The 115,343-nt window shown below is 65.7% G+C and carries 91 protein-coding genes, 3 rRNA genes and 1 pseudogene (2 of these 95 only partly in view); 35 read left to right on the top strand and 60 right to left on the bottom strand.

Annotated features, from left to right (window positions below):
• The 3 genes in view from CUTER_RS10160 to CUTER_RS10170 are tightly spaced (at most 25 nt apart) and all read left to right on the top strand, a layout consistent with a single transcriptional unit that may run on beyond the window.
• On the top strand, nucleotides 1-1,781 hold the 3' portion of the coding sequence (locus CUTER_RS10160) for an MMPL family transporter (protein ID WP_047260330.1). 520 nt of this gene lie to the left of the window's left edge; the window shows 1,781 of its 2,301 coding nt (coding positions 521-2,301); the start codon falls outside the window, past its left edge; the stop codon is at nucleotides 1,779-1,781.
• Entirely contained in the window at nucleotides 1,781-2,824 is a 1,044-nt protein-coding gene (locus tag CUTER_RS10165; protein WP_047260331.1) for a lysylphosphatidylglycerol synthase transmembrane domain-containing protein, read from the top strand. The genes CUTER_RS10160 and CUTER_RS10165 overlap by 1 nt, the downstream gene beginning before the upstream one ends.
• A 25-nt stretch (nucleotides 2,825-2,849) precedes the next feature.
• Entirely contained in the window at nucleotides 2,850-3,227 is a 378-nt protein-coding gene (locus tag CUTER_RS10170; protein WP_047260332.1) for a DUF3054 domain-containing protein, read from the top strand.
• A 32-nt stretch (nucleotides 3,228-3,259) separates the two neighbouring features.
• On the opposite strand, the gene CUTER_RS10175 is transcribed toward CUTER_RS10170, so the two are convergent.
• From CUTER_RS10175 to glf, 14 genes are all read right to left on the bottom strand, one after another.
• Nucleotides 3,260-4,879: an acyl-CoA carboxylase subunit beta gene (locus tag CUTER_RS10175; protein ID WP_082121360.1), complete on the bottom strand. Its 1,620-nt coding sequence runs from the start codon at nucleotides 4,877-4,879 to the stop codon at nucleotides 3,260-3,262.
• Nucleotides 4,806-9,632 carry a polyketide synthase Pks13 gene (gene pks13, locus CUTER_RS10180; protein ID WP_082121361.1) on the bottom strand — a complete coding sequence of 1,609 codons (4,827 nt, stop codon included), beginning with the start codon at nucleotides 9,630-9,632 and terminating at the stop codon, nucleotides 4,806-4,808. The genes CUTER_RS10175 and pks13 overlap by 74 nt, the downstream gene beginning before the upstream one ends.
• A 33-nt stretch (nucleotides 9,633-9,665) precedes the next feature.
• A complete protein-coding gene (locus tag CUTER_RS10185; RefSeq protein ID WP_047260767.1) occupies nucleotides 9,666-11,540 on the bottom strand; it encodes a FadD32-like long-chain-fatty-acid--AMP ligase in 1,875 nt (624 codons plus the stop codon).
• Nucleotides 11,541-11,624: 84 nt separating this feature from the next.
• Nucleotides 11,625-12,560, bottom strand: a complete 936-nt coding sequence (locus tag CUTER_RS10190; protein WP_047260334.1) for a cutinase family protein — start codon at nucleotides 12,558-12,560, stop codon at nucleotides 11,625-11,627.
• 52 nt (nucleotides 12,561-12,612) lie between these two features.
• Nucleotides 12,613-13,119, bottom strand: coding sequence for a DUF732 domain-containing protein (locus CUTER_RS10195; RefSeq protein ID WP_144412315.1), 507 nt, complete (start codon nucleotides 13,117-13,119; stop codon nucleotides 12,613-12,615).
• A gap of 35 nt (nucleotides 13,120-13,154) precedes the next feature.
• Nucleotides 13,155-15,128 carry an alpha/beta hydrolase-fold protein gene (locus tag CUTER_RS10200; protein ID WP_047260335.1) on the bottom strand — a complete coding sequence of 658 codons (1,974 nt, stop codon included), beginning with the start codon at nucleotides 15,126-15,128 and terminating at the stop codon, nucleotides 13,155-13,157.
• 197 nt (nucleotides 15,129-15,325) lie between these two features.
• Nucleotides 15,326-16,555, bottom strand: a complete 1,230-nt coding sequence (locus CUTER_RS10205; RefSeq protein WP_052844118.1) for an alpha/beta hydrolase — start codon at nucleotides 16,553-16,555, stop codon at nucleotides 15,326-15,328.
• Nucleotides 16,556-16,839: 284 nt separating this feature from the next.
• A complete protein-coding gene (locus CUTER_RS10210) occupies nucleotides 16,840-17,823 on the bottom strand; it encodes a decaprenyl-phosphate phosphoribosyltransferase (protein ID WP_047260336.1) in 984 nt (327 codons plus the stop codon).
• A 71-nt stretch (nucleotides 17,824-17,894) separates the two neighbouring features.
• Nucleotides 17,895-18,413, bottom strand: coding sequence for a phosphatase PAP2 family protein (locus CUTER_RS10215; RefSeq protein ID WP_047260337.1), 519 nt, complete (start codon nucleotides 18,411-18,413; stop codon nucleotides 17,895-17,897).
• On the bottom strand, nucleotides 18,403-20,361 hold the full coding sequence (locus CUTER_RS10220; RefSeq protein WP_047260338.1) for a glycosyltransferase: 1,959 nt from the start codon (nucleotides 20,359-20,361) through the stop codon (nucleotides 18,403-18,405). Before CUTER_RS10220 ends, CUTER_RS10215 begins: the two co-directional genes overlap by 11 nt.
• Nucleotides 20,362-20,518: 157 nt before the next feature.
• Entirely contained in the window at nucleotides 20,519-21,145 is a 627-nt protein-coding gene (locus tag CUTER_RS10225; protein WP_047260339.1) for a three-helix bundle dimerization domain-containing protein, read from the bottom strand.
• Nucleotides 21,146-21,489: 344 nt separating this feature from the next.
• Entirely contained in the window at nucleotides 21,490-21,993 is a 504-nt protein-coding gene (locus CUTER_RS10230) for a phosphatase PAP2 family protein (RefSeq protein ID WP_052844119.1), read from the bottom strand.
• A gap of 100 nt (nucleotides 21,994-22,093) precedes the next feature.
• Nucleotides 22,094-22,711, bottom strand: a complete 618-nt coding sequence (locus CUTER_RS10235; protein ID WP_047260340.1) for an arsenate-mycothiol transferase ArsC — start codon at nucleotides 22,709-22,711, stop codon at nucleotides 22,094-22,096.
• Between the two features lie 159 nt (nucleotides 22,712-22,870).
• Nucleotides 22,871-24,064, bottom strand: a complete 1,194-nt coding sequence (gene glf, locus CUTER_RS10240) for a UDP-galactopyranose mutase (protein WP_047260341.1) — start codon at nucleotides 24,062-24,064, stop codon at nucleotides 22,871-22,873.
• 190 nt (nucleotides 24,065-24,254) lie between these two features.
• Here glf and CUTER_RS10245 point away from each other — a divergent pair, with 190 nt between their 5' ends.
• The gene (locus CUTER_RS10245) at nucleotides 24,255-26,498 is read left to right on the top strand and encodes an N-acetylmuramoyl-L-alanine amidase (protein ID WP_052844120.1); all 2,244 of its coding nucleotides are present in this window, start codon (nucleotides 24,255-24,257) and stop codon (nucleotides 26,496-26,498) included.
• A gap of 4 nt (nucleotides 26,499-26,502) precedes the next feature.
• On the opposite strand, the gene CUTER_RS10250 is transcribed toward CUTER_RS10245, so the two are convergent.
• From CUTER_RS10250 to serS, 3 genes are all read right to left on the bottom strand, one after another.
• The gene (locus CUTER_RS10250; RefSeq protein ID WP_047260342.1) at nucleotides 26,503-27,351 is read right to left on the bottom strand and encodes a Cof-type HAD-IIB family hydrolase; all 849 of its coding nucleotides are present in this window, start codon (nucleotides 27,349-27,351) and stop codon (nucleotides 26,503-26,505) included.
• Between the two features lie 24 nt (nucleotides 27,352-27,375).
• Entirely contained in the window at nucleotides 27,376-28,992 is a 1,617-nt protein-coding gene (locus CUTER_RS11980) for a 1-acyl-sn-glycerol-3-phosphate acyltransferase (protein ID WP_052844121.1), read from the bottom strand.
• A 62-nt stretch (nucleotides 28,993-29,054) separates the two neighbouring features.
• Nucleotides 29,055-30,314, bottom strand: a complete 1,260-nt coding sequence (serS, locus tag CUTER_RS10260; RefSeq protein ID WP_047260343.1) for a serine--tRNA ligase — start codon at nucleotides 30,312-30,314, stop codon at nucleotides 29,055-29,057.
• A 98-nt stretch (nucleotides 30,315-30,412) separates the two neighbouring features.
• Between serS and CUTER_RS10265 the strand changes: the two genes are divergently transcribed.
• From CUTER_RS10265 to CUTER_RS10275, 3 genes are read left to right on the top strand one after another with little or no spacing between them, the layout of a single operon-like run.
• Nucleotides 30,413-31,171 (top strand): GntR family transcriptional regulator, encoded by a 759-nt coding sequence (locus CUTER_RS10265; RefSeq protein ID WP_047260344.1) that lies wholly within the window; start codon nucleotides 30,413-30,415, stop codon nucleotides 31,169-31,171.
• Nucleotides 31,172-31,220: 49 nt separating this feature from the next.
• Entirely contained in the window at nucleotides 31,221-32,303 is a 1,083-nt protein-coding gene (locus tag CUTER_RS10270) for a septum formation family protein (RefSeq protein ID WP_047260345.1), read from the top strand.
• A gap of 16 nt (nucleotides 32,304-32,319) precedes the next feature.
• Nucleotides 32,320-32,667, top strand: coding sequence for a metallopeptidase family protein (locus tag CUTER_RS10275; protein WP_047260346.1), 348 nt, complete (start codon nucleotides 32,320-32,322; stop codon nucleotides 32,665-32,667).
• Nucleotides 32,668-32,673: 6 nt separating this feature from the next.
• Here the strand turns inward: CUTER_RS10275 and CUTER_RS10280 are convergent, their stop codons facing one another.
• The 6 genes from CUTER_RS10280 to CUTER_RS11985 form a co-directional block, all read right to left on the bottom strand.
• A complete protein-coding gene (locus CUTER_RS10280) occupies nucleotides 32,674-33,798 on the bottom strand; it encodes an alpha/beta hydrolase (RefSeq protein ID WP_047260347.1) in 1,125 nt (374 codons plus the stop codon).
• 726 nt (nucleotides 33,799-34,524) lie between these two features.
• Nucleotides 34,525-34,767, bottom strand: a complete 243-nt coding sequence (locus CUTER_RS10285; protein WP_047260348.1) for a hypothetical protein — start codon at nucleotides 34,765-34,767, stop codon at nucleotides 34,525-34,527.
• A 344-nt stretch (nucleotides 34,768-35,111) separates the two neighbouring features.
• Nucleotides 35,112-35,354 carry a hypothetical protein gene (locus tag CUTER_RS10290; protein ID WP_047260349.1) on the bottom strand — a complete coding sequence of 81 codons (243 nt, stop codon included), beginning with the start codon at nucleotides 35,352-35,354 and terminating at the stop codon, nucleotides 35,112-35,114.
• A gap of 321 nt (nucleotides 35,355-35,675) precedes the next feature.
• Nucleotides 35,676-35,918, bottom strand: a complete 243-nt coding sequence (locus CUTER_RS10295; RefSeq protein ID WP_047260350.1) for a hypothetical protein — start codon at nucleotides 35,916-35,918, stop codon at nucleotides 35,676-35,678.
• Complete coding sequence (locus CUTER_RS10300) at nucleotides 35,915-37,288, bottom strand: VG15 protein (protein ID WP_047260351.1); 1,374 nt, start codon at nucleotides 37,286-37,288, stop codon at nucleotides 35,915-35,917. The genes CUTER_RS10295 and CUTER_RS10300 overlap by 4 nt, the downstream gene beginning before the upstream one ends.
• 1,377 nt (nucleotides 37,289-38,665) lie before the next feature.
• Entirely contained in the window at nucleotides 38,666-42,772 is a 4,107-nt protein-coding gene (locus CUTER_RS11985; RefSeq protein ID WP_144412319.1) for a choice-of-anchor M domain-containing protein, read from the bottom strand.
• A 108-nt stretch (nucleotides 42,773-42,880) separates the two neighbouring features.
• On the opposite strand from CUTER_RS11985, the gene CUTER_RS10310 reads away from it, so the two are divergent.
• From CUTER_RS10310 to CUTER_RS10330, 5 genes are read left to right on the top strand one after another with little or no spacing between them, the layout of a single operon-like run.
• Complete coding sequence (locus CUTER_RS10310) at nucleotides 42,881-43,960, top strand: choice-of-anchor M domain-containing protein (protein WP_052844123.1); 1,080 nt, start codon at nucleotides 42,881-42,883, stop codon at nucleotides 43,958-43,960.
• On the top strand, nucleotides 43,957-45,438 hold the full coding sequence (locus CUTER_RS10315) for an anchored repeat ABC transporter, substrate-binding protein (protein WP_047260352.1): 1,482 nt from the start codon (nucleotides 43,957-43,959) through the stop codon (nucleotides 45,436-45,438). Before CUTER_RS10310 ends, CUTER_RS10315 begins: the two co-directional genes overlap by 4 nt.
• Nucleotides 45,435-46,295: a choice-of-anchor M domain-containing protein gene (locus CUTER_RS10320; RefSeq protein WP_052844124.1), complete on the top strand. Its 861-nt coding sequence runs from the start codon at nucleotides 45,435-45,437 to the stop codon at nucleotides 46,293-46,295. Before CUTER_RS10315 ends, CUTER_RS10320 begins: the two co-directional genes overlap by 4 nt.
• A complete protein-coding gene (locus tag CUTER_RS10325; protein WP_047260353.1) occupies nucleotides 46,296-47,051 on the top strand; it encodes an anchored repeat-type ABC transporter ATP-binding subunit in 756 nt (251 codons plus the stop codon).
• A complete protein-coding gene (locus CUTER_RS10330; RefSeq protein ID WP_047260354.1) occupies nucleotides 47,051-47,920 on the top strand; it encodes an anchored repeat-type ABC transporter permease subunit in 870 nt (289 codons plus the stop codon). The genes CUTER_RS10325 and CUTER_RS10330 overlap by 1 nt, the downstream gene beginning before the upstream one ends.
• A gap of 1,291 nt (nucleotides 47,921-49,211) precedes the next feature.
• On the opposite strand, the gene CUTER_RS10335 is transcribed toward CUTER_RS10330, so the two are convergent.
• Together CUTER_RS10335 and pheA are read right to left on the bottom strand one after the other, a co-directional pair.
• Nucleotides 49,212-49,889 (bottom strand): histidine phosphatase family protein, encoded by a 678-nt coding sequence (locus CUTER_RS10335; RefSeq protein WP_047260355.1) that lies wholly within the window; start codon nucleotides 49,887-49,889, stop codon nucleotides 49,212-49,214.
• A gap of 2 nt (nucleotides 49,890-49,891) precedes the next feature.
• Entirely contained in the window at nucleotides 49,892-50,833 is a 942-nt protein-coding gene (gene pheA / locus CUTER_RS10340) for a prephenate dehydratase (protein ID WP_047260356.1), read from the bottom strand.
• Nucleotides 50,834-50,869: 36 nt separating this feature from the next.
• On the opposite strand from pheA, the gene CUTER_RS10345 reads away from it, so the two are divergent.
• The gene (locus CUTER_RS10345) at nucleotides 50,870-52,120 is read left to right on the top strand and encodes a multidrug effflux MFS transporter (protein WP_047260357.1); all 1,251 of its coding nucleotides are present in this window, start codon (nucleotides 50,870-50,872) and stop codon (nucleotides 52,118-52,120) included.
• Here the strand turns inward: CUTER_RS10345 and CUTER_RS10350 are convergent.
• The 5 genes and pseudogenes from CUTER_RS10350 to CUTER_RS10370 all read right to left on the bottom strand — a co-directional run.
• The gene (locus CUTER_RS10350) at nucleotides 52,117-52,896 is read right to left on the bottom strand and encodes an ATP-binding cassette domain-containing protein (protein ID WP_047260358.1); all 780 of its coding nucleotides are present in this window, start codon (nucleotides 52,894-52,896) and stop codon (nucleotides 52,117-52,119) included. The two genes, CUTER_RS10345 and CUTER_RS10350, sit on opposite strands and share 4 nt — an antisense overlap.
• Entirely contained in the window at nucleotides 52,893-53,876 is a 984-nt protein-coding gene (locus tag CUTER_RS10355) for an ABC transporter permease (RefSeq protein ID WP_047260359.1), read from the bottom strand. Before CUTER_RS10355 ends, CUTER_RS10350 begins: the two co-directional genes overlap by 4 nt.
• The gene (locus CUTER_RS10360) at nucleotides 53,873-54,883 is read right to left on the bottom strand and encodes a substrate-binding domain-containing protein (RefSeq protein WP_082121363.1); all 1,011 of its coding nucleotides are present in this window, start codon (nucleotides 54,881-54,883) and stop codon (nucleotides 53,873-53,875) included. Before CUTER_RS10360 ends, CUTER_RS10355 begins: the two co-directional genes overlap by 4 nt.
• Nucleotides 54,884-55,034: 151 nt before the next feature.
• Nucleotides 55,035-57,881, bottom strand: a complete 2,847-nt coding sequence (locus CUTER_RS10365) for an SNF2-related protein (RefSeq protein ID WP_236684716.1) — start codon at nucleotides 57,879-57,881, stop codon at nucleotides 55,035-55,037.
• A gap of 12 nt (nucleotides 57,882-57,893) precedes the next feature.
• A pseudogene (locus CUTER_RS10370) lies at nucleotides 57,894-59,366 on the bottom strand (restriction endonuclease); the annotation flags it as partial.
• A gap of 60 nt (nucleotides 59,367-59,426) precedes the next feature.
• On the opposite strand from CUTER_RS10370, the gene CUTER_RS10380 reads away from it, so the two are divergent.
• Nucleotides 59,427-60,652, top strand: a protein-coding gene (locus tag CUTER_RS10380; RefSeq protein WP_144412218.1) for an IS3 family transposase whose coding sequence is annotated in 2 segments (ribosomal slippage) — nucleotides 59,427-59,694 and nucleotides 59,694-60,652 — 1,227 coding nt in all. Because the reading frame shifts where the segments join, the coding sequence is not laid out codon by codon here.
• Here the strand turns inward: CUTER_RS10380 and CUTER_RS10385 are convergent.
• The 3 genes from CUTER_RS10385 to CUTER_RS11945 are packed head-to-tail and all read right to left on the bottom strand — an operon-like array spanning nucleotide 60,635 to nucleotide 64,085.
• The gene (locus tag CUTER_RS10385; RefSeq protein WP_236684717.1) at nucleotides 60,635-62,185 is read right to left on the bottom strand and encodes a DEAD/DEAH box helicase family protein; all 1,551 of its coding nucleotides are present in this window, start codon (nucleotides 62,183-62,185) and stop codon (nucleotides 60,635-60,637) included. The two genes, CUTER_RS10380 and CUTER_RS10385, sit on opposite strands and share 18 nt — an antisense overlap.
• A gap of 15 nt (nucleotides 62,186-62,200) precedes the next feature.
• Nucleotides 62,201-63,568: a site-specific DNA-methyltransferase gene (locus tag CUTER_RS10390; RefSeq protein WP_236684718.1), complete on the bottom strand. Its 1,368-nt coding sequence runs from the start codon at nucleotides 63,566-63,568 to the stop codon at nucleotides 62,201-62,203.
• A gap of 52 nt (nucleotides 63,569-63,620) precedes the next feature.
• Nucleotides 63,621-64,085, bottom strand: a complete 465-nt coding sequence (locus CUTER_RS11945; RefSeq protein ID WP_236684719.1) for a hypothetical protein — start codon at nucleotides 64,083-64,085, stop codon at nucleotides 63,621-63,623.
• A gap of 277 nt (nucleotides 64,086-64,362) precedes the next feature.
• Here CUTER_RS11945 and CUTER_RS10395 point away from each other — a divergent pair, with 277 nt between their 5' ends.
• Together CUTER_RS10395 and CUTER_RS10400 are read left to right on the top strand one after the other, a co-directional pair.
• Nucleotides 64,363-64,851: a GNAT family N-acetyltransferase gene (locus CUTER_RS10395; RefSeq protein WP_052844125.1), complete on the top strand. Its 489-nt coding sequence runs from the start codon at nucleotides 64,363-64,365 to the stop codon at nucleotides 64,849-64,851.
• A 138-nt stretch (nucleotides 64,852-64,989) separates the two neighbouring features.
• Entirely contained in the window at nucleotides 64,990-66,519 is a 1,530-nt protein-coding gene (locus CUTER_RS10400) for a SulP family inorganic anion transporter (RefSeq protein ID WP_047260779.1), read from the top strand.
• Here the strand turns inward: CUTER_RS10400 and CUTER_RS11675 are convergent.
• From CUTER_RS11675 to CUTER_RS10410, 3 genes are all read right to left on the bottom strand, one after another.
• Nucleotides 66,516-66,698 carry a hypothetical protein gene (locus CUTER_RS11675; RefSeq protein ID WP_144412320.1) on the bottom strand — a complete coding sequence of 61 codons (183 nt, stop codon included), beginning with the start codon at nucleotides 66,696-66,698 and terminating at the stop codon, nucleotides 66,516-66,518. The two genes, CUTER_RS10400 and CUTER_RS11675, sit on opposite strands and share 4 nt — an antisense overlap.
• A 97-nt stretch (nucleotides 66,699-66,795) precedes the next feature.
• Complete coding sequence (ybaK, locus tag CUTER_RS10405; protein ID WP_047260362.1) at nucleotides 66,796-67,305, bottom strand: Cys-tRNA(Pro) deacylase; 510 nt, start codon at nucleotides 67,303-67,305, stop codon at nucleotides 66,796-66,798.
• Between the two features lie 34 nt (nucleotides 67,306-67,339).
• Nucleotides 67,340-68,569 (bottom strand): MFS transporter, encoded by a 1,230-nt coding sequence (locus CUTER_RS10410; RefSeq protein WP_047260363.1) that lies wholly within the window; start codon nucleotides 68,567-68,569, stop codon nucleotides 67,340-67,342.
• A gap of 88 nt (nucleotides 68,570-68,657) precedes the next feature.
• On the opposite strand from CUTER_RS10410, the gene CUTER_RS11455 reads away from it, so the two are divergent.
• From CUTER_RS11455 to CUTER_RS11465, 3 genes are all read left to right on the top strand, one after another.
• Nucleotides 68,658-69,395 carry a TetR/AcrR family transcriptional regulator gene (locus tag CUTER_RS11455; protein WP_047260364.1) on the top strand — a complete coding sequence of 246 codons (738 nt, stop codon included), beginning with the start codon at nucleotides 68,658-68,660 and terminating at the stop codon, nucleotides 69,393-69,395.
• Nucleotides 69,396-69,682: 287 nt separating this feature from the next.
• Nucleotides 69,683-70,438, top strand: coding sequence for a hypothetical protein (locus CUTER_RS11460; protein ID WP_201775040.1), 756 nt, complete (start codon nucleotides 69,683-69,685; stop codon nucleotides 70,436-70,438).
• Entirely contained in the window at nucleotides 70,435-70,626 is a 192-nt protein-coding gene (locus CUTER_RS11465) for a PspC domain-containing protein (protein ID WP_082121432.1), read from the top strand. Before CUTER_RS11460 ends, CUTER_RS11465 begins: the two co-directional genes overlap by 4 nt.
• 134 nt (nucleotides 70,627-70,760) lie before the next feature.
• Here the strand turns inward: CUTER_RS11465 and CUTER_RS10420 are convergent, their stop codons facing one another.
• From CUTER_RS10420 to CUTER_RS10430, 3 genes are read right to left on the bottom strand one after another with little or no spacing between them, the layout of a single operon-like run.
• Nucleotides 70,761-71,309 (bottom strand): hypothetical protein, encoded by a 549-nt coding sequence (locus tag CUTER_RS10420; RefSeq protein WP_047260365.1) that lies wholly within the window; start codon nucleotides 71,307-71,309, stop codon nucleotides 70,761-70,763.
• Complete coding sequence (locus CUTER_RS10425) at nucleotides 71,306-71,869, bottom strand: ATP-binding protein (RefSeq protein ID WP_047260366.1); 564 nt, start codon at nucleotides 71,867-71,869, stop codon at nucleotides 71,306-71,308. Before CUTER_RS10425 ends, CUTER_RS10420 begins: the two co-directional genes overlap by 4 nt.
• A gap of 35 nt (nucleotides 71,870-71,904) precedes the next feature.
• Complete coding sequence (locus tag CUTER_RS10430; protein WP_047260367.1) at nucleotides 71,905-72,093, bottom strand: putative DNA binding domain-containing protein; 189 nt, start codon at nucleotides 72,091-72,093, stop codon at nucleotides 71,905-71,907.
• Nucleotides 72,094-72,347: 254 nt separating this feature from the next.
• Here CUTER_RS10430 and CUTER_RS10435 point away from each other — a divergent pair, with 254 nt between their 5' ends.
• Genes CUTER_RS10435 through CUTER_RS10445 form a run of 3 tightly spaced genes read left to right on the top strand, consistent with a single transcriptional unit; the run spans nucleotide 72,348 to nucleotide 75,745 of the window.
• Nucleotides 72,348-73,535, top strand: coding sequence for an amidase (locus tag CUTER_RS10435; protein WP_047260368.1), 1,188 nt, complete (start codon nucleotides 72,348-72,350; stop codon nucleotides 73,533-73,535).
• Between the two features lie 59 nt (nucleotides 73,536-73,594).
• Entirely contained in the window at nucleotides 73,595-74,260 is a 666-nt protein-coding gene (locus CUTER_RS10440) for a CPBP family intramembrane glutamic endopeptidase (RefSeq protein ID WP_047260780.1), read from the top strand.
• A 54-nt stretch (nucleotides 74,261-74,314) separates the two neighbouring features.
• Entirely contained in the window at nucleotides 74,315-75,745 is a 1,431-nt protein-coding gene (locus CUTER_RS10445; RefSeq protein WP_082121365.1) for an LCP family protein, read from the top strand.
• Between the two features lie 266 nt (nucleotides 75,746-76,011).
• Here the strand turns inward: CUTER_RS10445 and CUTER_RS10450 are convergent, their stop codons facing one another.
• From CUTER_RS10450 to CUTER_RS10465, 4 genes are all read right to left on the bottom strand, one after another.
• Nucleotides 76,012-76,938 carry a DUF5926 family protein gene (locus CUTER_RS10450; RefSeq protein ID WP_047260369.1) on the bottom strand — a complete coding sequence of 309 codons (927 nt, stop codon included), beginning with the start codon at nucleotides 76,936-76,938 and terminating at the stop codon, nucleotides 76,012-76,014.
• A gap of 25 nt (nucleotides 76,939-76,963) precedes the next feature.
• On the bottom strand, nucleotides 76,964-77,704 hold the full coding sequence (locus CUTER_RS10455) for a glycerophosphodiester phosphodiesterase family protein (protein WP_047260370.1): 741 nt from the start codon (nucleotides 77,702-77,704) through the stop codon (nucleotides 76,964-76,966).
• Between the two features lie 41 nt (nucleotides 77,705-77,745).
• A complete protein-coding gene (locus tag CUTER_RS10460) occupies nucleotides 77,746-79,641 on the bottom strand; it encodes a pyruvate kinase (protein ID WP_047260371.1) in 1,896 nt (631 codons plus the stop codon).
• Nucleotides 79,642-79,769: 128 nt separating this feature from the next.
• Nucleotides 79,770-80,729, bottom strand: a complete 960-nt coding sequence (locus CUTER_RS10465) for an L-lactate dehydrogenase (RefSeq protein ID WP_047260372.1) — start codon at nucleotides 80,727-80,729, stop codon at nucleotides 79,770-79,772.
• Between the two features lie 231 nt (nucleotides 80,730-80,960).
• Between CUTER_RS10465 and CUTER_RS10470 the strand changes: the two genes are divergently transcribed.
• Nucleotides 80,961-82,805, top strand: coding sequence for an alpha/beta-hydrolase family protein (locus CUTER_RS10470; RefSeq protein WP_047260782.1), 1,845 nt, complete (start codon nucleotides 80,961-80,963; stop codon nucleotides 82,803-82,805).
• Nucleotides 82,806-82,840: 35 nt separating this feature from the next.
• Here the strand turns inward: CUTER_RS10470 and CUTER_RS10475 are convergent, their stop codons facing one another.
• The 3 genes from CUTER_RS10475 to msrA form a co-directional block, all read right to left on the bottom strand.
• Nucleotides 82,841-83,746 (bottom strand): AEC family transporter, encoded by a 906-nt coding sequence (locus CUTER_RS10475; RefSeq protein WP_047260783.1) that lies wholly within the window; start codon nucleotides 83,744-83,746, stop codon nucleotides 82,841-82,843.
• A 135-nt stretch (nucleotides 83,747-83,881) separates the two neighbouring features.
• Complete coding sequence (locus tag CUTER_RS10480; RefSeq protein ID WP_236684720.1) at nucleotides 83,882-85,555, bottom strand: alkaline phosphatase D family protein; 1,674 nt, start codon at nucleotides 85,553-85,555, stop codon at nucleotides 83,882-83,884.
• Entirely contained in the window at nucleotides 85,545-86,210 is a 666-nt protein-coding gene (gene msrA, locus CUTER_RS10485; RefSeq protein WP_047260373.1) for a peptide-methionine (S)-S-oxide reductase MsrA, read from the bottom strand. The genes CUTER_RS10480 and msrA overlap by 11 nt, the downstream gene beginning before the upstream one ends.
• A gap of 168 nt (nucleotides 86,211-86,378) precedes the next feature.
• On the opposite strand from msrA, the gene CUTER_RS10490 reads away from it, so the two are divergent.
• Complete coding sequence (locus tag CUTER_RS10490; RefSeq protein WP_047260374.1) at nucleotides 86,379-86,981, top strand: superoxide dismutase; 603 nt, start codon at nucleotides 86,379-86,381, stop codon at nucleotides 86,979-86,981.
• A gap of 51 nt (nucleotides 86,982-87,032) precedes the next feature.
• Here CUTER_RS10490 and CUTER_RS10495 read toward each other — a convergent pair whose 3' ends face one another.
• Nucleotides 87,033-88,556 (bottom strand): TM0106 family RecB-like putative nuclease, encoded by a 1,524-nt coding sequence (locus CUTER_RS10495; RefSeq protein ID WP_236684721.1) that lies wholly within the window; start codon nucleotides 88,554-88,556, stop codon nucleotides 87,033-87,035.
• A 97-nt stretch (nucleotides 88,557-88,653) separates the two neighbouring features.
• Here CUTER_RS10495 and CUTER_RS10500 point away from each other — a divergent pair, with 97 nt between their 5' ends.
• Nucleotides 88,654-89,289: a DUF6474 family protein gene (locus CUTER_RS10500; RefSeq protein ID WP_047260376.1), complete on the top strand. Its 636-nt coding sequence runs from the start codon at nucleotides 88,654-88,656 to the stop codon at nucleotides 89,287-89,289.
• Nucleotides 89,290-89,482: 193 nt separating this feature from the next.
• The gene (locus tag CUTER_RS10505; protein ID WP_047260377.1) at nucleotides 89,483-89,827 is read left to right on the top strand and encodes a histone-like nucleoid-structuring protein Lsr2; all 345 of its coding nucleotides are present in this window, start codon (nucleotides 89,483-89,485) and stop codon (nucleotides 89,825-89,827) included.
• A gap of 10 nt (nucleotides 89,828-89,837) precedes the next feature.
• On the opposite strand, the gene CUTER_RS10510 is transcribed toward CUTER_RS10505, so the two are convergent.
• Both CUTER_RS10510 and CUTER_RS10515 read right to left on the bottom strand, forming a co-directional pair.
• Nucleotides 89,838-90,476 carry a response regulator gene (locus tag CUTER_RS10510; protein WP_047260378.1) on the bottom strand — a complete coding sequence of 213 codons (639 nt, stop codon included), beginning with the start codon at nucleotides 90,474-90,476 and terminating at the stop codon, nucleotides 89,838-89,840.
• A gap of 60 nt (nucleotides 90,477-90,536) precedes the next feature.
• Nucleotides 90,537-91,733 carry a sensor histidine kinase gene (locus CUTER_RS10515; protein WP_236684722.1) on the bottom strand — a complete coding sequence of 399 codons (1,197 nt, stop codon included), beginning with the start codon at nucleotides 91,731-91,733 and terminating at the stop codon, nucleotides 90,537-90,539.
• Between the two features lie 62 nt (nucleotides 91,734-91,795).
• Between CUTER_RS10515 and yidC the strand changes: the two genes are divergently transcribed.
• Complete coding sequence (gene yidC, locus CUTER_RS10520; RefSeq protein WP_158408134.1) at nucleotides 91,796-92,938, top strand: membrane protein insertase YidC; 1,143 nt, start codon at nucleotides 91,796-91,798, stop codon at nucleotides 92,936-92,938.
• On the opposite strand, the gene CUTER_RS10525 is transcribed toward yidC, so the two are convergent.
• The 3 genes from CUTER_RS10525 to CUTER_RS10535 form a co-directional block, all read right to left on the bottom strand.
• Nucleotides 92,935-93,561: a TetR/AcrR family transcriptional regulator gene (locus CUTER_RS10525; protein WP_047260381.1), complete on the bottom strand. Its 627-nt coding sequence runs from the start codon at nucleotides 93,559-93,561 to the stop codon at nucleotides 92,935-92,937. The genes yidC and CUTER_RS10525 overlap by 4 nt on opposite strands.
• Before the next feature lie 99 nt (nucleotides 93,562-93,660).
• Complete coding sequence (locus tag CUTER_RS10530; RefSeq protein WP_047260382.1) at nucleotides 93,661-93,921, bottom strand: GlsB/YeaQ/YmgE family stress response membrane protein; 261 nt, start codon at nucleotides 93,919-93,921, stop codon at nucleotides 93,661-93,663.
• Between the two features lie 152 nt (nucleotides 93,922-94,073).
• Nucleotides 94,074-94,970 (bottom strand): universal stress protein, encoded by an 897-nt coding sequence (locus CUTER_RS10535; RefSeq protein WP_047260383.1) that lies wholly within the window; start codon nucleotides 94,968-94,970, stop codon nucleotides 94,074-94,076.
• Nucleotides 94,971-95,160: 190 nt separating this feature from the next.
• On the opposite strand from CUTER_RS10535, the gene CUTER_RS10540 reads away from it, so the two are divergent.
• From CUTER_RS10540 to CUTER_RS10555, 4 genes are all read left to right on the top strand, one after another.
• Nucleotides 95,161-96,117 (top strand): pseudouridine synthase, encoded by a 957-nt coding sequence (locus CUTER_RS10540; RefSeq protein WP_047260384.1) that lies wholly within the window; start codon nucleotides 95,161-95,163, stop codon nucleotides 96,115-96,117.
• A gap of 250 nt (nucleotides 96,118-96,367) precedes the next feature.
• Entirely contained in the window at nucleotides 96,368-99,550 is a 3,183-nt protein-coding gene (phoA, locus tag CUTER_RS10545) for an alkaline phosphatase (RefSeq protein WP_047260385.1), read from the top strand.
• A gap of 197 nt (nucleotides 99,551-99,747) precedes the next feature.
• Nucleotides 99,748-100,563, top strand: a complete 816-nt coding sequence (locus CUTER_RS10550; RefSeq protein ID WP_047260386.1) for a TIGR03943 family putative permease subunit — start codon at nucleotides 99,748-99,750, stop codon at nucleotides 100,561-100,563.
• On the top strand, nucleotides 100,560-101,678 hold the full coding sequence (locus CUTER_RS10555; RefSeq protein ID WP_158408135.1) for a permease: 1,119 nt from the start codon (nucleotides 100,560-100,562) through the stop codon (nucleotides 101,676-101,678). The genes CUTER_RS10550 and CUTER_RS10555 overlap by 4 nt, the downstream gene beginning before the upstream one ends.
• A 1,340-nt stretch (nucleotides 101,679-103,018) precedes the next feature.
• Here the strand turns inward: CUTER_RS10555 and rrf are convergent.
• From rrf to CUTER_RS10570, 3 genes are all read right to left on the bottom strand, one after another.
• Nucleotides 103,019-103,137 (bottom strand): 5S ribosomal RNA (rrf, locus tag CUTER_RS10560).
• A gap of 136 nt (nucleotides 103,138-103,273) precedes the next feature.
• Nucleotides 103,274-106,337, bottom strand: a 23S ribosomal RNA gene (locus CUTER_RS10565).
• A 440-nt stretch (nucleotides 106,338-106,777) separates the two neighbouring features.
• Nucleotides 106,778-108,307 (bottom strand): 16S ribosomal RNA (locus CUTER_RS10570).
• The 16S, 23S and 5S rRNA genes sit together here, the layout of an rRNA operon.
• Nucleotides 108,308-108,315: 8 nt before the next feature.
• Here CUTER_RS10570 and CUTER_RS11680 point away from each other — a divergent pair.
• Nucleotides 108,316-108,732: a hypothetical protein gene (locus CUTER_RS11680; RefSeq protein WP_144412313.1), complete on the top strand. Its 417-nt coding sequence runs from the start codon at nucleotides 108,316-108,318 to the stop codon at nucleotides 108,730-108,732.
• A 111-nt stretch (nucleotides 108,733-108,843) separates the two neighbouring features.
• Here CUTER_RS11680 and CUTER_RS10575 read toward each other — a convergent pair whose 3' ends face one another.
• Nucleotides 108,844-109,218: a GntR family transcriptional regulator gene (locus CUTER_RS10575; protein WP_047260387.1), complete on the bottom strand. Its 375-nt coding sequence runs from the start codon at nucleotides 109,216-109,218 to the stop codon at nucleotides 108,844-108,846.
• A gap of 195 nt (nucleotides 109,219-109,413) precedes the next feature.
• Between CUTER_RS10575 and CUTER_RS10580 the strand changes: the two genes are divergently transcribed.
• Nucleotides 109,414-110,745 (top strand): NYN domain-containing protein, encoded by a 1,332-nt coding sequence (locus CUTER_RS10580; RefSeq protein WP_047260388.1) that lies wholly within the window; start codon nucleotides 109,414-109,416, stop codon nucleotides 110,743-110,745.
• On the opposite strand, the gene CUTER_RS10585 is transcribed toward CUTER_RS10580, so the two are convergent.
• Together CUTER_RS10585 and trxA are read right to left on the bottom strand one after the other, a co-directional pair.
• Nucleotides 110,742-111,602 (bottom strand): PspA/IM30 family protein, encoded by an 861-nt coding sequence (locus CUTER_RS10585; protein ID WP_047260389.1) that lies wholly within the window; start codon nucleotides 111,600-111,602, stop codon nucleotides 110,742-110,744. The two genes, CUTER_RS10580 and CUTER_RS10585, sit on opposite strands and share 4 nt — an antisense overlap.
• Nucleotides 111,603-111,683: 81 nt before the next feature.
• Nucleotides 111,684-112,049, bottom strand: coding sequence for a thioredoxin (trxA, locus tag CUTER_RS10590; protein ID WP_047260390.1), 366 nt, complete (start codon nucleotides 112,047-112,049; stop codon nucleotides 111,684-111,686).
• 143 nt (nucleotides 112,050-112,192) lie between these two features.
• Here trxA and CUTER_RS10595 point away from each other — a divergent pair, with 143 nt between their 5' ends.
• Nucleotides 112,193-112,396 (top strand): heavy-metal-associated domain-containing protein, encoded by a 204-nt coding sequence (locus CUTER_RS10595; protein ID WP_047260391.1) that lies wholly within the window; start codon nucleotides 112,193-112,195, stop codon nucleotides 112,394-112,396.
• A 112-nt stretch (nucleotides 112,397-112,508) separates the two neighbouring features.
• On the top strand, nucleotides 112,509-114,731 hold the full coding sequence (locus tag CUTER_RS10600) for a heavy metal translocating P-type ATPase (protein WP_082121434.1): 2,223 nt from the start codon (nucleotides 112,509-112,511) through the stop codon (nucleotides 114,729-114,731).
• 40 nt (nucleotides 114,732-114,771) lie between these two features.
• Here CUTER_RS10600 and CUTER_RS10605 read toward each other — a convergent pair whose 3' ends face one another.
• On the bottom strand, nucleotides 114,772-114,972 hold the full coding sequence (locus tag CUTER_RS10605; RefSeq protein WP_047260392.1) for a hypothetical protein: 201 nt from the start codon (nucleotides 114,970-114,972) through the stop codon (nucleotides 114,772-114,774).
• Between the two features lie 120 nt (nucleotides 114,973-115,092).
• Nucleotides 115,093-115,343 carry the 3' portion of a replicative DNA helicase gene (gene dnaB / locus CUTER_RS10610; RefSeq protein ID WP_047260393.1) on the bottom strand. The gene runs 1,216 nt beyond the window's last position, so 251 of the gene's 1,467 nt are visible here — the last part of the coding sequence; its start codon lies beyond the right edge, outside the window; the stop codon is at nucleotides 115,093-115,095.

Raw genomic sequence — 115,343 nt, forward strand, 5'->3', positions numbered from 1 at the left:
ACGACGGCATGGCGCGCGACATTTCCCGCGCCGAACTCATCGCCCTGCCCCTCGTCGCCGTCCTCCTGCTCGTCGTCTTCGGGTCCGTGGTGGCGGCGGCGATGCCACTGGTCGTCGGCGTGCTGGCCATCCTCGGCGCCCTCGGGGTGCTCTCCGTGCTGGCGAGCTTCCTCCAGGTCAACGTCTTCGCCCACGCCATCGTCACCCTGCTCGGACTCGGCCTGGCCATCGACTACGGCCTACTCATGGTCTCCCGCTTCCGCGAAGAACTTGACGCCCGCCGCCCCGTGGGCCGGGCCGTGGCCAACACGGTCGCCACCGCGGGCAAGACGGTGGTGTTCTCCGCCGGCATGGTCATCGTCGCGCTGTCCGGTCTGTTGCTCTTCCCCCAGGCCTTCCTCAAGTCCGTCGCCTACGGCGCGATCGCCGCCGTCGGCCTCGCCGCCGCCCTCTCCGTGACCCTGCTGCCGGCGCTGTTCGCCCTGCTCGGCCCGCGGATCGACACGTGGTCGGTGCGCCGGACCTCGCGGCGCGCCCGGGCCATTGAAGACACGTGGTGGTACCGGGTGCCCGCCTGGGCCATGACACGGGCCAAGCTGGTCACCGTCGGCATCGTCGGCGCCCTGCTGCTGCTCACCCTGCCCACCGGGGCCATCTCCTTCGGCGGCATCAATGAGACCTACCTGCCGCCGTCGCACGCCACCCGCCAGGCGCAAGACGCCTTCAACGAGGCCTTCCCCGAGTTCCGCACGGACCCCATCAAGCTCGTCGTCTCGGATGCGACCAACGAGCAACTCGTCGACGTCGTCCTGCAATCCCGCGCCGTGGAGGGCCTCACCTCGCCCATGACCGCCGGGGCCACCGTCGACGGCACGACGGTGCTCTACGCCGGCATCGCCGAGCGCGCCGACTACGGCTACGTCGTCGACCAGCTGCGGGCCATCACCGCGCCCGACGGGGTGACCCTCGAGATCGGCGGCACCCCAGCCATGGAGGTGGAATCCCTCGAAGCGCTCTTCGCCCGCCTGCCGTGGATGCTGCTCTACCTCACCGTCGTCACCTTCCTGCTCATGACTGCCGTGTTCGGCAGCCTCATCCAGCCCGCCAAGGCGATCATCATGACGGTGCTCGGCCTGGGTGCCACCCTCGGCGTGCTCACCGCCCTATTCGTCCAGGGCGTCGGCGCCAGCCTGCTCGGGTTCACTCCCGGCCCGCTCATGAGCCCCGTGCTCGTGCTCATCATCGCCATCATCTACGGCCTGTCCACGGACTACGAGGTCTTCCTCGTCTCCCGCATGGTGGAGGCCCGCGAACGCGGCCACGATACGAACGAGGCCATCCGCCTCGGCACGGCGCATACCGGCACTATCATCACCGCCGCCGCGCTCATCATGATGGTCGTCGCCGGGGCGTTCGCCTTCTCCGACATCGTCATGATGAAGTACATCGCCGCCGGCATGATCGTCGCCCTCGCGCTCGACGCCACCATCATCCGCATGCTGCTCGTCCCCAGCGTCATGTCCCTGCTCAAGGAAGACAACTGGTGGGCGCCGGCACCCGTCAAGCGGCTCTACTACCGCCTCGGCCACGGACCCGCGTGGGCCGCCGCGCCCGGCGCGCGCGGTGACCGAGAGGTCCGCCCCGGCGACGACAACATCGACGACGCCATCGTCCTGCCCGCCAACGAAGCCGCCCGCGGCGGAGTGGCCACCGACAGCGACGAGGACCTCGTGCCGTTTAGCGAACTGATCCACCGCCTCGAACACCGCAACGAGGGCTGATGGCCTCCGCGCGCACGCGGCAATGGCTGCGCTGGCTGGCCCCGCTGGCCGTCCTCGGGCTCCTGCTCGTGGCCCTGCGCGGGCAGCTGCCCTTCCTGGGCGAGGCCTTCGCTCGCTTGGGTGACACCCACCCAGGGCCGGTGCTGGCCGGCGTCGTCACCGCCGTCGCCTCCCTGGTGGCCATGGGCGAGGTCATACGCCTGCTCATGCGATCCGGATCGGTCACGGTAGCGGCCCGGGAGACGCTCGCGATCACCCTCGCCTCCAACGCCTGGTCCACCTCCGTGCCCGGCGGACCGGCCATCTCCGCGGTGCTCACGTTCCAGGTTCAGCGACGCTGGGGCGCCTCGGCGGCCGTGTGCGGCTGGTTCTTCGTCATCTCCTCGGTCATCTCCACCGCGTGGCTCGCCCTGCTAGGGCTGCTCGCCGTGGTGGTAGGCGCCGATCTGTCGACCGGCTCGCTGCTCGCCACCGGCGCCGTCCTCATCGCCGTCGGCGCGGCGGTGTTCTGGGCATGCCACCGCCCCGACGTCCTCGCCCGCTGGCTCGGCGCCGCCGCCCGACGCACCAACCGGTGGGCCAGCCGTCGGGTGCGACGCCTCAGCGGACGCGCACTCATCGACGCCGACGCCGTCGAGACTTCCGTCCGCCAACTCGGCCTCGTGCGCATCTCCGCGCGCGACTTCGCCGCCGTCTCCGCCTTCTCCCTGGCCAACCGCGCGCTCGACGTCGCCACCATCTGGTGCGCCGCGTGGGCGGTCACCGGCCAGCCGCGCGCCGACGTCGGCGCCATCCTGCTGGCCTACCTCACCGCCAAGATCGCCGGCTCGGCGCAGGTCACCCCGGCGGGGCTGGGCACCGTCGAGGCGGCCATCATCGCCGCCCTCGTGGCCACCGGCGTCCCGGCCGTCGACGCCACCGGCACCGCCATCGTCTACCGGCTCATCTCTTTCGCCTTCATCACCGCCATCGGCTGGATCATCTACGCCGCCCGCTACGCCCGCCACGGATTCGCCGGGCCGGCCGCGCTCCGCCGCGCCTAGGCGGGCTTGGCTAGGGTAGGGACCCATGAACAAAGTAACCGGATTGGCGTGTGACCTCGGCGCGATTTCCCTCTTCGCGCTGCTCGCGCGCATCGCGCACCGCTCCGCTGACCAGCCCGTCACCCTCGCCACGTGGGCGTCGACGGTATGGCCGTTCGCGCTGGGTGTCATCGGCTCCTGGGCCATCATCGCCGCCGCCCGCTGGCGCGGTGGGCAACTAGCCCCGGCGGGTGTGACCACATGGCTGGTCACGGTCGTCACCGGCCTGGGCATCTGGGGCATCCGTCACCAGGCGGTCCCCCACTGGTCCTTCATCATCGTCGCCAGCAGTATGTCCGCGCTGCTCCTGCTGGGGTGGCGCGTCGCGCAAAGCGCGTGGCGCAAAGCGCCACGCGGAAAATAGGTAACGCGGGGAGTAGGTAACGCGGGGAGTACCTACATCGGGTGGATGACGTGCTTCTTGTCTGCGTCGAGCACCAGCTTCGTCGACAGCTGCCGAAGCGCGTGCCGCAGCATGATGCGGGTCTGCGACGGCTCGATCATCGCGTCGATGTAACCCCGCTCCGCCGCCACATACGGTGAGGTCATGTTCTCGTCGTAGAAGTCCATGAACACCTTCTTCATGTACGCACGCTGAGTGGGATCCTCAATCGCGGCGAGTTGCTTACCCTGGATCATCACCACGGCCGCCGCCGAACCCATGACGGCGATCTGCGCCGTCGGCCACGCAAAATTGAGGTCCCCGCACAGGTTCTTCGACCCCATGACCGCGTACGCACCGCCGTAGGCCTTGCGCACGATGAGCGTCACCTTCGGCACCGACGCCTCCACCGCCGCCACCGCCAGCTTCGCGCCGCGGTGAATGAGCCCCACCCGCTCCTGCTCAACGCCGGGCAGGTAACCGGGGGTGTCCACCACGAACACGAGCGGGATGTTGTACGCGTCGCAGATGCGAATGAAGCGGGCGGCCTTGTCGGCGGCGTCGGCGTCGATGCACCCCGCCAGGTGCATGGGATTGTTGGCGACGAATCCGACCGGCCGGCCGTCGATCCTGCCCAGCGCCGTGATGATGTTCGGCGCGAAGTTCTCCTGAAGCTCCAGCAGGGCGTCGTCGTCGCCGAGCAGCGGCAGCAGGTCGGCCATGTCGTAGCCGGCGTTGGCGTCGTCGGGCAGGAAGCTGTCGAGATCGGCGGCGACGGCCACCTCCTCGTCGGCGGGCGCGGGCACCACCGGCAGCTCATCGAAGCAGGTCAGCGGCATGTGCGCCAGGTAGTCGCGGACGAAATCGAAGGCGTCGTCCTCGGTGGGGACGACGGCGGTGATGTTGCCGTTGAGCTCCTGCTGACGGGCCCCGCCGAGCTCCGCGGAGGAAATGTCCTCCCCGGTGACCTCCTTGATGACGGCCGGGCCGGTGACGTACATCTCCGCCTCGCCGTCGACGGCGACGATGAGATCGGTGGTCACCGGCGCGTACACGGCACCGCCGGCGGACTTACCCAGCATGATGGAGATCTGCGGGCTACGCCCCGACAGCGGCAGCTGGCGCCGCGAGATCTCCGAATACATCGCCAGCGACGTCACCGCGTCCTGGATGCGCGCACCACCGGAATCCTGGATGCCGATCACCGGGCAGCCGATCGTGATCGCCATCTCCATGATGTTGACGACCTTCTTGCCGAAGGTCACCCCCACGGAACCGCCGTAGACGGTCTTGTCGTGGGCGTACACGCACACGGGCCGGCCGTCGATCCGCCCGTAGCCGGTCACCACACCGTCGGAGTAGACCGCGTCCTTGTCACCCGGGGTCTTGCCGAGCGCACCGACCTCGGTGAAGGAGCCGTCGTCGAGCAGCGCACTGATCCGCTGACGCGGGGTGGTGCGCCCGGCCGCGTCACGCTTCGCGCGGGCGCGCTCACTGCCCGGGTCCTGCGCGGTCGCGAGACGAGAGCGCAGGTCCTTGATCTTCTCGGCGGTGGATGCGTTAGTGATGGCGGGCCTCCAATCGGTCGATTCGGTCGATGAGATGCTCGGCGACGATGCCGATCGCCGGCTCATCCGGGACTGCCAGGTGATCGCCCGGCAGCTGGACAATGGTGAGATCGTCGACGATGGCACCCCAGCCGCCGTCCGGGTCGATCTCTGCGTAGGCCGGCTCCAGCTCAATGGCGCCGGCGTGCATCCCCTCCGAGCGGAACAACACCACCGGCACGTCCACCTCCGCCCACCGGGCGAAATCCAGCGTGCCGAGGATGCGGTTATCCACGAAGCTGGCGCGCTGATGTTCCAGTACCCCGGCGGACAGGCCGTGCTCGGAGGCATCCGTGGTGGCGAGGTAGTGCTCGAGCATGGACAGCATCGCCTCCTCACCCATGGTCTCCAGCAGCTCGACGGGGGCCTCGAACTCCAGGCCGTAGGTCTTCTTGGCGAAGGCGGCGTAGCGCTGCCAGCGGGCCTTGGCCTCCTCCAGCGTGTTGGGCGCGGGGTGTGCCGGCTGCGTCGTGTCGAGCAGCGCGATGAGCTCTACGTCGACGTCGCTGCCGCGCAGCTGGTGCGCAGTCTCATAGGCGAGAGCGCCGCCGAAGGACCACCCGGCGAGGACGACGGGGTGGCCGTCGGCGTAGGCGCGGATGTCGTCGAGGTAGCCGGCGACGCGGTCTTCCAACGCGCCTTCGACGCGCTCGATGCCGTAGACGGGGACATCCGCCGGTAGCCGCCGGGTGAGGGGCTCATAGACGATCGTCGTGCCGCCAGCCGGGTGGAAGACGAACACGGCCGGGCGCGTGGAGCCCTCAGGGCGGCTGCGCAAGACCCGGACGTTACCGTCCACGCTGGTCTCCAGGCCCTCGCGGACCCTGTTCGCCAACGGTTCGAGGGTCGCAGCCGCGAGAACCTCCGCGGCGGTGATGTCGAGGGAAGAGCGCTCGCTCAGCCGCTCGGCGATGGCGCGCGCCTGCTCCTCGGTGATCGCCGGCAAAGCGCTGGTCACCCCAGCCGCGGCCTGGCCGGTCACCTTCGCCCAGGTGCCGAACACGACGCGCTCGGAGGCGTCACGCGGGGCGACGCCGACGCCGGCACCGTCGCTGGCACCCTCGCCCGGCGCGGGGGCGGCGGCTGCGTTGTTAGTGGGCTCGGCGGTCTCGGCGGTCTCGGCGGGGGTGTTCGCGCCGTGGACGGCGCCCTCGACAATGCGGACGACGTCGGCCACCGAGGCGTCGCGCAAGGCTTGGACGTCGAGCGGCGGGATCTGGAAGTCGTGTTCCACGCGGTTCTTGATGCGCATGCCCATGAGCGAGTCCAGCCCGAGGTCAATAAGCGGCAGCTCCCCGGGTAAGTCGGCGACGTCGTAGCCCATGGACTCCGAGACGATGGAGCGCAGGCGGTCCTCGACGCTCTCCCCGGAGGCCGGGTCCCAGCGCAGGCTGGCGTCGTCCGTCGTGTCATTCCCCGCGTCGCACTTGTGCGAGTCCTTATCCCCCGCGTCGCGTTCCGTGCCATTCCGCGTGCCATCCCCCGCGTCGCGCTTGTGCGACGCGTTGCGTTCACGCGACGCGTTGCGTTCACGCGACGCGAAGCCCTCGGCCAGCAGCAGGTCACCGGCGTAGACGCGGGCGGTGAGCCCGCCGAGGCCGCGGTCGACGACGGTGGTCAAGTCCCCGTCGGCGGGGAGTGCTCCGTGCACTTCGGCAAGGGTGATGGTGGCCCCGTCCTCGGTGGCGTCGACGGCCGCGGCGAGGAGTTGTTCCAGGTCGGTGACGCGCGCGGCGGGAATGCCGAACGCCGTGGCGCCGCCCGGCAGCACCACCTTCGCACCGGGCAGGCTGGCGGTACCGCCCGAGTGGGGGCGGGCCGCTGTCCAGAAGCGGTGGGGCACCAGCGGGACGCCGGGAAGCGGGGCGCGGCGGCCGTCGGGCAGCAGGCCGGTGAAGTCGATGTCGGCGCCGGCCACGTACATTTTCGCCAGCAGGTCTCGCAGGGAGGCGGCCTCGGGGACCTTGCGCTTGAGGGCGTAGAGCAGCTGCGTGTCGGGCTTGCCGACGGTGAACGCGGTGTTCATCATCCCCATGATCGCCACCGGGTTGGGGGCGATCTCCACGAGCATGGTGTGGCCTGCGTTGAGAGCCGCGGCGGTGGCGTCTTCGAACCACACGGGCTGGCGGGTCATGCGCAGGAAGTAGTCCTCGTCGTGGACGGTGGATCCCGCCGGGTACACCTGGCCGCGGTCGACAGAGCTAAAGAGCGGAATGCGCAGCGGGCTGGGGGTGAGCCCGGCGATCTCGGCGGCGAGTTCGCCGAGGATGGGGTCCAGCGCGGAGGTGTGCCCGGCGCCCCGGACGTTAAGCTTCCGGGCGAACTTGCCGTCGGCGTCGAGGGCGTCGACGAGGGCGTCGACGGCCACCCGATTGCCGCCGACGGTGGTCATGCCGGGCCCGGCATAGACCGCGGGCTCGATCTCGGCGAGCTCCGGGTGGGCGGCGTTGAAGTCGGCGAGGCCTTCGCGGGTGAGCTCGACGACGGCCATCGCGCCTTCCTGCTCGGTGCCGGCGAGCATCTTCTCGCCCTCGCCCATGAGGCGGGCGCGGTGGCAGGCGATGCGCATCGCAGCCTCGGCGCTGATGCCGCCAGCGGCGTAGGCTGCCGCGATCTCGCCCATGGACATGCCCATGACGGCGCTCGGGCGGGCGCCGAGCGACGCCAGCAGGTCGGTGAGCGCGATCTGGATGGCGGTGATGGTGACCTGGGCGGTGTCGGTGGTGTACGTCAGGGCGTCGTCGCCGATGAGCTCGGCCATGGACCAGCCGGATTCGGCGGTGACCACCTCGTCGAGCTCCCGGATCCGCGCGGCGAACTGCGGGGATAGGTCCATGAGCGCGGTGGCCATCTTCCGGTGCTGGGAGCCGAAGCCAGAGTAGACGAAGACGGCGCCGGCGGCGGCGGGGCCGTCGGCAGCGGAGATGCCCACGGACACGATCCCGTCGGCCACCTGGGCGAGGCGTTTGCGGGCCTCGGCGATGGTGGATGCCTGCACCACCGCGCGGCTGCGGGCGTGATTGCGCTTCGCCAGCGTGCGGGCGAGGGCGGGCAGGTCGGCGTCGGTGGCGGCCTCGAGGGCGCAGGCGTAGTCGGCGGCCGCGGCGCGGCGACGGGAGGGAACCAGCCCGCTGACCGGCAGCAGGACAGCGTCGTCGGCGGGCAGGGGTGCCTGGTGCTCTGCAGCCGGTTCGTACTCGGCGGCGTCGAACTGCGCGACGACGAGGTGGGCGTTGGTGCCGCCGAAGCCGAAGCCGGACACGCCGGCGAGTTTCCGACCCGAGTACTCCGGCCACTCGCGGGGATCCTCGACGAGTTCGAGGCGCTCGGCATCGAAGTCGATGAAGTGGTTAGGGGCGGAGACGTTGATGGTGGGCGGGAGGGTGTCGCGCTGGATGGCCTCGACGACCTTGATGAGCGCGGCGGCCCCCGCGGCGGATTCGGCATGTCCGATGGCGGACTTCGCCGAGCCGAGCAGGGTGGGCCGCTCGACGCTGCGGCCGGCGCCGAGCACCTCGCCGAGGGCGCGAGCCTCGATGGGGTCCCCGAGGATGGTGCCGGTGCCGTGGGCCTCGACGTAGTCGACGTCGGCCGGGTCGACACCAGCGTCGGCGTAGGCGCGACGCAGGACGTCGACCTGGGCCAGCGGGTTCGGGGCGGTGAGGCCATTGGAGTGGCCGTCGGAGTTAACGGCGCTGCCCTTGATAACGGCGAGGATCCGGTCACCGTCGGCGAGGGCGTCGTCGACGCGCTTGAGCACCACCGCTGCGACTGCTTCGGCGCGCACGAAGCCGTCGGCGTCGTCGGAGAAGGCGTGGATGGCGCTCGTGGGGCTGATGACCCCCAGCTCGCCGAACGCCGTAGAGACAAACGGGCTGGCCAGGATGTTGACCCCGCCGGCGACGGCGACGTCGGCCTCCCCGGCGCGCAGTGCCTGCACCGCCTGGTGCACCGCGACGAGGGACGACGAGCACGCCGTGTCCACGTTGACGGACGGCCCGCGGAAGTCGAAGGCGTAGGAGACACGGTTGGCGATGATCGAGCTCGCGGTGCCCGTCAACGCGTACGGGTGGGCGTGGGCCGGGTCGGCGGTGATGAGCATTCCGTAGTCGTTGTTCGACGACCCGATGAAGACGCCCACCCTGGCCCCGCGCAGCCGATTGGCGGGCAGGCCTGCGTCCTCCAGGGCGCGCCAGGTTTGCTCCAGCAGCAGCCGCTGCTGGGGGTCCATGTTCTCCGCTTCAACCGGCGAGAGCCCGAAGAACTCGTTATCGAAGGCGTCGATGTCCGTCAGATAGCCGCCGTCAGTGTTGACGGCTGCCATGGCGGCGGTGACCACCGGATCGTCGGCGTACTCGCTCCAGCGTTCGGCGGGACGCGGCCCGACCCCGCTGCGCCCCTCCACCAGCAGGTCCCAATACTGCGCCACGGTGTCGGCACCAGGGAAGCGCCCGGCGCGACCGACGATGGCGACGTCGTGCGCGCCGAGGCCACCAGGCCGGGTCACGCCGGTGGTCACCGGCGCCTGCCCGGGCGTGGGTAGCCCGGCCGGCGCGGTGAGGAACCCGGCGAGCGCGGCAATGGTGGGGTGCTGGTAGGCGACGGTCGCGTCGAGCCGGCGCCCGAGGAGGTTTTCGAGTTCCCCGGACAGGACCACGGCGTCCCGGGACGACAGCCCGTAGCGTTCCAGGGGCGCGGTGTCACTGATCTCTGCCGGCGGCAATTCGGCCGCCTGCGCTACCCATGCGACGAGCCAGTCTTTAAGTTGAGCGTATGTCATTACGGACCCGTTCATGCTGCTACACGCTAGCATCTATGCCTGCTGCTCCAGGTATGCCTTCTGGTTGACCCGGCGGGCGATTTTCCCGGACGACGACCGGGCGATGGTCATCGGATCACTGAGCCGGATGTCCGCCGGGGTCACGCCGTGCACGCGGGCGACAGCGGCGCGGATAGCGTCGATGGCCTCGGCGTCCCCGGCCGGATCGGCGGCGTCGGCCCGTTCCGCGAGGATGACAAGCTTCTCGACGCTTGCGGCCGGCACGGCGAAGGCCGCCACGGACGCGGGCCGCACGTGGGCGCTGGCCTCCTCGACGGTGGCCTCGATGTCCTGCGGGTAGTGGTTACGCCCGGCGACGACCACCAGGTCCTTGAGCCGGCCGGTGATGTACAGCTGATCCGACAGGATCACGCCCAGGTCGCCGGTGGCCACCCACCCGGTACTGGCCATACGGCCAGTACCGGAGGATAAGGAATTAGGGCCAGTACCGGAGGATAAGGAACGGGAGCCGTCGGCCAGGCGCCGGGTAAGGGTCCGGCCGAAGGTGGCGGCCGTGTCCTCCGGCCGGTCGAGGTACCCGGCGGCGGCGTTGTCCCCGCGCAGCCAGATCTCCCCCACCCGGCCGTCGGGCAACTCCTCGGCCGTGTCCGGGTCGACGATGGTCAGCTCCTGAGGACGAACGACCTGCCCATTCGACGCGAACGTGACCGCCGCGGGATTCTCCGGGTCGACGGCGACGGCCCGGCCGTCGGCGAGCGCTTCCCGGTCGAAGGAGCTAAACAGTGGGCAGGTGCCGTCCTGCGGCATGGTCACCAGCAGCGACGCCTCGGCGAGCCCATAGGAGGGGTGCAGCACGGACCGACGCAGGCCGTGCGCCTCGAAGATGCCGGCGAAGCGCTCCACAGCTGCCTTGGTGACCGGCTCCGAACCGACGATGATCTTCCTGATGTTGCTGAAGTCCTGCCCCGGCTCCGGCGCGCCGTAGCGGGCAACGAGGTCGAGGGCAAAGTTCGGGATCACCGAGTACGTGGCGATGTCGTCCTCGCCGCGGCGGGCGATCTGGTCCACCCAGCGCTTCGGCTGCTGGATGAAGTCCCGCGGGCTCATCATCTCCAGGTGCAGGCCGAGGAGCTGGACGAACACGGCGAGGATGATGCCCATGTCGTGGTGCAGCGGCAGCCAGCTGACGATGCGCAGCGGCATCTCCAGGCGGGCGGCGGCGAAGATCTGCAGCACGTTGGTGAGGATGGATCGGTTCGTGAGCACTACGCCCGCCGGCGTGCGGGTGGACCCGGAGGTGTACTGCAGGAAGGCGATCTGATCCACCGGCGCCGCGGTGCCGGTGGCAGACGCTGCGGGTGCGGCCGGCGTGTAGGAGGCCGCGAGCGACGTCGGCACCGCGTCGACGGCGATGATGCGCGGGCGCAACGGGGCCGGCTCACCGGCGACGTAAGCACGCACCGCCGCCGCGGAGGCCCTGGTGGTGAGGATGATGCGTGCGGCGGAGTCGGCCAACACGGCGCGCAGGTGTTCGCCGTGGCCCGGCTCGCGCGGGTCGTAGAGCGGCACCGGGACGCAGCCGCCGTAGAGGGCGCCGATGAAGCCAATGATGTACTCGGCGCTGTTGCCGGCGAGGATGGCGACGCGCTCACCCGGCGCGGCGACCTGTTGCAGGCGGGCCCCGACCGCCTTGATGTGCGTGTTGACCTCGGTGCGGGTGAGGTCGCGGGCCTCACCGTCGCGGGAACCGGAGTAGTCCCACACGCGCAGTACTTTACGGTCCCCGCCGCCGTCGGCTATGTCCGCTTGGTAGAGCGCTTCCGCGAGGCCGGCGAGGGTGAGCTGGGGCGGGATGTGCACAGAGCCGTCGGGGGCGAAGAAGCGGCCGAGTGCCGCGTGAGCGTTCATGGGTTCCTGAAGGTCCTCAGAGTCGGTCGGGGATGAATCGGTGGCGGAATCCACCACCGCGAAAGGTTAGCACGTCAAAAGTTCCTAGGGCGCGTTAATGTGATCATGCGTCCATTGCAGCAGCCACTCATTCGCCGTCGGGCCGTCAAAGATGGACTGGTTGAAGCCGTACTGCGCGTGCACCGGGTTACCGGTGATGAGCTGGTGCGCGCGGTCCAGGGAGTTGCCGATGTCCCGCGGGGCATCACAGACCAGGTCACCGACTGCGCACACCTGGTACACGCGATCACTCAGGCTGCCAAACCCGCCCGGGCGCGGCCCGCGCATCGAAGCGTTGGGCACCACGAACTGGATGGCGGAGTTCACCGGCTGCATGGCGATCTCCACCCCCACCCCGGGGACGTCGGCGCCGGCGGTAACCCCCACCCCCGGCTCCCGGCGCGGGTCGGCGATGAGCGCCACCCCACGAACCTTCTCCACCGGGACGGCCCCGACCCCGGTGCCGATCTCGTTGGCCACATCGCCGACGATGCCGGCGCCCTGCGAGAACCCGAAGAGGATGAACTCCGTGCCGGGGCATGTGGAGTTCATGAAAGCCAGCTCCGCGTTGAACTTCTGCTGGCCTTCGGCGCGGGACTCGTCGAAGCTGAGCTGGTTCATGTTGGTGATATTGCGGAACTGCGCGCTGTACGGCAGGGTCCACACTCGCACGTCGGTCGGCGCGTAGGCCTGACTCAGCGGCTGGGTCACCATAGACAGGTACGACGGCTGGTGCTGCGGGTTAAGCGGATCATCCTGCGGATTGGATTCCCACGTCCCCGGCGCGGCCATGACCTGAACCGCCGGGCACCAGTCCGGCTGCTCCGGCGCCGGTGCGACGTTGAGAGCGCCCTCGGCGGACGGGTCGGCGGTCCCCGGCCCTCCCGGCGCGCCGCGCTGGCCGCCCAGCCACGTCAGCGCCCCGACGGCGATCATTCCCAGCACGATGACAACCGCCAGAACCGTCAGCACTTTTCTCATGGGCACCTACGCTACCGTCGCCACCCTGGAAAACCCTGCCACCACGCTGGCGTTAAGGTGCGGGTGAGCCAGCGCAATACGTATCGCGGGCCGACGCCTGAAGTAGTGTCGTCACCTCATCCACCGGCTTGTCGGTACGCCCCTGCTCGACGAGCTGGCCGGCCACCGCCGCCGGCGTTGCCGCCGACACCGGATCCCCCGCGCACACGGTGCCGGCGGCGCCGATGAGGACGTCCTCCATCCCGGCGGTGTCGACCCCGCCGGCGTGGAGCGCGTCGAGGTAGCGGCGGTCAGTCTCGGTCACCACCGGGGCGCCGACCCCCTTCGGCACAGAGCTGATCTCTGCGGCGGGCTCGTCGCGTCGAGGCTCCTCGCCCTCCCGGGCCGGTGCGACGGCGGCCGACGGCGTCGTCTCCTTGTCCTTGTCCTTGTCCTGCTTCGCAGTGGTTGTCGCGCTGGCCTGGCTGGTCGCGCTCGACGCGGCGACGTCGTCGCTGGTCACTGTCGTCCCGCCACAGGCCGACAGCGCCACCGCGCAGCCGAGGCCTGCCGCGGTCACGCCGGCTAACCGAAGTGTGTGGCTCAGCAGTCGTATCAACGCTTCTCCTCCTTGATGACGCCATTGACCTGGGAGAGGGTGCCGCCCTGGAAGTCGATCGTCAACCCGCCGGCCGGGATCGGGGAGAGGTCCGAGGTCGGCAAGCCCCACGGGCCTTCCTCGAAACCGGCCGCACCCCAGTGATCGAAGACGTCGCCGTAGGCGATGGAGTGGGCGCCGGTCTCCTCGGAGAAGTAGATGTTGCCGTGCTCAAACTCCTGGACCTCGCCGCCCTTGATGGCCTTCTTCGCCGAGGTCGGGAAGCCGAGCGGCGACGCCGGCCCGCCCAATTCCGCGTACTTGTCCGCGATGGGCCCGGCGGGAACGACGGCGAAGGAGCCGTCGGGCCGGGTGAAGATGGCGCCGTGCTGGAACTGCTGCACGGCGGTGCCGGGCGCGTCGAGTTCCTCCACTCCGGCGGTCGGGTAGCCCAGCGGGCCGGTCTCAATGCCGTTCTTCATCCAGTAGTCGATGAGGTTGCTGGCGACGATGTGCGCGCCCGTGTCCGGGTGCCAGACGATGCTGCCGTGCTCAAAGTTGGCGACGCGGCCCACCCCGTCGGGCAGCGGCAGCTCCCCGGAGACCGGGAACCCGAGGCGGCCCACCGGCCCGCCGGCGGCGGTGTACACGGTGTCGATCGCGCCGATGAGCGCATGCGTTCCCCGGTCCGGGGAGGAATACACCCGGCCCTGGCGGAACTCCTGCATGGAGCCGTCGGCGACGCTGTACGCACCGGTAATGCACGCGCCGAGGCCGGCGTCCTCGGCCGCCTTCGCGGCGTCGTCCTGCGGGGCGCACTCCACGGCCCGGTCAGTCGGCGCCAGCTTGAGCGCGTCGGCGATGTGCGGCCACGCCTCCGTCACCTCGAACTGCCAATAGTCCCACGTGTGCACACCGGAGGGGCGGAACTTGGCGATAACGTCCACGCCGGCGTCCTCGGCGTACTCCAGGAACGTCTGGCTGGACAGGCGAGAGACGATCTCCAGGCCCTTGCCGGCCGCGTTCGCCGGCGCCTTCGCCAGGGATCCGGCCATGCCGAAGTCATCCCGGCCCGTGCCCGCGGAGATGTAGATGGTCTTGCCCTTGAGCTGGCCCACGCCCAGCTTCGGGTCGTGTGCCTTCCACGTCTCCCCCGGCGGTTCGGTGATCGGCCCCCACATGGCCTCGGCGCTCCAGCCGTCGGCCTCCTCCATAGCGGCCTTGATGGCCCCAGGCATACCCGGGGTGGTGGTGTCGAGATACCCGGAGAACGCGCCGACGAAGTTGAACATGTCTGGGTGGCGCTGCGCCAGGTTCATCGCACCCGTCGCGCCCATGGACAGGCCCATCACGCCGCGGGTGCCGTTACCGCGGAAGCCCTGGTCCAGGATGGGGGCGAGCTCGTCGATGAGGAAGCTCTCCCACTTGTACTGCACCCCGTGCTTGGGGTCCGGCTGCTCCCAGTCGGTGTAGAAGGAGCCGAAGCCGCCGATGGGCAGGATGACGTTGACGTTGCGGTCCGCGTACTGCTGGGCGATGTTCGTATCGGTGATCCACCCCGAGACGTCGTCGCGGGCACGCAGCCCGTCCAATGCCCACAGCTCGGGAAACTCCAGCGAAGGGTTGGCGTACCAGTCCCTCGCCAGCAGCATCTGGACCTGCATCTCCTTGTCCGGCATGGCGGCCGACTGGATGAAGATCGCAATATGGTGCGGGGTGATCCACTCGATGCGGTTAACCTTCACCCCCTCTGGCAGGCCGGTGATCGGCGCCGACGGCAGGTTCGCCGGGTTCGTCTGGAACGTGTGCGTGGTCGGGCTCTGGGCGGATTCCTGGGCGTGCAGCGTCGGCGCGGCCGGGCCGACGCCGATCCCCGGAACGGCAAACGCGCCCAGCGCAACGCCGCAGGCGACGGCAAGGGCCAGCGCGCGTCGAGGTGAGCGGTAACGGACCCGGTTGGCCCGGGACGACGTGGCGTGATCGGTGCTCATGGTGAGAAGGCTTCCTCTTCGTTTCGCAGTTAGGCCCAAGTGTAAAGTTTTACTTCACATTTAGCGGTCTCAACACGCCCCGAGAACACGAAAACCGCCCCCACCGGGACGCGGTGAGAGCGGGAGAGAGAGGAACCCCCAGGCAGGGAGAGAAGACCGGCCTGCCTGCGGGAGTTGATGAGAAGGTGGGTGCGGCCTTAGTTATTGGCACCCATGTGATCGAGCACGGCCGGGAAGGTCTGCTCGAAGTCATACGCGAACTGCGGCCAGGTGTGCACACCCACCGGGGAGTAACGCTCCTCGATGTTGACACCCTTGGCGCGAGCCTCCTCGGCGTAGATGGAGGAGCTCAGCCGCGAGACGATCTCGCGGGTGATGGCGACGATGTTGCCCGGCAGGTTGAAGAAGTCATCCTCCGGACGCAGCACACCAGAACCAGCGGTGACGACGATCTTCGTGTCGCCAACGTTATCCAGCTTGGCCATCGCGTTGACCGGGCTCGGGTTCGGGGCGATGATCGAGCCGTAGAGGTCGTTGACGTTGAAGCCCGTGCTGCCGATGGCGCCCGCGGTGATGAGCGCGGCCGGGGCGCTGCTGTCCAGCGTCAGGTAGCCAGAGAAGGACAGCGCCATGTTGAAGGTCTCCGGGTGGCGCGACGCGACGTTCACCGCGCCGGTGGCACCCATGGAGATGCCGGCGATAGCGTTCTTATCGCGAGCCACTCCGAAGTTCTGCTCCAGGTAGGCCGGCAGCTCGGACGACAGGAAGGTATCCCACTTCTGCTCCCGGGACGCCGGGGGCAGCATGAAGTTATCGGCGTGCTCGGCCCAGTCCTCGTAGAAGGAACCCGCACCGCCGGCCGGCATGACCATGGTGATGTTGGCATCCGGGAACTTCAGCGGAGCCTGGTAGGAGCGGGTCCAGCCGGACTCGGTCTCCATCGCGGTGAGGCCGTCGAGCAGGTAGTAGCCGGCGTCGCCACCGCGGGCCGCCGGGAAGACGTGGACGAGGATGGTGCGGTTCATCGCCGGGGAGAAGACCATGCAGTCCTGCAGGCCCGGGATCGGCGGGTTGCCAGCCTTGGGGGCGAACCACTCGCAGGTGCCGTCAGCGTCGGCGCGCAGCACGGAGCGGTTGCCTTCGCCCGGCTTGGCCTGGGACTCGTCGACCGGCTTCTCCGCGAGACCCTCCGGGTCGTAGGCATTGGCCGCGCCCGGAATCGGCAGTTCGCGGACCGCTTCGGCGACGGGCGCCTGGTCAGCAACGGGGGCCGGGGCGGGCTCCACCGGAGCGGGGGCCGGAGCCGGAGCGGGGGCGGGGGCAGCCGGGTCGGCGATGGCGTACGGGGTCGCCATCAGCACGCCAGCGGCGACCGTAGCGGCCATAACCGCCCGGCCTACGCGCTTGGTCGCGTGGAATGAAAACATGGATCTTCTCCTCTGGGGTTCCTCAGTCACATATATCCGCCGGTGAGCAGCCCTGCTCGGAGGGTTCCACCATGAGACACACATCGGATTATCAGAATCGTACTCGGATTATAACGTTTCGGGAACTGAAATGCCTCTCGGGCGACGGGCGCGCCCCGAGCCAGGAGTAAAAGCCCAGCTCGGGGCGCACACACCATGAGCGATAACTTATGTCACGTTTGCCACAGAAGCCCCGTGCGGGTGCTCGCGTTCTCCCCCGTGCGGGCGCTTGCCGCCCGCACGGACTAGCCGAACAGCGGGGCCAGATAGACCGCCGTGCCGATGCACGCCACCCACAGCAGCGCCAGGACCAGCAGCACTCGGTCGGTGAGCGCCAGCTCGTCAGGTGCGCCGCCGTCGCCCCGGTCCACCGCGGCCGCGAAGCGCATGATGGCGATGACGAACGGCACCAGCGAAATCTGGTACCACATCGGCGCCGCCCCCGAGACCTCGGCGGCGCGCTCGAAAGCCCACAGGGCGTAGGACATGACCACCGACGTAGCAGACAGCGTCCACACGAAGCGGAGATAAGTAGCCGTGTACCCCTGCAGGGAGCGGCGAATCTTCGCCCCGGTTCGTTCCGCCAGCAGCAGTTCCGCATAGCGCTTGCCGGCCGCCATGAACAGCGAGCCGAACGCCGCCACCAGCAGGAACCACTGGGACAGCGCGATCGACGCCGCCACGCCGCCGGCCATCGCCCGGAGCATGAACCCGGAGGACACCAGGGCGATGTCGATGACCGGGATGTGCTTCCACCCGAAGCAGTATCCGAGCTGAAGCACAATATAGATGGCCACGACCGTCGCCAGGCCGCTGCCGTCGGTGGCGAGCCACGCCAAACCCACGGCGCTGACGATGAGCACCACCGCCATGACGTACGCCAGGGTGATGGGCAGCTTCCCCGAAGCGATGGGGCGGTAGCGCTTGGTGGGGTGCTGACGGTCGGATTCCACGTCGCGGGCGTCGTTGACGAGGTAGATCGAGGACGCCGCCAGGCAGAACGTCACGAAGGCCAGCAAAACGTCGGCGAGGGTGCTCCAGTCGACGGCGTCGAAGCCGGCCGCCAGCGGCGCGGCGACGACGAGGACGTTCTTCACCCACTGCTTCGGGCGCAGCGCCTTGACCATGGCATCGGGCAGATTGCGCGGCGGCTGACGCTTGCGCTGGTTGTCGATGCCCTCCGTGTGCGGCTCCGACTGGAAGATACCCGGGGTCTCCTCCGGGGTCATGGGTTGGGGCCGGCCGATCTCTCCGTGCCGGGAGTCCGACGGGTCGGGCTGTTGACTATCCTGCGGCGTACTCACCGGCTATTCCTTTCGATCCGGGTGGCCGCCGCGGCAGTCGCCGCGCCGATGCCAGCCCCCACGAGCGTATCGGTCGGATAATGGACTCCCAGCACCATACGCGACAGCATCATCACCGGCACACCGAGCCACGGCAGCCGGGAACCGGTCACCTTCGCGAGCACGACCATGGCGGCGGTCGTCGACGTTGCGTGCGACGAGGGGAAAGACAACGCCGACGGCGTGGCGACGCCGATGCGGATCCGCTCGTCATGCGGCCGGCGTCGGCGGACGATGCGCTTGAGCACCACGCTGATGGCGTGGGCGACGAAGGCCGCCGCCCCGAGGGTGAACCACTGCCGGCGACGCCGGGCGTCGAGCGCGCACCCGACGGCGGACATGCCCAGCCAGCCGAGCGCGTGCTCCCCCAGGTGGGACAGTCCTCGGGCAGAGGGAACCACCCCGGGGACGTCGAATAACGCCGACTGAATAGCGACGAGGACGTCAGCCTCACGGGCGTCCTGGTTATTGGGCATCAAATACCTTCTTCCACTCATTTCGGCTGGTCAGCTCAGGCACAGCGGCGCGGTACTGCGCGCGCAGGTCGTCGAAGCGGGCCACCACCTCATCCTGCAGGGCGATCGTCTCCCGCAGCAGGCGCTTGGCCAGGTCACGGTCGCGGGTGCGCAGCGCCACGCCGGTGCCGCCGGCGGTACTCACCGTGGCGGAGTCGACGCGCGCCAGGGTGAACCAGCGGGCCTGGTCCGCTCGCAGGTGCAGCTGGGGGGCGTCGTGGTGCGCGGGGTCTTCCTTGGTGAGCAGGTGGCGCAGCGCTTTGACCGCCCACGGGATCTTCTTGACCTTGGCCAGGCGGCCGCCGATGTTGTCCACCGGGACGCCCGGGGCGCCGGTGGGTGCCGGCAGTTCGGTGGCGGAGGCGTACACGGTGGCGTCGGTGTACCCGGCGCGGATCTTCTGCACGGCCGGCAGCGCCGTCGCCAGCTGCTCGAAGAGCTTCTCCGGGCCAGCCAGGAAGTCCTTGAGCGCGGCGATCTGAATGGCCAGCGTCGAATACTCCATGCACATGATGTGCTTGAAGGTGGACTTGCGCATGTTCTTGATGATGGGCATCGGGTCACCATCGTGGTACAGCGCCGCGACGATGAGCCGGTTCCGGGCGTGGAAGTAGGCCTGCCAGTCGATGGCGTCGTCCTTATCCGCCCACGCCATGTGCCAGATCGCTGCACCCGGCCAGGTCACCGTCGGGAAGCCGGCGGCCGCGGCGCGCAGGGAGTATTCCGTGTCATCCCACTTGATGAACAGCGGCAGCGGCTGGCCGATGCGCTCGGCCACGACCCGCGGGAAGAGGCACATCCACCACCCGTTGTAGCCGACGTCGATGCGCCGGTGCAGCGGGCGGGCGTCCTTCGCCCTCGGGTCGACCCAGGTTTGCTCGGTGCCGATCTCGCCGAGCGGAATGCGGGCAAAGTCGTGGTCGTAGACCGCGCCCGGCGCGCCGGTCCACATGAACGTGGCGGGATCCACGGTCTCTCCGGTGGTGCGCAGCTGCGAGCGCTCCTGCAGGTTGAGCATCTGCCCGCCCACCACGATGGGGCTCTTCGCGTAGCGGGCTGCCTGGACGGCGCGCAGGATGGAGTCCGGCTCGATCGCGATGTCGTCGTCCATGTAGAGGATGTAGGGACTCGCGGTCGCCTCGTCGGCGAGCGCCTCGTACATGATGCGCGAGTAGCCGCCGGACCCGCCGAGGTTACCCTGGCGGAACTCGTGGTAGCGGCCGCCCAGCGCGGCGACGGCGTCGGCGAAGCCCGGCTCGTCGGCCGGGTGCTGGGTGCCCTGGTCGGGCATGATGACGGAGTCGATGAGGGCGTCCACGACGGGGTCGCTGCTCAGTTCCTTGAGCGCGGCGACGGCGTCGGCGGGCCGGTTGAAGGTCGGGATGCCGACGGTCACCCGCTTGTCGAACGGCCCCACCTCGGTGCCGTCGGGCATGACCTGCGGCTTCGGCGGCTGCAGGGCGCACCAGGCGGCGTCTTTCACGGTGGCGTCGGTTTCGGCGGTGACGTCGAACCAATACCAGCCGCCGTCCTCGAAGTTCGCCAGCGGGAGTTCGATGCGGGCCGTGTCGTCGGTGACCACCACGCTCTTCACAGACACGCGGGTGCCTTCGGCCTTGGAGCGGTAGACGGAGATGGCGGCGGTGCCCGTGACCTCGACGCGGAGGACAACTCGGTCTAGCTGGGACCAGCGGCGCCAGTAGGACGCCGGGAAGGCGTTGAAGTAGGTTTCGAAGGACGCCTCAGTGCCCGCCGGGACGTTGACGCTCAGGCGATCCGCCCAGGTCAGCCGGGCATGATTGCGGGCATTTTCCAGGAGGTAGAGCATCCGAACGTCGTCCGGCTCGCCGACGCGCGGCAGCAGCACACGTTGCACTACTTCTAATTGGGGAAGTGATTTATCGGGCATAGACTTCCTTTCGCTTATAAATCTTAGGGAATACTAGTACCGCCGCACCAACACCCATAGTGGTTCTAGACTAGTGCGCCACGCCGGTCTCAGATACGAACGACAGTCGCCCCCACCGCAAACAGTGGGGGCGACTTTTTCTCGGGCGCTGACGGGCTTAGACCAGGGCCTCTACCCGGCGCTCGACCCCGAGCTGATCGAGCACGTCGAGGACGTTGCGCTCCAGCTCGTACATGAGGCGGCGGGCCTGGTGGGCCGAGATGCCGTCGATCGGGCCCAGGTCCCACGTCGCGTAGCTGCGCCCGGCGACGTCCGTGGCTTCCTCGTCCAGGTAAATCACGAGGTCCGCGGTCTCCAGCAAACGGTGCGGCCGGTAGGTCTCACCGGTGAGTTCGAGCCCCAGCAGCCCGGCGCGCTGCTCCAGAAGCCGGTCGTCGGTGTTTTCCGGGTGCGTGGCGAGGGTGGCGACGTCGACGGCCGAGCCGCCGTGGTGGCGCAGCATGGCGGCCACCACTTCGGCGAGGGCGCGGTTGTTCCGGGCGACGACGGCGATGCCTCGACGGCGGCTGACCAGGCGCATGGGCTCGGTGAGCACGATGCCTTCCAGGGCGGCGGTGGCCGAGCGCTCGACGAGCACCGGGACGAAGGTGCTGACGGTGGCGGTGGCTTCGTGGCTGGCTCGGATGCCGGCGACGACGCTGGCGATCTCCTCGGCCTGCAGGGCGTGGCCGTAACGGGCTTGAAGGTCTTCGACGATGGTGGTGTAGACGGACTCGTGGTTCATGGTGAACTCCTTGGCTTTAGACGGTGGGTAGGGTTGTCGCGATCGTGGTCTCCTGTCGCGGTTTTCGGACAGCACTGGCCGCGCGGACTGCGCTGGCCCGGCCAGCCCGGGCGGGGTGGCCAGCGGCGCGCGGCGAGGGGCTCGACGCGTGCGTCGCGCCACCTCCGGGGCGGCCTTGGGAGCCGCCGTATTTGTTAACCAGTTGTTAACTTAGTCGCTACCCTCCGTTTAGTCAACACCAACGGTGCAGGTCACTCCATGCAGGCCGTCAAACGTCACACCTTTTGGCCGTCCTACCAGACACTTCACCCGCCCCTCGGTAGACACTTTCAGTTAACCTGCCGTTAACTTTCTCCGTCGTCGGGCTGGTCTTCACGATCGATCGCACGCCCCATCACCGCCGTCACCGCCCAGGCCACGAGGGCGCCGACGATCGCCCCGACCACCACGTCGCTCAACCAATGCACCCCCAGATACAGCCGGGAGACCGCCACCGCCGCCGCCCAGGCCATCACCGACCCTCCCACCCGCGCACCACACAGTCGCCAGGCCAGAACCGCCACCGCCGCGGCAGCCGCGGCATGGCCGGACGGCATCGCGCCGCTGACGTGTTCCACCAGTTGGTAGTCCAGCGGCGGGCGCGGCCGGGAAATGATCGGTTTCGCCACGTGCACGACCAGGTTGGTCACCGCCACCGTCAGCGGCCAGACGAACAGGCGTCGTCGCCGCCCGAGCACCGCCACCACCAATCCCACCAGCAGCAGGTAGGCCGGCCGGCTAAGCTCACTGAAGGCCGCGACCGGGTCATTGAGGGCGTCGACCCGGTTCTCGATCCACCAGCGCCACACCGCGTCGTCCCAGCTCGCGATGATGCCTCACTCCTTTGTCCACATAAATAAGGCCGCGGCACCCTTACCGGATGCCGCGGCGCGAGAATCTTCGTAGCCGTTAGGCGGCCGCCGAGACCAGGACGCCCAGCTCGGTGAGCAGGTCGCGGACCCGGTCCTCGATCTGGTCGGCGATGCGGTGGATGTCCGTGATGGACTTGCCCACCGGATCCTCGATGGTCCAGTGCACGTAGCGGTCGCCCGGCAGGTCCGGGGCCTGGTCCACGCCCATGAGGACAATGACATTAGCCCGGTGGACGGTGCGCGCCTTGATCGCCTCCAGGTAGCAAGCGTCGGAAGACAATCCGCGCTGCTCCATGACCTCCAGCACGTTGGCGTCGACGGCGCCGGTGGGCGCGAGACCGATGGCGCGGACGAAGACCTCCTCGTCGGCCAGGTGGTGGGTGATGACGGCGGCCAGCTGGGACCGTCCGGCGTTGGACGCCGAGACGAAGAGGACCTCGGGGCGGGCGTGGGCGGGCGCCTCGGCGCCGAAGGCGCTCTCCAGGCGGTCGGCGGCCACGCGCGACACCATGACGGGCAGGAAGGTGTCCACGGTGGCACGCTGTTCGGCGGCGGCGATCTCTTCGTCCAGGACAGAGTCAATGGTGTCCGCGGGCACGCGTCCGCCGTAGAGACGGTGGAGGTCCTCGCGAACGATGTGGTAACGATCGAACATGGTCGACCCCTCTCAGATAGGTGCAACGGCAAGAAGTTCGCCGTTTGTTAACTTGCAGTTAACTTTAGCCCACTGAGGTTCACCTCTGCAAATACCGGTTAGGACCGGTCATGACAGGGCACTGAACAGGCCGACGCTAGGCTCGTCGTCCACCCCGCCCTAGTGGCCGCGTTCCTGCTCCAGCGGAACACCGTCACCGAAGTACGGGGCCAGCTTGTTATCGACCAGCGACAGCGCCGACGCAATAGCCATATGCATATCCAGGTACTGATACGTACCCAACCGCCCGCCGAAGAGCACCTTGTTCTCCCGGGCTTCGTCGGCTGCCCGTCGGCGGTACGCCTTGAGCATCTCCCGGTCCTCCGGGGTGTTGATGGGGTAATAGGGCTCATCGCCGCGCTCGGCGAACCGCGAGTACTCCTTCATGATGACCGTCTTATCCGCGGGGTAGCGGTCGGCGCGCTCGGGGTGGAAGTGGCGGAACTCGTGGATGCGGGTGTAGTCCACGTCGGCGTCGTTGTAGTTCATCACCGGCGTGCCCTGGAAGTCGCCGGTGGGCAGCACCTCCGTGTCGAAGTCGAGCGTGCGCCAGCCCAGCACCCCCTCGGCGTAGTCGAAGTAGCGATCCAGCGGGCCGGTGTACACCACCGGCGCGTCCGGGGACTGCGCGCGCAGGGCATCGGCCACCTCAAACCAGTCAGTGTTGAGGCGCACGTCGATGCCGTCGACGGCGGCCATCCGCTCCAGCCACGCCGCGTAGCCGTCGACGGGCAGCCCCTCGTAGGTGTCGTTGAAGTAGCGGTTGTTGAAGGTGTAGCGCACCGGCAGCCGAGTGATGTTACTCGCCGGCAGGTTGCGCGGGTCCGTCTGCCACTGCTTCGCCGTGTAGTGCTTGATGAACGCGTCGTAGAGCGGCTTACCGATGAGCGCGATGGCCTTTTCCTCCAGGTTGGTGGCGGCGGCCGGGTCGAGGCCTTCGGTGTGGGAGGCGATGAGCTGACGGGCCTCGTCGGGCGAGTAGTAGCGCCCGAAGAACTGGTTGATAAGGCCCAGGCCCATGGGGAATTGGTAGGCAGTGCCCTTGTGCATCGCGAACACCCGGTGCTGGTAGTCCGTGAAGTCGGTGAATTGGTTGACGTAGTCCCACACCCGCTGGTTGGAGGTGTGGAAGAGGTGCGCGCCGTAGGTGTGCACCTCGATGCCCGTGTCCGGATCGGCCTCCGAGTAGGCGTTACCGCCAAGGTGGTGGCGGCGCTCGACGATGAGCACCTTCTTGCCTAGTTGGCTGGCGCTGCGTTCGGCGACGGTGAGGCCGAAGAGGCCGGATCCCACAACGATGAGGTCATAAGTCATGGTTCCCCAGGCTATCGGAGGCGGGCCGCGTTGCGGGGCCGGAACACGACCTCACCCACCCCTGCTGGATTATGTCACAACATTCCCTATCGTTAATTCTCTTCACTCGGCTATCATTTGTACCCTTCTTGAACTACAGTCACAGATTAGATAGTTGTCCCCGCCCGCCAAAGCACCATAGGAGCACGATATGCAGCAGCGACGACGCCTCGGCTCGTCCACGGCGGCGCCGGCCGCCAGCACGTCGGCAGTGTCGCTCATCGCGGCCCTTGCCCTCATCCTCACCGTCATCTTCGGCGGACGCGCGATTTACCTCGCCCAGTCCGACGGCATCGACCCCATCCCCGTCACCGACACGACGCTGAGCTTCACCGACGGCGCGAACACCGTCATCGACGACGCCGCCATCGCCTCCCAGGGCGGCGTTCCCGGCCCGAAGACCGTCAAGGAGTTCAGCTCCGCGGCGCCCTTTAGCCTCTTCGCGCTGACCTGGAACTCCCCCCAGGACATCGCCACCTACGTCCGCGCCGAGGCCGAGGATGGCACGTGGGGTCCGTGGTACGCGGCCCAGCCCATGCACGAAGAGGGCATCGACGGCAAGCGCGGCACCGACCTCATCTACGTGGAGCCGACCACCCGCATCCAGGTCTCCGTCGCCGGCGTTGACCTGGGCTTAAGCAAGGACGAAGCCACCGACGCGGACACCGCCTCCCAGGCCCTGGTGCCCGACGCTGAGGCCGCCCCGACCACCGCCCGCACCAGCGAGAACGAAGACCAGCTCGGCGTGGACGCCGGGCCGAACGTCGACGGCGCCGCCGCCGCTGGCCTGCCGCGCATCGACTCCAACTACGGCGAGATCGCCCCGGTCGCGGACGTCGCGGACGCCGGCCCCGTCTCCGCCGAGGAGATCGAGGTCGTCCTCATCGACCCCAACACCCAGACCGGCGGCATCGACCAGGTCGCGAAGTCCGTCACTGCCGGCATGCCCGACGTCGTCACCCGCTCCGCGTGGGGCGCGGACCCGAACCTGCGCCACAACCCCGTCACCTACTCGGCGCCGGTCAAGGCCGCGGCCGTGCACCACACCGCCGGCTCGAACAACTACTCCGAGGCGCAGGCCCCGGGCATCGTGCGCGGCATCCAGTCCTACCACGGCAAGACCATGGGCTGGGGCGACATCGGCTACAACGCGCTCGTCGATAAGTACGGAAACATCTACGAGGGTCGCTACGGCGGCCTCGACGAGGCAGTGCAGGGCGCGCACGTCGGCGCGTTCAACTCCCACACCTGGGGCATCTCCCTGCTCGGCAACTACATGAACGCCCGCCCCTCCGACGAGGCCATCGAGGCCATCGGCGAGATGCTCGGCTGGCGCGCCGCCATCAGCGGCTTCGACCCCAAGGGCACGACGCAGCTGACCGCCTCGTTCAGCTTCCCGGGCTCCAAGTTCGGCGCCGGACAGACCGCCACCTTCCCGCGGATCAGCGCGCACCGGGACTTCCACTACAACTCCTGCCCCGGCGACTACCTCTACGCGAAGCTCGACACCATCCGCGACATCGCGAAGAAGCGCGCCGACGACATCAAGGCCGGCAAGTTCGGCAACGCCGCCGCTACGGCGGCTACCACCGCCACCACCACCGCTGAGTCCGACGAGCCGAGCACGACCGCGTCGCTCTCCCCCAGCTCCTCGACCAGCACGGCGACGACCACCGCCACCCAGGGCGAGTCGGATGAGGAGCAGAGCAGCTCCATCCTCGGTTCCTCCAGCTCGGAGAACAAGACCACCACCGCCAGCGCACCGAGTGCGGCCGCCACGGCCACCGCCTCCGCAGCCGGCACCCGCACCGCCGCCGCTTCGCCGACGGCGGGCACGGACACCCCGACCGGCCAGATCCACAAGGCCCTGTCCGGCGACGCCTCCACCCTCATCACCATCTTCGGCACCATCGCCTCGATCCTGCTCGTCTACGCGGGCGACGCCACCGACGGCGGCAAGGCAGTCCCCGCCGGCGACATCGAGATCCTCGACGGCCTGAAGATCTCCGACATCGGCCCGATCTTCGGCGGCCTGCTGTCCAAGAGCGGCCCCACCGAGATCGAGAAGACGTGGAGCAAGGTGGCCAAGGAGCACGGCGAGGTCCTCGGCGACCCGGTCGGCGGCATCGGCTACGCGAACGCCACCCCGAATGGCGCTACCAAGTCCTTCGCCCTGTTCGACGAGGGCATCATCGTCCAGCAGGACAACAACGCCTACGCCCTGTGGGGCGAGGTGGCCGACGCCTGGGCCGGCCAGGGCTTCGACGCCGGCCCGCTGGGCATGCCGGTGGCTACCCAGCAGACCACCGGCGACGTGCTGAGCGTCGAGTTCACCGGCGGCACCATCACCTTCGATGCCGCCACCGGCAAGCTCAACATTTCCCTGGCGGACTAACCGCTTAGAGCAGCTGCTCCAAGACGCGGGCTTGGCCGTCGTCGTCGTGTGACAATGTCACGACGTCGGCGGCCTTTTTCACGACCTCAGCCGCGTTGCCCATCGCCACCCCGCAGCCGGCCCACCGCAGCATCTCGATGTCATTGGCCATGTCCCCGAAGGCGATCGTGTTCTCCTGCGCCACCCCGAGGCGCTCGGCGACCCGGGCCACGGCCGCGCCCTTGTTCACCGTCGGCAGCGACACCTCCAGCAGGCCGGCGGACATGGAATAGGTGACGTAGGCCAGGGCCGGGTCGACGACACGCGCCACCCGCTCGTACATCTGGGCGGACGTGAGCGCGTCGTTGCGCATCACCAGCTTGAGGGCGGGCTTAGACAACAGCTCCGCCTCCTCGACGATGGTGTAGTCCGGCTCATCCCACGTGGACACGAACTCCGGCGTGAGGACGTAATCACCGGCGTCGAAGAGGCGCTCCGGGTCCCCTACCCTCTCCACGGCCGTGGCCATGCCGCCGAGGTCGGCCAACGCCTCCCGGCTGCGGGCGACGACGTCCCGCATGACCTCGGGCGAAAGCTCGTGGGCTTCCAGCAGCGTTCCGCTTCCGACGTCGAGGGTCACCGCCCCGTTGCTCGTCACGCAGGGCGCGTTGACCCGCACCTGGTCGAGGATCACCTTGATCCAGCGGTGCGGGCGGCCGGTCACGAGGGCAAAGTAGTGACCGGCGTCGATAAGCCGGTGCACGATGGCGCGCTGGCGCTCAGTCACCCGGCCGGCGGAGTTAATGAGGGTGCCGTCGATGTCCGAGGCGATGAGCAATGGCGAGCCCTGAGGAAGCGGTGCGGTCAACGTCATTGCCCTAGCCTAAGCCAGCCACCGCTAGTTGTCTTGTGGCTGAAGCCCAGTAAGGAACTCCCCTACCCCGCGCTCGATAGCGGGGGCGATGACGGTGGCTGCCGCGTCGACGACGGACGCGTCGGCGTCGGCCATGGCCACCGCCCAGTCCGCGCGGGCGAGAATCGGCAGGTCAGCCTCCTGCGCGCCGAAGGACAGGACCCGCTCCGGTTGCAGCTCAAGGTGGGCCAACGCGGCGTCGAGCCCGGCCTCCCGCCCGTCGATGCCCTCGGCGATGACCTCACCGGCGGTGTCGACGACCTCCCGGCCGCCGACGACGACGGCCACCCGCTTTCGACCGGCCAGTCCGAGGCGCTCCACCGCCACCGCGCCCGGCTCCTCGGTAAAGAGGACGACGGCGGCGCCAGCGTCGAGGTGGGTGCCCAGCGCCTCCGCATCGTCGACGATGAGGCACCGGTCAGCGTTGGCCGTGATGAGATCCGGTTCCGTGAAGGCCACCACGGACTTGCGCTGCGGGAGCTTGGCGATGATCTCCTTCGACTCGGCGACGATGCGGGCCAGCGCCCGCTCCAGCTGGGAGCCGTCGTAACGCTCCCGGGTGCTGGCCTGGAGCTGCTCGAAGAGCTCGTTCGTGTCGTGCTTGAGCTGCTCCATCGCCTCGGTGATGTGGTCGCTGCTCTCCTTCAACCCGCGGGAGGACTCGGCTACCAGGTCATCGACGGCGGTCTTCACCTTGATCTGGATGGTGGCCAGGCTGGGGGTCTTCGGCGGCTCGGTCTCTGCGAGCTTGGTCTTGGCTTCCTCGATGCGGTCGTAGATGCCGGCCGCCATGTCGTCGCGCAGCGTCTTGATCTTCTCCGTCAGCTCACTTAAGTCCACGCCCAGCTGGCGCACGCGGCGTCGCTCCTGGTAGATGACCTCGTCCTGCGCCTCGGTCTCGGCCAGGGTGGGCGCACCGCCGCCGAAGCGGGCCGGCACCCAGAACTCCCCTTCGGGGAAGGCGCCGTAGTCGCGCTGGTGGCGGTCCCACAGCCGGGCCAGGCCCTGGGTGAGCACCTCGTGGAGGCGCTCGGTATCCGCCGCCACGTCGCCGGTGGTGGCCATCGGCTCCAGCACCTCGATGTACAGCGGGTACGGGCTGCGCAGCAGCTTCTTCGGGTGCCCCTTGGTCCACACCCGCTGGCTGCCGAACAGCAGGATGGGGATGATCGGGACGCCGGCGGCGTGGGCGATGCGCACCGCGCCGTTGCGGATGGATTTGATCTCGAAGCTGCGCGAGATGCTCGACTCCGGGAAGATGCCGACCAGTTCCCCGGCGCGCGCCTCGGACACGGCGCGATCGAAGGACGCGGCGCCGTTGATCCGGTCTACGGGGATGTGGCCCATCATGTTCATGAGCCCGCCCACCACGGGAACCTTAAAGATCGATTCCTTGCACATGTAGCGCACCAGCCGGCGGCGGCGACGCGGCGCGATTCCGCCGAAGACGAAGTCCAGGTACCCGGTGTGGTTGAGCGCGATCACCGCCCCACCCTCGGTGGGAATGTGCTGCTCACCGCGGATGTGGAAGGTCAAACCCTTAGCGGCCAAATAGCCGCGCAGGACGGTGATAATGGACCAGTAGCCGGCGTCTTTCAGCATGCGAAAAGTATCGCACACTGGCCGGCTTCGTGTTGCTTTACACCTCGGTGTAGACCTCAGTGTTAGCCGCGCGGGGTGAGCACATCCTTGCCCACGAAGGGCCGCAGTGCCTCGGGCACGACGACGCTGCCGTCGGCCTGCTGGTGGTTCTCCAGCAGCGCGACGAGCCACCGCGTCGTCGCCAGGGTGCCGTTGAGGGTGGCGACGGTCTGCGGCTTGCCGTCGGCGCCGCGGAACCGGGTGTTGAGACGCCGGCCCTGGTAGGTGGTGCAATTCGACGTCGAGGTCAGCTCGCGGTAGGTCTGCTGGGTGGGCACCCAGGCCTCCGTGTCGAACTTGCGCGCGGCGGAGGAACCGAGGTCGCCGCCGGCGACGTCGATGACGCGGTAGGGCACCTCGATGGCGCCGAGCATCTCGCGTTCCATGCTCAGCAGCTCCTGGTGGCGCTGCTCGGCCTCGGCCGGGTCGCAGTAGACGAACATCTCCAGCTTGTCGAACTGGTGCACGCGGATGATGCCGCGGGTGTCCTTGCCGTAGGAGCCGGCCTCGCGGCGGAAGCAGGAGGACCAGCCGGCGTACTTCAGCGGGCCGTCGGACAGGTCGATGATCTCATCCTTGTGGTAGCCGGCCAGCGCCACCTCGGAGGTGCCGACCAGGTAGAGGTCGTCACGCTCCAGGTAGTAGATCTCGTCCGCGTGTTCGCCGAGGAACCCGGTGCCCTGCATGATCTCCGGGCGGACGAGCACCGGCGGGATCATGAGGCTAAAGCCGGCTTCGCGGGCCTTGATCGCGGCCGCCATCATGAGGCCCAGCTGGAGGAAGGCGCCGTCGCCGGTGAGGTAGTAGAAGCGGGCGCCGCCCACCTTGGTGCCGCGCTTCATATCGATCAACCCGAGGGATTCGCCGAGCTCCAAGTGGTCCTTGGGCTCGAAGTCGAACTCCGGCACGGTGCCGTGGGTTTCCAGCACGACGAAGTCATCCTCGCCACCGGCCGGGGCGCCCTCGACGATGTTATCGACGCGGTACTGCAGTTCGACGACCTTGTCCTCCGCCGCCTTCTGCGCCTCCTCCGCCTGCTTCACCTTGGCCTTAAGGTCGTTGGAGCCGGCTAGGAGCGCGGGGCGCTCCTCGGGCGAGGCCTGACCGATCTTCTTTCCGAACGCCTTCTGCTCGGCGCGCAATAGGTCGGCGGCCTGGATGGCGTCACGACGGGCGGCGTCGGCCTGAAGCAGCTGGTCAACGATGGCGGGGTCGGCTCCCCGAGTGACCTGGGAAGCGCGGACGACGTCGGGATTCTCGCGAAGGAATTTCAGATCGATCATAGGTTGGAAGCCTACCCGGTGCCGGCCCGAACGGGGGACCGTGACGCAGACACCACTGAAAGAGCCGGTAATAACCACCACGGGGTATAGTGGAGGTTATGTCCCCGAATGATACCTCCATGCTGCCTGCCCAGGCCATCTCGGACGGTCCGCAGCCCAAGCACGCCCAGCTGCGGGACATTCTCGAAACCATGGCGTCCACCAACCTGCAGCCGGGCGACATGCTCCCCGGCGAGCGTGTCATTGAAGAGTTCTACGGGGTCTCCCGCATCACCGTGCGCCGTGCGATCGGCGACCTGGTTGCCTCCGGCCGGCTCCGTCGTGTGCGCGGCAAAGGCACCTTCGTCGCCCCGAATGCGCTGGTCTCCCGGCTGCACCTCGCGTCCTTCTCGGCGGAGATGAACGCCCAGGAAGTGGCCGCGTCCTCCCGCGTGTTGCTCTCGGAGCGCGCCACCCCGCCGGCGGAGGTGGTCAAGTTCTTCCACTCCGCCCCGGACGCCCTGCATATCCACCTGCGTCGCCTGCGCCTGGGGGACGGGGTTCCCTATTCCATCGACGACGGCTGGTACAACGCCGCCGTCGCCCCCGGGCTTTTGGAGCGCGACGTCTACAACTCGGTGTATGACATCTTGGACAAGGACTTCGGCCACCCGGTTACCGACGCGGATCAAACCGTCACCGCCGTCGCCGCGGATCTGCGCTCCGGCCCGCTACTCGACGTCGAGGTGGGCGCGCCGCTGCTACACATCGTGCGCACGTCGCGTTCCGGCAGCGCCCCGGTGGAGTGGTGTTCGTCGGTGTACCGCACGGATCGCTACCGACTGACGTCACGCATCGACCGCGGTGTTGGTGTGTAGCGTCAACGAAATCGTGACAGTCTAGCCCCGAATAGGCAGGATGAGAACCATGGGTCGCCACAGTCAACACTCCCGGACCAGCACCCGGACCAGGACCAGCGCCAGGGCACTGCCCTCGCGCACTATCGTCACGTACGCGCTCATCGTCGTCGTGGCGTTGGCCGTCGGCCTCGCCGCTTTCTTCGGACTTCGCCAGCTCTCCTCCCGTAACGCCGCAGCCCCCGCCGAGTCCCCTTCGGCGACGTCCGCCCCCGGCGACGTCGTCTCCTTCACCCCGGCGGACGTCGGCAGCTGCCTCAACTGGAGCCTCGACGACAAGGGGCAGGTGACCAGCTTCGAGCGCGCCGACTGCGAAACCCCACACCGCTTCGAAGTCGCCTCCCGCGAGGACCTGCGCACCTACCCGTCGAGCAAGTTCGCCGACGACGCCCCGCGCCCCGACATCACCCAGCAGGCGCTGCTGCGCCAGGAACTGTGCCGCAACGCGGTACTGCAATACGTCGACGGCCGGCTTGACCCGTCGGGCCGCTTCGTTGTCTCCTCGATCTTGCCCCCGGAATCCAAGTGGGCCGAGGGGGATCGCACGATGCTGTGCGGGGTGCAGTCGAACGACGCCGCCGGCAACATCCTGGAAACGACCGGGCGCGTAGCCCAGGTGGACCAGGCCCGCACCTACGAGCCAGGCACGTGTGCCGCGATCGACGACGCCAGCCAGATCACCGCCGTGCCCTGCGAGCAACCCCACCAGCTGGAGGCGCTGAGCATCGTCGACCTCGCGAAGGACTTCCCGGATAGCCAGCCGACGGTGGAGGAACAGGACGAGCTGCTGGAAGAAACGTGCACGCAGGCCGCCATCGACTACCTTGGCGGCGGCGAGGACGGCGAGAAGAGCCTCTACAAGTCCGGGCTGCAGCCCTACTGGATTCCGTTGCAGCCTGAGTCCTGGTCCGGCGGCTCCCACTCCACCAACTGTTTCCTCACCCACGCCACCACCGATTCCGGCTTCTCCGACATCACCGGGACGGCGAAGGACCTGCCGGCGCTGCAGCTCAATGGGGAGCCGCTGCCGGAGACCCCGGCGCCGGTGACCTCCGCCCCGAGCAGCGACGACGATACGACCACCGCCGAATAGAGAGGCGTCCGCCACGATGTACCGCGTCGACGACGCCCGCTTTGACGAGATGGTCGACGACGCCCTCGACGCCATCCCCGAGGCCTTCGCCCGCCGGATGCGCAACCTGGTGGTCCTCGTAGAAGAGCGCAACGACGACGACCCCACGTTGCTAGGGCTTTACGTGGGAACGCCGCTGCCCGAACGCCACCACGACCACACCGGGTACCTACCGGACACGATCTTCATTTACCGCGACGCCCTGGAGGAGTTCTGCTCCACCGAGGCCGAACTCGCCGAGGAGGTCCTGGTCACCGTGCTGCACGAGGTAGGCCACTACTTCGGCATGGACGAAGACCACCTCCACGAGTTGGGATGGGGATAGCCTGCGTTAGACGTTGTGCTTGTTGATCCAGGCGATGACCGTGTCCATCGCCTCCTCCTTGGCCGGCTCGTTGAACACCTCGTGCTTCTGGCCCTCCCAAAGGATGATTTCCTTGTCTTCGGACGCGATGGCGTTGTACCAATTGTTCGCGAAGTAGGTGGGGACCAGCTTGTCCTTCGTCCCGTGCATGATGAGCGTGGGGTAGGTGAAGTGGTCCGCGTTGAGCGCGTCGTAGGCGACGGCGAAACCGACCTGGCTCAGCGTCGACAGGCTCAACTCCCGGGCGACGAGGGGATCGTTGCGGTACGCCTCGACGACGTCCTCGTCGATAGACAGGAAGTCATTCTCCGGCACCGGAACGCTGGAGAACCCGACCAGGCCGGAATCGAACTCAGCGTCCAGGCGATTCGGCACGAGCACCCGGGCAATCTCGGCGTTGATGGAGGACATCTCGACCATCGGCAGCGCCTCCGACGAGGTCAACCCCAGTTCCTTTTGGGCCTGGGTGATCGCCTCCGGCGTGACGACGGTGGGATCTTCGCCAGAGCCACCAGAAATATTGGTGGTGATTCCGCCGCCATTGCTCACGATACCCACCAGCTTGCCCGGGTACTTAATGCCGTAGAACTGCACAGCGAAGGCACCCATGGAGTGCCCGAGCATGAACGTCGGGGACCCTGGATGCTGCTGCTTGGAGTAGTCCACCACCATGTCGATGTCATCGACCAAGGCAGCGAAGCTATTGATGTCTCCCAGGCCCTCCGGGTTCCCCGACTCCGGCGACGCCGTGATGCCGTGCCCGCGGTGATCCATGCGGTAGACGTTGTAGCCCGCGTCGAGCAACCGCTGGGCGACGTAGTCGTAGCGGCCCTGGTGCTCGCCGAGACCATGCACGACGACGACCGTTCCGCGGGCATTCGGGATGGTCTGCCGCTGCACGAAGATCTTGGTTCCGCGGCCATCGCGGCTGGTCAGCCACGTGGTGTCTCGGGTGACTTCGGCGGCCTGGGCGACGGCCGTGCCGCGAAGGGTGAGGGCGTCACCGACGGTGACGGGAACGACGGTGGGCAGCATACCGGCGGCAACCGCGAGGGCGATCGCCAGCCCCTTCTTAGAATGAGTGAGTTCCATACTCCGAACCTCTCAGTGTGAGGTAGTTAACCTTCCGACAACTTCTGTTTCGACCCTAACATTCATTGATCGCCATCTACCCTTCCCCTTCGCCACCTGAGAAACTTCTCCCCTTTTCATATCGAAACCTGGGAAAATGTTCACCAGGAACTGCATTTACCTCCGAACACAAGGCCCTGACCAGCGCTTATGCGTGGGCTCCGGCTCGGCAGATCAATCCAACCGGACCTGCCATAACCATAGAGGTCCGATGTTCCAACAATTCCATTACCCCTAAATTATCCCCATTTTGCTTAAATGAAGAAATTACCCTGTAGTCGAGTCCGGGGTCCGTGACACCCCGCGCCGCCGGTTTTTTAGCTGCATCCGGTGAGCGACTATGCCGGGCAGAGTGTCCTTCTGGCGAGGGTAGACGCGGCAGTGGTCAGGGCTGGCGAAGGTTGATCCCCTCCTTGACAAATCTACTGAAGCAGCTCCTCGCGTTGGTGATACTCGACGGCTCTTATATTGCGAAAGGCAGGACCTGCGCTGTGAGGTCAAGGGCTCTTTCGGTGTGGGGTGTCCGCGGACGGGCTTCAGCCTCGTAACCGCCTGGGCGACGAGGCCAGGTTCTCGCCCAGGAATCGACCTCAGGACCGCACCAGGTGGAATCCACGCAACCCGCTGCACTCAGCAGCAGGGTAGAACCTCCCACTGAGGCACGCGAAGCGCTACGCGCTCAGCGGGCTACAACGACACCTCGCACACGCCATCCTCGTAGAAGGGCTGGCAGAGGTCCCAATCGAGCCTGGAAAGTATACGCGCACTGCCGTCAGTCTTTTCAACGCGAACGGGGCGCGTGCCTTCGATCTCTGAGTCAGGAAGCACCAAAAACGCCTCGTCGATCTCACGACCCACCTTCGCCCACGGATACGGGCGGTTAAGCTTCTGAGCAATCTCGTACGCCTGAGCAAACGTCTCTACCTTCACGACCGGACCCCTTCCTTGAGTTCTCGGATGCCCTCGCCAGGATCGTACCGCTTCAAGTTCACCCAGCAGGTCTATCCCGTACAGGGATCCGAAAGCGCTATGTTGATGGCCAACCCAGGCTGGCGTAGGTGCGAACCCCGTAGTGAGCCCTTCCGACATGCTGTCACCTACGCCGAGCTCGGACCGGAGGCGACGAACGCTCTGTGACCGGAGCAACAAAGCCAGGTTACCGCCCAGGAATCGAGCACAGGACCGCACAAGGTGGAATCCACGCAACCCGCCGCGCAGTGGCGACGGGTTCGATCCCCGTCAGAGGTAGCGAGGAGCACTACGCGCTCAGCGGGCTACAGCGACACCTCATGCCAGCTTCCGTGGACGAACGGTGCCGATAACTCGCGGTCAAATCTTGAAAGCAGGAGCGCACTGCCGTCAGTCTTTTCAACGCGGCATGGCTGTACCCCCTCGATCTCTGAGTCAGGAAGCACCAAAAACGCATCGTCGATCTCACGACCGACCTTCGCCCACGGATACGGGACGTCGAACCCCTGAGCAATCTCGTACGCCTGAGCAAACGTCTCTACCTTCACGACCGGACCCCTTCCTTGAGTTCTCGGATGCCCTCGCCAGGATCGTACCGCCTCAAGTTCACCCAGCAGATCTATCCGTCCCGGGGCGCCGAGAGCGCTGCATTGACGGCTAGCTTGAAGGCGAACCCTGCGGTGAGTCCATCCGACGTCCTGTCACCTACGCCGAGCTCGTGCCGAATGCCAAACTCCCTTCGGCGCGACGGCAACGCGGCGTGCGTCCCGCACGGGCATTTCGCCCGGCAACGCACCGGGCAGGATTCACGCAACCGGCCACACTCAGCAGCCCCACTGAGGCACGCGAAGCGCTACGCGTGCAGCGGGCTACAGCGACACCTCGCACACGCCATCCTCGTAGAAGGGCTGGCAGAGGTCCCAATCGAGCCTGGAGAGTAGACGCGCACTGCCGTCAGTCTTTTCAACGCGGCATGGCTGTACCCCCTCGATCTCTGAGTCAGGAAGCACCAAAAACGCCTCGTCGATCTCACGACCGACCTTCGCCCACGGATACGGGACGTCGAACCCCTGAGCAATCTCGTACGCCTGAGCAAACGTCTCTACCTTCACGACCGGACTCCCTCGATCAAAAACTCGATTCCGTTACGAAAAGTGTACCCCTTCAAGTTGACCCAACGGATCGAACCAGCAACAGCTCGTTCAAGCTCCTTGGCCAGATCTGTTTCTGGCAATTGCGGGTCTACGAGTACTATCTCCGGGCCACGCTTTTCCCAACCAGTCACATGGGGAAACGCTGTACCTTTATATCGAAGGAAGCCCCACGAGTCTGCCGGCACGCTCGCCATCTGCTCCAACACCTCCTCCCACTTCAAACCATGATCGCCCGTATCAGAGCGCACCCACACCGGGCGCCGGCGGCCTTTACCACCATGCCAGAACGCCTCCGTGACTTGCTCCGCCGATAGCGGCGCCACCCCAGGAGCAGCCACCACGTTGTAGCCCTGACGCCGTAGTGCCCACGCATTGACACAGCGAACGCAATTCCGCGTATCCCCTGTGGGGTTCGCCCCGGTCACCGCGGAGCGTATCGTCGCCTTCGAGTGTTTGCGTTCCAACCCGCCCCGCTTCGGCGGGGCACTACCACGCTCCACACCAATCGCCACCCCCACCGCGTAGTCGCGGGCGTTAAGCCTGCCGCCCTCAACAAAGGCGCGCCACCGCCGCCACTGATTCGGCGCCGGTTTCCCGCCAACCCAGGTGACGTCACGCCACTTCGCCTCCAGCCGCTCATAGGCATCCTGCCCGGCCCAGGGTTGGCCATCAACCACGAGGACAGGCACGCAGTCACACCCGTCGTGATACCGACGCCCATCACGACGCTTCACTACCGTGTCGTCCCGGTACACCGGGCCACGAGAGGCCAGCATGGTGCACAACGCACAATTCTCACGCCCTGAGAGCACCCGCGCATACCCGACACGTACCGGCTTAGCTGTCTTCGGATGCCGGGCGGAGCCGTTATGTATCGTCGAGGCCACCGCTTGCCTCCCGGCTTGGACTATGTGCCTGGTCACCCGCCGTGCCAGCTCAGCACCAATACGATCTACTACCGCCTGGTCGTGTTGGTTCGCCTTCGAGATCATCACCGGGGTGGAGACTAGTTTCCCGGTGTCCCTGTCCAGGACCTGCACGTGCGCGTCGGTGGTACGTGGGGTGAGCCGGCAGACCTGGCAGATAGCGTCATACAGCGCTTTCGCCGGGTACGGCTCCATCGGCTCCGGGTCCATCCGGATGCCGGCCTGCTTAACCTGCCGGGCGAGATCAAGCATGAACGCCCGGTACGCCGATGCCCGAGCCGCGTTCACTCTCGGCATGAGTGCCTCGGTCAGCCGGTATGCCTGGTCAACGGTGATGGGCACACCTCGCTGGGTAAGTTCGGTAAACACCGCGTCGGTGGCGTCACTGGCCAATGTGGTCATGTGGTGGGTGAGGTGTGTGGACAAAAGAACTGTGGTCCTTATCTTAAGCTGGGGTTCCCACTGGTTTTTGACCTTGTGGGTTTGGTTTTGGGTGTCGCCGATCCGTGTCAAGGGGTCACTGAAAGACCCCGGCACCGGGTGAAAGCGGTGCCGGGGTCGTGTCGTGGGGTTCGTCTCCGCCGGTTCCGCAGGGCGTCTCAACGGGTCCGGCCACGGTTGCCGTTGTGCGGCGTTACGGGCGTGCAGGGTCTGCGGTCAGGGCGAGAGCACCTTGGGTGTGGGATCGGCGTGCGCAACCGCGAGTGGTTGCTTAAAGGCCCTTCGGGGAAGAGGGCATAGAAAAAGGCCCCGGGGCGTTCGCTCCTGGGACCTATCTCGTGGCGAAGCCTAGCATTTTGGGTGTCACATTTGTCAAGTTGGCTGGTAAAGGCCTTGCCCCCGACCCGTGGTGTACAAGCTTCTAACGCCAGCGATGCGGCCATCGCCGCGGCACCGCTGCCCAGCTGCAATGACGACCCACTGTTGGTTTCATCGACGACTGTCCTGTCTGCAACTGTGGAAAGTGGCCCAGAGTCGAGCGTTACTGCTCGCCTGCACTAGTTCGGTCTTGTTATTTCCGGCATAGCCTCGCACGGGGAACACACAGCTGCCTCTGAGTCCATTGGTTCTATCATGAACGTGCCTAGGGCGGTGGAGTGCTCAGCCGAGGCTGGCCTCAGGGCGAGGTGGAAAACCACGACAGACTATGCACGGCATAGTCGCTCACAGGAATCATTCAGCCTGGGGTTTGGTCGCGAGCGATTCTCATTGTCGGACGCTCCAGCCGGCTACACGTGTAGCCGGCTCACTTCCGAACCCGAAGGACGAACTATGCCCGGCATAGTCGCTCACAGGAATCATTCAGCGACGCATGGCCCACCCCGGAACCGCCTCCGGGGCTCACACTAGGATGGCTCCACGCCAACCAGCCGGGCCGTCGAATCCTCCTCCCAGCTCGGTAGCCGAACTATGCACGGCATAGTCGCTCACAGGAATCATTCAGCCATCAGTGATGGCAGCAGGACGCAGTATCCCATGCCGTCACAAACCGGGAGCCTGCCCGCGCCACCAGCCGGGCACCGCCTTGGTGGGCTATTTCTCCACTGTCGCCTGCGACGTCCTCGGGATCGGCCCGCGAGCGAACCTCGGAGCGCAGCTCATCGTAGAGCACAACGAGGGCCCCGAACTCCCCACCAGATTCGGCTCTCACGCCAGACTGGAAACACCAGAAAACGCAGCTAACCCCGCACATAGCGGCAGCCCCACCCGGGAAAGCCCAGGCGGGGCTGCTCGTTGGCTGCTGACCTCCAGGCCCGTCACCGGGCCCGGGTCACGGCATTAGCCGAAGTAACGCCAGGCGGCGATGCCACCGAAGCCGGTTCCAATGAGGCTGAAGACCAGGCCGATGATGCGGGCGATGAACTCCCACACGCTCGGGGTGTCTTCCGCCGCAGACTCGGCAACCGCGCCGTCGGCCGGCTGCGTGCCGGTCGCACCCGTGGCCGGCTTAGCCGGCTTCGTGGAGGCCGCACCCGGCTTCGCGCCGTTGGCAGGCTTCGCACCCGACGCCGGCTTCGCATTGGCAGCGCCGGTGGCCGGCTTGGTGGCGGCACCGGACTGTCCGCTGGCGGCCGGCTTGCTGCCGCCCTGGGCCGCAGGCTTGGAAGCAGCAGGCTTCGAGGCGGCCGCGGAGCCGGCCTTGCCCGCAGCGGCGCCAGCCGCCGCACCCGCCGCGGCAGCGCCCGACTTCGCCGGGGCGGCCGGGCCGGTCGCCTTGGTGGCGTCGTCCTTAACCGTCGAACCGTCGCCCGCCGCACCGACGCGGAAGATCACGGTCTCCCACTCGGTGGCGTTGGCCGGGTTACCGTGCTCCACGCCGCGCATCTTGATCTTGTACTCGCCGGGCTTGGTGAACACCCAGTTGTTGTGGACGTGCACCTTCTGGGCGCGTTCAATCTTCGACGGCCCGTCGGAGCTGCCGAACATCTCGCCCACGCCGCCGAACTCACCGGAGGTGAAGGCGAACCACTTGGCGCCCTCGGGGGCGGATTCCGGCGCGATTTCGATGTCGTAGGCCACGCCGTTGGCGTGCTCGGTGGAGAAGCCCGGCCACAGCATGTTGCCCTTCTGGGTTTGGCCCATGAAGTGAACCGTGTCGCCTGCGTTGCCGATGAAGGACAGGGAGCCGTCGACGTGCTCCTTCTTCAGCGTCATCTTGAAGTCATCGCTGACGACGAACGCCACGTCATCCGGGTCGCGGAAGATCTTGCCCTGACCGTGCTGGCCGGACTCGTCACCAACGCGGAAGTTGGTCTTGCCATCTTCGAACACCGGGCCAAGGTCGATGTGGCCCTGCGAGATGAGCAGGCGCTCATCCTTGTTCTCCGAGGCGGAGTCGTTCGTCGGGGTCTGCTGCTTGGGCTGCTCAACGGGCTGTTCGGTCGCCTGGCCGCCCTGGTTAGCGCCGGTGTTGGACGCGGCCGGCTTCGCGGTGGCGTCGTTCGACGGCGCCGACGGCTGGGCGGGCTGCGTCGGGTTCAGCGGGGCGACGGTGCCCGGGGTCGTCGAGTTCGCCGGGGCGGCGGTGCCAGCGTTGGCGCCGGCGTTCGCCAGGACGCTACCCAGCGAGAACGAGCCGGATAGCGACGCCGACGAACCCTGGCCGTTGAGCGTCACCTCTGCCTGGCCACTGGCGGGCAGAAGGTTGCTCAGACCCGGGATGAGGCCCACGGCGTTGTAGATCCAGCTCCACACCAGGTCGCTGACCCAGCGGATGAAGCCGAAGACGGAGGTGTCCTGCGGTGCCGGCGTCGCGTTCGGCGCCGGAGCGGGGGCCGGGGCCGGCTTCTCGACGGACGGCTTGATCGTCACCGGGGGCTTCGGGGTCACCGGGGAACCGGGACGCTCGGTGGCGGAGGCGTCGGGCTTGACGGCGGCGCCGTCCTCGACGGCCGGCTTCTCGGCGTCCGTGCCATCCTCAGCGTCGTCCTCGACGGCGGGCTCGTCCGTGGAGTCCTCGTCGACCGGGGCGTCGGCGTCGTCCTCGATGGTGGCGTCGGGCCGCTCCGGCTTTTCCTCGTTGCTCGGGGTGTTATCGCCAGCCGGGGTATCGGTGTCCACACCCGGCTGCTCCGGGGCCTCGTCGCCGTCGGTGGCCGGCGGCACCTCGGCACCGGTGTCGCCGACGCGGAAGGTGACGGTGGTCCACTCGGTGGCCTCGTTGAGGTCATCGTTGCGCACGGCGCGCATGCGGATCTTGTACTCGCCCGGGGCGGTGAAGGCCCAGTTGTTGTGCAGGTGGATCGGCTGGTCGCGGTCCAGGCTGTAAATGTCGTCGGAGGCGGCGATGAGCTCACCAACCTTGCCGACGGCGTCAGAGGTGTAGGCGTACCACTCGCCGCCCTCCGGGGCGGACACCGGCTCGAACTCGAAGTTGTACGCCGGGCCGCCGGCGTGCTCAGAGGAGAAGCCCGGCCACAGGGCGTTGCCGTTCTGGGTCTGGCTGAGCAGGTAGATGCGGTCGCCTTCGGCGCCGAAGTAGTCGCCGACCTTGGCGGCCATGGCCTTGTTCAGCGTGACGGCGAACTCTTCGCCGGCGACGAGGGTGACGTCCTTCGGGTCGCGGTAGACCTTGGTCTTGGCGTGCTGGCCGGACTCGTCGCCGAGCATGAAGCGGACGTCGCCGTCGTCGTAGATGACGGGGCCGAGGTCCACGTGGCCGCGGGAGATCTCGATGGTGTCGTTCGGGATGGCGGACTCGTTGAGGTCCGGTCGCGGCGTCGGGTCGGTCTCGGCCGGGGCGGGGGTGATGACGGTGGGCTCGTCGGTCTCCTCGGCGCCCTCGCCGAGGTCGTCGGCGCCGTCGGTGTCCTCAGAAGCACCGGGCTCTTCAGAGAGTCCGGACTCTTCGGTGGGATCGACCTCGGACTCGCCGCCCTCCTCGTCGGGCAGCGGCATGGGCAGCGGGTCGGCGGTGGACTCGCCGAGGGTGACGGTGGTGGTCTCGCCGATCTTGAGGTCGTAGACACCACCGCCGACGTTGGAGTGCGCCGTCGGGGTCAGGGCGAGGCGGAAGTCCAGCTCCTCGGGGTCGCAGCCGTAAGCGGTGGACATGCGAGTGCGCTGGCCGTCGAAGGACACGAAGTCCACGCCGCAGCGGGCGACGGCGTCCGTCTGTTCCTTCGGGTAGTAGCCGCCGAGGACCTTGAGCTTCAGGCGCGGGTCGGCGGGTTCGACGGTGACCTCGGTGAACTTCTCCCCGTCGACGTCGACGATCTTGCTGGAGACGGTGACCTTCGGGTCGGTGACGTCGATCTCGCTGCCGTCGAAGGCCCCGGCCGGGTCGGCGGTGGCGGGGCGCGGGTACTCGCCGAGCTCGGTGGAGGAGGCCTCGGCCATGGTGCGGTCGTAGGTGACCGGGGTGGAGATCCAGCGGCTGCCGTTGTCGCCGGGGACGTAGACGACCTGGAAGTCGGACGCCAGGGAGCCGATCATTTCCGGCCAGACGGCGCGGCCGTTCTCCACGGGGACTTCGGCGAGGTAGTAGCCGTCGATGAAGAACACGGCGTGGCCGTTGTTGGCTTCGTCGCCGGTCTCGAAGACGAGGTCGGTGAGGTATTCCGCACCCGGCAGGTCGGAGCCGTCGTGCGGCTTGAGCGTCAGCTTCGGTGCCGGCGGCAGGCCCTGGCCGTTGGAGTCGTTGTAGGCGGTGACGATGTCGCCGAGCCCCTCCGGGTTCGGCTTCGTGCCGCCGACCTGCCAGACGGTGGTCTGCGGCTCGGAGGCGATGAGGTTGCCGTCTTCGTCGCGCGCGGTGGCCTGGTAGGTCACCTCGTAGCGGCCCGGCTTGGTGAAGGTGGTGTTGTTGTGGGTGTGGGTGCCGGCCTGGACCCACGTGGAGCGCAGGCCCGGCTCGTGGGAGGACCACATGCGGCGCAGCCCGGAGGCGTCCCACGGGTCGGCGAAGGCTTCCATGCGGCCCGGGCCGTCCCAGCCGACGATGTCGATGCTGAACTGGCCGTCGCGGAACTTCTCGGTGGGGATGCCGATGTCGGCGCCGAAACCCACCCAAATCGGGTAGCCGCGGGAGGTCACGGCGGGGCCCCAATACAGCAGGTCGCCTTCCTTACCAAGGAACTCGTACCCCGGGGTCTCGGACGTGCCGTCCGGGCCCACCTCGTAGACGTACTGCTGGGTGCTGCCGCTGCCCTTGCCGATCCAGATGACAGTGTCCTGGAGCAGCGGCGTGTTCCCGGCGTGCTCAACGCGCAGCTCGAAGTTATCCTTGCCCCAGTAGGCCTTGGGCCCGTCGACGTGGCCTTCGGTGGCGACATGGGAGACGTCGTCGTCCGGCCCCGCCAGTGCAAATGGCGGCGCCATCACCATGAACGACGCCGCCATACCGCTGACCAGGACAACGCCAGCGGCCTTCCGTACTGTTTTCACCTACACACCCCTTACTGATACTGGTTTTCAGAATAATGCTACGTTAAGCCCGTTGCCAGGCGTTGTCAAAATTGACCCCCGTTTTCGTTAATACTACCTTGAGACAGTATGACGACTCTCTATCCGGCCTTTGGTGCCACCTTCCGGCAGCGCGCGGCCGCCGTCGTCGCCACCGTCGTCCTGTGCGTGGCCCCGGCCGTCGCCAACGCCCAAGCCCTCGTCTTTGACTCCGGGCACATCGACGCCTTCAACGTCACCGCCGACCCCTCCGGGGCTCTGTACCTGGACCTCAAGGAGGACGTCACCGGCAGCCACGTCCAGCGCGCCCCGGAGGAAGTGGTCATCGCCGTCGGCGATCACGCCTACACCACCGGCACCGAGCAACTGCCCGGCATCGAGCGCGCCACGTGGTACCTGCCCCAAACCCAGGCCTCCGACCTGCCGTGGCCGGGCTGGGACACCAACGGGGTGCGCGCCGGCGGCTTTGAAGCCATCGACATCACCTTCGTCGACGTCACCGGCCCCGGCACGATATTCCTCTATGTCAATGACACCTTCGGCGGCACCGCCCCGGTCACCGCCGACGGCGCGTTGTGGCTCTACCCGGGCTCGTATATCCACCAGGCCGCCCCCGCCCACGTCCACGCGAACTGGGGCTTTGACGCTCCCGGCACCTACCAGTTGACGGTGGTGGCGTCGGGGACGAACGCCGCCGGCGCCTACGTGGAGTCCAACGCCGCCACCTACACCTTCGTCGTCGGCTCCGGGGACGCCGCCCCCGCACCCGTCGAGGGCGAACAAGCCGCCGGCGCACCCGGCGCACCCGCTGCCAACGCTGCCGCCGGCGCCCCGAACGCGCCTGGGGCCGCCACCGCTGGCGCCCCCAAGGCTCCCGGCGCCGCCACCTCGGGCGCGGCGAAAGCCCCCGGAGCTGCCGCCAAGTCCACGGCCGCCGCGAAGGCCCCCGGCGCCGCCGGCACGTCCAGCACGCGGGCGCGCGGCGCGTCGAGCACCAGCTCCGAGGAGGTCGACGACGGCTGGGCGTGGTGGACCTGGGTGCTGCTCATCGGCGGCATCGTGCTGCTCGCCGCCGGCACCGCCGGGTTGTGGTGGCAGGTGCGCAACGAACGCGCCGAGGAGGACGACGCCCTCGGCGACGCCGGCTCCTACCCCGAGGTCGACGCATGATCCGCCGCCTCACCGCCGGCGCGGCGCTCATCGCCACGGCCACCGCGCTGGCGTCGTGCGCGTCGGCGGCCGACCTGCCGCAGCGCGACGACGGCATCACCGACGTCGTCACCACCACCCCCATCATTTACGACCTGGCCAAGAACGTGGCCGGCGACCGGGCCCGGGTCACCTCACTCATGCCGCCGCAGGCGGACCCGCACACCTACGAGCCGGGGCTGCGCGACATCCGCTCGGTGGCCAACGCCGACGTCGTCTTCGCCAACCACCTCCTGCTAGAGGACCAGGCGCTCATGGGCACCGTCGATAACGCCACCTTGCCGCAGGCGAAGGTGGTGCGCATCGCGGAAAACGCCGAGCAATACGGCGCCACCCTCATCCCCCTGGTCGAAGACGTCACCCTCGACACCCCGTGGTTGGGCGCGCGGGTGTCCGGCGACCTGCCGGCCGACGCGCCGAAGGACCGACGCTACGTGGACCTGGTGGCCACGAAGGTCGACGGACCGGGCAACCTCTCCGCCTTCGTCACCGGCGCCTTCGGCCAGCCGCAGCTGCAGATCGACTCCTCCGACGGCGTCAACGACCGCGACCTTATCCGGCTTCCCCCCAACGCCCACACGCATATGAGCTGGGGTTTCACCGCCCCCGGGCGTTACCAGCTGCACCTCGACGCCCGCGTGGGCGAGGACACCATCGCCAGCGGGGTGGTGGACTTCGCCGTCGGCGTGGACCCGGGGCCCAACGCGGTGCGCGAGGGCCACTACGACATCGCCATTGACCTCGACGCGCTCAAGCTCGGGGTGCAGGGCGACGCCAAGTCGTTCGCCACCGGCGCCGTAGAGGTCCCGGCGCGCACCCTGCAGCAGATCCCGCCGGACCCGCAGTACCGCTTCCTCGGCACCCGCGGCAACGAGGTGTATCTGCTGCCGCAGGCGGTGCTCGGCAAGCACGTCCACGGAGAAATCGACCCGCACCTGTGGCATGACGCCGACAACGCCCGCGCCTACGTCCGCGTCATCCGCGACGAGCTCTCCGCCGCGGACCCGGCCGGCGCCGCCGAGTACCAAGCCAACGCCGAGGCCTACCTGGCGAAGCTGGCCGAGCTCGACGCCTTCTACCAGCGGACGATCGACGAGATCCCGCCGGAGCGTCGCCACCTGGTGACCACCCACGACGGCTACGGCTACCTGGCCAAGGCGTACGGGCTCGACGTCGCCGGGTTCGTCAGCCCCAACCCGGCGGTGGAGCCGTCCACCCGAGACCTCATCGCGCTCACCCGCACTCTGGAGGGGCTGAAGGTGCCGGCGGTGTTCCTGGAGCCGCAGCAGGCGGCCCGGCCGTCGACGCTGAGTCAGCTGGCCGGGGACCTGGGTGTGCAGATCTGCACCATCCACGGCGACATGTTCACCGAGGACGTCACCACCTACATCGACCTAATGACCGCTAACGCTCAAGAGATTAAGGACTGCCTGTCATGATTTCCTCCCTCCGCCGCCGCACCGCGCTGACTGGCGTTGCCGCCTTGACTGCCCTCACCGCCCTCGCCGGCGCCACCGGTGACGTCGCCGCCCAGCCGGTGGACCCCGCCCTAGAGCAGAACGTCACCAGCGCCGAGCCGGTCATCGTCGGCGAGCCGGTCATCATCCCCGCCGGCCACGTGGACATGGGCCCCTACCTCGTTGAGGGCGGGGAGCTGGACCTGCTCATCCGCGACGACGCCTCCGCCGAGCCGGTGTGGCGCCACCCGGAGGACGTCGTGTTTGAGGTCGGCGACGCCGCCGGGCTCACCGTCCCGGACGACGACAACTACTCCTTCATCGGCGCCAAGCCCGGCGAGAACGTGTGGGTAGTGCCGCAGACCGAAATCGCCGGCGTGCCGTGGGTGGGGTGGAACACCCAGTCGCCCACCATCGATGGGATCGTCGGCTCGGGTGTGACCCTGGAGTTCATCAGCCACGACGGCCCCGGCGAGCACTCCGTGTTCCTGCAGTCCGGCGGCTTCGCCGCCCCGGACGTGCTGTGGACGCAGAAGGACGGCGGCTCCATCTGGGTGGAGCCGGACACCCACACCCACGCCAACTGGGTGTTCACCGAGCCGGGTTCGCACGCGGTGACCATCCGGGCGACCATTGAGCAGCCGAACGGCACCACCTCCACCGCGGATGCCACCCTGCGCTTCGCCGTGGGCATCCCCGCCGCGGAGTACTCCACCCCGGCTGCCTCGTCGGAGTCGGCCGGCGTGCCGATGTGGCTCATCATCGTCGGCGCCGTCGTCGTGGCACTGGCCGTGGTTGGCGGCGTGGCCGCGGCCCTGTTCCGCGGTAAGAAGAAGTAGATGGGTCAGCTCAGCGTCAACATCACCGCCGTTACCCTCTCGGGCCGGCGGGTGCTGCACGACATCCACCTCGACGTGGCCGCCGGGCAGTTCATCGGCCTGGTGGGGCCCAACGGCGCGGGAAAAACCACCCTGCTGCGCTCCATCCTGGGCCTTATCCCGGCCGACGGCACGGTCACCCTTGGTGGGGAATCCCCCACCAAGGAAGGAGAAGGCACAGTTCACGGCGCCGACCTGCGCCGGCGCTGCGGCTATGTCCCCCAACGCCACGAGGTGGCGTGGGACTTCCCCATCAGCATCGCCGACTGTGTGCTCGGCGGGCGCACGGACCTCATCCGCTTCCGGCCCCGCGCCGAGGACCGCGAGGCTCGCGACCGTGCCCTGGAACTGGCGGACCTCACCGACCTGCGCTCCCGGCCCATCGGGGAGCTCTCCGGCGGGCAGCGCCAGCGCGTGCTCGTCGCCCGAGCCCTGGCGCGTAACCCGGAGCTGCTCATCCTCGACGAACCCTTCACCGGCGTGGACGTGCCCACCGCGGAAGCGCTCATCGGGCTGTTTCGCCGCCTGGCCAACGACGGCACCACCGTGCTCATGTCCAGCCACGACCTCGGCGAAACCGTGGACTCCACCGACCGGATCGTCTTGCTCAACCGCACCATCATCGACGGCGACCCGACCACCCCGGAACCTTGGCAACGCGCCTTCGGGGTGTCGGAAAACTCGCCGCTGCTACGCACCGTGGGGGTCATCCGCTAGTGCTCACGTTCACCCAATTCTTAGCCGACCTCACCAACCCCGCCCTGGAGTTTTTGCCCCGAGCGCTCGCCGCGGCGCTCATCTCTGCGGTGGTGTGCGCCGTCGTCGGCGCGCACGTCGTGCTGCGCTCCTTGGCGTTTATCGGTGACGCCGTGGCCCACGCCGTGTTCCCCGGCATCGCCATCGCCTTCGTCTTGCAGGGCAGCGTGCTGCTGGGCGGGGCCATCGCCGGCGCCGCGGTGGCGCTCATCATCGCTGTCACCTCGCAACGACGCCGCGTCAAGGAAGACACCATCATCGGCATCGTCTTCGCCGGCGCCTTCGCCCTGGGCATGGTCATCATCTCCCGCGCCGCGGGCTACAGCGCCTCGCTGACGTCCTTCCTCTTCGGCTCGCTGACCGGCGTGTCCCGGCTCGACGTCATCACCTCCGCCGTGGTGGGGGCCATCGTCATCGGCGCGGTGCTGCTCTGCCACCGCCAGCTCGTTGCCGTGGCCCTGGACCGGGAGACCGCCCGGGCGATGAACCTGCGGGTGTTGTTGCTCGACATCGTGCTGTACTTTGCCGTCACCGCGGCGGTGGTGATTTCCGTGCGCACCGTGGGCAACATCCTCGTGCTCGCGCTGCTGGTCACCCCGGCGGCATCCGCCCGGCTGCTCACCGACCGCCTCGGCGTCATGATGTGGCTCTCCGCCGCCTTCGGCGCGGCGGGCTGCATCCTGGGCATGTACCTGTCCTGGGCGGCGAACCTGCCCTCCGGGGCGACGATTGTGCTCACCCTCACCGGCCTGTTCGCCGCCGCGTGGGTGCTCGCCCCGAAGCACGGGCTGCTCGGCCGGTTGCGCAGGCCGGCGGCGGTGGGGGCGTAACCGGCGAGGTGGTTCCGAGGAAGCGAATCGGCCAGCACGGTCGCTGAACCGCGCTGGCGCTTGTGTTGAGTGCGGGCTCTCTGCGGCGTTTCGGAGTAGCGCGCTTAGCACAGGATTGAATCAGCCTGTCCTTGACAGACCGGGCAGCCCTCCGGCGCATACATCGCAAACCGCATTCTTACCCAGCAGCATGCAGTCCCCAACGCCATGGAGTTTCAGAAGAAGCTCTGGGGAGCGGTTCACGACATCTGCCAACGAGGCTGGTATCGAGTCTGGCCACCACGCACGAAACCCCGCCACCTGGGTAGCGGGGTCCGGCAATGCGAAGTCGCCCACGCGAGCGATCTCTACGGCCCTGAGCCTACAAGTCGCATGGGCCTCTTAGCAATGAATCGGCCTGCGTTTGTGGGGGGGAGTTGGTTACGCGGCTCCGGCCGCCGCATCCGGATGCGCACGATGGTCGAAACGCCAACCGAAGGGTACGTGAGAGATCGTGCGGATGACGCTGTCTCAGGCTTGGCCAGGGCGTCCGCACCTGTGGCACTGATCATCGGGGTTTCTCGGTCGGCATACCAAGACCGCTTCCTCTGGCCCGAAGTGCTGGCCGATGACGTCCAGGCCGGAGAATGTAGTCAGATCCGACCCGCTCAGGGTAGCGCTATCCATGCCTAGGTCCTTCGTGATGGGGTGTGGAAACTCCTATCACGCCAAGGAACGGACCCGAATCCGGCCAAAGGAATCAATAGCCGATCCGCACCCTCAACGGTGAAGAGCCGGGAATTCTCCACCCCAAGCGATGCACGTGCATCGCCTCCGAGCCTGCGGCTGGCCCCGGGCCACCAGCTCGAACATTTCCTGTGAACCACTATGCACGGCATACCCACCCTCACCGCAACGGGAATTCTCTACCTCAGGCGATGCACGTGCATCGCCCTCACCTACCGCGGCGAACTTCCCCGGCTACACCCTCAACTGCGAGCACTCTCAATCGGGGACGAGGAGTGTACCCCCGCGGCTTGGAGGTCAAGGTCATGTTTCACTCAAACCGCCTTCTAGCTGGCATTTCATGCCTGCTCTGGTTCTTGAGACCACGGCATCTACCCGCCTCGTTGCCTCGCCAGCGCAGTCCGGCAGCGCCGGGAACGACGCTGGATTCCCGCGTAACAAAGAACTGGAGCTAAGTCATGGACCCCAGGAAAGCTAAATCCCTCGGATTCATCGCCTGGGCCATGGCGTTTGTCGCACTCGTTGCGGCCATCCCCCTGTTCAGAATCGCCCAGCAAGGATCACGCTAATCACCCCAGGCGAGGAGCCCCCACCGGCCGAACGGCTCACCGTTCGGCTCCAGGACGATGCGCTGGCAATTCGCCACGTAGTGCGAGCAGGCGAACTCCGCGTCCAGCCCGCACGCCGCCCGCGCCACCGTGCGCATGACTGTGCCGTGGGTGACCACCACCACGTCGCGGTCCTCGCTGCCTGGGTCGGCGAGGTGCTCGTCAACAATCTCCTCGAGCACCGGCACATAGCGGGCAAGGATCTCGGCGTAGCTCTCCCCGCCGGCGAGGTGCACGCCCTCCTCACCGGCGAACCAGCGTTGCTGCGCGGCGAGGTAGGCCGCGTTCGCCTCCGCGTCGCCACGCATCTCCCACTCGCCGGCACTGACCTCGTGCAGCCCCAACCGCGGAAACACGGCAATCGAGCGCCTCGGCAGGCGGGCGTGGGATTCGATAGCCCCGGCCACGAGCATGGCGGTCTGCTGGGCGCGCAGCGCGATGGAGCAATACATCGCGGCGAGGCTGCCCACGGAGCCGTCGGCGGCTCCGACCATCCGCGCGATCTCCAACCCCGTCGCCACCGCCTGGCCGCGGCCGAAGTCGGTTAGTTCCGCACCTGGCGGGGCTGTGTCGAGGAAGCGGCCGACGTTCGACGTCGTCTGCCCGTGGCGTAACAAAATAATGCGACCTGTCATGGCTAACCTCGCTCTCCTCGCTGAGCTGCTTCCACCCACGCCGCGGCCCGGTCCACGAGCTCTAAGTCCGCTGCCCCACCAGACGGTTTCGGGGTAGCCGAGGGCCACGAGCCGAGGAAGAACACATCCTCCGCCCGCATCCACAGTGCTCGCAGCGCCTCGGCGACGGGGGTGTCGTCGATGTGCCCGGCGACGTCGACATAAAACAGGTAGGTGCCGTACGAACGCCGGGTGGGCCGGGAGGCGATCCGGGTGAGGTCCACCCCGCGCACGGCGAAGTCCTGCAGCGCAGCCACGAGCGTGCCCGGCTGGTGCGCGAGGGTGAACACGACCGACGTCGTGTCGTTGCCGGTCCTCGGCGTCGGGCGGCCCCGGCGGCCCACCACGACGAAGCGGGTGCGCGCCCCTCGGCTATCCGCCACCCCGGTAGCCAGCTGCTCCAATCCGAACAGTTCCGCGGCGCGGGCCGGGGCGGCGGCGGCGTCCGCCTCACCGTCGGCGACCATCTTCGCGGCGGCGGCGTTCGACGACGCCGGCACGAACTCCGCCGACGGCAGGTGTTCGGCGAGCCAGTGGCGGACCTGCTGGTGGCCTACCGGGTGGGTGGCGAAACGACGTACCTGCTCCGGCGTGGTGCCCGGGCGGGCCATGATGGAAAACGCGATCTCCAGCTCGTGCTCGTAGAAGATCTGCACGTCGCGGTCGCCGTCGACCAGCGCGTCGTAGGTGGTGGTCACCGCGCCGTCGACGGAGTTCTCGATGGCGACGACGGCGAAGTCGGCTTGCGCGCTGCGCACCGCGTCGAGCGCCGCAGCCGGGCTGGCCACCGGCGCCGGATGAAGCCCGGCGCGATCAACGCCGAACGCGCCGGCGCCGGCGAAGGCGAGCAACGCCGCCTCGGTGAACGTGCCCTCGGGTCCCAAGTACGCCACGGTTGTGCTCATAGGTATTAACAATAGACGGCCATCTACGATGTCCCCATGGCAACGCCGACAACCCCACCGACCGGGCTCCCGCGCCGTCTGCTCGTGGTCCTCGCCTTCGTGTCGATGGTCAGCCCCTTGAGCATCAACATGTACCTATCCGGCCTGCCGATGCTGGTCTCAGATTTCCACGCCACCCAGACCGCAGGGCAGCTCACTCTCACCGCCTTCCTCGTGGGCATTGGCGTCGGCCAATTCGTCGTCGGCCCGCTGTCCGACTCGATGGGGCGCCGTCGCCTGCTGCTGCTCGGCACCGCCGGCCTCGTGCTCACCGCCGCGGTGGCCGCGCTCGCGGGGAGCCTGTGGGTGATCTACGCGGCCCGTGTGCTCCAGGGGTTGTCTGCGGGTGCGGCCGTGGTCCTGGCCCGGGCCATCGCCGGCGATCTCGTGCGCGGCGAGGGGTTGGCCAAGGTGTTTAGCATGCTCATGCTGCTGGGCGCCGTCGCCCCGGTGCTCGGGCCCATTGCGGGCGGGTTCATCGTCGACGCCTCCGGGTGGCGCACCGTATTTTGGGTGCTCAGCACCTTGGCGGTGCTCATGTGCCTGGCGGTGGCACTAGTCGTCCCCGAATCCCTTGCGCCCGACGCCCGCCGGCCTTTCGCCCTGGCCTCCCTGCGCGAGGGCTTCGCCGCGTTAGCCGCGGACCGGCAGTTCATGGGCTATTGCGTGGGCTTCATCTTCACGTTTTCGACGATGTTCGCCTACGTCTCCGCCTCCCCGTTCGTGCTTCAGCAGACGTACGGGTTTAGCCAAATTCAGTTTTCCCATATCTTCGCCATCAACACCGCCGGTATGTTTGTGCTCACGCTGGTCAACCGGGTCATCGTGGGCAAAGTCGGCCCGCGGGTCATCGTCCGGGTGGGCAACCTCGTGCAGCTGGTGGCCACCTTCTACCTGGTGGTGGTGACCGTGGCGGATGCGGGCCGCATGTGGACGCTGGCGGGATTGTTTGTGGTGGTGGCGACCACGGGGATTAATTCGGGCAACGCCTCCGCGCTGGCGATTTCGCGCGCCGGCGCGCTGCCGGTCAACGTGACGGGCACCGCCTCGGCGATTCTGGGGGCGGGGCAGTTCCTTGTCGCCGGGATCATCAGCCCCGCCGTCGGCGCGCTCGGGGCTAGCGGCGTGGCTCAGCCGGTGGCGATGGCGGCGGTGATGTGCGCGATGTGCGCCACTGCCTCGGTGGGCATCCACTTTGTGGCCGCGCCACGACGTCGGCGCCGGGCCGCAGGCGTACGACGCGGTTAGTCCGCGGCCGGCTCGGTGAAAGTGAGCTCCGCCAGCTCCGCGCCGCCGGACATCTGCCGCGCGAGCTCCTCCACACTGACCCCGGACCTGTCCGCGTTGAGGACCACCCGGCCCCGGTTGAGCAGCACAAACCGATCCCCCACCGCGTAGGCGTGGTGCGGGTTGTGGGTGATGAACACCACCGCCACCCCGCGTCGGCGGGCGGCGTCCACCATCCTCAGCACCATGGCGGACTGCTTCACCCCCAGCGCGGCGGTCGGCTCGTCGAGGATGAGCACCCGCGCGCCGAAGTGCACCACCCGGGCGATGGCCACCACCTGCCGCTGCCCGCCGGACAAGGACGCGACCGGGGCGTCGACGCTGCGCAGCTCCACGCCCAACTGGCCTAAGGCTTCGGCGGCGGTGCGACGCATCGTCGACGCTCGCAGCCTCCCGAAGGCGCCAGTGAGTTCCTGGCCGAGGAAGAAGTTGCGCCACACGCTCATCTGTTCCACCACCGCGAGGTCCTGATACACCGTGGAGATGCCCGCGGCCAGGGCGTCGCGCGGGCTGGCCAGCGTGGTCGCTTCGCCATCGATGAGGAGCCCACCGGCGCTGGGCGCGTGCAGCCCGGCGAGGATCTTGATGAGCGTGGACTTGCCCGCGCCGTTGTCCCCGAGCACGCAGGTCACGGTGGCGGGATAGATGGCCATTGTCACCCCGGTGAGGGCGTCGAAGCCGCCGTAACGTTTGGCCACGTCGCGCAGCTGGACGATGGGCGCCGGTTCGCAGGTCATGCGTGCTCCTTGGTCAAAGCGGCGAAGCGGTGGTTGGTGAGCACCGCCAGCAGCAGCATGGCGCCGAGGAAGAACTTGAACCAGTCCGGGTTCCAGCCCGCGTAGACGATGCCCTGGTTGGTCATCCCGAAGATGAGCGCACCGATGGCCGTTCCCACCACCGTGCCGCGCCCGCCGTTCATGGCCGTGCCGCCGATGACCGCGGCGATGATGTACAAGAACTCGTTGCCCACGCCCTGGCCGGCCTGGATGGAATCGAATTGGAAGAGGGTGTGCATGCCCACGAACCACGCACACCCAGCCACGATGACGAAGAGCGTGATCTTCACCCGGCGCACCGGCACACCTACCGCACGGGCGGCGTCGGCATTGCCGCCGACGGCGTACACCCAGTTACCGAAACGGGTGCTGTGCAGCACGAACGCACCTAGGGCGACGAAGATCAGCCACCACACCACGGTGATTTTCAGCTCGATTCCACCGAGGGGGATCGACGAGGCGAACACCGCCCGGGCCGTAGCGAATCCCGCCATGTCGGAGATAGGTCGGGTGGCCACCTGGCCGGTGATTGCCTTGGTCACCGCCAGGTTGATGCCCTGGAGCATGAGGAAGGACGCCAGGGTAATGAGGAAGGAGTTGATCTTCGTGCGGGTGACCAGCACCCCATTGAACAACCCGACACCGACCGCCACCCCGAGCCCGAGCAGGGCCCCAACCCAGGAGTTGAGGTGGAGGTAGTAGTTGAGCATTGTTGCGCTCAACGCCGCCGTGGTCACAGCGACCCCGGTCGATAGATCGAACTCGCCGCCGATCATGAGCAGGCCGACGCCGATGGCCATGATGCCGATCGTCGAACTGGCGTAGAGCACCGTGGCCATGGCCTCGACGCTGCGAAAGGCCGGGGCGACGATCAAAAACACCACAAACAGGGCCACCGCACCCAACCCGCTGGTCAGCTCCGGGTTGAGAAGCCGCCTCATCGCAAGCCGGCCTTGGCGGCGTCGGCGATGAGCTCCACGTTGTCCTTACTCACGAACGACGGGCCCGTGAACACCGGCTGCCCGCCGCCGATGACGCCGCCGTTGCGCTTGGCCAGCCACAGTGCATCCACCGCCAGGTAGCCCTGGAGGTAGGGCTGCTGGTCGATGGCCCAGGCGATGGACCCGTCGGCGATGGCGTCGACGAGCTCCGCGTTGGTGTCGAAGGTGGCGATCCGCGCCTGGCTCCCGGCGGCCGAGGCCGCCTCCACCGCCACCAGCGACACCGGAGCCTGCAGCCCCAGCACCCAGTCGATGCTGTCATCCTGATCCAGCTTGGCCTGCAACGTCGATTGCACCGAGGTCAAATCCATCCCGTTGACGTAGATGGTCTCCACCTCGGTGTCGGCGCCGGCGTCCCGTGCACCCTGCTTCGCGCCCGCGCACCGGGCCTCCTGCGAGGAATTGCCCTGCTCATGGATGACGCAGAGCACGTGCTTGGCGCCGTCACCGCCAAGGCGCTCGCCCGCCGCCTGGCCGGCCACGGACTCGTCCTGGCCGAAGAAGCTCGAGATGCCATAGTTGGCGTACTCCACCATCCCGGCGTTGAGCCCGACGACGTTGATACCCTCATCCGCCGCCTTCTTCGCGGCCGGGCCGAGGGCCTCGGCGTTGGGCAAAGTCACCGCGATGCCGTCAACGCCGGCGTCGATGGCCGACTGCACCAGGTTCGCCTGGTTCGGCGCCTGCGGGTCCGAGCTGTAGCGCAGCTCAATGTTGTGCGCGGCGGCCGCGTCCTCCGCGCCGGTGCGCACCAGGTCCCAGAACGTGTCCCCCGGCGCGCCGTGGCTGACCATCGCCACGGTCATCTCTGGGGCGGCGGACGCGTCAGTGCCACCGCCACCGTTGCGTTGACCGGGAACCGGCGGGGCGCCACCCGTCGACGAGCATGCGCTAAGGGCGAGGCAGGCGGCGATGAGGGCGGCACTCAGGGCGTGGATTCTTCTCACAGGCACACAGTCAACGCAGGTCACGGGGCATCGTCAAGGCTTGCCGGCCGGTGCTTGATCGATCCAGGACGCCTGTACTGCGTGTTCGTCGGCACCCAGGTGAGGGCCAGCGGGGGTAGTTGGGCGACGGGTGGTGGGGGCGGTGGGGTGCCTAGATAACCTCCCAGTTGACGGTGAAAAGCTCCCGACGGGCCTCGGTGGCGTTGAGGGCATCGCGTGCGTCGTCGAGGTATTCCTCTGATTGGTCGCGTAGCCGGTTGCGCTCGGCTCGGTATTCGTCTTCGGCATCGTCGATCTTGCGACGCCATTGCCGGGCCTCTTTTTTGAGCTTGAGTTCCTCAGCCGTGCTGGTGGCCTTGCGAGCGGCCTTCTTCGCGGTGGCTTCCTTGGCTTGGTATTCGCGGATCTTCGCGTCAAACTTCGCCTTATGGTCGAGACGCGCCGCTTCGATCAGTTCTTCCTGCTGGAGGAAAAACCCGGCATTACGATCTTCGACGTCCTGGCCGAGCTCTGCAAGCTGGGCCTTGAGTGCGTGCTCGAACCCGGCGTCATCGACAGGCTCGGCGGTGATGCCGACGCACGTGAGGTCGAAGATGTCCCGTACTTGCTCATGGTCCATCGGGGTGCCGTCATCGAGGAAACCAGCGGTCAGCAGGTACGACTCACGGAGCGGTTGGTTGCCGGCCTTCATCACGAAGGTGACCTCTTCGATCCGCAACCGACCGGACTTCTTCTTGAGCCGCTTGGCGACGGCAGTGGCGCGTGCCGAGTCTTTGACCTGGAAGGTTAGTCGCGCTTGCGGGGTGTCATGGTCTCTCGCACGATCGATCACCCATTTGCACAGGTCACTGGCATAACGGTACTGATGCGCCCCCTTGCGAGGCTCGGATTTGAAGAAATAGTCGCCAGTCGGGATGCCGGCTTTCGGCGCGTGGTGGAGGGTGAACTGGGTGCCGGATTCGTTGAAGCCGGCGATTTTTTCGAGTTCGTGGCGGGTGACGGCTATGAGGAGGCGCTCAAAGGCGTTGAGAACGACGCCGGTTTGGGCATCGTAGGACTTGAGTTTGTCGCGTACCTTCGGATCAAGGTTGTCGAAGACCTTCGCCCTGGTCTTCTTCATCTCCCGATTGATCTGCTTCGCATACTTTGCCTCGAGCGCAGTGAAGGCGGCATCGATCTCCGTGGCGGTCTTGCAGTTGTCGAGGATGTAGGCGATGTTCTTCTCGAAGTCCAGTCCGTCCTCGATCTGCCCCAGCACCTCGTCGGAGGCGCCGAACACGGACGTGAACAGTTCGAACTTCTCGGTGAGAAGCTCCAGGATGCGCTCTTCAGCAAGGTTGCCCTTATTGGAGAAGTTCACGACGACGACATTGTGTTTCTGCCCGAAGCGGTGCACACGGCCTATACGCTGTTCGATTCGCTGCGGGTTCCAGGGGAGGTCGTAGTTGACCAGCATCGAGCAGAACTGCAGGTTGATGCCCTCAGCAGCAGCCTCGGTGGCGATCATGAGGCGACCGTTTTCACGGAACTCATCGACCAGCGCCTTGCGGCGGTCAGCAGTGGGGACTCCGGTGACGAGGTCTCCGCCTTTGTTGTCCTCCAGCCAACGCTTGTAGATGGCGTTGGCCGTCTTGCCTGTGTTCGTCCCGTTAAACAGGATGAGGCCTTCACCCCACCCCGCCTCGGTCAGAGATCGAGCGAGGTAGTCCTGCGTGACAGTGGAGTCAGTGAAAATGATCGCCTTCTCCGGCGCTCCGATATCACGGAGCTTCGCGAATCCTTGTTCGAGGGCATCGACGAGTTTCACCGCCTTCTGGTTCACAGTGATAGAACGGGCGAGTGCAGCAAACTCGCGCAATTCCTCGACCTCGCCGAGCATCGCTTTCCGCTGCTGCGGATCGATCAGCTCCGGCTTGCCGGAAATCTTTTCTACTGCTTCGCGTAGTTCGCTGGTGACATCCGAGTCAGAAACGAAGCCGCCTGCGTCGTTGCGACGGCGCCCTGCCTGCGTTTCAGCAGCGAGGCGTTCAGCTGTTTTCTCCAGGGTCGAGGCGACGGCGTAGGAGGAAGAGCCAAGGCGCTTGCGCATAATGAGCGCCGAGAGGTGCCGCTGCGACTTCGCGAACGCCCACAAGAACGGTCGCTGCAAGTACTCATTGATCTTGTCGTAGAGTTCGATCTCCGCGGGGCTGGGTGTGAAGGCAACGGTGAGCGGCATCCGCGCGGTAAAGCGAATGTACTTATCCGCATCCTTGCGTAGGGTTCGCTTGGCCACGAGAGAAACACGGTTCGCGAGGTCATCGTTGCCGACGCCGTTGGGGTTGTTGAGGTAGCGCTCCTTGAACGCATCCAAGGAGTGGAAGTAGTCCGGTGCGAACACGGAGACGAGCCCGTAGAGTTCCTCGAGGCGGTTTTGCAACGGGGTCGCAGTCAGCATCACAGTCTTCGAGGCAGCCCGGCAGATTCTCGCCACGTTCGCGGCGATCTTCGCCTGCCCCGTCCAGTAGGAGCGCAAACGGTGGGCTTCATCGCAGACCACAAGATCCCAGCTACGGATCAATTTCGTCGTCTGAGAATTCGCGAACTCGTAGGAGCAGATGAGGATCTGCTCTGCGGCGCCTGGCCCCGTCAGCTCGTCGATGTTGGTGCGTTCCAAGAGAGCTGCCGGTAGGGCGAACTTCTCGTCTAGTTCCTGCTTCCACTGCTGACGCAACGACGACGGCGCGATGATAACAATTCGCCGGTTGCGTTGGGCCCAATACTGGGAGATGACGATTCCCGCCTCGATAGTCTTACCAAGCCCCACCTCATCGGCGAGGATCACGCCATTCAGGAATGGTGTTTGCAGGGCGAAGAGGGCTGCGTCAACCTGGTGAGGCTTCGGCTCCACCTGCGCATCGAACAGCAGCCCAGCCAGCTTCCCGACATGGTCAGAGGCATACGAGCGGTCGAGCTCGTGGGCGTAGAGCTTAGCCTGATAGTCACTCAAGTACTGCACGATAAGCCTCCCTTAGACTTCCCACTGACTGGGTGCTGACACTTTGTAATCCAGGCCGATGGCCGCGAAGTGCTTCTCCGCGGCCTTGATCTTCGCGTTCTCGCTCGGACGGCGCTTGTGCGGGTCCTGGCTCGACTTCGTCTCTCGCACCAGGTAGAGATGCTCGACGCCGTCCTCGACCTTGATGATCGCCCAGTCCGGGTTGTAATCCCCGACGGGCGTGGGCACCCGGAACTTGTCCGGGAGCTTCATGAACAGTTTGATGTCCTCGCGTGAGTCCAAGAGCTGGGCGAACTGCCGCTCAACGGCTGAGTCGAGGACGACGTAATCGAAGTCCGTCTTCTCCTTGTTCGTCACCTTGTAGAGCTGGTCGATGAACCGGTCCTTCTCTTCGAGGCCATCTGCTTGCAGCTCGCGTAGCTCGTAGATGGAACCGCCGATCGGTTCATACTGGATGCCTTCGATCAGCGTGTAGGCGAGCTCTGCCTCGATTCGCTCAGTAACCATGCTGATGAAGTCATTCGGATTCGCTAAGAAGTCGCCGATGCGCCCGGAGCCGATCAGGATGTCGATAATCGTCTTGCGCGTCAGGGATGTGGATTCCTGGAGCTGGCTGATGATGTCCGGCAGCGGGTAAGAGTCCGTGAGCACCGCAGAGCGTGAGCCGAGCTCTCGGCCCTTCGGGCCACCGCGGGTGATCTCCAGACCAGTGCGGGTGACTTGGATACGGATCGGGTCGATTTTTGGCGCCTGCTGGATACTCGCTACACACCGCGCGATGAGGTCGTCACGGTCGAAGGCGACGCGGTACGTGGTACGAGCTGTGATTGCCTCCCAGAACGCTTCAAACTCCGGGGTAGCGTAGACCTGCTTGTTGAGCTTGCGCTTGATGCGCTTCCGCTTGTGCTTGACGATCGTTTCGATCTTGCAGCCATCGACGATCCGGATGACGTCTTCCTCGTAACCTGCGAACTCGTCGGGAAGGTTGACGGTAAAGCCCAGCTGGTCCGGCACCCACGTGCCCATCACCTCACCGGCGGCGTTGATGTAACCCTGGTTGAGGAGCGACTCCCAGATCTCACCGGAGCGCTTCGTCCCCAGCCGCATCTCCTTACCCGTCACCTCATCAACCACCGGCAAGGCAGCGAACTCAGTCCGTCTCACGTACCCGATCGCCACACCAGCCCGCTTGTACTCATCCTGCAACGCGGCAGCAAACGCCGCATACGATTCGTTCGCCACGACTGTCAACTGTGCGGTTCCAGCATCCTTGATGCGTTCACCGGCTTGGTTGACTGGCAGGCGTAGCCCCCGCCCGATGGTTTGGCGGCGTTCAGTATCGGTGGACATGTCGCGCAGGGTGCAGATCTGGAACACGTTCGGGTTATCCCAGCCTTCCCGTAGCGCGGAGTGGGAGAAGATGAACCGCACCGGCTCCTCCATGCTGAGCAGCCGGGCCTTGTCTTTCATGATCAGCTCATAGGCTGGGGTTACCCTCGAGTAGTGGACACCTGATAAGGATGGGCCACAGGCCTGTCAGGAAGGATGTCTGTCACTATGGCAACGAGGAAGACCTACACCCCGGAATACCGGCGCGAAGCCGCCCGATTGGTTCTTGATACCGGCCGCCCGATCTCGGTGGTAGCCAAGGAACTCAACATCAACGCCTCCCTGTTGAGCCGGTGGGTGAAGAAAGAACGCCAGCCCAGCGACCCAGCCACACACCAGGCTGAGGTACTCGACGCCGACGAACGCGCAGAACTGCTACGCCTGCGTAAACAGGTCGCCGAGCTCAAGCTTGATAACGAGTTTTTGGGAAAAGCAGCAGCCTTCTTCGCGTCGAAGCAACAAAAGTAGAACGCTTCCAGCTGATGGCGCAGGAGAAGGCCAACTACAGCATCTGCCGCATGGCCAGGCTTTTGCAGGTCTCCCGCTCGGGCTACTACAAGTGGGCGAGCCAGCAAAGGCTCAAAGCTGCCGGTGATGACCCTCGTGACATGCAGCGCGCCGCGCTTGATGCCAGCGTGCTGAGGTCCTGGACCCAGTCCCACCAGACCTACGGAGCACCGCGGATCACCGCTGATCTACGTGGCATGGGCCTGGTGGTGGATAAGAAAACGGTAGCCAAGTCGATGCGCAGGCTGGGCATTGAAGGCATCTCACCGCGATCGTGGACTCCGGCTCGGCGAGTACCCGGTGTAGCACGGCACCAGATCCCAGATCGGGTGGAACGAGTCTTTGACACCGGGGAACTGAATAAGGTGTGGATCTCCGATATCACGTATCTGCGTACCGGGGAGGGTTGGCTGTATCTGTGTGCGGTCCGTGATGGGTGTTCTCGCCGGGTCTTAGGGTGGGCGATGGACGCGCACCAGAGCACTGACCTGGTGGAACGGGCCCTTCGGATGGCGCACACCTTGCGTGGCGAGGTGGCTGAGGGTGTGGTGTTTCACGCTGATCGTGGCACGCAGTTCACCAGTGATCAGCTGTACCGTGTGTGCCAGGAACTCGGGATCGCTCAGTCGGTGGGACGTACTGGGGTGTGTTTTGATAACGCGATGGCTGAATCGTTTTGGGCGACGCTAAAAACGGAGTTCTACCAGCGGCGACGGTGGCGTACCCGGGATCAAGCTCGTCGTGCGGTGGCGGGTTGGATCGAGGGGTTTTACAACCGGCAACGGCGTCATTCGTCGTTGGGTGGTCTCCCACCTGTCAGTTTCGAAAATAATTACCACTTGGAGAAGGAGTCGGCCTCAGGCCGCGCTGCTTAATCGAACTGTCCACGATTTGCGGGCAACCCCATAGGCTTCGTCGTCAGCCTTGGTTTTGCCCGAGGAGTCCTTGAACGTCACTTGCGCAGCTTTGCCCCTGCCACGTTTCATCTGCGCGAAATACCCTGAACGTGCCTCCACCGGGTCAGCAGGCAAGAACGCGTGCGAGGCAGAGTTCTTGGCCCGTTCTTCCTGGTAGACCGCATCGAACCAAGAGGCGAAATCACCGTTGGCGTCGAGGTTGTTGATGCCCTCACCGAGGTAGGAGGCGACCTTGTCGATGAAGAACAGCGACAGCACTTTGATACCGTGCTCGTGAACCTGGGTCTCCTTGCGGATGTGCTCACGGATGGTTTCGCGGATCATCTCCCGGAACACAGCGTCCTGGTTATCGCCAATCGCCTCACCCACCCGCAGATATCCGTGGTTGGTCAGCTCGATCTGCTCAGGGAGCACGCTGATCTCGTTGATCCGCCAGTTGCCCTCATAGGCCGGGTTACCACCCGACAGCCGTTCCAGATCCGCACCTTGGGTGACGTTGACCTTCCTTTTGGCATACGAGCCGTCTTTCTTACGGCAGATCAGCTCTAGGCTTGCTTTGAAACTCGGGTCTCGCTTGACCTCAAGCAGCTTCACATACGGTTTCGCCGCGCTGCCTATCTCCAGGGCGTCGGAGACGACGATCTTCTTTACCAACTCCAGCCGGTGAGCATCGAGTGGATCGAGCCGGTACACCACGTTACGAGTGGTCCGGTGAGTTGCCGAGTAGCGCAGTGCGCACAGCGGGTTCAGATCAGCGACGGCGGACTGGGAGAGCTGGGACTCCATGTTCTGCGGCTCGTCCATGATCACGATCGGCCGCGTCGCCTGCAGATAATCCAGTGGCCGCAGTCCTGAGAGCTTGTCTCTGGTCTGGTGGATGATGCGGGTGTTTTTGTCGCCCTTGATCGAGTCGATCGTCATCACCATAAACTGCAAAGAGGTAGCCGTGGCAAAGTCACGGACTTGCTCGGCACGGTCGCCCGAGTAGACAGTCACGTCCATATTGATCTGCGGGTAGAGGTGGCGGAAATGTTCGTGCATCAACTGGATGCTCGTCTTCACCCCCTCCCGGATCGCGACCGACGGCACCAAGATGATGAACTTGTTGAACCGGTACTTGCTCGCGAGTTCGAACGCCGTCCGCAAATACACGTACGTCTTGCCGGTACCGGTCTCCATCTCAATATCGAACTGGAGCCCATCCACCAGGGTGTCGTTAACCTCTAAACCGTTGCGGTCTTGCACCCGGCGTAGGTTCGCGGCAATCGTCTCCTCATCTAGGACAAGGTTGTTACCGTAGGCACCGATCTCGACGGACAGGTCGAGCGCGTCTGGCGCTAGGCCAGAGATGTCGAGCGCCGGGTTTGGCGAGCAGTCTTCCAGCTTGGTGACGAGCTGGTCGGCATCGGCAGGCTGCCCGTTGAACAGATCCGTGACAGCCTCGATGGCGCTGGTCTGGTAGGGCTGCCGGGGATCAAACTGAAAGCGCATCACTTAGTCCTCGCCCTACGCCGTCCACAGATCAACATTGCGGGTGCGGCACTCCTGCACAAGGTTCGTCTTCAACTCATCATTGCCCTTGAATGCATCCTCCAGGATCACGAGCCGCTCAGGCTCCTTTGCGACCATCGCACGCAACTGATCCAGAGTCGGAGTCATATGCTCATCAAGGTAGGCCAATACGAGCCCATCAGCCACACTGAAAGCCTCGAGACCCTCGACGTTGATCGTCTCGATCTTCTCCGACAACGAGAAGCCGAGTTTCAATAACACCTCAGTCAGCAGCGCCTCGGGGCGAGCACGATCATCGGCAGAGTCCGAGAGATCGGAGAACAAACCAACCAGCTCATCCTCGGACAGACTCGAGTCAGCCTTCCACTTCGCAAAATTCGTATCCACCAGCTTGTACGCCCGGAAGCCCACATCTAGGTCTTTGCACCCATCGAGCTTGCCGGACTCTTCCTCAAATATCTTCGCTCCGGCTCGGCGAATACGCTCGCGAGTAATCTGCGAAATCGTCTCGTATCCAGCCTTACGCGCCTCAGACTTCTCACCCGTAGGCTCAGGGAGCTGAACCGAAATACACCTGCGGCTCCCACCATCCTCGACATTCAGCTGCATCACCGCATGAGCAGTAGTTCCTGAGCCAGCAAAGAAATCGAGAACATAATCATTACTTGAAACCGCCGATAGCTGAAGCAATTGAGTGATGAGATCAACTGGTTTTGGATTCTCAAAGATCACATTATCGCCAAAAATTGCCTTGATCTCGTCGGTCCCTCTGGTTGATGGTATATCGAGGAAACTACCCGCATTTGAAGTATCTTTCGCAAATTCTCGCTGATCTATTTTGAGACCTTGCTTAGATTCGCGAACCCTGAAGTCGCCTCGACTCAACCGTTCTCGCGTAGTTTCGATACCATTTTCCCAGAATCCATCAACGCCATTTGCATCCTTGGGGTAAATAGGAGACGATCCTGGCGTTTCTTCCAATGACAGGTCCCCATCCTCCCCTAACCAAAAGGCAAAGTGCTGATTCGGGCGGAATTCACGTTGCCATTGGCCACCTGATTTCCTGAAGTCACGCCAATTCTCTTTTCCTGAATCTTCGTTAGGAGGCCCAGACAACTCAACCAGTCCACCATTTTTTGCGTACAGTAGAACATATTCGACCTGTTTGATAATTGCGTTTCTCGCAACCTGCCCCCCTGTGCCTCGCTTTTTCCAACCTAGCACAGCCACTCTGTTTTTTTCGCCGAATATCTCGTCCGCAATCTGTATTAAGTTCTGGATCTCTGCGTCGCCAATAGAAATCGCAATGGATCCATTTGCCGTTAAAAGATTCCGCGCGAGTTTGAGGCGCGGGTACATCATGCTGAGCCAATTGGAGTGGAAGCGGCCACTCGTCTCCGTATTCGACGATAGCTTACCCCCCCCCCGTTGCTTGTCCGGAAAATTCAAGGTAAGAGCCAATCGAGTCTTTATAGTCGTCACTATAAACGAAATCTTTACCCGTGTTGTACGGCGGGTCGATGTAGATCATCTTGATCTTGCCGTAGTAGTGCTTCTGCAGGGTCTTGAGCACTTCGAGGTTGTCTCCCTCGATGAAGACGTTCTGGGTGGTGTCCCAGTTGACCGAGTTCTCCTTGTCCGGCATCAAAGTTGCGGTGGTTGGTGTTTGGGCGGCGCGAATTGCTTCGCGCTTGCCTGGCCACGTCAGACCGAATCGCTCGCGGCCGTCCTCGACGTCGATGTCGAGGATCGTCTTGAGCGTGTCGAGATTTATCTTGCCGTCGGCTACGACCTCGGGGAAGAGCTCGGCAATCTTCGCTGCCGCTTCAGTGGTGTAATCCGGCGTTTTACCTGGTACTTCGTTGTATTCTTCGGTCATTGCCTGCTCCGTAGAAGTTCATAGAGGTGGTAGTGCGCAGTGCTGCTGCGGTTGGGAGTAGACCGCCACCCGGCTCCGTGGCCGCGCCAGGAGGCTTCATCCTCCTAGCCTGCTTTCAGCATGATAACCAGCCTAAGTAAGCTGGCCGTCCATCGCACGGAGTTCTTGAGTCCATGTGTTCCCTAACCGGTCCTGCCGCAAATGCCGCCCCTTCCCGTCGTCCCGCGAGGAAGCCAGCCGCCACCCACGCCACCTCCCCATTGACTACCCTGGCTGCATGATTACCACCCCTCGCCTGACGCTTCGCCGCTGGGAGGCCAGCGACGCCCCCGCTCTCTACCGGCTGGCGAGCGATCCCCTCGTCACGCGGTGGCTGACCTGGCCAACGCACACCAGCGTCGAAGACAGCGCCTACGCCCTCGAGCACGCCCTCACCGGCCCCGAGGCCTACGCGGTGGTGTGGCAAGACCAGCTCATAGGCTCCATCGAGCTCAAACTCGGCAATCCCATTCCGGAGCTGGGCTATTGGCTGGGCCGGGAGTTCTGGGGTCGCGGCTTCGCCACCGAGGCCGGCCACGCCTTGTGCGAGCGCGCATTCACCGAGCTGGGCTACCCCGAGCTGCTGGGCAGGTATTTCGAGGGCAATGACGCCTCGAAAAACGTGTTGACCAAGCTGGGCTTCGTGGCGACGGGAGTCTCCGCGCCCTACGAGCTGCCCGACCGGGGTGAGGTCCGCACGATCCACGAGATGCTGCTTCGCCCCTAGCTCGCACGGCCTCGCTTTTCCTCTTCTGGTGCGCCGTGGCTTATCGTTTCTCTTTCCACAACTGCTAAACGATGAATCCCAAGGAGCGCCATGGCAGCATCCGTGCGTCCCCTGTCGGGGCCGAAGTACGACGATGACATGCGCCCCGACGAGCGCAATTCTCGCGACCGCCTGGGCTCGGATGCCCACAACGGCGTCGTGGCGTCCTTCCGCCAGGCGTGTGCGTCGCCGAAGCGTCTGCGCATGGAGGTGCTCGGCGGCCTCGTCGTCGCGCTCGCTCTTATTCCCGAGGCGATTTCCTTTTCCATCTTGGCCGGCGTCGATCCGTCGGTGGGGCTGTTCACCTCGGTGATTATGGCCATCGTCATCGCGTTCACGGGCGGGCGCCCGGCGATGATTAGCGCCGCCACGGGCGCCGTCGCGCTCGTCGTGGCACCCGTGGCCCGCGATTATGGCCTCGACTATCTCGTGGCCACGGTGCTGCTCGGCGGGGCGATGCAGATCGTGCTGGCGATCGTCGGCGTGGCCAAGCTCATGCGGTTCGTCCCGCGCTCGGTGATGATCGGCTTCGTCAACGCCCTCGGTGTCATGCTGTTCACCGCGCAGCTGCCGCACCTCATCGGCGTGCCGTGGCTGGTCTATCCCCTGTTCGCGCTGGGGTTGGCGATCATGATCGTCGGCCCGAAGCTCACGAAGGCGATCCCCGCGCCGCTCATCACGATTGTCCTTCTCAGCGCCCTCACCATGGCCGCTGGCCTGCGGATCCCCACCGTCGCCGATATGGGCGCCTTGCCGACGTCGCTGCCGTCGCTGTTTGTCCCCGACGTGCCACTGACTATGGAGACGCTCACGATCATCGCCCCATACTCCCTGGCGCTGGCGATCGTCGGGCTCATGGAGTCGCTCATGACGGCCAAGCTCGTCGACGGCCTCACCGACCAGCACTCGGACAAGACCCGCGAGAGCTGGGGCCAGGGCGTGGCGAATATCGCCTCCGGGCTGTTCGGCGGCATGGGTGGCTGCGCCATGATCGGCCAGACGATGATTAACACCCGCGAGTCCGGCGCCAGGACCCGCCTGTCTACCCTGCTGGCTGGTGTGTTCCTGCTCGGGCTGTTGCTGCTGCTCGGGGACCTGGTGGGCCAGATCCCCATGGCGGCGCTGGCGGCGATTATGGTGATGGTCGCCTACGGCACCGTCAACTGGCACTCGGTTCACCCGCGAACCTTGAAGCTCATGCCGCTGAGTGAGACGATCGTCATGGCGGTGACGGTGGTCGCCACGCTCGCCACCCACAACCTGGCGGTCGGGGTGGTGCTCGGCGTGGTGGCGGCGATGATTAGCTTCGCCCGGCGCGTGGCCCACATCGTCACGGTGGAGAAGGTCGAGGAACTCGGCGCCGACGACGACACCCGCACCTACCGCGTGCGGGGCCAGCTGTTCTTCGCGTCGTCGAATGACCTGGTCTATAGCTTCGACTACACCGACCCCGCCCCGCGCATCCGCATCGACATGTCGCAGGCGGAGGTGTGGGACGCCTCCACGGTGGCGACGCTGGACTCGATCACGCAGAAGTTCCGCAACCACGGCAAGGAGGTGGCCATCGTGGGGCTCACCGGGCCTAGCCGCGACCGCCTGGAGCTGCTCACCGGCCAGTTGGAGGGCTAAGACCGCAGATCCGGCCGGAGGGGACTCGGCTCGGGGGCGGCGAGGACGGCGCGCGCCCGCGGGGGCGTCGGCGGCAGGTACGCTCGGCACACTTCCCCGAGCTTCGCTCGACGGGTGAGCCCGCTGCCGTCGGCGGGCGTCCATACCTTTTCCGCGTATCGCGGCACCCAAGCATGCACAGATAACTCCTATCTGATCGCCACGGGCCAGCCCAGCAACGGATCAGCGTTATCCATCCCTCGCACGAGCCCGGCTGAGGCAGGACCCGTAGCGCCGTTAGGGGTGCAGCGCGATGTCGGCGAAACGCGCCCGGGTGGCCGCAGCCAGATCCTTCGGCGCGAGGATGATCTGCTCGCCGATCTCCCCGGCGGAGACATAGATCTCCCCCTGTTCTTCGGCGGCGGTGTCGATGACTGTGGGGAAGGCCTTCTTCATCCCGATCGGGGAACACCCGCCCCGCACGTAGCCGGTGAGCGCCTTAAGCTCCCGCCAGTTGAACATGTGCACGCTCTTGGCGCCGAAGTGGGCGGCCACCTTCTTGAGGTCCAGTTCGTGATCGGTTCCGACGACGGCGACATAATGATCCCCCGCTTTGGACTCCACGACGATCGTCTTGAACAGCACCGCCGCGTCCACCCCGAGCGAGGCGGCGATGTGCTGGCCGATGCCCTTATCCGCGTGGTTCTCCGCGGACTCGGGCGGAGTGTAGGTGCCGGTGCGGTAGCTCAGCCCCAGCTGATCCAGCTTGCGCATCGCGTTGGTCTTGTGGATCTTCTTCTTGGCCATGGGCGGATATTCTACGCCGACGGCCTGCGGGGATTTACCCCCGCAGCGTGGGGTGGACGAAGGTGTACGCGCAGATCAGCGCCACCACGGTTGCCGAGACGACGAAGGGAACCACCGGGTTCCACCCGTAGAGCAGGGTGGACAGTACCGGTGCAACGGCGTAGGCCAGGCCGTTGTTGGCGTTAATGACGCCAGCCACCGATCCTTGCTCGTCCTCGGCCATGCGCAGCGTCGGGCCCGTGTTGTACCCGGGGATCGCCAGCCCCATCCCCAGCCCCAGCAGAACGCAGCCGATCGCGAACAACACGTGGGAGCTACTGGGCCACAGGAAACCAATGCTCACCAGCAGCAGGAGCATGCCGACGCGAAACAGCCGCGCAGCGCTCCACCCGGTTTTCGGCGCGACGACGGCCTGGCCGACGATCATCGTCACACCCATCACCGTGAGATAGATAGCAGACACCCCGGCGGTGGCCTCGCCGTCGAGGCCGAAGCGATCCTGGATAGTAAACCCAAAGATGGTGGCCAGGGAGGAAAAGACGACGAACATGAGCAGCCCACCCACCAGCCAAGGCAGGATCCTCGGGTCGGTGAAGCTAATGCGTTTCGGCTTCTCGATGAGCTGAGTGCCCGCCTGGGGTCGGAACTTCACCACCAGGACGACGATGCTCACCAGCATGACGATCGGCATGACCACCAGCGGCATGAGCAGCCCGCCGACGGCGGCGAGCACCCCGCCGACGATGCCGCCAATAATCGACGCCATACCCTGAGCCGCGCCGATCATCCCCAGCGCCTTGACGCGCCCGGTCTCCGAGGCGGTGTGCGTCACCAGGTGCGCCTGCGCGGTAGGAGCGACGGCGGAGATCCCCGAGCCATAGAGCACGCCGCGGGTGAGCATGACTCCCAGGACTAGGCCGACGCCGGCCAGCGCGCCCGTCATCCCCAGATTCGCGATGATCCCAAAAGTGGCCAGCGCCGTGGTGGCCAGGGCCATACCGGTGACCAGCACCCGCTTGACCCCGAGGCGCTGCGAGGTTCGACCCCAGTACGCGCTGAAGACGGTGACGAGGATCGCGGCGAGGGAGATCGTCGCCCCGATGTGCCATTCTTCGAGGCCCATCTCCCTAGATAGCGGCGCAATGATGGGGTTGAGCAGCATTTGGCCCAGGTAGGCCAGAAACACGACGACGGTGACGAGGCCGGCTTGGGCCGACTCTGGGATGGCCGGCGCCTTATCGGCGGCGGAAGGGTTGGCTGTCATGAGCCTCACGCTTTCTAGAACATGATTCTACTGCCGGCATTGTAGAACGCCGTTCTAGACGGGGTCAAGGATTAGGTACGGTAGACGCATGGGAGCATCCTCGACGGGCCGCAGGGCCGGACTAACCCACCAGCTGATCCTCGACGAGGCCGTCTACCTGTCGGAACACCAGGGAGTCGACGGCTGGACCATGCGCGACATCGCCGACCGACTCGGCGTGGTCCCCTCCGTGCTCTACCACTACTTTCCCAACAAAGACGCCCTCTGCGACGCCGTCGTCGACCACGTCTGCGCCGATATCCCCCTGCCCGACGAGCACCTTCAGTGGAAGGATTGGTTCACCGCCCTAGCCCACTCCCTGCGTCCGGTGCTGCTGCGCTACCACGGGATCACCGACCGCTTCGCCCGCGGGAAGTTCACGCCACGCCTCCTGCCCGCTCTCGACGCTGCCTTTCGCCAACTCGACGGCGCCGGCTTCGGCGACAAGTCCGCCCTCGCCTACTCCATCATCACGAACACGGTCATCCACACCATCGGCGCCCGCAATCTGCGATCCGTCCACCAGCCCGGACAGCGACACGACCTCACCACCATGCTCGAACGCTTCGAGCCACTAGCGGACACATCCCCCGGCTTGCGCGCACTGGTCGATCTGTACCTCGGGCCACTGGCCACCCCGGAGCTGGAGGATAGGCTCTCCGCGGAATACTTCAACCTCGTCATCGCCGCGATGCTCGACGGCATCGAGCACGTACTCCTGCCCCAGGCGAAGCCGCTTCCCCCGGGAGCTTCGGCTCCGGGAAGCGCTCACCGCGACACCAAGTAGAGCGCCGCCCCACCTCCGGCGATGAGTTCCAGATTCCGGCCTTTCACAACACCGGCACTAACAATCGCCTGCCAAGAGGGCTGATCCACTACACCCCCATGCACTACCCCGCCTTGAGATTTATTTTCTAAACCGTCCAATCTTCCGACGCAGCCAACTAGTATCAGAAAAAGAATCGGAACCAAGCAACCCTCCACCACTCCTAACCCTAACTTCTTCCGAAGGAGAATAAGATTAACAGTCCGAGCAATCCCGAAAATAGACGTACTATTGGACTAGCAACATGCATGGCGGTACTCATTTCAACATTTGCGCCAGCGACAGTCTCCGCAGCGGAAATAGCTTCAACAACAAGCACCTCCCCCTCCGGAGAAGAAGTTACTATCGGATGGTCAATACCGGAAAGCACACCAACCAAGCAGCAATCCCGAGCGAGTTCCGAAGCCGCCCATAGATTCGAGACAAAAGAATCAGAAACAGGTCTCCAGACTCTAATAATGATCAACCAAAATACAGCCCCAAATACCTATCGATTCCCTCTCACTCTACCTCCAGGCTCGGAGATTGTTGAATTCTCAGAAGACAGCGCTGAGAGCATGGGCATCTTCCTAGACGGTGATCTGATTGCAACTATTGCACACCCCTGGGCCCATGACTCAAACGGGCGACCGATACCCACCACGATAGCAATCGAGGATGGTGCCCTCGTCCAGCATGTCGACCACAACGGGAGTACATCCTTCCCGATCACAGCAGATCCCCAAATTGACTGGGGCTGGGAGAAAACCACCATAAAACTCAGCAAGAAGGAAACTCAGGCCACTGGCGCCGCTGGAGGCGCGGGTGCTATCACAGCACTCCCTTGGATGGCAGCACTAGGCGTGACAGGTCCGGCTGGAGCGGCCATTCTTGCGGCAGCCGCCAAGCCAGGATTCAACGCTATTCGCGCTCACCACAATAATAATTGCCTTGGAATTATCGTCAATACAAACGTGGCAAGCAGTAACGGCGGAATTTCCACTTACGAATTCCGATGCTCATGAATTTCCCTGAGAACAAATGGTACCGCACCGATAGGCGAAAGATCATAGCGGGCGTATGCGCAGGAGTTGCGGAAGTATACGGAGTTAGACCCGACACGGTAAGATTAGCCTACGTTGCCGCCTCTGCAGTCGGCATACCCATGGTTGGAGCCTATCTCATACAGTGGATGATCTACCCCAAACGTTAGTCCTCCGACCAGCAACTTTCTCAAAGTCAGGCGACAACACTACGGTTTCCTTCGATAGCTTTCTTGAGAGATGAGATTCGCTACCCACGCCAGGAACTCAGCCCTTTCGTATCGGAGATCCACAGCTCTGGAAATCAGTAAGCCGAACAGCTGTCACAGTTTGAGAAGGTAGCCCCGGATTCTGCTCTGAAGCCTGACTGTGGCAACGACGACTCCCCCTCGAGCAGCGTACGCAAAACAGGCCTCAGGGCCGTCTTCGTCTTACTCGTCGCTTCCGCGATGTCGCCGATCAAAAGCGGGGTAACCCGGTTCAGCACGGACTGGACAGGCAACTCGCTGTTGCTCCACCGCTCCGGCAGAGATAGAGTCTCGGATAACCCCGGCGTCGCAACGAGGCACTGCGCACCGAGGAGGCCAGCAAGTATTTCACTGTCGTCGTCACTATCAATCCCCAACGTACGATGCAATTCCTGCGGGAATACGAACCCTTTTCGCCGGGCTATGGCCAAGGCGGCGTCAGCGGCTTTCGACCTGGTATGCCCAACTTGTTCCAGCCAGTTCGCAGTCTCTGGATCGAGCAGTCCCATCCGCGGAAGCTCTACCGCGAAGGAGATGATCGCCGCGTTGAACTTTAGCTCCGGCAAACCTGCTTTATCCGAGCCTTGCTTCCTCTTGATAATCACACCCCTTGATTCTCGCCCACGGCACCGCCCCCGCTACTCGACGGGGTAATGCTCAGGATCTTGCTGAGGATCTTGTCCCGGGAAACACTTCTACCGTCGTCAATATTGTCGAGGGTTCGATCGCCCCACAGCTCGCCCGGGTTTGAGATCTCGATACGGTCGCTGTAGACATCCATTGCTACCTGGGTGCCTTGTCTTCGGAAGCTGTAGTTGCGATGCGCAACCGCATTGGTGATCGCCTCTCGTATGACCATCTCCGAGATTTTCGGTTGAGCCACCGTCACCGCTCCTTGCTCAACGTGGCGCACCTTGAGGCTTGCCATGGCTGCTTTCACGGCGGGTTCGACGGCGTCCGGTATCCGGCCGTCGCAGTGTGTGCGGTCGGAGAATCTCTCCTCGGTGTCCATGGACTTACGCACACCGGGGTGCACTGTGAAGTCAATGAGGGGCTGGGGAAAGAACTGCTGTGGGTAAGCGCCCAGAACGAGCATTCCAGCCAGGGTGACCTCGCTACTCCGGGTCAGGACGTTGAAGCGCGTGAGGATTTCCTCGGTGCTCACGCCATCCTGAGCGGCGCCGGCTTGAATCCGATCTTCTACTCCAGCCCGAGCAGGACGTAGCTACCATTCGTGTTGGCAAAAGCGGACACCGTGACCCACACACTCGCACTAAGTTTCGTGAGAACTGATTTGGCCTCAACTGTCGAGTCGTCGTCACCCTGCCGACGCAGGCGCGCCACCATGTCGGCAATCGGCTCGCTGCTGGACAGCCGGTCCCAATTCACAGCAGTTCACTGAGACCCTCACTTCATAGAGTGAGGGCTCATTTTTAGTTAGTGAGAGCGCCAGACAGCTCAGTGAGTTCCTGACTGGATGGGGTGGCGTTTTGAAACTTTCACAATGACAGCCCGAACATCCACGTTGAGAGCTCAAACTTTCAACATGATGGAACGACACATACAGCAAGGCCCCAAGCCCGCGCTAGACCCCGACCTCACGCGAGGCCAACCCGTCTCGCCGCCGGCCTACAGTAGTGCCCATGACTAGCCCTAGCACGAACCGCGCCGCCTACCCCGCGGAGTCGCTCGACGAACTCGCTGCCAAGGTCGCCGCCCTCACCCCGGCCGAGCACGGCTTCGCCTACTTCGATCCGCTTGCTCCCGCCGCTCATCCCACCATCGAGGGGGATTTAAGCGGCTGGATCATCCCGGCGAAGGACCTCTACGAGTTTGCCGGCATGCCCACCACGTTCGGCTCCCGTGCCCGCACCATTGCCCGCTCCACAGAGACCAACAGCTTCATCGCCGCCTACCAGGCACGTGGCGCCGCCATCCCGGGCAAGTCCGTGACCAGTGAGCTCGGCATGACCATCGACGCGGAGCCGCGCGACCTCCCCGCGCTCGACAACCCCATCTGGCCCGGCCGCACCCCGGGTGGTTCCTCGGGCGGCGCAGCCGTCATGGTGGCCCGCGGCCTCGTGCGCGCCGCCCACGCCTCTGATGCCGGCGGTTCCATCCGTATCCCCTCCGCGGCGTGCGGCGTGGTGGGTTTTAAGCCGGCGTCGTCGCAGATCGCCGCTCACGGGTTCATCACCCGCCGGGTCGAGGACTCGGCGTACCTGCACCAGCTCACGCTTGGCGCGCCGACGCCCCGGCGCGTCGGCCTGTTGACCACCCCGCTGCTCGCCGAGGTGGACGTTCAGCCTGAATGGGAGCGCGCCACCCGCGAGGCCGCTGAGGCGCTGGCTGCTGCCGGGCATGACGTGGTCGAGGTGGGTTTTTGGCCGGCGATCGCGGAGACGTTCGAGCGCTACACGGACATCTTCTCCTACCGCCTGGGCGACATCCCCAACCCGGACTACATTGCCGCCTGGCTGCGCAAACGCGGCCTGACGGTGTCCGCGCAGCGCTACGCGGAATCCCTCGCCTACGCTGCGACGGTGCGCGGCCGGCTGCGGGACTTCTACGGCGTCGACGCCCTGCTCACGCCCACGGTGTCCAGCGACCCGCCTGCTGTCGGCGCGTTTAGTCAGCTTGAACCGGCGGAGAACTTCGCCGCCCAAACCCGGTGGGCGTCGTGGACGTCGGTGTTCAACATCGCCGGTGCGCCAGCCATCTCCCTGCCGTGGCCGGTACCGGGACGGCCTCAGCCGGCGGGTGTGCACCTCGCGGGGCTGACGCTCGACGACGCCGAATTGCTCACCCTCGCCCGAGAGCTGCACGAGTGAGCCCCACCCGTCGGCGGCTGCTCGCCGAGCTCGCCATCGTCCTCGCCGTCACGTTCGGCATGTCCGGGCTGCGCTCAGTGCTGCGGCTGGTCGATGACCTCCTCGACCCCGCTCCCCTCAACGCCCAGCAGGTGACGCTCAACGTTTCTCAGTCGGAGTTGGCGTGGCTCGATCTCGCCTTTCAGTTGTGCAGCGCCGGGGTGCTGTTCGCCTGGGGTGCGCTGGCGCTCTACCTGCTCGGGGACGCCTACCGCCTTACCCGTCCGCGCGGCCGCGACGTCCTCCACGGCGCCGGCCTGGCAGCACTCATCGGCATCCCAGGGTTGGTGTTCTACCTCACCGCGGTGCACCTCGGACTGTCGAAGGTGGTGGTACCCACCGGCGTCGATCACCCGCTCATCGAGATTCCGATGCTGCTTATCTGGTCAGCGGCGAACGCGTTCGGCGAAGAGATCGTCGTCGTCGCCTGGCTCATGACCAGGCTCAAGGCGCTGAACCTGTCGCTTCCGGCGGCGCTGGCGGCGTCGTCGTTGCTGCGCGGGTCGTATCACCTCTACCAAGGCGTGTCCGCCGGGTTCGGCAACATCATCATGGGCGTGGTGTACGGCGCGTACTTTGCCAAGACGGGGAAGGTGTGGCCGCTGGTCATTGGGCATTTCTTCATCGATGCGGTGGCTTTTGTCGGTTACACGGCCGTCGGCGAGTATCTTCCGCTTCCCGGGTAGTTCACAGCTCACTTCTGCTACCGCCTGCTTCCCCTGGGCGGTTAGGCTGACACTATGACTCATTACGGACGCGACGAACGCCGGCTCCGGGGGCATTCGAGTGACCCTCGCGACGCCGCCGGGGAGTTCGTTATCGGGCGCGACGGCAAACCCCTCGTGGACCGCTATGGACGCCCGGTTCGGCGCAACCCGTCGGCTGGCGATCAGCACCGCGGCGCAGACGGCCCCCGGGTGACCCGGCAGCCTCGGCAGCCGGCCGAACCGCGCGCCGCCTATGAGCCTCGACGGACCCCTCAGCACGGAGGAACCCAGCGGCCTGCCCAGCAGTATGGTTCGTCACAGCAATATGGCGCGTCCCAGCGCGGCAGCCGCCATGCCCAGCAGGGGCAGCCGCTGCCACCGCGCCAGCAGCCCCCACGGCAACAACCTCCGCGGCAGCAGCCCGGCGCTCAGCGGGCGGTCCAGCACATGCCGTCGCGCCCGCCGCGCGGCGTCGTCCGCGGCGACGAGCAGCTCCTCATCAACGAGCCTCCGCGCCAAAAGCGCCAGCAGCGCCGCGCACGCCCCCGGATCCGCTTGCCTTTCGGCGGCTGCTTCGGCTGCTTCGGGTCCCTGCTGGCCGTGCTGCTGGTCGGGGTGATTATGGTCACCCTGTGGGCGGATACTCGCCTCTCCCGGGTGGAAGCGCTGTCGCCGAACCCCATCGCCGACACCGCCGGCACCAACTGGCTGCTGGTGGGCTCCGACTCCCGACGGGGCTTAAGCGACGAGGAAGCGGCCCGCCTCGGCACCGGCACGGAGTCCGACGCCGGCGGGTCCCGCACGGACGCGATCATGCTGCTGCATATCCCCTTCGGCGGGGAGGCGCAGCTGATGTCCATCCCACGCGACAGCCTGGTGACCATCCCCGGTTACGGGGAGAACAAGATCAACGCGGCGTTCGCCCTCGGCGGGCCGCAGCTGCTCACCGAGACGGTGGAGGCGGAGACCGGCCTGCGGATCAACCACTATGCGGAGATCGGCATGGGCGGGTTGGCGACGATGGTCGACGCGGTCGGCGGCGTCGAGATCTGCGTCGAGGAGGCCATCGACGACCCCAATGCCAGCCTCAACGTTCAGCCCGGCTGCCAGGCGATGGACGGCGCGACCGCCCTCGGTTACGTGCGCACCCGCGCCACCGCGGGCGGCGACTTCGACCGGGTGGCCCGCCAGCGTCAGTTCTTCTCGTCGCTGCTGGGCACGCTGTCGTCCCCGTCGACGCTGCTCAACCCGCTGAAGTCCGTTCCACTGCTGGTGCGCGCCACCGGTACCTTCGCCATCAGCGAAGGCACCCACGTGTGGCACCTGGCGATGGTGGCTATCGCGATGGCCGGCGGAGTGAAGTCGGAGGTCGTGCCCCCGGCCGGCACTATGGACACCGGCGTGGGCAATGTCGTGCTGTGGGACGAGGCCGCCGCCGAGGAGATGTTCGCGTCGATGCGCTAACGTGTGGTGGGCATTCGCCCACCACACGGGAAAAGGCCCGCCACACGGGAAAAGGCCCGCCACACGGGAAAAGGCCCGCCACACGGGAGCAAAAGACTCACCCCGCGGGAAAAAGAAAGCACCACACTCCGCGTGGCGGGCGTTCCTCACCCCGCGTGGCGGGCGCATGCCTGCCACGCCTCGCGTGGCGGGCGCATGCCTGCCACGCCTCGCGTGGTGGGCGACTGCCCACCACACCTCGTGTGGCGCTCTGCGCCACGCGCGTTTTAACGAATCGTCACCTGGCGGGACTTGATGTTCTCCAGCTGCTTGCGCTCGTCGGCGTTGAGCTGGGCGTCGTTGCTCAGCTCGGCCTCGATGGCCTCGTTGACCTGCTCCAGGGCGGCGGAGTACTCGGCGACGTCCTTGTCCGTGTCGTGCAGGTCGAACACCGGCACGATGACGCCGTGGGTGCGGAACACGCCCGCGAACTTCGTGTCCTCGCCCAGGTGGAGATCGCCGCGGGCGGCGACGCGTGCCAGTGCGGAAAGCAAGGCATTTTCGTCGCCGTCGACGCGCACCCACCGCAGGTAGGCCTTGGCCCCGCCCGGGTAGGTCCACCACGCGGAGCCGGGGATGGCCGCCGGGGACTTACGCGTCGTCGCGATGGTCTCATTCGCCTGCTGGACGGCCTGCTGGGCCTGCGGCGGCAGCACTTCGCCTTCGGGGGTCCACCAGTCGAAGGTGTCATGGACCGCAATGTCGAGGGTGGTGTCGGCGGCGATGAGGTCGGTGATTGCCGGCTGGGAACCGTCGGCGACGGTGGACTCCAAGGTGGCGCCCGGCGCGGCGGTGCGTACCCAGTTCAGGGCGTAGGCGAGGTCGCGACCCGGGTTGTGGGAGCGCTTCTTGACCTGCAGGGCGACGAGGGCGTCGGCGCCGGCTGCCTCCGCGCGGATGGTGGCGGCATTGGCGCCGGGCAGCACGGTGCCGATGGTGACCTCGCGCTCGCAGCCTTCGACGGCGAGGCGGGCCGAGGCGCTGGGCACGAATTCCTGCAGGGCGACGAGGTCCGCCTCACAGGCCAGACCCGCGTAGGGGCGCGGGTCCTTCTCCAGGGCGGCGCGCTCGGCTTGCCGGGCAGCGAGCTTGGCTTGGCGTCGGCTCATGCCCTCCGGCAGGGCGTCTTTGTTCTTACGGTTCTTTTTGGCCATGCGGCCTAATGTAGACGACTCCGCGTCACACTCGCGCGTTGGCCGGGGCGAAAACCTCCAGGGCCAATTCGGCGTCGTCGGTGGTGATGATGTCCGCGCCCGCGTCCCGGGCGGCGAGCAGATCCGCCGGCGTGTTCGGGGTCCACAGGTAGGTCGGTAGCCCGAGGGCGCCGACGAGCTCGGGGCGCAGCTTCGCCACCCGGTGGTCCATGCCCAGCCCGGTGGGCTTGGAGAACATGATGTCCTTGGGGTTGTATTTGAAGTCCCGGGCGCCGCGCAGGTAGAAGCGGTCGAGCGCCGGGGTGAGCTCCGCCATGCGCCGCAGGCAGGTGTGGGAGAAGGAGATGATGTGGATGCGTTCGTCGTCCCTGAGCCCGGCGTAGGCCAGCGCGCGGGTGACCTGTTCTTCCAGCATCCGGCCGTAGCGGGTGGGCTTTTTGATCTCCAGGTAGAGGTGCTTGTCCCCGGCGTCCTTGATAAGCCCGAGCATCTCCGGCAGCGTGAGGATCTCCTGGGGGTTCGCCCGGGTGCCGAAGTTGATGCGGCGGAGCTGCTCCAGGCTCAGCCCCGAGATCCGCGCGACGCCGTTGATGCCGACGTCGGTGCGGCCGAGCCGGGCGTCGTGGTGCAGCACCAGTTCGCCGCTGCGGCACAGGCGCACGTCCGTTTCCACGCCGTGGATGGGCAGGCTGAGCGCGTGCTCGTAGCCGGCGCGGGTCAGTTCCTTAAACCCGGGGCCGTTCCCCCGGTGGGCGACGATCTTCATGACGTGTGGCTTCGCTTCCCGTGAGAGACTTCGGTGACCTGCTACTGCCAGGAGTTGATCCGGCGCAGTTGGATGCGGTTTTTGCGCTGCGACGCGCCGAGCTTGTCGCCGATCGTCGTCAACGTGGTGATGGCGTCGGTGATGTGCGGGCCCTTGTTGAGCATGACGGCCTCCGCGCGCAGGGCGTAGGCGACGTCGGTGATCTCGGCGCGCGAGGGCAGGCCGGTCTTGGCCAGGTTTTCCAGCACCTGGGTGGCCATGACCGTCGGCACGTGGGCCGCCTCCGCCATGTTGGCGATGAGCCGGGGCACCTCCGCCAGCCGGTAGAAGCCGAACTCCACCGCCAGGTCGCCGCGGGCGATCATGATGCCCAGGTTCTCGTGGCGCATGCCCTCCAGGAGGACGTCGGCCAGGTGCTCGTAGGCGGGGATCGTCTCGATCTTTAACACGATGCCCAGCCGGCGAACCCGCTCGGCGGCCTCCGCGCCGCTGTCTCGCTCCACGGTCTGGGCGATGTTCTCCAGGGCGGCGAGGACATCCGCGACGTCGCTGGCGTTGCGGATGAAGGAGACGTTGGCCATGTCGCCGTGGCGGGCGATGAACTCGAAGGCTTCGAGGTCCTCCTCCGTCAGCGACGGCAACGGAAGGTCCGTGTCCGGCAGGTTGATGCCCTTGTAGGCACGCAGCTTCGTGCCGCCCGGCTTGGCGAAGGTGACGTCGAGGCGCACGCGGGTCTCGTCACCGTCGGTGACGGTCTCCACGGCGACGGCCTCGATGGTGCCGTCGTCGAACATCACCCGCTGGCCGACCTCGATGGCGCGCACCGCCTCCGGCAACGAGCAACCGATGAGGTGCTCGCCTTCCGGCTGCGTGCTCGGGTCCACCGGGGTGGGGTCCGTGGTGAGCCACAGCGTGTCCCCGGCGGAGACGAGCAGGTGCTGCTCGGTCTTCGGGATCCCGGAGGCGCGGGTGCGGGTCCACTCATGCTGCAGGAGGGTGTTGTTGGAGACGTAGGCATTCTGGCTGCCGGTGGCGAAAGCGCACCGCACACCGTCGACGTCGTGGATCTCCGTCACGGCGAAGTCCCGCTTCGCGTCGCGGGTGTCCACGAGCGTGATCCGGGAGCCTTCCTCCACCCCGTCGAGCCACGCGTCGTCGACGAGCACGGGCAGGGTGGGCCGGCCGCCGGTCTCGGGGGCCTGGGGCCACTCGGCGCCGTCGGCCACCGCGCCGGCGGGGATGAGCCACAGCTTCGCCGGGGTGATGAGCTCACCGGTCTCGGTGCGGCTCACCCGGGCCCGGGCCACGGCCGGGCCGTCGGCGATGGCGCCGGTGCGCAGCTTCGGCCCAGCGAGGTCCAGGGCGATGCGGATGCGCCGGCCCACCTTCTGCTCGGCCTGGTGGACGTGCTCGATCATGCGAGTCCAGGCGGCCGGGCCGTCGTGGGCGCCGTTGATGCGGGCGACGTCCATGCCGGCCTCCGCGAAGGCCACGACGAGCTCCGGGGAGTCCGCCGCCTCGGTGGGCAGGGTCACCATGATCCGGGAGCTGCGCCCCTCGGGGACGTCGCCGAGCAGCGCGTTCGCGTTGGATTCCAGGATGTCATCCGCCGTGGAGAAGGCGTTGAGCATCTCCGGGCCGGTGTAGGACAGCTCCTCACCCAGGTAGGCGGAGACGACGTTGTGGGCGGCCTGGAGCCTAGCCTTGACGTCCGGCTCGGCAGTGGTCAGCCGAGTCGCGCCGATGCTCGACAGGTCTGCCTGCAGGGCGCGGATGTCGTGGCGGCGCAGCTCCGAGTAGCGCACCAGGTTCTTCGCCCCCACCCGGTTGGTGGGGTGGGTGCGGGCGATAGCCTCGGCGTTAGCGGCCTCCGCGGCGTCCAGCGCTCCGATCAAGGAGTCAATCTGTTCGTTCAATGACCGGAGGTACTGTTCCACGGCGTGCCTTTCTAGTTTTGGTCGTTACGATAACGGGTTCCCATTGTGGCTGACGCCAGTAAACGGGAAACCGGCTTGAGATGAACGCTAGGCAAATCAAAAGCCGGTTGGGTCACGAAGCGGGGTAATTAGTCTTCGTGGGGGAAGAACTCGCGGACCACGTCTTCCAGCAGATCCGCGGACTTGTCGAAGAGCTGCTGCTCGTGGTCGTTGAGCGCCAGCTCCACGACGCGGGTGATGCCGGCGCCGCCAATGACGGCGGGGGTACCGATGTAGAGGTCCTTGCGGCCGTACTCGCCGTCGAGCAGCGCGGAGACCGGCAGGACCACGTCCTGGTTGGACACCACGGCGCGGGTGATGCGGGCCAGGCCCATGCCGATGCCGTAGGAGGTCGAGCCCTTGCGGTCGATGATCTCGTAGGCGGCGTCGCGGGTCTCGACGAAGATGTTCTCGATACGCTCCGCGAAGCCCGGGTCGAGGCGGGCGCGGCGGGCCAGGGACACGCCGGCGACCTGGCCGGAGGAGATGACCGGCAGCTCGGAGTCGCCGTGCTCGCCGATGATGTAGGCGTGGACGGAGGTGGGGGCGACCTCGAAGAGCTCGCCGAGCATGTAGCGGTAGCGGGCGGAGTCCAGGATGGTGCCGGAGCCGATGACGCGGTGGCTCGGCAGGCCGGAGTACTTCCACACGGCGTAGGTGAGGGCGTCGACCGGGTTGGAGGCGACGAGGAGGATGCCGTCGAAGTCATTGGCCATGATCTCGTCGGTGATAGCCTTCATGATCTTCATGTTGCGGCCGACGAGCTCCAGGCGGGTCTCGCCCGGGCGCTGCGCGGCGCCGGCGCAGATGACGACGAGGGCGGCGTCGGCGCAGTCCGCGTAGGTGCCCTTGGACACACGGGTGCGCGACGGGGCCCACACGACGCCATGGTTGAGGTCCATGACGTTGCCTTCGAGCTTCTTTTCGTCGATGTCAATGATCGCCAGGTGGTCAACGGTGCCCTGGTTGACCAGCGCGTAGGCATAGGCGATTCCGACGTCACCAGCGCCGATGAGAACTACTTTGTTTCCGACATGACTAACAGCCACGATGAACCTTTCTTCAGTGTGGTGGGCCGGGGAGTCAGGCAGGCGGCGCCCCGGCGATCACCTCCTATCGTAGGCCCCCGAGGCCCCTAAGTCCCGCTTATTGGTGACACCAATTGTCCTCACGGGCTATGACGTTGAGCACGTCCACCATGCACTTAGGTAATACTCACAGGACTAGGTCACTGCCTTAGGCTCGGTGCACCACCAAGACACTTTTGAGACAATGTGATTATGCCCACCCCACCCGGACGCACCGGCCGCCTCGCTCGTCGAGCGGTCCGCGCCGCGCTTCGACGGGCCGCTACCGGGAGCCTCAGCGCCGCCCTCTTCGCCGTTGAGGTGTACGCCGACCTCCTCCCCGGCGTGCGCATGGTGGGCCCGCGCCGGCTGCCCAACACCATGGGGCCCGGGGTCCTCGGCGCTGAGGCCGCCACGTGGTGGGCCATCTCCCCGTCGCTGCTGCCTCGGCCGTGGTGGGTCACCGCCCTCAACGTCGCCTTCTGCCAGGGTTTCGGCCACGCCGTCGGCACCGGCATCCATTTCGCCAGCGTGCGGGCGTTCGACGCCCTCGGCCACCGCCCCACCCCCCGGGTCACACACGGCACGCACCGGGTGCTGCACACCGTCCTCGGCGCCACGACGGCCGCCGTGACGTTAAGCTCCTTCATCCGCCAGGAAAAACAAGCCCGCCTCGTCGATTCGCCGCAGCGCCACCCGCAGCGCTCGGCGGCAGTGGGCATCCTCACCGGCACGCTCGGCTACGGCGCCCTGCTGCTGCTCGCCGAGGGCTCTCAGTCCTCCATTAATAGGCTCAACGCCACCCTGCGCCGGTGGCTGCCCCCGGCCGTCAGCTGGCCCATCGCGTTGCTCGGCTTTGCCGGGCTGACCACGCTGGCCAGCGACCAGGTCATCGTCCGCCAGACGCTCAACAACATCGCCCGGCGCGCCCGCCGGCTCAACGACGCGGTGTCCGCGAAGCACCCGCAGCCGACGGAACCGGAGCGCACCGGCTCCCCGCAGTCGATCGAGAGCTGGTCGATGCCCGGGTCCAAAGGCCGCAAGCTGCTCGCCTCCGGGCCTCGCGCCCGGGACATCGCCCGCATATGCAGGCTGGACGACGCCGAGGAACCGATCCGCGTGTTCATCGGACTCATCGACGGCCGCACCTACGAGCAGGCCGCCGAGGTCGCCCTCGCGGAGCTGATCCGCGCCGGCGCCTTCTCCCGCCGGGTCCTGGCGATCATGTCCTCCGCCGGCACCGGGTGGCTCTCTCCGTGGAGCACCTCCGGGCTGGAGTTTCTCAGCGGCGGGTCCAGCGCCATCGTCGCCATCCAGTATTCCTACCTGCCGTCGGCCGCCTCCTACGTCACCGACCGCGAGTCCCCCGTCACCGCCTCGCGCATCCTCATCGAACGCATCCTCGCCCACCTCCATACCTTGCCCGCCGACGCCCGCCCCCACGTCTACGTCTCTGGCGAGTCCCTGGGGGCGTACGGCATCGCCGGCGCCTTCGCCGACGTCGACGAGCTGCTCGCCCACGTCGACGGCGCCGTATTCTCCGGAGCCCCGCGATTCACCGAGATGTTGCGCGCCCTGACCCACCGCCGCGACGCCGGATCCCCGGAACGCCTCCCGGTCATCGACCGCGGTCGACATGTCCGCTTCGCCGCCACCCCGGATCACCTGGGCGAGGACTTCTCCGGTCGCACCCTGGGCACCTGGTCCCACCCGCGCGTCGTCTTCGCTCAGCACGCCTCGGACCCGGTGGTGTTCTGGGGCACGGATGTCTTCCTCCGCGAGCCGGAATGGCTGCGCGAACCCGGCTCCCGCGGGGTGCCGGCGCCGGCGGCGCAGCGGCTCGACGTCGTCCACGGCATGCGCTGGGTGCCGCTCATCACCGCCTGGCAGGTGGGCCTCGACCAGCTGTCTTCGCTCAACTTCCCCGGCGGGCACGCCCACCAGTACCACGAGGAGATGCTGTACTACTGGGCTGCCGTGCTTGGCGAGGACGCAGCGGTGCAGCTCGACGACTGCCTTGCTGCCCGGATCGCTGAGTGGATTCGCCGCGACGCCTAGGTGTTATGTCCCGGCGCCCTAGCGGGATATAACACCTAGCCAAACGCCACCGCGATGGTGACCATCACCGGCAGCGCCGCGATGGTGGTCACCACCCCGATGTCCCGGGCGAAGTCCTCCTTTGCCCGGTAGCGCACCGCGTAGGTGTAGACGTTCTGCGCCGACGGCAGCGCCCCGAGCATGATCGCCGTTTGCAGCGCCGCGCCCTCCATGCCGAACACCCCCGCCGCCAGCGCCCCGGCGACCACCGGGTGGATGAGGTTTTTAAACACCGCGCCGAGGGCCACCTCCCGGTCGACGCGCACCCGCGCCCCGTACAGGGACATGCCGAAGACCACCAGCGCCAGCGGCACCGACGCCCCGGCCAGCATCCGCACCGGCTCGGCGATCACCGCCGGCGGGGTCACTCCGGCGACGACGAATGCCAGCCCCGCCAGGGACCCGAGCAGCATGGGATTCTTCACCGCGGCGACGATATTGCCCAGCCAACCGCCTGAGGCGCGGGAGATGTCGATGGCCGTGAGCGCCACCGGGGCATAGAACGCGATCTGAAAGAGCATGAGCGGGATGACGGCCGAGGCGTCGTCGAGGATGTACACCGCGAGCGGGATGCCGATGTTGCCACCATTGGCGTAGGAGGACCCCAGCATGGCGATAACCGCCTCGTCGAAGCGGTGGCGCAGGAGCAGCCGGCACAGCAGGAAGAACATGAGGCCCACGGCCAGCGACGACAGGCTCACCACCGCGAAGTGGCCGGAAAACACCTCACCCAGGGTTTGCTGGGTGAGCTTGTCAAAGAGCAGGGCCGGGGTGGCGATGGCGAACACGAAGCTGGCGAGGGATTTGCGCGCCCCGGGCCCGAGGGTGCCACGCCACGCGAGCACAAAGCCCACGGCGATGACCGCAATGACAATGACGAATCCCTGGAGTACTCCCACCACGCTCAACTATTGTGCCAGCGCCACTCTTGCCAACGCTTCCTACGCCGCTGTAGCTTTCTGAGCATCGGTTTCAATGACCCGCCACCGTCGTTGACCTGCTAGGAGGGGACTGACCAGGAAGCGACCCGTGAGCACTCACGGCGGGGTCATCGTCAGCTGAGCGTCGCCGTAGCGAGCGCTCGGCCCGGCGCTAAGGGGCGAGTGTTCGGCCTCGACGTCGTCGACCCGCCACCACGTCGCCGCGACGTCCTCGCGGGTGATGACCACCTCCAGATACCCGTGCTCGTCGAGGTTGAGGTGCGAAAAATGCCCATTGTTGGCGAGCAGATGGGCCGCCGCCAGACGGGAGACGGGGTTGTTCTTCGGCAGGTGCAGCCGGTCGTCGACGTTCGTGGCGGACACTGACGACGTCACCAGCTCCGCGCCGATGACCTCCCCGCCGTGGCGCACCACCCCGGCCCACTCCGAATGGATGTCCCCGGTGAGGAACACGGTGGAACCGTCCGGGCGGTCAGCGGCGATCTGCTCGAGTAGGCGGTGCCGGTCCGCCACGTAGCCGTCCCACTGGTCCAGGTTCATCGTCGCGTTGAGCTCCACCGGCAACGCGACGCCGATGAGCTCCGCGAGCAGAGGGCGTACCGCATCGTCCAACCCCGCGGCCGAGACCGGGGAGATCATCACCGACGTGCCCACCAGGGACCACCGCGTGTCGGAGGTACGCAGCTTGCCGGAGAGCCAGGTGAATTGCTCGGCGCCGACGATCGTCGACCCGGCGCGCCCGGGCAACAACTGGCCGGGACCGCGTCGATAGCTGCGCAGGTCGAGCATGTGCAGCTCCGCGAGGGTGCCCACCCGCAAGGTGCGATACAACCGGCCGCCGTCGGCGGGCGCGGAGCCGCGGACCGGCAACCAGTCGAAGTAGGCGCGCATCGCCCCGTCGCGCCGGTCCGCCCACGAGCCTTGGTCGGCGTGGTGGTCCGGGGAGCCGTCGGCGTGCCAATTGTCGGCGACCTCGTGGTCGTCCCAGGTAACAATCCACGGCAGGGCGGCGTGGGCCCGCTGCAGGCTGGGGTCGAGCCGGTACTGGCCGTAGCGGGCCGCGTAGTCCGCGCGGGTCACCAGCGCGTGCGGCGGGTGAAACGCCCTGGCCACCCCGTTCTTTCCGACCTTGGCCCCAGTGGCGTACTCGTAGATGTAGTCGCCGAGGTGCACCACCGCGTCGAACTCGCCGCGCCCGGCGCGATCCGCGATGTCCCGGTAGGCCTCGAAGTACCCGGCCTCCAGGTTCGCGCAGCTGCACACCGCCAACCGCCACCGTTCGACGGCGGCGTCGTCCTCCGGCGTCGTCCGGGTGCGCCCGACGGGTGACGTGGCGCCGGCGTCCGGCCCGTCGAGGGCGGTGAATCGATAAAAGTAGGCGGTGTCCGGGCTGAGCGTGAAGGGGTCCACGTGCACGGTGTGGTCCCGCTCCGGGCCGGTGGTCGCCGTTCCGTGGGCGACGACGGTGGCGAAGTCGGCGTCGAGCGCCACCTCCCAGCCGACGCGCACCCGCGGGCCGCGCCCCGACCCGGGCTGCGCTTGCGGGGTCGGGGTGATGCGCGTCCACAGCACCACCGAGGTCGGCAGCGGGTCGCCGGAGGCCACCCCGTGCAGGAAGGGCCCGCCGTCGGCTGGCGGGGTGAGGGTTCCCGGGGTGCGGGGGTCGACGTCGGCGTGGGCGTGGTCGGTGGCGAGCGTCGCCGCGCCGCCGACGGCCAGCGTGGACGCCATCACCTGCCGGCGCGACAGCGGTGTGGTCTTAGCGCCCACACGCCACCCCGGTGGCGTGCGTGGGGCAATACCCGTCGGGAACCTTGTGCAGGTATTGCTGGTGGTAGTCCTCGGCGCGGTAGTACTGCCCGGACGGGGTGTCGGCCAGGGCGGCGATCTCCGTGGTGACCTCGCCATAGCCGTGCTCGGCGAGACGACGGCCATAATCGGCCACCATTTCTTCGATGAGTTCCTTGTCCTGCGCGGCGTGCTCGCCGAGGGTGTAGAAGGCCGAGCGGTACTGAGTGCCGACGTCGTTGCCTTGGCGGAAGCCCTGCGTGGGGTCGTGGTCCTCCAGCGCCAACGCAATGATCTCCCGCAGGGAGATCACGTCCGGGTCGTAGACCACCTCGACGACCTCGGCGTGGTTGGTGCGCCCTGAGCACACCTCCTGATAGGTGGGGTTGGGTGTGACGCCGCCGGCATAGCCAACGGAGGTGCTCACCACGCCGTCGAGCTGCCAGTAGAGCTTTTCCGGCCCCCAGAAGCACCCGACTCCCACGAGCACACTGCGCTGATTGTCCTGCCATGGCCCCGTGATGGGGGTAGCCAGTACTGCGTGGGGCTGGGGGGCGTCGAGCACCGGCTCCGCGCGGCCGGGCAGTGCGTCGTCGGCGGGCACGAGGGCTGGGGTGGGGCGAAACATCCAGTACATGCCCTCCTTTTTAGCGCGCCAACCTGTCGTGTGCCTGTCCATAAGCCCCACCCTGGCCACAGGTTTTCAACCCATTGAAAACGTTGACACGCCAACAGCTTTGCCTATAGTGGGCTTCAACCCGCGAGGCGGGAGACCAACGAACACTTCTTAAGAGAGGACCCACCCATGGCTACCTACGAGCTGCCCGAGCTGGATTACGCTTACGACGCCCTCGAGCCCCACATCTCCGCCGAGATCATGGAGCTGCACCACTCCAAGCACCACGCGACCTACGTCGCCGGCGCCAACGCCGCCCTGGAGGCCCTCGAGGCCGAGCGCAGCGGCGACGCCAACGCCGATAAGATCCGCGCCCTGTCCAAGAACCTGGCGTTCAACCTGGGTGGCCACACCAACCACTCCATCTTCTGGAAGAACCTCTCCCCGAACGGTGGCGGCGAGCCCACCGGCGAGCTGGCCGAGGCCATCGTCCGCGACTTCGGCTCCTTCGAGGCTTTCAAGAAGCACTTCTCCGCCGTCGCCACCGGCCTGCAGGGCTCCGGCTGGGCCGTCCTCGGCTACGACCACATCGCCGGCCGCCTGCTCATCGAGCAGCTCACCGACCAGCAGGGCAACGTCTCCGTGAACTTCACCCCGCTGCTCATGCTCGATATGTGGGAGCACGCCTTCTACCTGCAGTACAAGAACGTCAAGGCGGATTACGTCAAGGCCGTCTGGAACGTCTTCAACTGGGAAGACGTAGCCGAGCGCTACGCCAAGGCCGCGGCCTAACCCTCACGGCGTCCCGCGCCCGCACACCACCCCAACCGGGGTGGTGTTTTTCTATCCGGCGTTGTTAGCCGGCGCCGGCACCCCATCGAGGCGCGCAATCCCCGGCGCGCCGGCGCGCAGCCAGTGCCGAACGGCCGCGGTGGCCCGGGTGTCGTCGGCGTTGTAGCGCAGCAGGCTCGCCCGCGCACGCTCGGCCGGCGCCCCGGACCCCACCGCGATTCGACGGGTGTTCAAGCTCTCTTCCCCGTCGATGTCCGCGTCGGCCCACGTATAGCCCGCCGCCCGGCCCACCACCTTCAGCCCGATGCCTTCCGGGCCCAGCAGCTGGGCCTTGACGAAGGCGAAAACGTCCACCCAGTGCTCGGAAGCAATGAACCGCGCCACCTCCTCGGGGCTCGGCACGCCGGGGATCTTCCCATAAAAGCGCAGCGCGCTCTGGCGTAGCCAGTGGTTCTCCCCATGCGCGGAGTAGCAATAGGCGGCGAAGGACTTACCCCCGGCCAGCGCCTCGGCTTTACGCTGCATCAACCAGGACCAGAAGGCGGCGAAATTCTCCCCCTCGGCCCGCTTGCCCAACGCCTGCCAGGTGACGAAGGGGTGGTAGTCCGCGCCGTCGAACGCCCCCCACAGGTAGGCGCCGTGATCGAGGTAGGCCTCCATGTCCACGTCGATCTCGACATCTGCGCGCGGTCCCGTCACCTCCGGCACCCGCGCCAACAGCGCCACCCCTTGCGACCAGGCCCGGGCGAGGGCGGTGGGCTCCCCGGCGTCGGCGTTGATGAGCTGGGTCACGGTCGTGATGCCGCGCTCTCGCAGACCGGCGCCGCGATCGCCGGGCAGGACCAGGCTGATGTCATCGGCGGCGACGAGTTCGGTCTCGCACAGGCTCCAGAACCGGCAGGAGGAGCACTCTTTGAGCCGCCGAGGCTGGCTGGCCCAGCCGCGCTGCAACGCCCGATCCAGCGGGGCGTCCAGCGGTGCGGTCGGTTCGAAAAAGGCCAGGCGGCTGTCCTGCCCCACCGCACCACCCAGGCCGCCGTGGTGGCGCTCGCCCAAACCCCGCGCGGCCAGGGCCAGCCGGTACCCGTCCGCCACGTGGTGACGCAGCCGGTAGGAAACCGCCATGGGCTCGCTCAGGCCCAGTCGGCTGACGGCCACCGCCAGCGTCGACGCCGCCTCGTCTCGGCGGGCTACCCGGTGGCTGGAGATGATGACGGGCACGTAGCGGCCGTCTCCGGCGCGCACGAGGATGTCCACGTCGACCCGCCAGCGCTGCCCGTGGGCGACGCCGCTAAAGACGGCGTCGGTGATGACGTGCGCGCCGCGGTCCATGGCTCGCTGGGTCTGAGTCTCCGGATCGGGCGCATCCGGGGCGTCGATGACGCGGACGCGGCGAAACGCCCGGCCGCGACCGTCGCCCAGCCCGCGGCGCCGGGGGACCTCGGAAAGGATCGCTGCGCGGGCGGCGTCGCGACGCGCGCGGCGGGCCTCGTCCTCGGGGCGGTAGGGTTGATCGGGGTGCGCGAGCCGCTGCACGTAGCGATACCGGCAGCCGATGAGGTCAAAAGCGGTCACGGTCGTGTCCACTGGTGGTTATCTCCCTCGAAGTTGACGCCCCAACACAGGTAAGGTTAATGGCACAAGCGATCAATTGAAGGGAATGTTAACAACCATGGGCGTGCTCTCCACTCTCAAGAAGCGTCGATCCAGCCTCCGCAAGGACATCAAGACCGCTCAGGCCAAGGCCCGCGCTGAGGTCAAGGCCAGCGAAAAGGATCTGGCCCGGCGTGAGAAGCTGCTCTCCAAGCTGGAGAAGCAGATCATCAAGTCCGAGGAAAAGGGCCTAAAGGGCAAGCGGAAGCACGAGCGTGAGCTGGCGAAGACCGAGTACCAAAAGCTCAAGAACGGGAAGTTCAACAAGGAGACTGTTGAGCGATACATTAAGGCCGGCCGCGTGGCGCTGCCCGTCATGCTCCCGCTGCTGTATCGCGGTGTTACCCAGCTGCGAGAATCCGCTACCGAGGCCAAGGCCCGGAAAGCCGGTGTTACCCGCCAGCAGCTGGCACAATTCACCGGCCACGGCGCCAGCCTCCAGGCGCGAATTCAAGGTATTCGTAACTCCCTTGACGGCATGAGCCTGCCGGCCGGCTTTAAGCAGGACATCGACACTCGGCTGGATGAGTTGCGCAGCGCCACCAACAACGCCGAGTTCATGACCGCGCAGCAGCGTCGTCGCGCCCACGGCGCCATCAACGGCGATATCGACAAAGTCACCGCCCAGATCCAGGATCGCCTTTCCCGCAACTAAGCACCAACTCAAGGGGCTAGCCGGCCCGCCCGAGGCAGCCATCCCCCACCCCATCGGACCAGGTAGCAACCGGAACCGATGGGGTATTTTCTATCGAAAACGCTTTATCTATTCCGTTTTCGTTGCGAGAGTGGCTGCCACTTTCTATGCTAGGAGTTAATTTCCATTCCTTAAACTCGCACGAGAGGGAACCATGGGACAGACCCAAATCATCCAGTACCACGACGATCTGACCAAAGAGCCGATCGAAAAGGACGAACTCCAGGTAATCCGCTTCGGTCTAGACCGGACGGACTACACCATCGACCTGTCGCGAGAGAATGCCGAGCAGTTCCGGCAGTTGTTGCGCCCCTACGTGCTCGCCGGCCGGGCAGAACCGCGTTCGTCGGCGCGAAAGACCCCGGTGTCCCGCCCCCGGTCCGACGCCGGCGACATCCGCCGCTGGGCGCAGGCGAACAACTACCAGGTCGCCGACCGTGGCAAGATTCCGCTCTCGGTGCGGGAAGCCTACTACGCCGCTAACCCCTCCCGCGGCTAGCGGCTAGCTGCTACAGCACTCCCTGCTCGCGGGCGGCGGCGACGGCGGAGGTGCGGGAACGCACTCCCAGCTTGTCGTAGATGTGAACGAGGTGGGACTTCACAGTCGCCTCGGAGAGCATCAGTTCCTGGCCGATCTCTCGGTTAGAGGAGCCCGCCGCCACGAGCCCTAGGACCTCCAGCTCGCGCGGAGTGAGGGACATCCGGGGGCTGCGTACCCGGGTCATGAGGCGGTCCGCCACCACCGGCGACAGGGCCGAGTCTCCCTCGGCCGCCGACCGCACGGCCGCGAGCAGCTCCTGCGGCTCGGCGTCTTTGAGCAGGTAGCCGACCGCGCCGGCCTCGATGGCGCCGAGGATATCCGCGTCCGTGTCATAGTTGGTGACCACCAAGACCTCGGGCGGATTATCCATCGACTTGCGGATCTCCGCGGTGGCCTGCGCGCCGTTGGTGACCTTGGTCCCCTCCACGCCGGCGCCGAAGCGCAGATCCATGAGGATGACGTCGATTCCCCCGGCCTGGGCGGCCGAGATCGCCGCCTCCGCGGTCGCCACCTCCCCGACGACGGTGATGTCCTCTGCCTCCTCAAGCACGGCACGCAAGCCGAGCCGAACGATCTCGTGGTCATCCGCCAGCAGGGCACGGATCATAGCGCATTTCCTTTCAGCTTCCGGGATACCGCTTCCAACTTTAGTGCAGGTACTTCAGCGTTAGGACGGTTGAGGCAAGGCTAGGGCGACGGACACCGCGGTCGGTCCCCCCGGCGCCGATTCGATCACCAACTCCCCGCCGTGCTCGGCGACGCGCTGCCGCATCGCCGCGATACCCACATGTCCCAGTCCCGCCCGGTCGGGAGGCAACGCGGCGGCGTCGAACCCGCGCCCGTTGTCGACGACGTCGAGGCGCACCTCCCCAGGGCTGTACGTCAGCGTCACGCGGCACCGGGTGGCGCCGGCGTGCTTGACGACGTTGCCCACCGCGCCCTGTGCCACCCGCAGCAGCGTCGCCTCGATCTTCATCGGCAGCTCCACCGCGTCGCCGTCCGTCTCGACGTCGATGCGCACCTCCCCCGCCGCGGCGAAGCTACGGGTCATGCGCTCCAGGGCGTCCACCAGGGAACTCTCCGACAGGCTCGCCGGCTGCAGCGCCGCGATCATCGCCCGGGCTTCGGCCAGGTTTTCGCTGGCGGCGAAGCGCGCTTGTTGAATCCGCGTCACCGCCGCGTCGAGCTGCGCCGGGTCCTTGCCCAGCTCCCGCTCGGCGGCGTGCAGCAGCATCTGGATGCTCGACAGGCCCTGGGCCACGGTGTCGTGCAGCTCGTGCGCCAGGCGCTGGCGTTCCGCTACCGCGCCCGCCTCGTGCTGGGTGTGCGCGAGCTCCTCCCGGGTCTCCATGAGTTGGGTGATGAGCTGCTGGCGCTCCGTGCTGATGCGCTCCATCTGGGCGAAGGCAAAGAAGATGGCGAGCGAGATCGCCGCCGAGATCGCCGGGCCCATGATGCCGCCGAAGGTGAGCCCACCAGGAATCTGCATGATGATGCACACGCAGGTGGCGAACACCACCGACACCACGCCCTGCAGCTCGTCGAGGGCCTGGAGATAGACGAAGAACAGGGTGAACACCAGGTACACGCCCACCGGGGCGATGAACATGTCCCCGATCCACAGCACCGTGAGCGCCAGGGTCCACGTGTGGCGCAGGAGCACCGGCCACTCGTCGACGTGGCGCTCCCCGAGGAAGTACACCGCGGCAAAGAGCGCGATGATGACCAGGTTCGCGAGCGCATCGGCCAGCGGCATCTGCATCGACGTCGACGTCGCGACGAGCAGGAGCATCGCCGTGAAGACGTTGAGGCCGTTGCGCAGGCCCTCCATCGCCCGCTGCCGGGGTGGCGAAGTAGGTTTCATAGCTTATGACCTTAGCCGGCACCTCGACGGCGTTTCGTCGGCGAGCCGCTAAGCTTACCGCCATGCTCACTGTGTTCGCGTACCCGGTTTCCGGCGTCATGAAGATGTGGCATGAAGCGCTCACCGCCGTCGGCGTCGATCCCCACCACGCCTGGGCGGCGTCCATCGTCCTGCTGGTCGTCACGGTGCGCGCATCCCTCCTCCCCTTCGCGTGGGTGCAACGCAGATCCGCCCACCAGTCGGCGCGTATGCGACCTGAGATGGCGTCCTTGATGAAGCAATTCTCCGGTAAGACCGACGCCGAATCCCTCGCTCTGCTCCAGGTGCGTAAGCGCTCGCTGCAGCATCGCTATAACGTGTCCATGACCGCCGGCTGCATGCCGCTGTTCATTCAGATTCCGGTGCTTATCGGCTTATATCGGCTGCTGATGTGGATGTCTCGGCCGGAGATGCTGGCGTCTCACGCCTCCCGCAGCGGCGGCTTCGGGTTCCTCACCGGCGAGGATATTCATAACTTCCTCAATAGCACGCTGGCCGGTGTTCCCCTGCCCGCCTACTACGCAATGTCGGACAAGCAGCTGGCGGCGCTGTCGACCACCCAAGGCGACGTCGGCCGCGTTCTCCTGCCGCTGCTGCTCACCGCCGTGGTATTCACCACCGCAAATCTGTGTATCTCGAATTACGTGAGCTTTAGGACCCTCAACTGGAATATCGCCCTGTCGCGGCGGCTGTTCTTCTTCTTCGCGTCCTACATCCTCATCATGCCGGTGATGCTGCTCAGCCTCGGCGTCCTCGGGCCATTGCCCATCGCGCTCGTGTGGTATTGGGCGACGGGAAACTTATGGAGCACGCTGCAAGTCATCACCCTCAATGTCATTGCCCACCGACGGTGGCCTCTGACCGCCGAACACCGCGAATACCACCGCGCGAATCGCCTCTCCTACATGGAGGCGAAAAAGCAGCCACGGGCCTTCAACCGCCGCGCAAGGGAATGGGTGGACAACGCCGAAGCCCGAGGTAGCGATCGGCAACAGGCAGAACAACAGGTGGAACACCGGCGGGAGGAAATCCGCAAGCGCATCGACGCCCGGCGCGAGGCCATCCGGGCGGCAAAGAAGGAACTGGCGGAATCCAAGGCGAAGCTCAAGGAAGAAAAGAAGCAGCGGCGTGCCGCCGGCGGCAAGCACCGGGCGGAGAACAATTAGATTGAGTAGTCGGCCGGCGGCTGGTTGAGCATGTGCCGGGCCAAATCCCGGGCGGTGTACAGCGGTGACTTATCCCGCAGTAGGCGCGCCCCGGCCTGCCCGCCGTCGAGGAAAATGAGAAGCTGATCGGCCTGCGTCGCAGAGGGGTAGCCATTCTTTTCGTTGAGCAGCGCCGTCATCGTGTCGTGCATCCACTGCCGGTGGGCCAGGCAGGTATCGACAATCTGCGCCTCGGAGTCCGTATCCGGCTTAGGGTACTCGTTCGCCGCGTTGAGGAAGTGCGAGCCACGGAAATCCTTGCCCGGTTCCTCGTCAATGACGATGTCAAAGAAGGCGAGGATTTTCGACTCCACGTCCGTCATGCCGGCGGTCCTCGTCGCCCACGTCTCACGGGCCTTCTCATCTAAGGCTTCCAGGTAGGCGATGACCAGCTTGTCCTTGGAGCCGAACAACGAGTACAGCGACGCCTTGGCCACATCGGCTTCTCGCAGGATGCGGTCAATGCCGATCACCCGAATGCCTTCGGTGGTGAACAAGTGCGTCGCCGAGGCCAGCAGCCGCTGGCGCGGGCTGGGCCGATTGCGCCGTTTGCTGCCGGATGTGCTTGTTGCTTTCGATGCCACCGCGAGCCGTTCCCTCCACGTGGTTAGTGTTCGATCTGTCTACATACTAGACAAACCTGTCCGTTCTAACCAGCGGTCAGGCGGCGCGGGTGGCCGGGGTTACTTGCGGATCATATTGAGCAGGCCCAGCAGAATGCAGGCGCCGAGGATCGCCGTGAGGAAGCTGGCGAACAGCCCGAAGCTGGAGACGTCGAAGAAAAGCCCCAGCAGCGCGCCGCCGAGGATCGCGCCGACCACGCCGACGAGGATGTTGGCGACGATGCCCATCTGCGCGTCGCGGCCCTTAATCTTGGAGGCGATCCAGCCCGCGAGCCCGCCGAGGATGAGCCAGCCGAAGAATCCACCCAAAGAGATACCCATTATTTATTCCTTTTCAATCAGTAGTGAGTGAGGAAGAGCTGCTCTTCCCGCCGGCCATTGTTTGCCCTTTCCCACGATTTCGCAACCCTCCGGCCGACCCCGGGCAGGAAAAATCCCCCTCACCGGCACCGACGAGGGGGATCCGCGCGAGGCTAGTCGCTATTCGGGCGAACCACCATGAGCGGGCAGGGGGCGGACTGCAGCAGCGCCCGCGACGTCGACCCGATGAGCATGCCCTTGAAGCCACCCCGGCCATGCGAGCCGACGACGAGCAGCTGCGCGCCCTCCGACTGCTCCGCCAGGGCCCGCACCGGCCGGTCCCGGGTGATGACCTTCGCCACCTGCACGTCCGGGTACTTGTCGATCATGGGCTGGAGGCGCTCGGTGAGCACCTTCACCTGCTGGCGTTCGATGTCCTCCCACTGGCTCTGGGCGGCCGCCAGGCCCGCGATGGACGACTGTGCCTGCATGTCCATCCACGTGTGGACGGCGATGAGCTCCGCGCCGCGGGCGTCCGCCTCGGCGAACGCGTACTCGGTGGCCTTCTGGGACACGTCCGAGCCGTCGACACCCACGACCACGGGGCCGTACTTATTCACCTCGGTCACGTTGCTGTTTTCCCGGACGACGACCACCGGGCAGTTCGCGTGGGAGACGACCGCGGCCGACACCGACCCCAGCACCATGCCCGACAGGCCGCCGAGGCCGCGGGATCCGAGAACGAGCATCGTCACGTCGTTGCTCATCTCCAGGAGCATGTCGATCGGGGAGCCTTCCGCGATCGTGTGTCCGATGAGGATATCCGGGGCGACCTCGTGGGCAACGTCCCGGGCTTCCTCGATCTTCTCCATGGCCTCCGCCTGCAGGTCGGCGAAGAGCTCCTCAGGCGGCACCATCCCCTCGGCGTACAGGTACTGGGGCATGGTGTAGCTGGTGGCCAGGCGCAGCGGAATCCCGCGCTTCATGGCGGTGTTAGCCGCCCACCTCACAGCGTTCTTCGAGGCCGCGGACCCGTCAACGGCAACGACGACGATATCTTCCTTCGCCATGATCTAGATGTCCTTTCTGAAGTTCAGTGAGGGTGCATCGGCATATGCTCCGCGCCGACTCTGGCCCTCTTTCTCGCCTGTTCATGGTCCACTGTACCCTTATTTCAGCAATCTGGTTATGACATTATGAGCGCCTGGCGCGAGCACCCCCTGGCCTACTTTTCGCCCCCACCCCACCCGAGGAATCCCCATGCCGCCCGCCCCGCTGCCAATCCGCGACGGTCTCAATCCCACCCGCGCCCGCCTGCCCGACGACGCCCCCGTGACCACCGCTTTCGACTTCATCTACCACCTGGTCTCCACCCAAAGGCACCGCCATCCCGACGACGACGCGGCAGCCGTCCGCGCCCGTTTCGCCCGCGGCGACGTGGTCACCGTCGGCGCAGTCCCGCTGACTCCGACGACCCTGGTACGGCCAGGTCAGGACGTCTGGTTCTACCGCCGGCCTGCACCTGAACCTCCAGTGCCGGGACGACTGAGCGTCCTGTGGCACGACGCGCGCCTCGTCGTCGTCGACAAGCCTCACTTCATGGCCACGATGCCCCGGGCCCAACACATCGTCCAGACGGCCACCGTCCAGCTGCGGCGCCTGCTCGGCAACGATGACCTGGTGCCGGCGCACCGGCTCGACCGGCTCACCGCCGGCGTGCTCGTGTTCGTGGCCGCGCCGGAGTTCCGGGGCGCTTATCAGAGCCTCTTCGCCCGGCGAGAGGTGCGCAAGACGTATGAGGCGATCGCCCGCCACGACCCGCAACTCGCCGCGAGCACCCCGTTGACCTGGGAGAACCACATCCTCAAGGTGACGGGCGAGTACCAGGCCCGCATCGTCGACGCCGCCGCTAACGCCCGTACCGTGCTGCGCCAGGTGCAGCCGCTCGACGCCGTCGAACAGCGAGAGCTCAGCGCGCGCTATGGCACGCACCAGCCGCTCGCCCGGTACCTGCTGGAGCCCCACACCGGCAAGACTCACCAGCTGCGGGTCCATATGAACGCCGCCGGGGTGCCGATCCTGGGCGATAGCGCCTACCCGGTGGCGCTTGACGCCGTTGCTGAGGACTTCGACCGGCCCCTGCAGCTGATTTCCCGGTCGATTACGTTCGTCGATCCCGTCGACGGTGAGCGTCGTACCTTCCGCTCGCAGCTGTGAGCCGCCGGCCTATCGCTGCCCACCGTTAATGAAAATGATGTGAAATAGTAAATGTAACGCTTATTTTTTCTTGCGGCCAGGTTAACAAAACCTCCCGTTTAGATTCATGAGGTCCAATGTGGACACCTCAAATGCCCACGAGGGCAGGTGTGCATGCACTTAGTGGGACTGCGCCTTCTCTCAGCTGGTGGGGTGTCGGCACCGAAAAACCTAGGTGGCGGCTATTACTTCTCGAGGAGGCCACACTCTCATGAAACCCTTCGGACGTCACGTCGCCGCGGTCATCTCCGCCGGTGCGATCGTCCTCGGCACCACGATCGTCCCCGCCGCCTCGGCGCAGGACGCGAATCTCGCCGAGCTGGCGGACAACGCCCGCACTTTCGTTCCCACCTACAACGGCCCGGAATCCTGTAACCCGAAGAACCCCGACGGCACCCCGCGCGCCATCAAGCCCGGCGAGTGCGCCCAGTTCGGCACCGAGGGCCAGCAGCGCACCGACGCGAAAGCGCGCAACGTCATCCTCATCATCGGTGACGGCATGGGCCAGCAGGAAATCACCGCTGCCCGCAACTACCTCAAGGGCGCTTCCGGCCGCTTCGAAGGGCTGGACAACTTCACGTCCACGGGCACCTACACCCACCACTCCATCGACCAGGATGGAACCTTCAACTACGTGACCGACTCCGCGGCCTCCGCTACCGCCTGGTCCACCGGCGCCAAGACCTACAACGGCGCCATCGGTGTGGACCTGGAGCAGAAGCCGGTGGAGACCCTCATGGAGAAGGCCAAGCGGGCCGGTATGCGCACCGGCAACGTCACCACCTCCGAACTGCAGGACGCCACCCCCGCCGGCGCCGCGACGCACGCGCTCAACCGCAAGTGCTACGGCCCGCAGGAGTCGGAGAATAGCGACTCCTGCCAGGGCGAAGCCTTCGCCAAGCAGTACCGCGAAAACGGCGGCCTCGGCTCCATCTCCGAGCAGCTGCTCGACCTGCGCGCGGACGTCACCCTAGGCGGCGGCATGGAGGCCTTCAACCAGGAAGTTCAGGTCGACGGCACCGCCAAGACCCCCTTCGTGCCCTCTGAGATGAAGTGGACGAAGGGCCAGACCGTCCTCGAAAACGCGAAGAGCAACGGCTTCAACGTCGTCACTGACGCCGCCGGCCTCGACGCGGTCACCGAGGCTAACCAGGACAAGCCGCTGCTCGGTGTCTTCGGCGACGGCAACCTGGAGACCCGCCTCGCCCCCAGCAAGGCCACCATGGGCGGCTCCCACGGCAAGCCCGGCCAGTGCGAGCCGCAGGACACCAAGGGCCAGCCCGAGCTCAAGGACATGACCCGCAAGGCCATCGAGCTGCTCGACAAGAAGGATGAGGAGAAGGGCTTCTTCCTCCAGGTCGAAAGCGCCTCCATCGACAAGCGGGCCCACGCGGCCGATGCGTGCGGCATGATCGGTGAGGTTGAGCGCATCGACGAGGCGATTAAGGAAGCCCTGGACTTCGCCCGCGAGGACGGCAACACCCTCGTCGTCGTCACCGCTGACCACTCCCACTCGACGCAGATCATCTACGACGAGACCGACACCGTCTCCCCGACGACCCGCCTGCAGACCCAGGACGGCGGCGCCATGACCGTCGCCTACGGCACCCTGCCCGCCGACGTCATCGTCAACGACCCCAAGGCCTCCACCCAGCACACCGGCTCCCAGCTCCGCGTCGCCGCGTTCGGCCCCGGTGAGGAAAACGTCATCGGCCAGATCGACCAGACCGACGTCTTCTTCGTCCTGGCCAACGCGCTGGGTCTCAACGACGTCCCGGCTGTGCCCGCGTCGACGACGCTGTCTGACTCCGCCAAGGGCGTCCTGCTCGGCGTCGACCGCAACGAGCCCGTCGACCTGTCCAAGAGCTGCTACAAGACCGGCGATCCCTCCCATGTCCCCGGCCCCGGCGACTGCGCCCAGTTCGGCACCAAGGGCCAGGGCATCGACGACACCAAGGCTAAGAACGTCGTCCTGCTCATCGGCGACGGCACCGGCGACTCCGAGCTGACCTCGGCCCGCAACTACCTGCACGGCGCCAACGGCCGCTTCGCCGGCATCGACGCCCTGCCGTTCACCGGCTCCTACACCCACTTCTCCCTCAACAAGAAGCGCGGCGGCCCCGACTACGTCACCGACTCCGCGGCGTCCGCCACCGCCTGGAACACCGGCGCGAAGACCTACAGCGGCGGCGTCGGCGTGCTCCTCGACGGCACCCCGGTCCCCAACCTCATGGAGCTGGCCAAGGCCAAGGGCATGAAGACCGGTAACGTCACCACCTCTGAGGTCCAGGACGCCACCCCGGCCTCCTTCGCCACCCACGCCCTCAACCGCAAGTGCTACGGCCCCGTCGAGTCCGAGAACTCCGAATCCTGCCAGGGCGAGGCCTTCGCCTCCCAGTACCGCGAGAACCAGGGCCTCGGCTCCATCTCCGAGCAGCTGGTGGACGGCCGCGCGGACATCACCATGGGCGGCGGCTCGGAAGCCTTCGCCCAGCAGGTGCAGGTGGACGGGCAGTGGGCCGGCCGCGAGTGGAACAAGGGCAAGTCCGTCGTGGACAACGCCCGCGACAACCACGGCTTCCAGGTCGTGACCAACCTCGACGAGATGGAAGCCCTCACCGAGGCCAACCAGGACAAGCCGGTCCTGGGCCTGTTCTCCGAGGGCAACATGCCCCGCCTGTACGAGCAGTCCATCCCCACGGTCACCGGCCCTAAGGAACCCGCCAAGCAGTGCAAGCTCAACCCCGAGTTCGCCACCTCCCAGCCGACCTTGGCCCAGATGACCGCCAAATCCCTGGATCTGCTGCAAAACGACAACGGCTTCCTGCTCCAGGTGGAAAGCGCCTCCATCGATAAGGCCGACCACGACGCCGACATCTGCGGCCAGGTCGGCGAAGCCGCACAGTTCGACGATGCCATCCAGGTGGTCCGCGAATGGGTGAAGAAGACCGGCGAACCGACACTGCTCATCACCACCGCTGACCACGCTCACACGTCGCAGATCACCGCGAACGGGGCACTGACCGCCGGCCGCGCCACGAAGCTCATCACCGCCGACGGCGACGACATGACGGTCAACTACGCCACCGCCGCCACCAACGAGGATGAGGACGCCCTCGGCGGCCAGACCCACACCGGCGCCCAGCTGCGCGTCGCCGCTGAAGGCCCGGGTGCGCCGAACGTCGTCGGCCAGATCGACCAGACCGACATTTTCTACGTCGCGGCCAACGCCCTCGACCTCGACACCCAGGCCGACATCGACCTGACCTCGAAGATGGGCCAGGGCGCGCCGGCCTCCCAGGGCACGCGCTGGGGCATCATCGCCGGTGGCGTTGTGCTCATCGTGGTGCTCGCCGTCGGCGCCTGGCTCGTTTCCCGGCGTAAGAGCGCCTAGGGCCACCAACACCCCTCCACCTGGGCGCCTAGCGCCTAGCGCCTAGCGCCTAGCGTCAGCGGGAGCCCGGGTGGTGAAAACCTAGGACAAACGGCAGGCCGCACACTGCGGCCTGTTCGCATATCACCAAAAGATTCTTCGCAAACACAAATACATACGCTCTTCCAGCACACTGTTTTGAAGAAAGGATGTGCAGCATGGCACCGGCCAAGCAGGACATTCCCGTACGTAGAAACCGCAAAGACGCGGCCATGTGTATCCTGTGGCTCCTCTTCGCCGTCATGGTCACCGTGCAGATCGTCGGCGGGACCCTCGCCCGCTACGTCCGCCTGACCTGGTGGCCCCTGCTGCTCATCGCCGCGCTCATCATCGCCGTCTTCGCCGTTAACACGCTGCGGCGCACCCTGCGAGGCGACGCCGTCTCCCACGCCCACGACGGCGAACCGGACACCAGCCGTATCCAGTGGCTGCTGCTGCTCCCGGTACTCCTCATCACCCTGTGTGCCCCAAGCTCACTCGGCAGCGCCATGCTCGACAACACGACGACCGGCGGCGGCCAGTCCGGCACCCGTCCTAACGTCGGCGTGCTCAACGCCTCGGGCAGCATTGACTTCCCGCCGTTGGACCCCTCGGGTGTCAACGAGCTCACCCTGGAGGAAATCTCCGACCGCTACACCTTCGGTGAACCCGAGGCTCTCGACGGCCAGAAGATCTCCTTCGTCGGCTTCGTCTCCCACGGTGACTCCGTCGGCGGCCGCGACGTCGCCTCCGGCGAAGACACCGCCACCGTGGATGCTGACCGGGTGCTTGTCAACCGCTTCAAGATCTACTGCTGTGCCGCCGACGCCATCGCCTACACCGTGCAACTCAACGGAGGCGGCGACTTCGCCGACGACCAATGGGTCGAAGTCGAAGGCGTCGCCAACATGGCCGCCTCCGAAGGCGGTATCCGCCTCGTCGTCGACGCCCAATCCGTCACCCCCATCCACTCGCCGAAGGTGCCGTACCTGTGACCGAGACTTCTTCCCCCGTCAGCGTGCACGAGCACGACCACGCCCACCACGTCACCGAACAACAACGACGCCAGGGCCTCGCCCGCACGCTCCCCACCTGGTTCATCGCCCTCGCAGCGGTGAGCGCCGCGCTGCTCATCTACACCCAGGTGGTTCCCACGAACTGGGTCGGCAGCGTCTCCAACCCCTTCATTAAGCTGCCCAGCGACGTCGAAGCCTGGGCCGCGATCACCATCGCCGTCATCATCCAGGCGTTCCCGTTCCTGGTCCTCGGCGTGGTGGTGTCCGCCGCGATCTCCACCTTCGCATCCGGCGCCTTCCTCCAGCGCATCATGCCTCGAGACTCCTTCCTCGCCGTGCCCACCGCCAGCGTCTCCGCCGTCGCCCTACCCGGCTGCGAATGCGCCTCCGTGCCCGTGTCTCGATCGCTCATGCGCTCCGGGCTGTCCCCGGCGGCGTCGTTGGCCTTCTTGCTGGCGGCACCTTCGCTCAATCCGGTCGTCATCGTCTCCACGGCCGTGGCCTTCAACGCCATGATCGAGATGGCCTGGGCGCGTTTCTTCGCCTCCCTGCTCGCCGTGATTCTCGCCGGCTGGGCATGGATCATCCTGGGCGATAACCGACTCATGAAGGACCGGCTCGGCGAACAAACCCAGGAGGACATCGACCACCACCGCGCCGAAATGCAAGGACGCACCGCCGCCCAGAAATGGGCCACGTTCCAGGCGGCCGCGCTGCACGACCTCACCCAGGCCGGATCCTTCCTCGTCCTCGGTGCCATGGTCGCCGGCCTGGTCAAGGTCGTCATCCCCGCCCAATGGTTCCTCACTCTTGCTCGCCAACCCGCGCTGGTGATCCTCGTCATGGCGCTCTTCGCCATCCTGCTCTCGCTCTGCTCCGAAGCCGACGCGTTCGTCGCCGCGTCGTTTACCGCCGTGTCCCCCACCGCCCAACTCGTGTTCCTCGTTGTCGGCCCCGTGGTGGACATCAAGCTCATTGCCATGCAAGGCGGATCCTTCGGGTGGGCCTTCACTCGACGCTTCGTGCCCATCGTCTTAGTCTGCGCGATCCTCTCCGCCTCGCTTGTCGGAATGATTATCTTCGGCAGGTTCTAAGCGCTACGGTCTTGCCCACGGTGCGCCGGGTTGCGCCGGCTGGGGCCGGGTTGCGCCGGCTGGGGCCGGCTCGGCTCGGCGACGGAAGCTCCGGTCCGTTCGAGTACGGGCACGCCCTTCTTGGAAGCCGAACTCGGTGGGGTGTAGTGGCTGTTTGAAACTTTTAACATGATGCCCCCGCCTGCGATTGTCGCCAGGATCAAGAGCCGATGGAATGACGCGGGCAGGTGCGTCACCGATGCGTGGAACGTATCGCGACCGTCGCCTGAAGCCGGTGGCTTTCGAGTTGAGAGGTCCCAGCCTTGGTCGCCGAATTCTGTGTGGTGTAGTGGTGATCGGAAACTTTTAACATGATGCCGCCTGGCAGCGACTCTTGAAAAGTAGCCTTCTGGGAGCGGGCCTCAGAGCACACGGAGGACGATGCACGGCATAGTCGTTCACAGGAATCGTGCCGACACCGGTTCTTTGCGTTTCGGACTTTCGACACGTCGACTCGCCGTGGATTGGCTACACGTATAGCCGCAGAGGAAGCCGCCTCGGGATCTGGCGCCGCTTCAAGCCCTGGTCCCGCTACCTAGCCGATCGTTCTCCTATGCGCGCCTGTAGCCTCTCACCGGAAGGGAGCATCTGACCCGGGAAGCCGGTTCCATAAAGGGTTGTTCATAGTGGCTACACGTCTAGCCGGTTTGGCTCTTCGCTGTCACCCGAGAGCTGGTAGTGCAGGAATCGGCGGTGTCGGTGAGTCTGACGGTCGACTCACGTCCCGCCCGACTCCGGAATCGGACCCCGGCACAAGGCCGTCACATTCGCCGGCAACCCGAGACATCGCCGGCAGCGACACTGCACTGCCGACTATGCCCGGCATAGTCTCTCACAGGAATCACCTAGTAAGCATCGGCGCGGACGAATGTATAAAGCCTAGGGCGATGGTAGCTACACGTGTAGCCGTTGAGGCACGCCGGCACTGTCGATAGCGTCTCGGAACTGCCGCCGACGACACACAACACTATGCCCACCCAGGGCCCCCAAAATCCCCATAAGCCAGCTGAAATAGTGGCTACACGTGTAGCCGTTGAGGCACGCCGGCACTGTCGATAGCCTCAAGGAACTGCCGCCGACGACACACAACACTATGCCCACCCAGAGCCCCCAAAATTCCCATAAGCCAGTTGAAATAGTGGCTACGCGTGTAGCCAGCCAGAGCAACCCCCAAAACCAGTGGCGCCCGCAACAACCCCACACACGCAAACAAAAAGGTGGTGGGTGACACCACCCCCCCAACCCCCACAACGGGGAGCCACGAGGGCTGGTATCACCCACCACCAATCATGAAGTTAAAGTATCGGCAGCAACCTACTCTCCCACACCCTCCCGAGTGCAGTACCATCAGCACGAATGAGCTTAGCTTCCGGGTTCGAAAAGGGGACCGGGCGTTTCCTCACCGTCATCAACCACCGACACAACCAACCAACACAACACACAACCACCCAACGGTGGCCTGGTGCCGTGCCAGACACTGCATAACGAACGCGACACAACTAATTTTTCTGCTTGCTGCTTATAGTGCAACACTCTCTGCTTGCGGCAAACACATCATGTTTATAGTCGGTCAATTAGTACCAGTCGCCTCAACACCTCACAATGCTTACAACCCTGGCCTATCAACCCCATCATCACTAGGGAACCTCAAAAGAAACCTCATCTCAAAACAGGCTTCCCGCTTAGATGCTTTCAGCGGTTATCCCTCCCGTACGTAGCCAACCAGCCCTACCCAAGGCAAGATAACTGGCACACCAGAGGTACGTCCATCCCGGTCCTCTCGTACTAGGGACAGCCTTCTTCAAGTTTCCACGCGCGCGGCGGATAGAGACCGAACTGTCTCACGACGTTCTGAACCCAGCTCGCGTGCCGCTTTAATGGGCGAACAGCCCAACCCTTGGGACCTACTCCAGCCCCAGGATGCGACGAGCCGACATCGAGGTGCCAAACCATCCCGTCGATATGGACTCTTGGGGAAGATCAGCCTGTTATCCCCGGGGTACCTTTTATCCGTTGAGCGACACCACATCCACAAGTAGGTGCCGGATCACTAGTCCCGACTTTCGTCCCTGCTCGAGCCGTCACTCTCACAGTCAAGCTCCCTTGTGCACTTACACTCACCACCTGATTACCAACCAAGCTGAGGAAACCTTTGGGCGCCTCCGTTACCATTTAGGAGGCAACCGCCCCAGTTAAACTACCCACCAGGCACTGTCCCCAACCCAGATCATGGGCCAAGGTTAAGGTATCCAATCCGACCAGAGTGGTATTTCAACAACGACTCCACCACCACTAGCGTGACAGCTTCACAGTCTCCCACCTATCCTACACAAACCGAACCAAACACCAATACCAAGCTATAGTAAAGGTCCCGGGGTCTTTTCGTCCTGCCGCGCGAAACGAGCATCTTTACTCGTACTGCAATTTCACCGGGCCTGTGGTTGAGACAGCAGGGAAGTCGTTACGCCATTCGTGCAGGTCGGAACTTACCCGACAAGGAATTTCGCTACCTTAGGATGGTTATAGTTACCACCGCCGTTTACTGGGGCTTAAATTCTCAGCTTCGCACACCAAAGTGCACTAACCGGTCCTCTTAACCTTCCAGCACCGGGCAGGCGTCAGTCCGTATACATCAACTTACACGTCTTCGCACAGACCTATGTTTTTGATAAACAGTCGCTTCCCTCTATCCACTGCGACCACCACCAGCTTTCACCAGCAGTGGCACCCCTTCTCCCGAAGTTACGGGGCTAATTTGCCGAGTTCCTTAACCACAGTTCACCCGACCGCCTTAGTATTCTCTACCTGACCACCTGTGTCGGTTTAGGGTACGGGCCGTACACACACATCGCTAGAGGCTTTTCTCGACAGCACTAGATCACCACCATCACCCCAAAGGGGCTACGCATCACGCCTCAGTCAACACGCGGTGCGGATTTCACCAACACCACAACCTCGAACGCTTACACCAGAAACCAACACCTGGCGCGGCTACCACACTGCGTCACCCCATCACTTGACTACTACCAGCTCAGGCCCCACCCCTCACACACACCCGAAGTATCCGAAGACACTCAGGATAGTGTTCAGGGTGGTTAGTATCACCGATTCATCATTGGTCGCGCATATACGGGTACCAGAATATCAACTGGTTATCCATCGACTACGCCTGTCGGCCTCGCCTTAGGCCCCGACTCACCCTGGGAAGACGAACTTGACCCAGGAACCCTTAGTCATCCGGCGGTAAGGATTCTCACCTTACACTCGTTACTCATGCCTGCATTCTCACTCGCACACACTCCACACCACCTCACAGTAATGCTTCACACACGTGCACGACGCTCCCCTACCCAACCAACCAACGTTGGTTGCCGTGGCTTCGGCGGTGTACTTGAGCCCCACTACATTGTCGGCGCACAACCACTCGACCAGTGAGCTATTACGCACTCTTTCAAGGATGGCTGCTTCTAAGCCAACCTCCTGGCTGTCATCGCGATCACACATCCTTTTCCACTTAGTACACCCTTAGGGGCCTTAGCCGACGATCTGGGCTGTTTCCCTCTCGACTATGAAGCTTATCCCCCACAGTCTCACTGCCATGCTACACTTCACCGGCATTCGGAGTTTGGCTGACATCACTAAGATTGTAGTCCCGCTCAACCAACCAGTAGCTCTACCTCCGGCAAGCACACACAACGCTGCACCTAAATGCATTTCGGGGAGAACCAGCTATCACGGAGTTTGATTAGCCTTTCACCCCTACCCACAACTCATCCCCTCAGTTTTCAACCTAAGTGGGTTCGCGCCTCCACAACCTCTTACAGCTGCTTCACACTGGCCATGGGTAGATCACCCCGCTTCGGGTCCAGAACATGCCACTACAACACCCAATTAGGATTCGCTTTCGCTACGACTACCCCACACGGGTTAACCTCGCGACATGCCGCTGACTCGCAGGCTCATTCTTCAAAAGGCACGCCATCGCCCCACACAAGCAAGGCTCTGACGGATTGTAAACACACGGTTTCAGGAACTATTTCACTCCCCTCCCGGGGTACTTTTCACCATTCCCTCACGGTACTACATCCACTATCGGTCATGTCAAGTATTTAGGCTTACCGGGTGGTCCCGGCAGATTCACAGCAGATTCCACGAGCCCACTGCTACTCGGGGACATGCACAACAGCATGATAACGATGCAACCATGTACGGGACTCATCACCCTCTACGGCAGGCCACTCCAGACCACTTCCACTCACATCGCACACACCGCGCAGCGTCAGGTAGCCGCCACACGCACACACCCCACAACAACACACACGCAACCCCTACCCAGGTATCACACGCACATGCTTTAGCCTCATCCACGTTCGCTCGCCACTACTAGCAGAATCATTATTATTTTCTCTTCCTACGGGTACTGAGATGTTTCACTTCCCCGCGTCACCCCCAACCAGACTATACATTCACCTGGCGGTTACACACCACAACGCGTGCAGGGTTACCCCATTCGGACATCCTCGGATCAACGCTTAGTTGCCAACTCCCCAAGGCTTAACGCAGACTCACACGTCCTTCATCGGCTCAACATGCCCAGGCATCCACCGTGTGCCCATAAACGAACAAACACAACACACACACAAGCAAAAAACACTAAGAACAAACAGAAAAAATTGCCCACCCCCACATGCACACACACATGAGGGCGAAAAAAATATCGCGTCCACTATACAGTTCTCACACAACACCACACCCCAGACAACAACCACCACACACAACGTACGCGATGACCGCCAGCCTAAGATGCTAAAAGGAACAACAGTGCTGTCCCAGACACCCAACAATGCACCAACCACTTAAAAAAACTTTTCACTGCCACCACCCACCAGGGTGAAAAGCCACCAACCATGACTCGTCACGTGTCTTCACACGCCAAAAAATAACAACCAGGCCAGCGCGGCACCACCACCAATAGTGACACCATCAACCAACCCCCTGCCCCCCAGGCACCCAACCAGGCAACCTTCAGGGGCGAGAAAAAAATTAACTAAACTCCTTAGAAAGGAGGTGATCCAGCCGCACCTTCCGGTACGGCTACCTTGTTACGACTTCGTCCCAATCGCCGATCCCACCTTCGACCACTCCCCCCACCAAACGGTGGTTAGGCCATGGGCTTCGGGTGTTACCAACTTTCATGACGTGACGGGCGGTGTGTACAAGGCCCGGGAACGTATTCACCGCAGCATTGCTGATCTACGATTACTAGCGACTCCGACTTCATGGGGTCGAGTTGCAGACCCCAATCCGAACTACGACCGGCTTTACGCGATTAGCTCCACCTCACGATATCGCAACGCAGTGTACCGACCATTGTAGCATGTGTGAAGCCCTGGACATAAGGGGCATGATGATTTGACGTCATCCCCACCTTCCTCCGAGTTAACCCCGGCAGTCTCTCATGAGTCCCCACCATCACGTGCTGGCAACATAAGACAAGGGTTGCGCTCGTTGCGGGACTTAACCCAACATCTCACGACACGAGCTGACGACAACCATGCACCACCTGTACACCAGCCACAAAGGGAAAACACATCTCTGCGCCGATCCAGTGCATGTCAAGCCCAGGTAAGGTTCTTCGCGTTGCATCGAATTAATCCACATGCTCCGCCGCTTGTGCGGGCCCCCGTCAATTCCTTTGAGTTTTAGCCTTGCGGCCGTACTCCCCAGGCGGGGCGCTTAATGCGTTAGCTACGGCACAAAAATCGTGAAAAGATCCTCACACCTAGCGCCCACCGTTTACAGCATGGACTACCCGGGTATCTAATCCGGTTCGCTACCCATGCTTTCGCTCCTCAGCGTCAGTAACTGCCCAGAGACCTGCCTTCGCCATCGGTGTTCCTCCTGATATCTGCGCATTTCACCGCTACACCAGGAATTCCAGTCTCCCCTACAGCACTCAAGTATTGCCCGTATCACATGCACGACCATGGTTAAGCCACAGAATTTCACACGTGACGCGACAAACCACCTACGAGCTCTTTACGCCCAGTAATTCCGGACAACGCTCGCACCCTACGTATTACCGCGGCTGCTGGCACGTAGTTAGCCGGTGCTTCTTCTCCAGGTACCGTCACCCCAAAAGGCTTCGTCCCTAGCGAAAGGAGTTTACAACCCGAAGGCCGTCATCCCCCACGCGGCGTCGCTGCATCAGGCTTGCGCCCATTGTGCAATATTCCCCACTGCTGCCTCCCGTAGGAGTCTGGGCCGTATCTCAGTCCCAATGTGGCCGTACACCCTCTCAGGCCGGCTACCCGTCGACGCCTTGGTAGGCCATTACCCCACCAACAAGCTGATAGGCCGCGAGCTCATCTTGCACCAAAAAACATCTTTCCACCACACCCAACAGCATGGTCCTATCCGGTATTAGACCCAGTTTCCCAAGCTTATCCCGAAGTACAAGGCAGATCACTCACGTGTTACTCACCCGTTCGCCACTCGAGCACCCTGCAAGCAGGGCCTTTCCGTTCGACTTGCATGTGTTAAGCACGCCGCCAGCGTTCATCCTGAGCCAGGATCAAACTCTCCACAAAAAACAATCATGTTTCAAGGCGAAAGAGCCCAAACACTGACAAAAAATCCAAAAAATTACATGAACAAAAAACAACCACTGATTACATCACGCAGCCAGGCACATCCGACGAGGAAAAACCACCACAACCACGCAACAACCAACCCCCACCACAACAAAGCAGCAAAGGGAAGGCAACAATCACCAGCCATCAATCACCCACGCACAACACCCCACCCCCGCCAACAGCAGGGAACCAAGGTGCCGGGCACACGCAACCACAACCAGCAACCATCACCCACACCACCAACCCACAACAGGCCAGTGATACTGGACAGTGACAACAAAAAAATTCAAGTAGTTGACACACTATTGAGTTCTCACACAACACGAACACGCAACCACACCACCACCAACAAGAAGCAGCAGAGCAACCACGGCCCATAAAAAAGCCAGACAACCAAGCCACCAACCAACCCACAAGCAGTGAGCGGCGCGACCAGCCGCGCTGACCCAGACAAAGTTACCCACACACCACACAAACCACAAACCCCCAGCTCACAGACCATAAAAGCCACGACTCTCGGCTACCTTGTCAATGAGTTCATGCAACTGCGCCCGCGTGAGACGTAGCCGGACCGCCTCATCGACGACCGGGGCCAGGAACGCTCCCGCGAACTCCTCGCGTCGCCGATCAAGCACCCGTCGTCGCGCCCCTTGAGAGACGAACATGCCTACACCACGCACCTTGTGCAGGACTCCTCGAGCGGCGAGGAGGGCTACGCCCCGTCGGGCGGTGGCCGGATTGATGCTGTGAAAGTTGGCGAGCTCGTTGGTCGACGGGGCGCGCTGACCCTCGCCGAGCGCTTCTTCGACGATGGCGTCCTCGATCAGCGAGGCGATCTGTTGGTAGAGGGGTTCCGGGACGGCCACGACGCTCACTTCCGCGCAAGGACTGGGGTTAGTTACTGATATGACTAACCTACCCGTTTGGGGCCCGGCCCGTGGGGCATCCCCCGATGGGTAGGTCTCTCACCTGCAGGGATCGACGTTGCGCGGTTTTTGAGGCATTCTGGAGGCCGTAAACTAACTTCAGCTTAGACACGAATAGATACGGACTTAGGAGCCATGCTTGAACGCACATTGGTATTCGTCGATACCTCTTACCTACTAGCCAGCTTTTATAACTCGTGGGAGACAGGAGCCCGCTCGCAACTTGAAATCGACCTGCCCGAGGTCGTGTCGGTCCTCGGCGTGATGATCGAAAAGCAACTTGACCAGCCGATTCATCGCCAAAATTGGTACGACGGCATCCCCGACTCCGGCCCGCACCGCTACCAACGCGCGCTTCGTTCGTGCGACGGGGTGCAATTGCGCACGGGTCAACTCATCGAGTGGGGTGAGCGTCGCACGCAAAAGGGCGTGGACACGAGGCTGGTCGCCGACATGGTCATCGCCGGGCTGCGGCAGCAGTTCACCGACATCGTTCTTGTGTCCGGCGACGCAGACATGATCCCCGGTGTCCAAGAGGCCACTCTCAACGGCGTGCGGGTTCACCTCTACGGCTTCGGGTGGGATTCCATGTCCTCGGCCTTGCGCCATGCCTGCGACACGACCACCATTTTGGATCCTCGCGAGGATTTCGCGGACGCCATGCAGCTGCAGATCCTCGAGGGTCCCCTGCCACCAGCCCCCCGCGAACGACCCATCGGTGACGCCGAACCAGTTGAAGACCTGGGGATGACCCCCGTCCCGGAGGGCAATCCGCTGTCCGCGGGGGCTATCCGCTCCCAGGCATCGGCGTCGCGGCGCACTGCCTCCTCGTCCAGCGGAGGCGATCAGCTCCCGGCCCGGACCGCTGCGCACACTCACGACGCCGGTCCGGGCTCTACGCTCCCCCAAGACACGCAGGATGAGTCAGCCAACCACGCTGAGGCCGTCGTCGAAGAAAGCGCGAGCGACACCGACGCCGCCGCCGTCGAAGCAGAGGCTACGCCGGCACCCGACACTGCCACTGAAACACAGCACTCGACTGCGCAGGAGGACGCTCCGACCGAGGACTTCGAGGACCAGACAGTCTCGCGTCCCACCCCGTCGCCGGCGAATATGAAGCGCTCCGCGCCGAAGCCGTCGATGATGGCGCCGCGTCGTAAGCTGCGCTCCCGCTACGTTCCGCTACCCGAAGAGGTGTGGAGCTCGGCCGGTTTCCAGACCCCCTTCGACGTCGGCCAGCAGTACGCCATCTGGTGGTTCGAGAACGCCGCCAGCACCGAGCAGCGCGACGGCGCCCACATGCTCTCCGGAGGCGGGTTGCCGCCGGACATTGATCGGCCGCTGCTGCAATTCGCGTGCGAGACGCTCCACGAGTACACCCTCAGCGAGCATCAGCGGGTGAGCCTGCGCGACGGATTCCACTCCGGAATCCGCGGCGTGCTCATCAACGCCAGCAAGCGCTTCTAGCGCCGCTCGCCACCGTCGGCGGAACTGCCGCCGTCGGCGGGCCCGTCGACGGGTTCCGCGTCGACGATCGCTTCGGTCTCCGAGTCCTCCGCGGGCTCCGGCGTCGGTGCCTCAAGCTCCGGCGCCGGCTTGTTCGCCCCCATGGAGGCGCGGATTTCGGCGAGCTTGCTCGCTGCAGCGATGTCGGTGCCGGCACTGGCGATCTCGGCCATGCGGTCAGTGACCGTGTTCTGGGTGAGTTCCTGGGCGCCGAGGGCGTCGGCGTATCGGCGCTCGATCTTGTCCCGAACGGCGTCGAGGTTCGGAACGGAGTCGTCCTGCCCGCCGAACTGGTTGAGCTGGTCCATCGCCTTCGCGCTTTGCTCCTGCATGGCGGCCTGGTCTGCCTGGGCGAGGAGCTTGTCCGCTTCGGCGAGCTGCGCGCTCAGGCGTGCCTCAGACTGCTGTTGCTGCTGCTTGGCCTGCTCGGCCGCGTGGGCGGCTTGTTCGTACATCCGCTTCGTATTCGCGAGCTCGTTTTCCACGGCCACCAGCTGGGAGGCGATGACCTCGGCGGTGTTGGTGTACTGCTGGGCCTTGGCCGCGTCGCCGGCGGCAGCCGCCTGATCGGCCGCCTCCAAGGCGGTGCGGGCCTTCTGCTGGTGGTCGGCCTGGGACTTCACCAGCCGGTCGATCTGCATCTCAAGCTGCTTCGCGTTTCCGATGATGCTCGCCGCCTGCTGGCTGATCTCGCGGTGCTGGCTCTTTGCGGCGTCGACGGCCTGCTGCACCTGGACCTTGGGGTCTGCGTTGGCGTCGATCTTGTAGTCGAAGGACGACATCAGATACTTCCAGCCTTTGCGGAAGGGGTTAGCCATGAGAAAGCGCCTTTCACTCGTTTACTTCAAGAGTCTAGAGAGAAAGGCGCGTCGTCGCCGGTTGCTGCCGGGGAAGCTGGCTTACTGGTTGTTCTGCTCGGCGATCTGCTTGCGAACCTCGTCCATGTCAACCTTCTTCAGTTCCTCGATAAACTGCTCGAAGGCGGCCGGCGGCAGTGCGCCGGACTGGCGGTGGAGCAGAATCCCGTCGCGGAACAGCATGAGGGTGGGAATGGCCTGGATTTCCAGGGCTGCAGCCAGCTGCTCGTTGGCTTCGGTGTCCACCTTGGCGAAGGTGACGTCGGGGTGCTTCTCGGACGCCTTCTCGAAAGTGGGGGCGAAGGCCTTGCACGGCCCGCACCAGTCGGCCCAGAAATCGACGATGGTGATGCCTTCAGCTTCGACAGTCGGGGCGAAGTTGTCTTGGTTGAGTTCGATAGTGGCCACGGTTACTCCTTTAAGCATTGTTCGTTGTTTTCCACCTCCTTCAACCATCCACCCCGCCTGTGCATTCCCACGTTGCCCATATACCCCCGGGGGGTATATTCTGATGACGGAAAGCGTGAACCCCTCGATGGAAGGACAATCCCATGGCAGAGACCAAGAATTACACCGTGTCCGGCATGACGTGCGGGCACTGCGAGATGTCCGTGAAGGAGGAGGTCGGCGAGATCGCCGGCGTCACCGCGGTCACGGCCGACGCGGCGTCGGGCGCGGTGTCCGTCACCGGCGAGGGCTTCACCGACGAGCAGGTGGCGGCGGCCGTCGAGGAAGCCGGTTTCCAGCTTGCCTAGCCCCAGTGCACCCAGCCCCAGTGCACCTAGCCCCAGTGCACCCAGCCCTAGTGCACCGGCATCCCTAGCCGCCCCGGAGGCGCTGAGCCATCTTGACTTCGGGGTGACCGGCATGACGTGCACGTCATGTTCGTCCCGGGTGCAGCGCAAGCTCAACAAGCTCGACGGCGTCGAGGCCACGGTGAACTTCGCCACCGAGTCCGCGTCGGTCAGCTTCGACCCCACGAAGGCCGACGAAGCACGGCTCGTCGACGTGATCCGGGCAGCCGGTTACGACGCCTTTAGGATCGCCGACCCGCATGCGTCCGGCCCGGCAACGGCCGACGACGCCCCCTACACCGACGCCCCCTCCACCGACGCTACGGCGGGGGACCGGCACGAGCAGGCCCGAGAACGCGAGGCCGCCGACCTTCGGCGACGCACGCTGCTGTCCGCTCTGCTCGCGGTACCGGTCATGCTCGTGTCCATGATCCCCGCCTGGCAATTCCCCAACTGGCAGTGGGCGGCGTTCACGGCCACCACCATGGTGTTCTTCGTCGGTGGGGCGCCGTTCCACCGCAACGCGCTTATTAATCTCCGTCACGGCGCGACGACGATGGACACGCTCATCTCGATGGGTACGTCGGCGGCCTACTTCTGGAGCCTGTGGGCGCTCTTCTTCGGCACCGCCGGGCGGCCCGGGATGACCATGCACATGTCGCTGCTGCCCTCCGGGCACAGCATGGATGAGATCTACCTGGAGTCCGTGGCCGTCGTCATCACGTTCCTGCTGCTCGGGCGCTGGTTCGAGGTCCGCGCTAAGGGCCAATCCACGCAGGCGCTGCGCGCCCTGCTCGATCTGGGCGCGAAGGACGCCGCGGTGATCCGCGACGCGCGAGAGATCCGCGTCCCGGCGAGTCAGCTGCGCCCCGGCGACGTCATGGTCGTTCGGCCGGGGGAGAAGATTCCCACCGACGGCCGGGTTGTTGAGGGCCGGTCGGCCGTTGACGAGTCGATGCTCACCGGCGAGTCGGTGCCCGTCGACGTGGAGCCGGGATCCCTGGTCACCGGGGCCACGATTAACGCGTCGGGGCGCCTGCTGGTGGAGGCGACCCGCGTCGGCACGGACACGGTGCTGGCGCACATGGCCCGCCTGGTGACCGACGCCCAGGCGAAGAAGGCGCCGGTGCAGCGCCTGGTGGATAAGATTTCGGCGGTCTTTGTCCCGTCGATCATCGGCATTTCGGCGCTGACGTCCTTCGCCCACGGGCTCGCCGGCCACGATCCCTCCTGGGCGCTGACAGCGGCCATCGCCGTGCTCATCATCGCGTGCCCCTGCGCGCTGGGGTTGGCCACGCCCACCGCGTTGCTGGTGGGCACGTCGCGCGGCGCGCAGCTGGGGCTGCTCATTAAGGGCCCTGAGGTGCTGGAATCGACCCGGTTGGTCGATACCATCGTCCTCGACAAGACCGGTACCGTCACCACCGGCGTCATGACCGTCGCTCACGCCACCGACGACGAAGCGCTGCGCCTGGCCGCGGCCGTCGAGCAGGCGTCCGAGCATCCCATCGCCCGCGCCATCGTCGCCGCTGCCCGGGAGGAGCTAGCCCCGGTTACCGAGTTTCGCAACGACGCCGGGACGGCCGTTCATGGCGTCGTCGAGGGCCGTCGGGTGCGGGTTGGGCGTCCGTCGGCGCCGCTGCCGCCACCGCTGGCCACGGCCTTCGAGGACGCGCTCGCCCAGGGCTTCACGGCGGTGGCCGTGGAGGCTGACGGGGAGGCGGTCGGCGTGGTCACCGTGCGTGACGACGTCAAGGCGACGTCGGCGCAGGCCATCGCCGCGCTGGGGGAGCTGGGGTTGCAGGCATATCTGGTGACCGGCGACAACGCCCGCGCCGCGCAGGCAGTGGCCGCGGAGGTGGGGATTGACCCCAGCCGGGTGATCGCGGAAGTCCTGCCCGAGGACAAGGTGCGCGCCGTCGAACGGCTCATGGACCAGGGCCGGACGGTCGCCATGGTGGGCGACGGCGTCAACGACGCGGCGGCGTTGGCCACCGCCGACCTGGGCCTAGCAATGGGCTCGGGCACGGACGTCGCCATTGAGGCGGCGGACATCACCATGATGAATGGGGATCTGCTCTCGGCGGCGGACGCGATCCGCCTGTCGCGGCGCACCCTGCGAACCATCAAGGGCAACCTGTTCTGGGCGTTCGCCTACAACACGATCTTGGTGCCGGTGGCCGCTTTCGGCCTTCTCAACCCGATGCTCGCCGGCATTGCGATGGCGCTGAGCTCGGTGTTCGTCGTCGGCAACTCGCTGCGGCTGCGACGCTTCGAGCCGCTGCGCCGTAGCTGACAGCCCACGGGTCCCGACGCCACCTAGCGGGACATAACACCTAGCGGCCGAGCAGCCGCCACCACCGGCGGCGTCGGGGCGCCTCGGTCGCCGCAGCGATGTCGTCGATGCGGCGCGGAAGGTTGAGCAGCAGCAGATTGCTGGGGGTGTGGGCGACGGTAATGACGTCCCGCTCCCGGCCCGCCAGGCGGATGCGGGTGGCGGTACAGGGCCTCTCGGACGTGATGGTGCGGACGGTCATGCGGATCACTCCCAGCGGTGACTTCAGGCGATGATGGAAAACCCAATAATAGGTTCTTTCTCGCCTTCCGTCACCAATGGTAAGCCATTCCTAATTACGCTGGTCAGCCCATAGGTTAGCCTAGCCATGAGCCATGTTGACGAAGCGCGAGTAGTGCAGCTGGTGCGCCACAGAAACCGTGTCGATGGGCCCGCCACGGTGCTTCGCCAGGATGATGTCCGCCTCGCCGGCGCGCTCATTATCCCGATCTTGGGAGTCCGGGCGGTAGAGCAACATAACGATGTCCGCGTCCTGCTCCAGCGAGCCGGATTCGCGCAGGTCCGCCAGCTGCGGACGCTTATCCGTACGCGACTCCGGGCCACGGTTGAGCT

The sequence above is a fragment of the Corynebacterium uterequi genome (assembly GCF_001021065.1).
GTDB lineage: Bacteria > Actinomycetota > Actinomycetes > Mycobacteriales > Mycobacteriaceae > Corynebacterium > Corynebacterium uterequi.

What these genes read in the sequence shown, in the direction of transcription:
- CUTER_RS10600 (WP_082121434.1), top strand. Translation starts at nt 112,509, where the DNA reads ATGACGTGCACGTCATGTTCGTCCCGGGTGCAGCGCAAGCTCAACAAG.
- CUTER_RS10445 (WP_082121365.1), top strand. Translation starts at nt 74,315, where the DNA reads ATGACTCATTACGGACGCGACGAACGCCGGCTCCGGGGGCATTCGAGT.
- CUTER_RS11455 (WP_047260364.1), top strand. Translation starts at nt 68,658, where the DNA reads ATGGGAGCATCCTCGACGGGCCGCAGGGCCGGACTAACCCACCAGCTG.
- CUTER_RS10300 (WP_047260351.1), bottom strand. Translation starts at nt 37,288, where the DNA reads ATGACCACATTGGCCAGTGACGCCACCGACGCGGTGTTTACCGAACTT.
- CUTER_RS10385 (WP_236684717.1), bottom strand. Translation starts at nt 62,185, where the DNA reads ATGCGCTTTCAGTTTGATCCCCGGCAGCCCTACCAGACCAGCGCCATC.
- CUTER_RS10275 (WP_047260346.1), top strand. Translation starts at nt 32,320, where the DNA reads ATGTACCGCGTCGACGACGCCCGCTTTGACGAGATGGTCGACGACGCC.
- CUTER_RS10535 (WP_047260383.1), bottom strand. Translation starts at nt 94,970, where the DNA reads ATGGCGAAGGAAGATATCGTCGTCGTTGCCGTTGACGGGTCCGCGGCC.
- CUTER_RS10410 (WP_047260363.1), bottom strand. Translation starts at nt 68,569, where the DNA reads ATGACAGCCAACCCTTCCGCCGCCGATAAGGCGCCGGCCATCCCAGAG.
- CUTER_RS10235 (WP_047260340.1), bottom strand. Translation starts at nt 22,711, where the DNA reads ATGTTCGATCGTTACCACATCGTTCGCGAGGACCTCCACCGTCTCTAC.
- CUTER_RS10200 (WP_047260335.1), bottom strand. Translation starts at nt 15,128, where the DNA reads ATGAGCACCGATCACGCCACGTCGTCCCGGGCCAACCGGGTCCGTTAC.
- yidC (WP_158408134.1), top strand. Translation starts at nt 91,796, where the DNA reads ATGCTCACTGTGTTCGCGTACCCGGTTTCCGGCGTCATGAAGATGTGG.
- CUTER_RS10470 (WP_047260782.1), top strand. Translation starts at nt 80,961, where the DNA reads ATGCCCACCCCACCCGGACGCACCGGCCGCCTCGCTCGTCGAGCGGTC.
- CUTER_RS11465 (WP_082121432.1), top strand. Translation starts at nt 70,435, where the DNA reads ATGAATTTCCCTGAGAACAAATGGTACCGCACCGATAGGCGAAAGATC.
- CUTER_RS10190 (WP_047260334.1), bottom strand. Translation starts at nt 12,560, where the DNA reads ATGAGAAAAGTGCTGACGGTTCTGGCGGTTGTCATCGTGCTGGGAATG.
- CUTER_RS10220 (WP_047260338.1), bottom strand. Translation starts at nt 20,361, where the DNA reads ATGCCCGATAAATCACTTCCCCAATTAGAAGTAGTGCAACGTGTGCTG.
- pheA (WP_047260356.1), bottom strand. Translation starts at nt 50,833, where the DNA reads ATGAGCACAACCGTGGCGTACTTGGGACCCGAGGGCACGTTCACCGAG.
- CUTER_RS10210 (WP_047260336.1), bottom strand. Translation starts at nt 17,823, where the DNA reads ATGACCCCGGAGGAGACCCCGGGTATCTTCCAGTCGGAGCCGCACACG.
- CUTER_RS10225 (WP_047260339.1), bottom strand. Translation starts at nt 21,145, where the DNA reads ATGAACCACGAGTCCGTCTACACCACCATCGTCGAAGACCTTCAAGCC.
- CUTER_RS10215 (WP_047260337.1), bottom strand. Translation starts at nt 18,413, where the DNA reads ATGCCCAATAACCAGGACGCCCGTGAGGCTGACGTCCTCGTCGCTATT.
- CUTER_RS10270 (WP_047260345.1), top strand. Translation starts at nt 31,221, where the DNA reads ATGGGTCGCCACAGTCAACACTCCCGGACCAGCACCCGGACCAGGACC.
- CUTER_RS10310 (WP_052844123.1), top strand. Translation starts at nt 42,881, where the DNA reads ATGACGACTCTCTATCCGGCCTTTGGTGCCACCTTCCGGCAGCGCGCG.
- CUTER_RS10550 (WP_047260386.1), top strand. Translation starts at nt 99,748, where the DNA reads ATGGCACCGGCCAAGCAGGACATTCCCGTACGTAGAAACCGCAAAGAC.
- CUTER_RS10395 (WP_052844125.1), top strand. Translation starts at nt 64,363, where the DNA reads ATGATTACCACCCCTCGCCTGACGCTTCGCCGCTGGGAGGCCAGCGAC.
- CUTER_RS10185 (WP_047260767.1), bottom strand. Translation starts at nt 11,540, where the DNA reads ATGAACGCTCACGCGGCACTCGGCCGCTTCTTCGCCCCCGACGGCTCT.
- CUTER_RS10435 (WP_047260368.1), top strand. Translation starts at nt 72,348, where the DNA reads ATGACTAGCCCTAGCACGAACCGCGCCGCCTACCCCGCGGAGTCGCTC.
- CUTER_RS11980 (WP_052844121.1), bottom strand. Translation starts at nt 28,992, where the DNA reads ATGCTGAAAGACGCCGGCTACTGGTCCATTATCACCGTCCTGCGCGGC.
- CUTER_RS10585 (WP_047260389.1), bottom strand. Translation starts at nt 111,602, where the DNA reads ATGGCTAACCCCTTCCGCAAAGGCTGGAAGTATCTGATGTCGTCCTTC.
- CUTER_RS10165 (WP_047260331.1), top strand. Translation starts at nt 1,781, where the DNA reads ATGGCCTCCGCGCGCACGCGGCAATGGCTGCGCTGGCTGGCCCCGCTG.
- CUTER_RS10250 (WP_047260342.1), bottom strand. Translation starts at nt 27,351, where the DNA reads ATGACGTTGACCGCACCGCTTCCTCAGGGCTCGCCATTGCTCATCGCC.
- serS (WP_047260343.1), bottom strand. Translation starts at nt 30,314, where the DNA reads ATGATCGATCTGAAATTCCTTCGCGAGAATCCCGACGTCGTCCGCGCT.
- CUTER_RS10580 (WP_047260388.1), top strand. Translation starts at nt 109,414, where the DNA reads ATGCTTGAACGCACATTGGTATTCGTCGATACCTCTTACCTACTAGCC.
- CUTER_RS10355 (WP_047260359.1), bottom strand. Translation starts at nt 53,876, where the DNA reads ATGAGGCGGCTTCTCAACCCGGAGCTGACCAGCGGGTTGGGTGCGGTG.
- CUTER_RS10315 (WP_047260352.1), top strand. Translation starts at nt 43,957, where the DNA reads ATGATCCGCCGCCTCACCGCCGGCGCGGCGCTCATCGCCACGGCCACC.
- pks13 (WP_082121361.1), bottom strand. Translation starts at nt 9,632, where the DNA reads ATGACATACGCTCAACTTAAAGACTGGCTCGTCGCATGGGTAGCGCAG.
- CUTER_RS10170 (WP_047260332.1), top strand. Translation starts at nt 2,850, where the DNA reads ATGAACAAAGTAACCGGATTGGCGTGTGACCTCGGCGCGATTTCCCTC.
- ybaK (WP_047260362.1), bottom strand. Translation starts at nt 67,305, where the DNA reads ATGGCCAAGAAGAAGATCCACAAGACCAACGCGATGCGCAAGCTGGAT.
- CUTER_RS11460 (WP_201775040.1), top strand. Translation starts at nt 69,683, where the DNA reads ATGGCGGTACTCATTTCAACATTTGCGCCAGCGACAGTCTCCGCAGCG.
- CUTER_RS10455 (WP_047260370.1), bottom strand. Translation starts at nt 77,704, where the DNA reads ATGAAGATCGTCGCCCACCGGGGGAACGGCCCCGGGTTTAAGGAACTG.
- CUTER_RS10450 (WP_047260369.1), bottom strand. Translation starts at nt 76,938, where the DNA reads ATGGCCAAAAAGAACCGTAAGAACAAAGACGCCCTGCCGGAGGGCATG.
- CUTER_RS10175 (WP_082121360.1), bottom strand. Translation starts at nt 4,879, where the DNA reads ATGAGCCGGCGATCGGCATCGTCGCCGAGCATCTCATCGACCGAATCG.
- CUTER_RS11945 (WP_236684719.1), bottom strand. Translation starts at nt 64,085, where the DNA reads ATGACCGAAGAATACAACGAAGTACCAGGTAAAACGCCGGATTACACC.
- CUTER_RS10345 (WP_047260357.1), top strand. Translation starts at nt 50,870, where the DNA reads ATGGCAACGCCGACAACCCCACCGACCGGGCTCCCGCGCCGTCTGCTC.
- CUTER_RS10390 (WP_236684718.1), bottom strand. Translation starts at nt 63,568, where the DNA reads ATGATGTACCCGCGCCTCAAACTCGCGCGGAATCTTTTAACGGCAAAT.
- CUTER_RS10530 (WP_047260382.1), bottom strand. Translation starts at nt 93,921, where the DNA reads ATGGGTATCTCTTTGGGTGGATTCTTCGGCTGGCTCATCCTCGGCGGG.
- CUTER_RS10205 (WP_052844118.1), bottom strand. Translation starts at nt 16,555, where the DNA reads ATGTTTTCATTCCACGCGACCAAGCGCGTAGGCCGGGCGGTTATGGCC.
- CUTER_RS10335 (WP_047260355.1), bottom strand. Translation starts at nt 49,889, where the DNA reads ATGACAGGTCGCATTATTTTGTTACGCCACGGGCAGACGACGTCGAAC.
- CUTER_RS10400 (WP_047260779.1), top strand. Translation starts at nt 64,990, where the DNA reads ATGCGCCCCGACGAGCGCAATTCTCGCGACCGCCTGGGCTCGGATGCC.
- msrA (WP_047260373.1), bottom strand. Translation starts at nt 86,210, where the DNA reads ATGTACTGGATGTTTCGCCCCACCCCAGCCCTCGTGCCCGCCGACGAC.
- CUTER_RS10595 (WP_047260391.1), top strand. Translation starts at nt 112,193, where the DNA reads ATGGCAGAGACCAAGAATTACACCGTGTCCGGCATGACGTGCGGGCAC.
- CUTER_RS10510 (WP_047260378.1), bottom strand. Translation starts at nt 90,476, where the DNA reads ATGATCCGTGCCCTGCTGGCGGATGACCACGAGATCGTTCGGCTCGGC.
- glf (WP_047260341.1), bottom strand. Translation starts at nt 24,064, where the DNA reads ATGACTTATGACCTCATCGTTGTGGGATCCGGCCTCTTCGGCCTCACC.
- CUTER_RS10350 (WP_047260358.1), bottom strand. Translation starts at nt 52,896, where the DNA reads ATGACCTGCGAACCGGCGCCCATCGTCCAGCTGCGCGACGTGGCCAAA.
- CUTER_RS10605 (WP_047260392.1), bottom strand. Translation starts at nt 114,972, where the DNA reads ATGACCGTCCGCACCATCACGTCCGAGAGGCCCTGTACCGCCACCCGC.
- CUTER_RS10245 (WP_052844120.1), top strand. Translation starts at nt 24,255, where the DNA reads ATGCAGCAGCGACGACGCCTCGGCTCGTCCACGGCGGCGCCGGCCGCC.
- CUTER_RS11680 (WP_144412313.1), top strand. Translation starts at nt 108,316, where the DNA reads ATGTTTCAAGGCGAAAGAGCCCAAACACTGACAAAAAATCCAAAAAAT.
- CUTER_RS10540 (WP_047260384.1), top strand. Translation starts at nt 95,161, where the DNA reads ATGCCGCCCGCCCCGCTGCCAATCCGCGACGGTCTCAATCCCACCCGC.
- CUTER_RS10325 (WP_047260353.1), top strand. Translation starts at nt 46,296, where the DNA reads ATGGGTCAGCTCAGCGTCAACATCACCGCCGTTACCCTCTCGGGCCGG.
- CUTER_RS10515 (WP_236684722.1), bottom strand. Translation starts at nt 91,733, where the DNA reads ATGAAACCTACTTCGCCACCCCGGCAGCGGGCGATGGAGGGCCTGCGC.
- CUTER_RS10280 (WP_047260347.1), bottom strand. Translation starts at nt 33,798, where the DNA reads ATGGAACTCACTCATTCTAAGAAGGGGCTGGCGATCGCCCTCGCGGTT.
- phoA (WP_047260385.1), top strand. Translation starts at nt 96,368, where the DNA reads ATGAAACCCTTCGGACGTCACGTCGCCGCGGTCATCTCCGCCGGTGCG.
- CUTER_RS10265 (WP_047260344.1), top strand. Translation starts at nt 30,413, where the DNA reads ATGTCCCCGAATGATACCTCCATGCTGCCTGCCCAGGCCATCTCGGAC.
- CUTER_RS10490 (WP_047260374.1), top strand. Translation starts at nt 86,379, where the DNA reads ATGGCTACCTACGAGCTGCCCGAGCTGGATTACGCTTACGACGCCCTC.
- CUTER_RS10320 (WP_052844124.1), top strand. Translation starts at nt 45,435, where the DNA reads ATGATTTCCTCCCTCCGCCGCCGCACCGCGCTGACTGGCGTTGCCGCC.
- CUTER_RS10500 (WP_047260376.1), top strand. Translation starts at nt 88,654, where the DNA reads ATGGGCGTGCTCTCCACTCTCAAGAAGCGTCGATCCAGCCTCCGCAAG.
- CUTER_RS10440 (WP_047260780.1), top strand. Translation starts at nt 73,595, where the DNA reads ATGTCCGGGCTGCGCTCAGTGCTGCGGCTGGTCGATGACCTCCTCGAC.
- CUTER_RS10505 (WP_047260377.1), top strand. Translation starts at nt 89,483, where the DNA reads ATGGGACAGACCCAAATCATCCAGTACCACGACGATCTGACCAAAGAG.